Genomic DNA, 111,394 nt, shown 5'->3' on the forward strand with positions numbered 1-111,394 from the left:
AACCCCCCAATACAACTAAAACAACCCATCCTTGTTTTTTTTGGATATTTATACAAAAATGTTCAGACCGCATTAGAATTTTAAGAAATCAACCCCCCCCCCCCCCAAAAGGGGCGTCCGTACGTGTAGCGCTGATCGGGGGGCCCGCGTCAAGTCACGTGGGGGCAAACACACACCCGGGGCCCCCAAAAAAGGCCCCCCCCCGCTTTTTTATTTGCGCGATGACATCAGCCGTGCGTCGTGCCTTTAGGCATCCTTGACGACGCGCACGCCTGCAACGCGACGATCGCCTTGTTTGCCAGCGTGAGCGTTTCCTCGCAGGCGAGGCGGTCGCGAAAGATCGAGCATCCGCCGCCGGCGTTCACTTTCGCCACCGCGTTACGCAGCTTGTCGAGCGCGGATTGCGGCGAGCCGGCGTCGCGAATCATCGATGCGATATCGAACGCGCTGCCGGCGTCGGTTTCGACGTAGCCGGGGCATTGCGTTTGCGCGTGAGCCGCCATGCAAATCATGCCGGCAGCCGCAGCTAGCGAAAGGCGCCGGGCGCGGCGTCGAGAAGGGTAGAGGAGGGCATCCATTGGCGTCACCATCGTCAGATTCGCATTGACAAATCATGCGTTCGGCGAACTCGTGACGGCTGGAACGGACGAATGCTTGTCCACAGAATCGGTGGGCAAGATTGTGGATATCCTGAGCATCGCCGGGCCAACGTGTTGATGCGTAACGCATTTGACCCGGCGTACGAAATTCGCGCGTTGCTTCGTCTCCCATTCTGAACCGGTAAAAAAATTCGCGCCGGCCGCGTCAAAAAAGCCTAAATGCGGAATGCCTGGACGGTTTGCCCGAGTTCGCGCGCCTGCGCGTCGAGCGCGTGCGCGGCCGTCGCCGCTTCGTTCACGAGGGCGGCATTCTTCTGCATCAAACGATCCATCTGCGATACCGCGTCGTTCACTTCGTCGATGCCGCTGCTTTGCTCGCGCGAAGCCGTCGCGATCGCTTCGACGAGCATCGACACGGCGTCGACGGAAGCGAGCAGATCGGCGAGCGTCGTGCCCGCGCGCATGACCGTCGAGCCGCTCGATTCGACGTGCGCGTTCACTTCGCGGGTCAATTGCGAGATTTCCTTCGCCGCGGCCGACGAGCGCCGCGCGAGCGCGCGAACTTCCTCGGCGACGACAGCAAAGCCACGTCCGAGCGACCCGGCTCGCGCCGCTTCGACCGCCGCGTTCAGCGCGAGCAGATTCGTCTGAAACGCGATGGATTCGATCACGCTCGTAATCTGCCGGATCTGCGCCGAACGCGACGACAAATCCATCATGCGCGCGATTGCATCGGCGACGGCGCGTTCGCCATCCTTCGCGCGCTCGGACGCTTCCCTCGCCAACTCGCGCGCGCGATTCGCGTGATCGGCGTTCGCGCGAACGGTGGATGCGATCTGCTCCATGCTCGCCGACGTCTGCTGCAAGCTCGCCGCATGTTCCTCGGTGCGCGCGGACAGCGCGTGGTTGCCCTCGGTGATGTCCGCCGCCGCGACGCCGATGGTCTGCGTCGAGCGCTTGATGTCGCCGACCATCGACGCGAGCTGGCTGCACATCAGGCTCATCGCGTACATCACGCTTTCCGTGTCGCCGCGCGCGACGGGCACATCGGTCAGCAGATCGCCTTGCGAGACGCGCCGCGCCACGCTTGCCGCGAGTTCCGGTTCGCCGCCGAGCTGGCGCATGAGCGAGCGCGCCAACGAAAAGCAGAGCCAGCCGACGAGCGCCACGCCCGCCCCGATGCACGCGCCCACGCTCCATTGCACGATGCGGCTCACGCGTTGCGCGTCGTCGTATTCCTGCTGTGCGGCGGTGAGCTGAAACGCGCGCAGATCGGTGCTTTCCTTCTTGACGCGCTTCGCTTGCGGCTCGATCTGCTGCGTGACGATCCACTGTGCTTCGGCCAAATTGTTGGCGGCGAGCAGATCCGTCGACGGACGAAAGCCTTTGTCGCGCAGTGTCGCCCAGTCGGCGGCGAGGCGCTTTGCGAGCGGCGCTTCGGTCGAACCGAGCGGATAGCGCAGATAGCGGCCGAGCAGGGCATCGATATTTGCGACGCGCTGCTGCGTCGATGCGACCACGGCTTGCGTCTTTTGCGCCGATGGATCGAGCACGGCGTCGCTGATCGCGAACTGGCTTTGCGTGATGAGTTCGTCGATCGTGGAAATGGTCTGCAGCGCTTGCACGCGCCCTTCGAAGACGTGGCGTAGCGCGGCATTGCCTTGCTGGACGCCGAATAATCCGACGCTGCCGACCGCGACGAGCACGGCGGCGACCGCGCCCGTGACGATCGCGAGGCGCGCCTTGACGGTGAACTTTGACATGTTCGGTAGAAGAGAAACGTGCGCGGAGAAGTCCGGAGGCGCGCAGCGGCCAATCATCGGACTTTTGTGGAGAGCGCAATCTACCGATTGTCGACGACGTTTGTGTGACAAGCGCCGCGGTCACGCGCCGCAAACCTTTGCGTGCGCGTTCCCAACGAAAGCGACCGATGCCCCGCAATCAATCGCGCTTCGGAATCTCCAGTCCGCGCTTCACCGCAGGCCGCGCGAGAAACGCGTCGAGCACGCGCTCGACGTTCTTGAACTCGTGAAAATCCACCAGCTCGCGCGCTTCGTAAAAGCCGATCAGATTGCGCACCCACGGAAACGTGGAGATATCCGCGATGCTGTACTCGTCGCCCATGATCCAGTCGCGACCTTCGAGCCGCTTGTCGAGGACACCAAGAAGCCGCTTCGATTCGGCGACGTAGCGCGCACGCGGACGCTTATCCTCGTAATCCTTGCCCGCGAACTTGTGAAAGAAGCCGACCTGCCCGAACATCGGGCCGACGCCGCCCATCTGGAACATCAGCCATTGCAGCGTTTCGTAGCGCTTCGCCACATCGTCGGGCATCAACTGGCCGCTCTTCGCCGCGAGATAGACAAGAATCGCACCGGATTCGAAGAGCGGCATCGGCTCGCCGTTGGGTCCCTCCGGATCGATGATCGCGGGAATCTTGTTGTTCGGATTGAGCGACAGGAACTCGTCCGACATCTGATCGTTCTTGTCGAAGCGCACGAGATGCGGCTCGTAAGGCAGGCCGGTTTCCTCGAGCATGATCGAGACTTTCACGCCATTGGGGGTCGGCAGCGAATAGAGCTGAATGCGCTCGGGATGCTGAGCGGGCCATTTGCGGGTGATGGGGAAATCGGCAAGCGCGGTCATTTAGAGTCCTCGAAGGTCGAAGCGCCGAATATAACGATTTCGCGGCTTTCCTGCGTCGAAGACACCATCGCGCGCGCTGTCATCCGCTCGCCGCATCGACAGGAAAAGATTGAGGGATCTCGTACAGACGACGTATGTCGAAACGCGGAATCTGTTCTTGCCTCGACTACAAAAGCGATTGTAGGAATCGCAGCATCGATACGAGGATTGCGCGCAGCGCGAAGGTCAAGAAGTCAACGAACAACGAAGAAACCAAGCCCTTGCGGGAATGTGCAGCGCGAACGCGACGTGCGGGCCGGTCCACTGGCTCGGTTATTGCATCGGCACGGGTGCCCGGGAATCCGTGCCGGCCTTACGAACCGTTGGTTACGCTGCCATGAAAACCGCTCCTCTCGCAACGCTTACCGCAATCGCTGCCGTGGTCGGGGGACTGCTGCCCAGCCTGTGCACCGCCACGTCTCTCGAAAGCCAGCTCGACTGCAAGTCCAGCGCGCACAACTTCATCGCACCGCTCGTCGCCGATAAATCCATCGACGCGCGCCCCATGCGCGTCGAGGCGAATTCGGTCAACGCGTTCAAGCCGACCCAGGGAAGCGAGCTCACCGCTTACGGCTTTCGCGTGTATGCCGTGCTGGGCTACGAGCACGGCGACGACATGTTCAAGCGCGGCAGCGGCCAGCCGATCAACGATTCCGCGTATGGCGTCGTGGTGCTCGCCGCGTCGGAAACGGTCGAGGCGAAGGTGCGCGAATCGGGCAGCACGGCGGTCGTCAAACAGGTCGTGCCGATGATGATGACGGCCGTCTTCTGCGACGGCAGCGGCGCGAGCAAGACGACGGCCGGCGCCGTTACGACGGAAGCGTCGCGGAATCGCTGAATCATCGTCGATAATGTTCTCCCCAAAGGCGCGCGCAAAGTGTCGCGCGCCCGACAACAGGAGAACGCCGACATGTCTGACGCAGCCAAGCAGTCTCAACGAATCGCCATCGTCACCGGAGCGGGAAGCGGAATCGGCCGTGCGGCGGCGCTGGCCTTGCTCGGCGACGGCTGGTCGGTCGTGCTTGCCGGAAGACGTCCCGCGCCGCTCGACGCGGTGATCGGCGAATCGAATGCAGCGGAGCGCGCGCTCGCCGTGCCGACCGACGTCTCCGATCCGCAATCGGTCGAGAAGCTCTTCAAGGCGGCGGTCGAGCGCTTCGGCCGCGTCGATCTGCTGTTCAACAACGCTGGCGTGACGAATCCGCCGGGACCGTTCGAGGACTGGACGCCCGAGCAATGGAAGAACGTCGTCGATATCAATCTGAACGGCATGTTCTATTGCCTGCAGCAAGCGTTCCGCACGATGAAGGCGCAAACGCCCACGGGCGGCCGCATCATCAATAACGGTTCGATTTCCGCGAGCGCGCCGCGCCCCAATTCGGCGGCCTACACGGCGACGAAGCACGCGGTGCAAGGTCTCACGAAGACCGCATCGCTCGATGGCCGCAAGTACGACATCGCGGTCGGTCAGATCGATGTCGGCAATGCTTTCACCGAGCTATCGGAGCGCATGTCGAAGGGCGTGCCGCAAGCGAACGGCGAGATCGCCATCGAACCGATGATGGACGTGAAGATCGTCGGCCAGTCGGTGCTCTACATGGCGAACCTGCCGCTCGAAGCCAACGTGCTGTTCCACACCGTGATGGCCACCAAGATGCCGTTCGTCGGCCGCGGCTGATTCTTCTTCTACGCGATCCGATACCAGACGCGAATGCCCGAGTACCAATGGCTCACGCTGGTATCGTCGCCGGCGCCGAACGTCGAGAGGCTCTCGACGTTCAGCACGTCGACGTCGTTCTCGGCAATCCACCTGTTCGCGCGCTCGACGAGCGCCGCGCCGTTCTCGTACACGTTGCCCTTGATGAGGTGATGCTGCACGATCTGTCGCTCGAAGTCTTCGTAAGCGATCTTCGCCATCCGCTGTCTCCTGATTTTCGTTCTGATGCGCCGATGTATCAGCGGTCGTATATGTTGCGGCGCAGCGCTATCGCCGCATGACGCGTTCTGCCGATTCGAGCATCATATGGCCTGAGACACGCTCGTGCGAATCGGTGAATTCCGCGTGCGGGCGGCACGAGAACGCCAAGGAGAGCACGATGGACATGCGGCAACGCGAGCACATCGAGGCAGTCGTCGCGGCGACCACGCGGGCGGACGCGCTCGGTACGGCGCGAGCGCACGACGGCATCATTCAGTCTTCATGGCGGCGTTGCGTGCATCAGTACGGACTCGATCCGTCGCGCATGCAGGAAGCGCGCATCCTGCCGCAGACGCGCCTGCGCGAGCATCAGCAGCGCATCGACGACTTCGCGCGCATCGCGCGTCACGGTCTCGAAGCCTTGTACGAGCAGGTCGCGGGCATGGGTTATGTCGTGCTGCTCACCGATGCGCTCGGCGTGACCGTCGATTACATCGGCGATGCGAACACCGATTCCTCGCTGCGCCGCGCGGGTCTCTATCTCGGCGCGGAGTGGAGCGAAGCGGGCGCGGGCACCTGCGCGGTCGGCACCGCGCTCACGACGGGGCAGGCGCTCACCGTCCATCAGATCGATCATTTCGACGCCACGCACATTCCGCTAACGTGCACCGCCGCGCCGCTCTACGATTCGCGCGGCGCGCTTTCCGCGATCCTGGACATTTCCGCGCTCGTGTCGCCGCAAGCGCGCGACAGCCAGAATCTCGCGCTGCAACTCGTGCGGATTTACGCGGGGCACATCGAGAACGCGAATTTTCTGCGCACGCATCGGCAGGACTGGATTCTGAAGCTGAACACCGCGCCGGAATTCGTCGATGTGAACCCCGAATATCTGATCGCGCTCGATGCGAGCGGACGCATCGTCGGACACAATCGCCGCGCGCATACGATGCTCGCCGCCGAAATCGGCCGTCCGGTCGCGCCGGGAGAAAGGGCGACGTCGCTGATCGGCGTGCCGTTCGATACGCTTTTCGACGCGCGCATCGAAGAGCTGGGCCGCTTCGTCTATTCGCGCCCGAGCGAATTGCGCGCGGTGCCGCTCGCAAAATCCGGCGCGCTGCTTTATCTGAGCGTGATGCCGCCCGCGCCGTGCGTCACGCCGTCGACCAACGCGACTGCGGCGCGCAGCGTGGAAGTGCCCGCGCCGCTCGCCGCGCTGTGCGGTGGCGATGCCGCGCTCAGGCGTCAACTGGAACGCGCCGCGAAGCTCGTCGATTCGCCGATCAACCTGCTCGTCAATGGCGAAACCGGCAGCGGCAAGGAGTTTTTCGCGAAGGCGCTGCATCGCGCGAGCGCGCGGCGCGCGGGGCCGTTCGTCGCGGTGAATTGCGCGGCGATTCCGGAGACGCTCATCGAAAGCGAATTGTTCGGGCATCTGCCGAACAGCTTTTCGGGCGCGGGCGCGAAAGGCAAGCGCGGGCTCATTCAGGAAGCGGACGGCGGCACGCTCTTTCTCGATGAAATCGGCGACATGCCGCGCGAGTTGCAATCGCGGCTGCTGCGCGTACTGGCCGAAGGCGAAGTGCTCGCGATCGGCGCGTCGCGGCCCGTATCGGTCGATGTGCGCGTGATTTCCGCCACCCATCATTCGCTCGACGCGCTCATGCACGACGGACGCTTCCGCGAGGATCTCTACTATCGCCTGAACGGCGCGCGCTTCACGCTGCCGCCGCTGCGCGAACGAAGCGATCTCGACTGGCTCGTCGACAAGCTGCTCGAAGGCGCGGTCACGCTGACGCCGGCGGCGCGTGAACGGCTGCATCGGCATGAGTGGCCGGGCAATCTGCGCGAGCTTTGCAACGTGCTGCGCTATGCGCGCGCGGTGTGCGCGAACGGTTCGATCGATGTCGATGATCTGCCGGAAGGATTCGGCGGCGCGCTGACGCCAGTCGAAGCCGAGCCGGCGCGCGCCGTCGTCGAGGATTTCGATCCGCATCGGCTGCCGCCCGAAGGCATGCTGCTGATGCAGTATCTGCGCGCGGCGAGCTGGAATCTGAGCGCGGTCGCGCGGCAGATCGGCGTGAGCCGCATGACGCTTTACCGGCGCATGGCGCGCTACGGCATCAAGTCGCCGAATCAGCGCGACGCGGGTCACTAACGCGCGATACGCCTGTACTCCCGCCGATACACCTGCCGCTGTGACACCTGTCACGGCGGCGCCCCGTACACCCTCCAAAGCGCCCGATTTCCGCGGGTAATCCCTCGCTTTTTCGCGCGCGAAAGCCGTCTTCAGATTGGCATGGCGCTTGCCTTTATCCGCCGCACAAAACACACAACGGAGACACTGGCATGCGTGACAGCGCGGCGCCGCTCGTCGGCATCATCGCCAATCCTGTTTCGGCGCGGGACATCCGGCGCGTCATCGCGAATGCGAACAGCCTGCAGCTCGCGGATCGCGTGAATATCGTGTTGCGGCTGCTGTCGTCGCTCGCGTCGTGCGGCGCTTCGCGCGTGCTGATGATGCCGGACCGCGAAGGTCTCAAGGTCATGCTCCAACGGCATCTTTCGCGCAAGCAAGGTCCGGACGCCGCGCTCGCTCACGTCGAATTCCTCGACATGCCCGTGACCGCGCGCGTCGACGACACGTTTCGCGCCGCGCGCATGATGCACGACGCCGGCGCCGATGCGCTCATCGTGCTCGGCGGCGACGGCACGCATCGCGCGGTCGTGCGCGAGTGCGGCCAGGTGCCGATCGCAGGCTTGTCGACGGGCACGAACAACGCCTATCCGGAAATGCGGGAGCCGACCATCTCCGGACTTGCGACGGGGCTCTACGCAACGGGCCGCGTCCCCGCGCGCCAAGCGCTCGCGTCGAACAAGCTGCTCGACATCGAAATTCGCGATGCGAAAGGCAGCGTGCGCCGCGACATCGCGCTCGTCGATGCCGTGATTTCGCACGAGCATTTCATCGGCGCGCGGGCGCTGTGGAAGATCGACACGCTCGCCGCCGTCTACGTCTCTTACGCCGATCCGCAGGCGATCGGCATGTCGGCGATCGCCGGTCTGCTCGAACCGCTCGGGCGGCACGACAAGGGCGGACTCGCGATCGAGCTCGGCAGACCAGGCGACTGCGAATTCGAACTGCACGCGCCGATCGCGCCCGGCCTCGTCGAACCCGTGCCGATCGCGAACTGGACGCGCCTCGCCGACGGCGTGCCGCATCGCGTGAAGCAGAAGAGCGGCATCGTCGCGCTCGACGGCGAACGCGAGCTCGCCTTCGGACCCGGCGACGAAGTGAGCGTCACGCTCAGGGAAAGCGCTTTTCGCAGCATCGATGTCGCCGCGTGCATGCGTTACGCGGCGGCGTCCGGGCTGATGCGTCAGTCCAGCAGCCACACCCGCTAGGCCAACCCACGGAAGACATCAAAGGAGACAGAGATGACAGCGACGCAACATGCGGGCGGCTTGCCGCTCTCCAAGGACGAACTGCTGAACGCGTATCGCAAGATGCGCACGATCCGCGATTTCGAAGAGCGCCTGCACGTCGATTTCGGACGCGGCGACATTCCCGGTTTCGTGCACCTGTACGCGGGCGAGGAGGCGGCGGGCGTCGGCATCATGACGCATTTGAACGATGGCGACCGCATCGCGAGCACGCATCGTGGACATGGACACTGCATCGCGAAAGGCGTCGATCCGGTCGCGATGATGAAGGAGATCTACGGCAAGAAAGGCGGCTCGTGCAACGGCAAGGGCGGCTCGATGCATATCGCCGATCTGTCGAAAGGGATGATGGGCGCGAACGGCATTCTCGGCGCGGGCGCGCCGCTGATCTGCGGCGCGGCGCTCGCGGCGAAGTTTCGCGGCAAGGGCGAAGTCGGCATCACGTTCGCGGGCGATGGCGCGTCGAACCAGGGCACGTTTCTCGAAAGCCTGAATCTCGCGGCCGTGTGGAACCTGCCGGTGATCTTCGTGATCGAGAACAACGGCTATGCCGAATCGACCGCGCGTGACTACGGCACGGCCGTCGATAGCTACGTCGATCGCGCGGCGGGCTTCGGCATTCCGGGCGTGACCGTCGACGGCACCGATTTCTTCGCGGTGTACGAAGCGGCGGGCGAGGTCATCAAACGCGCGCGCGAAGGCGGCGGGCCGGCGCTGCTCGAATGCAAGATGATCCGCTTCTACGGTCACTTCGAAGGCGACGCGCAGACGTACCGCGCGCCCGGCGAAATCGACGATATCCGCTCGAACAAGGATTGCCTGAAGAAGTTCGCGGCCGCCGTCACGCAAGCCGACGTGATCTCCCCGGGAGAACTCGACGCGATCGACAAGGAGGTCGCCGCGCTGATCGACCGCGCGGTGCAGGAAGCGAAGGACGCCCCTTTGCCCACCGCCGCCGATCTGCTCACCGATGTCTACGTCAAATATTGATTCGAGGAGACAAACACCATGGCCCGCAAACTGAGCATGAAGATGGCGATCAACGAAGCCATCGATCAGGAAATGACGCGCGATCCGAGTGTGATCGTGCTGGGTGAGGACATCGTCGGCGGCGCAGGCGCGGACGGCGAGAAAGACGCGTGGGGCGGCGTGCTCGGCGTCACCAAAGGTCTGTACGCGAAGCACGGCGATCGCCTGCTGGATACGCCGCTCTCGGAATCGGCATACGTGGGCGCGGCGATCGGCGCGGCGGCGTGCGGCATGCGTCCGGTCGCGGAGCTGATGTTCATCGACTTCATGGGCGTGTGTTTCGACCAGATCTTCAATCAGGCGGCGAAGTTCCGCTACATGTTCGGCGGCAAGGCGGAAACGCCCGTCGTGATCCGCGCGATGGTCGGCGCGGGCTTTCGCGCGGCCGCGCAGCATAGCCAGATGCTGACCTCGCTGTTCACGCACATTCCGGGGCTGAAGGTCGTGTGCCCGTCGACGCCCTACGACACAAAGGGATTGCTGATTCAGGCGATCCGCGACAACGATCCGGTCATTTTCTGCGAGCACAAGAATCTCTACGGCTTCGAAGGCGAAGTGCCCGAGAACTCGTATGCGATTCCGTTCGGCGAAGCGAACGTCGTGCGCGACGGCAAGGACGTGTCGATCGTCACGTACGGCTTGATGGTGCATCGCGCGCTGGAGGCCGCCGCGACGCTCGCGAAGGAAGGCATCGAAGCGGAAGTCGTCGATCTGCGCACGCTGTCGCCGCTCGATCTCGATACGGTGCTGGAGACGGTCGAGAACACGGGCAGGCTCGTCGTCGTCGATGAGGCGAACCCACGCTGCAATATCGCCACGGATATTTCCGCGCAGGTCGCGCAGCAGGCGTTCGGCGCGCTGAAAGCGGGCATCCAGATGGTCTGCGCACCGCATACGCCGGTGCCGTTCTCGCCGACGCTCGAAGATCTTTACATACCGAGCGCCGCGCAGATCGCCGACGCCGCACGAAAAACCATGAAGGGAGGAAAGCACTGATGGCCGCAATCACACCGATCGTGATGCCCAAATGGGGCTTGTCGATGAAGGAAGGCACGGTCAACGAATGGCTCGTGGAGGAGGGCACGGAGATTACCGTCGGCATGCCGATCCTCGATGTCGAAACCGACAAGATCGCCAACGCCGTCGAAGCGCCCGACGCGGGTTTGCTGCGTCGGCGGGTCGCGTCGGCGGGCGATACGCTGCCGGTCAAGGCGCTGCTCGGCGTGCTCGCGCCGTCCGACGTGAGCGACGCCGATATCGACGCGTACGTTTCGTCCTACGTCACGCCCGCCGAAGATGAGGAAGCGGGCGAGGAAGCGGCGGCGTATCACTTCGTCGATGTCGATGGCATCCGCGTGCGCTACGCCTCGCGCGGCGGCGACGATGCGAGCCGGCCCGCGGTGTTGTTCATCCACGGCTTCGGCGGCGATCTCGACAACTGGCTGTTCAATCTCGATGCGCTCGCCGAAAGGAACCGCGTATTCGCGCTGGATCTGCCGGGCCACGGACAATCGACGCCTAAAGTGCCTGGAACGTCTCTGGCAGCGCTGGCCGCGTTCGTCGGCAAGTTCATGGACGCCGTGGGTCTGGAAGCGGCGCATCTCGTCGGCCATTCGATGGGCGGCGGCATCGCGGCGCAGATGGCCGTCGATCAGCCGTCGCGCGTGCAGTCCGTGTCGCTCATTTCGCCTGCCGGCTTCGGCGATGAAGTGAACAATGCGTACACCGAAGGCTTCGTCACGGCCGAATCGCGTCGCGAGCTGAAACCGGTGGTCGAACTGCTGTTCGCGAATCCCGAACTCGTCAGCCGCCAGATGCTCGACGATCTCCTGAAGTACAAGCGGCTCGACGGCGTCAGCGACGCGCTGACATCGCTCAACGGCGGCTTGTTCGCGGGCGGAAAGCAGAGCGCGCTGCCGGGCGGCAAGCTGGCTGCGTCGGGCAAGCCGGTGCTCGTGATCTGGGGCGAAAAGGACCAGATCATTCCCGCCGCGCACGCGAAGCATGCACCGGAAGGCGCGACCGTTCGCGTGTTCGACGACGCCGGGCACATGAGTCAGATGGAGAAGGCCAACGAAGTCAACGCGTTGTTGAAGGAGCACGTAGGCAAGGGCGGCTGATCGCCCGGCGCGCGCCGCGGCGGAGCAGGACCCCGTCGCGGCGCGTCCGCGCGTTCTTGACTACCATGTCGGGATCGCGTCTGCGTCGGCGCGTCATTCCTTCGATGCCATGCCCTTCCAACTGATCGATCCCGCCGCGCTTTCCGGCGATCCGCACGATCCGCTGCAAGCCGAAGAAGCGCTCCTCGCGCGCGCGGCCGCGGGCGATGCCGTCGCGCATGTCTGGGACGCGCCTGCATCGCTCGTCGTGCCGCGCAGCTATCAGCGTTACGCGGCGCTCGCCGACGCGCGCGAGGCTTTTGCTGCGCGCGGCTGTCCCGTGTGGCTGCGTCTGTCCGGCGGCGGTCTCGTTCCGCAGGGTCCGGGCGTGCTCAATCTGAGCCTCGCGTATCCGGTGCGCGCGCCGATGGGCGCGCTGTCCGAAACCGTCTACGTGCATCTGTGCCGGATTCTCGCCGATGCCCTCAGCTCGCTCGGCGTGCTGACGCACTGGCAGGCGGTGGAAGGCTCTTTCTGCGACGGCCGCTTCAATCTCGCCTGGGGCCCCGGCGACGACGCCCGCAAGATCGCGGGCACCGCGCAGTACTGGCGGCGCGTGCCGCACGACGACAAGGCCCAGCCGCTCTATGCGGTGCTTGCCCACGCCGTCGTGCTCGTCGATGCCGATCCGATCGAAATCAACGAGCGCGCCAACGCCTTCGAAGCGATGATCGAAAGCGGACGCCGCTACGAAGAACTGCGGATCGTGACCGTTGCGCAGGCGCTCGCCTACGAATGCTTTTCGATGCCCGCCGACCTGCGCGAGCGCGTGCGCGCGACATTGATCGAGCGCGTGAAGGATGCGTCGCCGCCGGAACAATAAAAACGCATCGAGGTGGCCATGCCGCTCAGAAGTGCTTCGAACGGGTTCTTCTTCGCGCTTTGGGTGGCCGTGTGCGCGGCCGCGCCCGAATTTCTGTGGCAAGGGCTGTTTTCGCTCTTCGGCCATTTTTCGCTGACCGATGCCGCCGCCGCGCTCCTGATCGGCGCGATTCTCGCGTTCTTCGTCGAGCCGGTGCTGGAGCGCTTGCGCGGTCTGTCCGACGCGCACGAGCCCGCCGAGAAATCTCCCGCTTTCGCCGCGTGCGAGGCGTTGAGCTTTGCGATCGTCGCCGTCTGCGTGCACGAGGCGATCACCGTGTATGTCGCAGCGAGTCACTCCAACGCGCAGGCAAGCGAGAACCTCGTGAAAGCCGTGGCGCAGGCGCTGCAATGGGCGATCACGCCGTTTTTCATCACGATTGCGTGGATGGCCGCGCGCGCGCCGTCGTGGATCGCGTGGCCGATTGCGGCGCTGTCGATCATCGTCGGTTTGCTGGTCGGCGTGATATTCGGCTGGAGCGCGCATGTGCTCGTGACGAGCGCGATTCCCACGATAGCCGTGCTGATCGCGGGATGTCTCATCGTGCGGGAACAGTGGGATGCGTTCACGTTCAGGCGCTGCGCCCGCGCGACCGGCGTGATCGCGCTCGCCTGGCTCGTGCTGACGGGCGCGCTGCAACTCGCGCTATGGCTCGCGCACGCACAGGCGTTTCGCGTGTATGAGCGATCGGAGTTCTGGAGCGACTTGCGGTTTTATATCGGCTGGGTGACGGGCTTGCTCGTGGCGCCGTCGTTCGTGCCCGATGCGCCGCTCGCCGCCGGCGGCGATGACCGGCGCGTGCGGCATTGACTCAGTCTGTCAGTAAGTTCCGGGCGGCGGCTGCCAGCCCGGCGGCGGCGGAGGCGGCGGAGGCGTGGTGGAATACGCGCCGCCGGACGGCTGAACCATGCGGGTCGAGCCGCGTACCGGCACTTTGTCGCCGGCGGCGTACATGCATTGCAGATACGCGTAGTCGTAGCGCTGCTGCACGTTGTAGCCCGATGCCTGCGATGCCCCGACGCCGAACGCGCTGCCGGTCAGAAGGCCCGCGCCCGCGCCGATGGCCGCTCCCGATCCGCCGCCGAAGGCCGCGCCCGCCGCCGCGCCGAGCGCGGTGCCGACAACCGCGCTGCCGACCGCGCTGTTGGTCGCCGCCTGATTGGCGTCCACGCCGCCGACCTGCTGAAGGGCAAACTGGCGGCAGGAGTTGTCATCGGCGCGGAACTGGTCGAACGTTTTGGTGCTGCCGGGTAGCGCCATCACACTGGGGCCGGTAGGCATCACGGTGCAGGCCGAAAGGCCCGTCACGCCGATTGCCGCCAGTAAAAGGCCAAGCCTCGAGTAGTTCATGGATTCTTGCGAATTCGCTTCGTTATCGGTTTTCAAAGTGCCGAACAGCCTCAGTTCGATGGCGGCGGCGTCGCCGGAACCGGACGCCATGCGTTGGCGCATTGCTTCACGTACGGGTAGTAGGCCTTCGCGGAGTCGCAGTAGTACCACATGCCTGGCTGCTGCGCGGGCGCGCCCGGATCGGCGGCGGGCTGACCCTGCTCGACGTATTGAACCGGCGCGGCAGGCTGAACGACGACGGGCGGCGGCGGATAGTAGTAATACGGCGCCGGCGCGACGGGATACGGGTAATACACGGGTCCGCCGACCCACACGCCGACGCGCGCCCAGGCGTACGCGTTGGCGGTCACGCCCGCGCTCGCGATCAGCGATAGCGCGATAAAAGCCTTCAGGCGATTCACGTCCTTCTCCAGAAAAAATGTTTGCGATGTCGATGGCACTAACGGAAATCCGACCTCCGCAGTTGACCTGACATAGCGCATCCTCGAACGCTATTCCCTTTGCCGGAGAATTTCAATTACGCGGAACGGCGCGTATTTTTCGGCGCGTTACCCGGTAACAAAGTGTCGTGAATTCATGCGCGCAGCACGGTGATTCCGGCGCGTTCGATCGGTTCGACGAGCTTCGCGTCGGCGGTTTCCTCGACGATGACCGTCTGAGCCAGATCGATCCCGCCGATCCTGTAGGCCGACGCCGCGTTGAGCTTCGCCGCCGACGCCAGCACGACGGTTTCCGCCGCGCGCGCCGCGAGCGCGCGCTTGACGTGCGCTTCCTCGAAATCGCCGGTGGTGAGGCCGGCCGTCGGATGTACGCCGGTGACGCCCATGAAATAGAGATCGGCGTGAATGTGCGACATGGCTTCGACGGCAGCGGCCCCGACCGTGACGATCGAATGCTTGTAGAGCTTGCCGCCGATCAGCACGACGTCGACCGAAGCGTGCTCCGCCAGCGCCACGGCGACGCTCGGACTATGCGTGACGATCGTCGCGGACAGATTCGCCGGCAACTGACGCACGAGCAGCGCGGACGTCGTGCCGCCGTCGATGATCGCGATCTGCCCCGGCGCGATCATGTCCGCCGCTTTCTTCGCGATGCGCCGCTTCGCCTCCGATTCCATGTCCTCGCGCCGCGCGAACGGCGCGATCGCGGGCGAAGCAGGCAGCGCGCCGCCGTGCACGCGTTGCAGCAGCCCTTCGGCCGCGAGTTCGCGCAGATCGCGCCGCACCGTGTCCTCGGAAATGCCGAAGCGCGCGCTCAGTTCGGCGGCGAGCACCTGGCCGTCGCGTTTGAGGGCATCGAGAATCGCTTTCTTGCGCTGACTGGTCAACATTGTTTGCACGAAATTTCTTGATATTGCACGAAACTGCACGCTACCATGAGTTCAACAACTTGTCGAACGGGTGAACCGATGGAAACGAGCGAGCGCGTCCGCATCCTCAAAACCGAAGTGCTGTCGGACGACTGGTACGTCCTCAGAAAAGTGACTTTCGATTTTCAGCGCCGCGATGGCGTCTGGCAGCGTCAGAGCCGCGAAACCTACGATCGCGGCAACGGCGCGACGATTCTGCTGCGCGATCGCAAGACCGGCAACGTGCTGCTGACGCGCCAGTTCCGCATGCCCGCGTTCGTCAACGGACACGACGGCATGCTGATCGAGTCGCCCGGCGGCCTGCTCGACGACGCCACGCCCGAAGAGCGCATTCGCGCGGAAGTCGAGGAGGAAACGGGCTATCGCGTGCATCGCGTCGAGAAGATCTTCGAGGCGTTCATGAGCCCGGGATCGGTCACGGAGAAGCTCTATTTCTACGTCGGCGATTACGACAGCTCGATGCGCGTTTCGGACGGCGGCGGCGTAGAAGAAGAGGGCGAGGAAATCGAGACGATCGAAGTCCCGCTGCAAACCGCCATGCAGATGATCGAGCGCGGCGAAATCATGGACGGCAAGACGATCATGCTGCTGCAATACGCCGCGCTCGCGGCGCGTTCAGGCGAGTAGCGACACCGTCTTCACCTGCGCCCACAGGCGCATGCCTTCGACGATGCCTAGCCGGTCCAGCGAATAACGCGTGACGCGCGCGAGCAGCGGCGAGCCGTCGACGTCGAGCCGCACCACGGCTTGCGACGGATGGGCGTCCTTCGCGATGCCGATCACCGTCGCGGGCAGCACGTTCAGCACGCTGCTGCGCTCGTGCTCGTGCGTGCCGGTGACGAGACTCACGTCGCGCGCCTTGATGGCGACGCGCATCGTCTTGCCGCAGGACAAAGGCGTATGCACGACGGCGAGCTTCGCGCGCGAGCCCGGCAGCGCGAGCGTGAGCAGGCCGTACTTGCTGTCGTATCCGTCGACGATTCCCTCGAACACGACCGATGCGTCGTCGGCCATTGCGAGCGGCAGATCGAGCCGCGCGAGCGTATCGGCGATCGGCCCGCTCGCAAGCGCACGGCCGCCTTCGAGCAGCACGAGATGATCTGCGAGGCGCGCGACTTCTTCGGGCGCGTGGCTCACGTAGATCACGGGAATGTCGAGTTCATCGTGCAGGCGTTCGAGATACGGCAGGATTTCCTGCTTGCGTTTTTGATCGAGCGACGCGAGCGGTTCATCGAGCAAAAGCAGACGCGGACTCGTCAAGAGCGCCCGCGCGATGCCCACGCGTTGCCGTTCGCCGCCTGACAATCCGGCCGGCATGCGCTCCAGCAGATGCGCGATGCCGAGCAATTCCGCCGCCTGCGACAGATCCACGCGCCGCTCTGCCGACTTCACGCGCTCCAGGCCGAAGCGCAGATTCTTCTTCACGCTCAAGTGCGGAAAGAGGCTCGCTTCCTGAAAGACGTAGCCGAGCGGGCGCTTGTGCGTCGGCAGAAAAATGCGGCGCTCGGTGTCGAGCCAGACTTCGCCGTTGACGACGAGCCGCCCGGCGCGCGGCCGCGCGAGTCCCGCGAGACAGCGCAGCAGCGTGGTTTTTCCGGAGCCGGAATGGCCGAAGATCGCGGTGACGCCGCGACCGGGCAGCGCGAGATCGATATCGAAGGCGAAACCCTCGTGCTCGACGAGAAAGCGCGCTTCGATGGCTTCGTCGGAACGGGTATGCGCGCGGTCGAGCATCACGCGTTGATAAGTGAGTTCAGACATGAGCCGTGACGGAACGTCGGCCGGAGTAGAGCAGCAGAAGAACGACGAACGAGAATATCACCATGCCGCCCGCGAGCCAGTGCGCCTGCGCGTATTCGAGCGCCTCGACGTGATCGAAGATCTGCACCGACACGACGCGCGTGCGCCCCGGAATATTGCCGCCGATCATCAGCACGACGCCGAATTCGCCGACGGTATGTGCGAAGCCGAGAATCGTCGCCGTGACGATGCCCGGCCGCGCGAGCGGCAGCGCCACCGTGAGAAACGTGTCCCACGGACCGGCGCGCAATGTCGCGGCGGCTTCGAGCGGACGGCGCCCGATCGCTTCGAACGCATTCTGCAGCGGCTGCACGACGAACGGCATCGAATAGATCACCGAGCCGACGACGAGCCCCGTGAACGTGAACGGCAGCAAGCCGATACCGAGCGCCTGCGTGATCTTGCCGACATAACCGTTCGGCCCCATCAGCACGAGCAGATAGAAGCCGATGACCGTCGGCGGCAGCACGAGCGGCAGCGCCACCACCGCGCCGACGACGCCCTTCAGTTTCGAACGCGTATGCGTGAGCCACCACGCGATCGGCGTGCCGACGACGAGCAGGAGCACCGTTGTCAGCGACGCGAGTTCGAGCGTCAGCGTAATAGCCTGGAGATCGGCGCTATCGAGCGGCATCGGCGAAATTAGAGTTGATAACCGTAGGACTTGATGACTTCGGCGGCCTTCGGACCCTTCAGGTACTCGATGAACTGCTTCGCGACCGGATTGTCCTTGCCCTTGTTCAGGATAACCGCGTCCTGTTTGATTGGCTCGTGGAGGTTCGCCGGCACGATCCACGCCGAGCCGCTCGTGACCTTGCCGTTCTTGTAGATCTGCGACAGCGCGACGAAGCCGAGCTCCGCGTTGCCGGTCGCGACGAACTGCTGCGTCTGTGAAATGTTCTGGCCTTCGACGACCTTGGGCTTGATTTCTGCTGCGAGGCCGAGCTTGTCGAGCGTCTGATAGCCGGCGAGACCGTACGGCGCGGCCTTCGGGTTCGCGATCGCGATGTGCTTGAACGCGTTCTTCTTCAGCACGTCGCCTTTATCGTCGACGTAGCCGTCTTTCGCGGACCACAGCGCGAGCGCGCCCGTCGCGTAGGTGAAGCGGCTGCCGGGCACGGTCGCGCCTTCGCTGTCGAGCTTGGCGGGCGTGGCGTCGTCGGCGGCGAGGAACACTTCGAACGGCGCGCCGTTCTTGATCTGCGCGTAGAACTGACCCGTCGCGCCGAACGATGCGACGACCTTGTTGCCGGTGTCTTTCTCGAAGTCGGCGGCGATCGCCTGCACGGGCGCCGTGAAGTTGGCCGCGACCGCGACCTGCACTTCGCCGGCCAGCGCGGATGCCGAAGCAATGCCCGCAGCGAGCGGAACGAACGCGCAAAGCAAAGCGCGCAGAATACGAGTCATCACGTAAAGCTCCTTGAACCGAGTTGAAATTCTGCTTATGGAACGACTTCAGGCGGCGCGTTGGAGGCCGCGAGCGTGTGGCCGCAGGGTCCGGCGAGCACCGTAATATATACGAGTATATTGCGTCGGTGCATGGGTTTCGGCGCGACTCGTCGGATGATTGTTTGATGGACTCATTGTGAGTGACACTCAAATATATGAGTTGACCGTTTTCGCGTTTTTCGATGACACTGATCGCCGAAAGGTAAATTGCCAGCCACGATAAACTGAGCCGCGCTCAATTCGAGCGCGCAGGAGACGAAGCATGACCGACGCAGCGAATCTGCAACGCCTGAAGCTCGGCATCGAAGGCCACGTCGCGCGCGTGACGCTCGATCGCCCCGACGTGCGCAACGCCTTCGACGACGCGACCATCGTCGAGCTGACCGCCGCCTTCCGCGCGCTCGACGACGACGCCAACGTGCGCGTTATCGTGCTTGCCGCGAACGGTCCGGCATTCTGCGCGGGCGCCGATCTCAACTGGATGAAGCGCATGGCGGGCTATTCGGAAGCGGAAAATCGCGCCGATGCGCTCGGTCTCGCCACCATGCTCAACACGATTTACGCTTGCTCGAAGCCGGTCATCGCGCGTGTGCAGGGCGACGCCTACGCGGGCGGCATGGGACTCGTCGCCGTGTGCGATATCGCGGTCGCGGCGGACACGGCGCACTTCTGTCTCTCCGAAGCGAAGCTCGGCCTGGTGCCCGCGACGATCGCGCCGTACGTGATCCGCGCGATGGGCGCGCGCGCGGCGCATCGCTATTTCGTGACGGCCGAGCGCTTCGATGCCGCCGAAGCGCTGCGTCTCGGTTTCGTGCACGAAGCCGTCGCCGCCGATCAGCTCGATGCGCGCGTCGAAGCGATCGCCGCGAGCATCGCCGCGAACAGTCCGAACGCCGTGCGCGAATGCAAGAAGCTCGTCGCGGATTTCGCGGGCAAGGAGATCGACGAATCGTCGATCGGCGAGACGGCGGAGCGCATCGCGCGCATCCGCGCATCGGACGAGGGGCGCGAAGGCGTGCGCAGCTTCCTCGAGAAGCGCAAGCCGTCCTGGCTCGTTTGAAGCACCGGAGGAATCGACGTGATTACGCTGCATCACTGCGTGAGCGCGCGCTCGTTCCGGCCGCTGTGGGCGCTGGAAGAAATCGGCGTGCCGTATGAACTGAAGATGCTGCCGTTTCCGCCGCGCGTGTTCGCGCGCGGTTTCAAGGACGTGAATCCGCTCGGCACGATTCCGGCGCTCACCGACGATGCGGACGACGCGCTTTTCATGACCGAATCGTCGGCGATCTGCCAGTATCTGGCGGCGCGCTATTCGCCGGGCGCGCTCGATGTCGCGCCGCACGAGGCCGATTTCGGCCGTTATCTCAACTTCGTGCATTTCGGCGAAGCGACGCTCACGTTTCCGCAGACGCTCGTGCTTCGCTACGCGCATCTGGAGCCGCCGGAGCGGCTGCAGCCGCAGATCGTCGAGGATTACGCGCGCTGGTTCCACGCGCGTCTGCGCACGCTCGCGCCGCTGCTCGACGCGCAGCCGTATCTGTGCGCGGGGCGTTTCACGGCGGCGGACATTTCCGTCGGCTACGCGCTGATGCTCGCGGAATTGCTGGGGCAGAGCGCGCACTTCGCGCCATCGATCGCGGAATACTGGCGGCGTCTGCGCGAACGCGAAGGCTTCGTCCGCGCGCTCGAGGCGCAGGAAGCCGCGGCGCTCGCGCAAGGCGTATCGACGACGGCGTCGCCACTGCTGCGTCCGTAGTTACCCTCCTTCACGTCCCCCCGTCCGTAGGGCTGTGCGAAGCGCCGCGCAGCCGTACTCTTCACATCACGCGCTGACGTTCACGCGCGCCGATTCAGAGAGTCTTACTTGACGAGGTTGGCGATGATCGTTCTTTCCTGGTTCCTGTCGGTTGTCCTTGCGCTGCTCGCGACGGCCACCATTGCGATGGCGCTGCCGACATCCCCCGCGGACGAACTGAACGCCACCGCGCCGCAATCGATTTTCAGCATCGAGATGAATCGCTTCGACGCGGTGCTCGCGTCGTGCATGCCGAATGCCGACTGAAGACGACGACGACGACGGCGGCGCGCGCGGGGCGCGTCGTTGGGCGGCGGAAGTAAGTGTTGTCGAATCAATGCGTTGCAGCAAAATCTGAAACGATATCCACAGGCTTGTGCCCAGTTTCTGTGGACAACATAAAGCATCGAGGCCGAAGAGCCTGGGAAGATAACCCCAAGCCAGGCGCCACGGGCGCGTCAGGAGACCAACCGACGCAGCAGCAGAATCCGCCGATAATGACGGTTCCACGACAACCGGCGTCGAACCAGGAACCGCATGACCGCCAATCTTCCCAACGTCTGGGACGACGATTACCGGCGCTGGCTCGCCGAACTGAAACTGCGTGTCGAGCGCGCGCGCCAGCGGGCGGCGGCCAGCGCGAACCGGGAGCTCGTCACGCTGTATTGGCAGATCGGCCGCGATATTCTCGATCGTCAGCGGCGACAGGGCTGGGGCGCGGGCGTCATCGATCAGCTCGCGCGCGATCTGAAATCGGCGTTTCCCGACATGCGCGGCTTTTCACCGCGCAATCTGAAATACATGCGCGCGCTCGCGCAGGCGTGGCCGGACGAGGCATTCGTGCAGCAGCCTGCTGCACAATTGCCGTGGTTCCATCTCTGCACGCTGCTCGACAAGCTCAAGAATCAGGACGATCGAAGCTGGTACGCGGCGAAGGCGCTGGAGCACGGCTGGTCGCGCCAGATTCTCGTGATGCAGATCGAAACCGCCGCGCACACGCGCAGCGGCAGCGCGATCACCAATTTCGACGAGCGCCTGCCGCCGCCGCAATCCGATCTGGCGCGCGACGCGCTCAAGGATCCATACATCTTCGATTTCCTCGGCCTCGCCGAAAACGCGCAGGAACGCGATATCGAACAGGCGCTCACGCAGCACATCACGCGCTTTCTGCTGGAGCTGGGCGCAGGCTTCGCGTTCGTCGGACGGCAGTATCGGCTCGATGTGGGCGGCGACGAGTTCTTCATCGATCTGCTGTTCTATCACCTGAAGCTGCGCTGCTACGTGGTGGTCGAACTGAAGACGACGCCGTTCAAGCCCGAATACGCCGGCCAGCTCAATTTCTACCTCTCCGCTGTCGATGCGCAACTGAAGGCGCCCGACGATCAGCCGACGATCGGGCTTTTGCTGTGCAAGGAGAAGAACCGGCTGGTCGCCGAATATGCGCTGCGCGGCGTCGCGAAGCCGATGGGCGTCGCCGAATATCAGTTGCTGCGTGAAGTTCCGGCATCGCTGGAGACGACCCTGCCTTCGATCGACCAGATCGAGGCCGAATTGCGCGGCGACATGCCAGACGAGCGGTGAAGCGGCCAGAAAATTAGGCCAAAAAAAAGCCCGCTTCAGTTGAGCGGGCTTGAATCCACATCGGTTGAGACATGGAGGAGACAGGTGTTAGTATAAACCCTTAAGCCGCGACGTCAACACCTAAAACAAAAAAAATCGCAATCGGTAATCGACCGCAGCAAATTTGCAACACATCGGCGGCGGTCACTGCTTGCCGAGGCTGTGATAGTAGGCGGCCAGATTGGCGACGTCCGCGTCGGACAAGGTTTTCGCCATCATCGACATCATTTCGTTCTTGCGCTCGCCCGTGCGGAAATCGTTGAGCGCCTTCACGAGATATTCTTCCGTCTGCCCGGCGAGATTGGGCGCTTCCGGCAGTTTCGACATTCCGTCGATGCCATGACACGCCGCGCACGCCGTCGCCTTCGCGCGCCCGGCTTTGATGTCGCCGGCGGCGAACGACGCGGAAGCGCCCGCCGCCAGAACGCCCGCGAGCACCGCCGCCGTCAGCGCGACCCTCATTTGGCCCCCGAATACGAAATGCGATAGATCGCGCCCGCGTAGTCATCGGAGACGAGCATCGAGCCGTCTTGCAGCATCTGCACGTCGGCGGGACGGCCCATGTACTCACCGCTGCTCGTCAGCCAGCCTTCCGCGAAGACTTCCGCCTCGCCTGCGGTGCCGTCGTCCTTGATCGGCGTGAACATGATGCGCGCGCCGATCGGCTTCGTGCGGTTCCACGAGCCGTGCTCCGCAACGAAGATGCCGCCCTGATACTTCTGCGGGAACATCTTCCCGTTGTAGAACGACATGCCGAGATCGGCGGCATGCGCGGCGAACTCGACCTGCGGAAACACGAGACCCGCCGGCGGATTCTGGTCCTTGTATTCCACCGTTCGCACCTTGCCGCCGCCGTACCACGGAAAGCCGAAGTTCTCGCCGCCCTTGGTCGCGCGATTCAGCTCGCCCGGCGGGGTGTCGTCGCCCATGCCGTCGACCTGGTTATCGGTGAACCAGAGCGTTTTGTCCTTCGGATTGAAATCGAGACCGACAGAATTGCGCACGCCGTGCGCGTAGACTTCGCGGTTCTTGCCGTTCTGATCCAGACGGATGATGCCCGCGAGCCCATTCCTGTCGAGTTCGGCGAGCTTGTCTTTCGGCGGCACGTTCCACGGCTGGCCGAGCGCGATGTACAGCTTCTTGTCCGGCCCGACGCGGCAGTAGCGCGCGCCGTGATTGAAGCTTTCGAACTGCGTCGGGATCAGCTTGCCCTGCGGGACGACGACCGCCGCGGCGACATCCGGTCCGCCTTCGCCGAAGAACTGCGCCGCCGGGAAGCCGAGCACGCGGTTCTGCTCGACCACGTAGAGCACGCCGTCCGGCGAGAAGCAGACGCCATTGGGCACCTTGAACGTCACCGACGACGCAAACTGCACGACATCGCTCGCTACGCGTTGCTTGGTCCGGTCAGTCACCTGCCACACGCGATTTTTGCGGCTGCCGACGAACACGACGCCCGTCGAAGGCTCGATCGTCATCGCGCGGGCCTCGGGCACGACGGCGTATAGCTCGATTTTGAAGCCGGGCGGCAATTTGATCTGCTCGAGATTCTTGCGCAGCGCATCGGCCGTCTGGCCAGCTTGCGGAATGGTTTCCGGCGGTGCGGCATTGCCCGTCTGCCGGAAATTCGAAAGCGCGTTGATGTTGTCCTGCGCGGCGTTCGCGTGCGGCACGCAGGCGATCATCGCGCCGACGGCCAACGGCAAAAGCTTGAACGTTGCGTTCATCCGGTTTGTCTCCTGTTGTTGTTAATAACCGGAGCGGACGTTTCGGTGGCGCCGTCCGGTTCCATGCAAAGCAAAAGGTGCTCTCGGAATTGCACTGAACAAAACACGGCCACTTCCGCCGACGCGCGCATCGCACGACGCTTCGGCAATGAAAACAATCTTAGGATAGAAATCGCTTAAGTAAGCAGCGGATGACTAAGTTTCGCTGCGGCGCGGGGTTGCATGCGGCATCTATTTCCGGCCGTCGAAGAGAAAGACGTCGGTGCGGTCCGGGCTCGGCAACGCGACGAGTAGACGCGCGCCGTCGAGCACCGCGTGACCGGTCACGGTCGTATCGGGAAGCGGGCAGGGCGCGGGGCCGAAGGTCACGGAGACGTCGTAGGCGTTCGCGCCTTGGCGCGGCGCCGTCGTGCCTTTGAAGATGCAGCCGGATGTCGTCGTGCCGGCGAGATAGCCGTCGCCCGCGACCGTGATGCGCGTCTGCGTCGTTCCGCCGAGCGACATGCCGCGTCCGCTGTACAGGCCGCCCGCGTTGGCGCGGCTCGGCGCGATGTCGAGCATCGGCGCGGCGTTGGCGGAAAACGCGAGCCCCGCGCCGCCGTCCTTGTTCGCGACAGTTCCGTCGACGGCGGGCGCGCGCGCGAAGTTCACGCTGAAAACGGCCGCCGACGCAGGCGCCTTGCCCACGCGATAGTCGAATGCGGCGTCGCTGATGAAGCGGCCATCGCCCGATTGCTTGCCGCTCTTCGCGACCGCGACGCCCGCGAGTCCCGCGCCGCCCGCGCTTGCGTAGAAGAGATAGGCGGTGCCGTCGAAAAGCATGAGAAGCGTGGCTTGCGCCGTGCTGCCCGTGAGCGAGCCTTTGTAGACGCCGCCCGAAGGTAGCGTCGTCGTAACGGCGCCGGGCGGCGGCGCGGAGTTGGAACCGCCGGTGGAACATGCAGCGAGAGCGATGGCGCAAACCACGAAGGGAATTGCGTTTCTTGTCATTCTGCACTCCGGTCGCGAGCGATGAGAGTCCTGTATAAGCGCTTCAATCATGCAGGTCAAGCGCGTCGCGCCGGCTCATTCAGCGCTCATTCGGCCTCTTTACGATGCTTTGCATGGCAACGCGATACGCGAAACGCGAGCCGAAACCAACAAGACATCGTCCGATCTGAGGAGCAAGAACATGAACAAGTCGACTATCGCGGTTTGCGCTTTGGCCGTCGCCTGCACGGTGGGCATGAGCGGTTGCGCATCGATGGGAAGTTCCGCCGACATCTACGACAGCATGCAGACGCAACACGAGGAAACGGTGCGTATGGCGACCGTCGAAAGCGTGCGCGGCGTGACGATCGAGAACAACGACGGCCATCCGGCTCCGTTCGGCGCAATCGGTGGCGGCCTGCTCGGCGCGGTGGCGGGCAGCGCGGTCGGAGAAGGACACGGCTCGCTGCTCGCCGGCGTGATCGGCGGCATTGCGGGCGCGGTCGCGGGCGATCAAATTCAGGATCATCTCGAACGGCAGAAGGGACTCGAAATCACCGTGCGTCTCGACAACGGCGATTTGCGCGCGATCACCCAGGCCGCCGATGGCCAGATGTTCTACGCCGGCCAGCGCGTGCGTTTGCTGTCGAGCGGCGGCATCACGCGCGTGACGGCGTGATCGTGTGAACGAAGTGTGAACGTGCAGAATGAGCGGATCGTGAGGTGCGTTCGGATGGGAAGCAATCGGCGGATCATCGTGTTCGGCGCGTTCGACCGGCATAACTTCGGCGACATGTTGTTCGCGCATGTCGTCGCGGCCTTGCTCGCTGAACGCCGTCCGAACGTCGAACCGATATTCGCCGGATGCGCGCGGCGCGAACTGCGCGCGCACGGCGGCCACGGCGTCGCCGCGCTTTCGCAACTGGCCGCGCGCTGGCGCGACGAGCCCGTCGTGCTGATCCACGCGGGCGGCGAGTTGCTGACGTGCGACGCGTGGGAAGCCGCCGTGATGCTGAAGCATCCCGACGAAGCGCAAGCCTGCATCGCCCGATACGAGTCGCGCGCGGCGGATCGAAACGCGTGGGCGCGCGCCGAACTCGGCATGGACGCGCTCGCGCCGTACGTCATCGGCCGCGAGATGTTTCCGCGAGCGGCGTCGATTTCCTTCGATGCGATCGGCGGCGCGACGCTCGACGCCCGCGATGCCGCGTTTCAGGCGGAAGTGCTGGCCAAGCTCCGTTCAGCCGATGACATCAGCGTCCGAGACACGCACACGCAAGCCTTCCTGAAGCGCGCGGGAATCGACGCGCGCCTCGTCCCCGATCCGGCATCGATGGTCGCCGAGCTTTTCGACGCGCGCATCCGGACGCGCGCCGGCGCATGCCGCGCGTTCCCGCGCGGTTATCTGGCCGTCCAGTTCAGCGCGGATTTCGGCGACGACGCGACGCTCGCGCAAATCGCGCATCAACTGGATCTGATCGGCGCATCGACGGGACTGGGCATCGCGCTGTTTCGCGCGGGCGCGGCGCCGTGGCACGACGACATCGCGGTCTACGAGCGCATGGCGGCGCGTATGCGCCATCCGTCGGTGACGATCTTCGATTCGCTCGACATCTGGGACATCTGCGCGCTGATCGCGAAAAGCGACGGTTACGCGGGCAGCAGCCTGCATGGCCGGATCGTCGCGATGGCGTACGGCTTGCCGCGCGTGAATATCGCGCACACGGACGCGGCCAAGCAGCGCGCGTACGCCTCGACGTGGGAGATCGCGGGCGCGCCGGGTGTGGTGAGCATCGCCGAATTGCACCTCGCCATGCACGAAGCGCGGGCGATGGATCGCGCGGCGCTTCGCGAGACGGCATCGGCGCTCGCGAAGGCGCATCGGGCGGGATTCGAGCGTGTCGCGCGATCGGCGCTCGGGCCATGAAGACGCGAAATCCGGATACGACCTGACGGCCGCCGAAAGCGGCGCGAAGGCTTCCGGAAAGGCGAGATCGGCGCTGGCTGAATAACGCGCCCGGGTGCTTCGGGCCGATGCGGGCGAAGGTAGGATGACGGCTTTCGTTCACGCGCCGCAGGTCCATTCCGAATGAATAGCATCACGAAACTCTTCAAGGTCGAAACGATCAATTCACGCGAGGTGACGGTCGAGTTCATCCGCGCGCTGTGGCATTTGCGCTCGCTGCTCGGCACGCTGCTGATGGCGTTCTTCGCGCTCTGCGCGGCGATGTTCTGGCTCGGCGCGCCCGTCGAAACCGCGACGCACGCGCGCGTTTCGTTCGGCGCAACCGTCTATTACTGCGGCGTGACGGCGCTGACCATCGGATACGGCGATGTCGTCGCGACGACGGGCATCGGGCGAGCCTTGTCGATGTTGCTGGGCTTGTATGGCGTGCTCGTCACCGGCACGACGACGGCGGTGGCCGTGTTCGCGGTCCAGCGCGCGGTGAAACGCGATGCGCGACACGCGCCCTGAAGATCGCCGCGTTCCGTCCTATGCTTCATCAGGCGCCATCGAAGGGAGCGACAACGTCATGAACAGCCTCGAAGGAAAGATCGTCGCCATCACGGGCGGCTTCGGCAGTCTCGGACTCGCGACGGCGCGCGTGCTCGCGCAACGCGGCGCGCGGGTCGCGCTGATCGGCCACGGCGCGGCGTCGGAAGCGTTGCCCGCGCCGCTCGGCGACGCCTGCATCGTGACCGGCATCGATCTGACGGATGCGAAATCGGCGCAACAAGCCATCGATACGGTCGTTCAGCGGACGGGCGGCCTCGATGCGCTCGTGAACGTCGCCGGCGCATTCGCCTGGGAAACGGTCGCGGACGGCAGCGCCGACACCTGGCAAGCGATGTTCGATGTCAACGTGAAGACCGCGCTCAACGCATCGAAGGCCGCGCTCGCGCAACTGGGCGCGAAGGAAGGCGGGCGCATCGTCAATGTGGGCGCGCTCGCGGCGATGAAAGCGGGCATGGGGATGGGCGCTTACGCGGCATCGAAGGCCGCGCTGTTGCGCCTGACCGAAGCGCTCGCCGAAGAGTTGAAGGACACGGGCGTGACGGTGAACGCGGTGTTGCCGTCGATCATCGATACCGCGCCCAATCGCCGCGACATGCCCGACGCCGATTTCTCCCGCTGGGTGCGGCCCGAAGCGCTCGGCGCGGTGATCGCGTTCCTGCTTTCGCCGGATGCGCAATGCATCACGGGCGCGGCGATTCCGGTGACGGGACGCGTCTGACGTTTCAGCGCGATTGCGCCTTGAAGCCTTCGCCCTGCATGCCCGCGCGATCCACCGCCGCAATGCGGTTGCGGCCGTTGTCCTTCGCCTGATACAACTGCGCGTCGGTCAGATTGATGAACGCCGTCACGTCCATGCGCTCGCCCGGAACGACGGTGCCCACGCCGAAGCTCGCCGTCACTCGCTGATCGTGCGGCGAGCGCACGTGCGCAATCGCTTCCTCGGCGATCAGCGCGCGGCAACGCTCCGCGACGCGTATCGCGGATTCGGCGTCGGTATCGGCGAGAATCAGCGCGAATTCCTCGCCGCCGAACCGGCCGAGAAAGTGCTGCGGACCCGCCGCCTCGCCGAGCACGCGCGCAATGCGCTTCAGACACTCGTCGCCCTGAACGTGGCCGTAGTAATCGTTGTACGACTTGAAGAAGTCGATATCGATCATCACGAGCGACAGCGGCTTGCCCGAATCCTTCGCGGCATGCCATTCGCGCGCCATCACGTCGTCGAAGCGGCGGCGGTTGCCGACGCCCGTCAGGCTGTCGCTGAACGACAGGCGTTCCAGTTCGCGCTGCATTTGCGCGAGCTTTTCTTCGGTGCGCTTGCGTTCGCTGATATCGAACATGAAGCCGATCAGCGCCTCGACCTCGCCTTTCTCGTTGCGCTCGACGTGCACGACATCGCGCAGCCACACGTAGCCGCCGTCGCGGGTGAGCGCGCGGTAATCCGCTTCGTGATCCGTGCCCGCCTTCGATTGAGAGACGCAGAAGTTGACGACTGCTTCGCGGTCGTCGGGATGCATGCGCTCGGCCCAGTCGTTGACCGTTTTCCACGACGACGGCGCCCAGCCGAGCAAGGCCTCGATCTGCGGGCCGATGTAGGCGAATTCCATCGTCGCCCAGTCGATCTTCCACGGAATCGCCTTGGTCGATTCGAGCAGCGTGCGATAGACGGCGTGATCGTCCTCGCCGAGCGCGCGCTCGGGCGGCGCGAGTGTGTCTTCGTGCCGCAGGAAAGCGGCCTGGAGCGAACTGTCGGATGGGGCGCGATTCATCGTGTGCGGTGGCGGCGATGCCTGGTGGACGTGTGCGTGTGTTATCGGCAACGTCCGCCGATTCTGAAGTCGCGCGTGAGGTTTCGGACTTTACTGGTGGGAAGTGCGCGCGCAGTCGCCTATGCTCGCCGGGTAGCTGCAACGCTACAAGGTGGTCTCGTACCTTTGCCCCGACAGGGTCGGGGCTTTTTTTTTTCGCCCGATCGACGTCCTCACCCCTCCCCCCACACCACAAAGTGCATGACATCGGTGCGCGCCTCGTCGAAGCCCGCTTCGCAATAAGCCAGATACAGCCGCCACGTCCGCACGAAGGCTTCATCGAATCCTTGCGCGCGGACTGCATCGGCGTGCATCTCGAACGCGTCTCGCCAACACCTCAGCGTCCTTGCGTAATCCGCGCCGAACGAAAGCGTCGCGCGTGCATGGAGTCCCGCGCGCCGCGCCGCGCGTGCGAAGCGCTCCGGGCTCGGCAGCATGCCGCCCGGAAAGATCGTCTCGCGGATGAAGTCGCTCGACGCGCGATACGCGGCAAAGCGCGCATCGTCGATGGTGATCGACTGCACGAGCGCCTTCGCGCCCGGCGCGAGACAGCGGCGCAGCACGCGGAAATACGCCGGCCAGAACCGTTCGCCCACGGCTTCGAACATTTCGATCGACACCACCGCGTCGTACTGTCCATACACATCGCGATAGTCGCGCAGTTCGATATCGACAAGCCCGCTCAAACCTTCGCGTGCCACGCGTTCCACGGCGAACGCATGCTGCGCGGTCGAAACGGTCACGCCGTGCACGCGTATGCCGAGACGCGCCGCGTGCCGCGCGAAGCCGCCCCAGCCGCAGCCGATCTCCAGCACGCGCATCCCCGCCGTGAGTCCGAGCGTATCGACGATGCGCCGATACTTCCGATCCTGCGCCGCTTCGAGCGGAAGACCGGCGTCGCCATCGAACCATGCGCTCGAATACGTCCACGTCGGATCGAGCCAGAGCCCGTAGAACGCGTTGCCGATGTCGTAATGCGCGTGAATGTTGCGGCGGCTCCCCGCGCGCGTGTTCAGGCGCAGACGATGCCGCACGTTGTGCCAGCACCGCGCGACAAAGCCGCCCGCGACCGTGCGCGCGAGCGCCGTCTCGTTGCGGATCGCGAGCCGCAGCAGGGCGCACGGATCGGGCGTATCGAGCCATTTCGCCCGATACGCCCGCGCGAAGCCGATGTCGCCCGCGCGCAGAATCGCCCGGCACGCGCGCCAGTCGCGGATGAAAAGAAGCGCGGCTGGTTGCATCAGCGGATCGCCGAACACAGAGCGCCCGCCATCCGGCATGACGAGCACGAGATGTCCGACGCTGATGCGACGCAGAAGGCCGAGAAAGATCCGCGCGGACATCGGCATCGCCGATGTCGCGGAGAAAGATCGCAGCAGGTTCATGGTCGCGTCTCGTCCCTCGTCGGTGGATGCTTGCCGTAAAAAGGCACGCACTTTATCCACAGCCGCAGCGCCTGCCAGTGAATGCGCGCAATGACGCCCGCGGCGAAGAGCGGCGCGCACAAGAGCGTGCGACACGCGAGCGCGCCGGTGAGCGGCCGCGCGACGAGACCGATCGCGGTGCGCAGCAGCAGCCCGTCGCGGTCGCGATAATCGATCGAGATGCTCAAGCGGTCGCCACGCTGCCGCACGCGAAACGCGTAGTCGCCGGCGACATCGCAAAAGGGCGAAACGTGCAGCGTCTTGCGGCAGACGAGCACGGTGTCTTCGACGATCGGCGCATGATCCTGCGCGCTCAGCAAATAGCCGCGATGCTCGCCGAAGGTGTTGCGCACATCGGCGTAAAGCGCGCGCAACGCGCCTGCGCGGTCATGACAGAACCAGAAGCTCACCGGATTGAACGCGTAGCCGAAGACACGCGGAATCGTCAGAAGATGGATTTCGCCGTCGGCGGGAATGCGCGACTGCGCGAGGCACGCGCGCATCCATAGATCGAGATCGCAGTGTTCGCGCGCGCCGTAATCGCATCGAAACAGCGCGAGCGGCCGAATGCGGTCGATGCCGAACCACGCACAGCGCAACGCGTCGAGACGCGCGACGTCGCAACGCACGTAGCGCACCGGATACTCGAAGCGATGCCGCGCCGGACGCAGCCGCTCGTGCATCACGCGGCCCGTCAGCCATTGCGCCGTCTTCATGGTCGCGCCCATGCCGGCTGGACGCCGAAATCGCGCGCGACGCGCAACGCCGATTTCAGGCCGTCTTCATGAAAGCCGTAGCCGGTCCACGCGCCCGCGTGCCACGTCCGGCGCACGCCCTGAATGCGCGGCAGACGCGCCTGAGCATCGATGGCGGCGAGATCGAAGAGCGGATGTTCGCATTCGTAGCGGCCGAGTTGCGTGCGAGGCGCGGGTTCATCGACGGGATTGAGCGTGACGATGACCGGCGTCCTGTAAGGAAGCGGCTGAAGCTGATTGATCAGATAGCTCACGCAGACGGGCGCGGCCGCGTCGCGCGCAAGCGCCGCACGCGCGCCGATGTAGTTCCAGGCCGACCACACGCGGCGGCGGCGCGGCAAGAGCGCGCAATCCGTATGCAGCACCGCGATGTTGCGCTGATACCGCACGGCGCCGAGCACTGCGCGCTCATCGGCGGATGCGTCGTCGATGAGGCCCAGGCTCGTCGGTGCGTGCGTCGCGAGCACGACGGCATCGAAGCGCTCGGGACCGGCATCGTCGGTCATCACGGTGACGCCGTTGTCGTCGCGGCGCACGCCTCGCACGGGCGCGCGCGTGCGTACGTCGTCGAGCGTGGCCGCGATGCGCCGCACATACTCGCGCGCGCCGCCCGCGACGGTCTTCCACGGCGGCCGGCCGTTCACCTGCAATAGCGCGTGATTGAGACAGAAGCGCAGGAACGTGGCGGCGGGAAAGCGCAGGATGTCGTGCGCGGCGCTCGACCAGATCGCCGCGGCCATCGGCAGAAGATAGTGGCGCTGAAACGGCGCGCCGTATCCGCCCTCGACGAGCAGTTCGCCGACCGAGCAGCGCGTCGCGCTCACGCGTTCGAGTTGCCTATGAGCCGATGCATTGAAGCGCAGAATGTCGCCCAGCATGCCGATGAACGACGGCGAGAAGAGATTGCGCCGCTGCGCGAACACGGTGTTGAGGTTTGTGCCCGCCCATTCGAAGCGTCCGCCGTCGAGCGAAACGGAAAACGTCATGTCGCTGCGATGCGCCGCGACGCCGAGTTCATCGAACAGCGCGATGAGATTGGGATACGTTCGGTCGTTGAACACGAGAAAGCCCGTATCGACGGGATGCTGCACGCCGTCGAGCGCGACATCGACGGTATGCGTATGGCCGCCGAGATAATCGGCGGCTTCGAAAAGCGTCACGCGATGCGCGCGCGAGAGCAGATACGCGCTCGCGAGACCGGCGATCCCCGCGCCGATCACCGCGATGCGCTGCTGTCTTTCTTTTGTCGATGATTCCATGACGGGCGGTCTCCTCGCGCCAAAAGGTCTCCTCGCGCCGCGTGGACGTGGCTGTTCCAGACGAGTGCGAGATCAAATACGAGAAAGACGCGCGCGCGGATGCACGCGCGCCGCGCTGCTTCAGTCGCGCTGACCGGGACTTTGAAATCCCGGCTGACCGATCTGCTCCGGCGATTGCGGCACGCGGCTAAAACGCGCGGTGTCGTAGCCCATCGCGTCGAGGCGCGCGAGCATCGAGCGATAGATGTCGTCGCTCATCGCCGGCTCGCGCGAAAAGATCCAGCCGAGCTTTCTGTTCGGATAGCCGAGGATCGTGTAGCGATAATCCGGATCGACGTAGAGCGTGAGTTGCGTCACGCGTATCGGCCAGAAGAGTTGCACGCTCCATTCGCCGCCGTTGCTGCCGGGCTTCACGGTATCGACGAAACGATGCGTCGTTTCCTCTTGCTCGAAGCCGTTCTTGCGGCCGAAAAAGACGTCGTCGATTTTTCCGTCCGCGCGCAGCGACCATTCGACATGCGTGCCGACGAAATCGCGTTCCGCGAAGTACGGAATATTCGCGATGACATACCAGCGCCCCATGTAGCGCGGCACGTCCACGGCAACGGTTTCGAGCGGTCGGTTCGCTCGCGGATTCGGATTCGGCGGACTCGAACAGCTCGCCACCGCCACGATGACGCCGGCCGCCACCAGCGCCACGACGAGCGCCCGCTTCGTGTTTGTCATGACATCACCTTTATCGGACGCTTCTCGAACAGATAGTGCGCGACGCCCCATTCGCGGCCGCGCGCGTAGCCGAACAACTCGGCCACCGCCATGTAGAACATGCGCCAGCGCTGAAACCAGATGGCGGCCGCATCGCCGTAGACGTCGCGCAACATCGGCATGACGCGATCGCGAGCGGCATCGAGATTCGCGAGCCATTGATTCGCCGTGCGCGCGTAGTGCGTGCCGTTCATCCACCACTGACGCGTGACGCGCAAATCGTCCTGAAAGTGCAGCAGCAAGGACGCGGATGGCATCGTGCCGCCGGTGAAGAAATAGCGCGACATCCAGTCGCCGCCGTCGCGCGATGTGAAGTGATACGCAAGCGTCGCGTGCGCGAAGTGGTGGACAAAAAGTCGTCCATCATCGGCGAGCCAGCGCGCGATCTTCGCGAGCAACAGGCCGTAATGCTTCATGTGCTCGAACATTTCGATCGACAGAATGCGATCGAACGGCGTCTCGTCGTGCGCGAAATCGAAATCGACGACATCGCCCGTCACGACGCGCAAGTTGCGAAGGCCGCGCTGCCGCGCCCGCGCTTCGATGAACGCGCGTTGCCCGCCCGAATTAGACAGCGCGACGATTTGCGCGCGCGGATAACGCTCCGCCATCCACAGCGCGAGCGAGCCCCAGCCGCAGCCGAGATCGAGGATGCGTTGACCATCGGCGAGTTGCGCGCGCTCGGCATAGCGTTCGAGCATCGCGAGTTCGGCTTGCGCGAGCGTTTCGTCGCCGCGCGGGTACAGACCGCACGAGTACTTCAGGCGCGGGCCGAGGTGCGCTTCGAAGAACGCATCGGGCAGCTCGTAATGCTGCGCGTTGGCGGCGTGCGTATCGATCGCGATCGGGCTCGCGCGCAGTTCGTTCAGAAAGCGCTCGAACGCCTGCGTGCGTTGCGCGTTGTCGTTCGCATATTCGTCGATGAGACGCTGACGGATCAGGAGGCGCATGCCGGCGCGCACGAGCGCATCAGGCACGAGGCCGCGCTCGCACGCGCGAATGATGCGGCTTTCGTCGAGCGCGGGCATGTCGGCGGGTGCGGCGGGCGCGGATGAGGTATCGCGGGCGGTGATGTTCATCGGCGTGTCCTTGCTTTGTTCATGCGCGTTTACGCGGCCACGGAATCAGCGCGCTCGTCGTTCGCATGTAGTCGCGATAGCCGTCGCGCGTATCGGCGAGATGCGCTTCGAGAATCGGAATGCCCGATACCTTCAGCAGCAGCCACGCCATCAGCACGGGCGGCGCGAGCGTCGCCCAGCCCCACGGCATGCCGATCGAGAGCACCGCGTACGCGAGCCAATGCACGCATTCGAAGAAGTAATTCGGATGGCGCGAATAGCGCCACCAGCCATCGCGGCACACTTTTCCGCGATGCGCGGGATCGGCGGCGAAGCGCTTGAGTTGACGATCGGCCGCCGCTTCGCCCGCGACCGCGACGATCCACACGGCGGCGAATCCCGCGATGCACAGCGGACTCGCCGCCTCGCGCGCATAGGCGGGCACGAAGAACGCGATGGCAAGCAGCATCGAAATGAACGCCTGCAACTGGAAGAAGCCGAGCATGTTGCGCGCGGCGTGTTCGCCCCAGCGTTCGCGAAACGCGCGATAGCGCGTGTCTTCCGGCTTGCCGCGATTGCGCCGCCACAGATGCCGCGCGAGCCGCGCGCTCCAGAGCCCGCCGCCCGCCGCGACGCATACGCGATTGACCGTCGCGCCTGTCCCGCACGCGGCGATGACGAGCGCGGCCGCGCCGAGCGAAGCGGCCCAGAGCGGATCGACCATGCCCGCGTTTTCCGTGCGCAACTGCCAGAGCCACGCGGCGAAAAAGACCAGCACGAATCCGCTGACGACGACGAGCACGGTGACGATGAAAGGCATGGCGGCTCCGCGAACAGGCGTTCACCGAGTCATACGGATGCCGAGTGCGATTGGATGCAGCGAACGAAAGATGGACGTTCGCTATGCGAGAGTCGCGATGCGATCGATCGTCAGGTCGAACGCATCTGGCCGGTTGCGAGCACGGGTCCGGTCGGGGCGCCCGTCGGCGAGCCGCCGGGGGGTTCGTCGGATACGGCGAGCACGGCCTGCGCGCTGAGTTGCGCGACGATCTCGGGCGGCAGCGTCATCGTCGCGGGACGATCGGGCGGGAAGACGCCGAGGGCAATCGGCTTCGCGTTCGGCGGAATCAGCCACAGTTCCGTCGCGCGATTCGCGGGGATCGTGACGTGCGACGCGGGCACGACGACCATGCGCGCGCGCCGCACATCGACGGTCGCGGTCCAGTGCACGACGCCGTCCTTGCGCGCGATCGACGCGACCATGTACTCGCCGGAGACGGCTGCCGTCGTCGGCGTTTGCGGGGCTTGCCGCAGCAAGGTGAAGGTCACGCCGAGCAGGACGAGCGCGGCGACGCTCGCGCCGATCGTCAGCCAGCGCCACACGTTCAGGCTGTCGCGCCAGCGTTCGCGTTTCGGCTGCGGCGCGATGAATCCCAGATCGCGGCGGATGCGCGTCCACACGCGCGGCGGCGGCGCGATCGCGCGGACATCGTCGGCGAGCGGGGCAAGACGTCGCTGCCAGTCATCGAGCGTGTGCCGCAACGCGGGATCGCGCGACACGTCCGCTTCGAGCGCTGCGCGTTCGTGCGCGTCGAGCACGCCGAGCGCATATTCGGCGCAGCGCAGATCGTCGTCGTCGCGAGCGGGCGTGTTCATTGTTCGAGGCAGGTCTTGAGCTGCATCAGGCTGCGGCGAATCCAGCTTTTCATCGTGCCGAGCGGCACGGCGAGCCTTTGCGCCAGTTCGTTGTACGTCGCGCCGGTGAAGAACGCCTCGCGGATCGCGCTCTTCTGCTGCGGCTCCAGCCGGTCGAGACACGATTCGAGCCGCCGCCGTTCCTCGCTCGATTCCGCCGCGGCCGCGGGCGTGGGCGCTTCGTCGGCGATGTCGGGCGCATCGCCTTCGCCAAGCAGTTCTTCGCGATGCTGACGCATGCGGTCGATCGTGCGATTGCGCCCGAGCGCGACGAGCCATGTCATCGCGCTGCCGCGTGCCGGATCGAAGGTATCCGCGCGACGCCAGGCCGTGGCGAACACTTCCTGCAGCAGGTCTTCGGCTTCGCCGCGATCGCGGATCATGCGCACGATCACGCCGAACACTCGCGCCGATGTCGCGCGATACAACTCGGCGAACGCCTGTTCGTCGCCCTTCGCGACGTTCGTGAGCATCTCGTCGATGCGCTCGCGGGGCAGGCGTTCGATATCGCCGGAGTAGGTGTCCGTCATGTGCAGGTCAGGTGTCTCGCGGTGCAATCCCTACTTGTGCGAAAGCATCGTTCCACGGCAACCCGACGCGAGACACCGGCACGCATAGAGCCGCTTGAGCGCCGCGGTGCGCCGGCCATCGACGGTCAGGCAATAATCGATGAACAACTCCTGGCCTTTGCCGATCGGCCGGATCGCGCGGATGAACACGCGCTCGCCGTCCTGCTCCGCTTCGCAGTTCGGCGCGCAACTATGATTGAGCCAGCGCGCGGAATTGCCGCCGCGCGCGCCGTCGATGACCGTGCCGTCATCGAGACCGAAGAGGAAGGTATGACCCTCTTCCGCGTTCGATTTCGCGTGCATGCGCTGCGCCTCCTTCCACGACAGGCGCAGACCCTTGTATTCGAGCAACAGCGCGCCCGTGGGAAGGTCGGCGAGAGCGAAAACGCCCCGGCCATGAACGGGCGATGTCCGGACAGTGATTCGACGCATGGTGTGGCGGGCCGCAGTGAGGAGGTTGAATATTTGAGTGCAGGCGTGAGCATCGTTATGATGTGGCCGTCATAAATCGTTGTCACGTCCATGCCCGCAGTTTCTCCCCGCAAGAGCAGGAAGCGCAAGCCATTACGCGGCTCGCTTGCGCGATATCGCAACCGGATCGTCGAAGTTCTCGGGGAGGCGCGCGGCCAGCGCGTGATGATACGGTCGATTCATGACGACGGCGTGGAGCGGCGCACCGCCGTGAAATGGATCAACCTGCTCCCGCTCGAAACGGAGTTGTTCTAGCGCTACCGGATGTCGCGCTTCTGAACGATGCGGCTCACCACCACGAGACAAACCGCGAGCAACACGCCGACATAGCCCACGACGGCCAGCCATCCGCCGTGCTGCCAGAAAGATCCGCCAATCGATCCGAGCACGCTCGACCCGACGTAGTAAGCGAGCAGATAGAGCGATGCCGCGTGACCCTTGGCACTGCCGGCGAGTTGCCCGACCCATCCGCTCGCGACCGAATGCGTGACGAAGAAGCCGATCGTCACGAGCACGATGCCGACGATGATCGTCACGAGCGCGCCCGAAAGCGTCAGCGCGAGACCCAGAGCGAACAGCACGACACCGCTGACGAGAACCGGCGCTCGTCCGAACCTGTCGGCAAGCGCGCCCGCCGTCGACGACGACACCATCCCGAACAGATACGCGCCGAAGATCAGCCCGCATGCGGTCGTGCTCAGGTTGAACGGCGGCGCGACAAGACGGAATCCCGCGTAGTTGTACACGGTCACGAACGCGCCCATCGCGAGAAAGCCGATGGCGAACACGAGCGGCAGAAGTCCGTGAAGCAATTGCGCTTTCCACAGCTGAAAATGATGCCGAAGCGTGAGATCGGTGCGTTTGACGAAACGCCGTGACGGCGGCAGCAGCATCACGAATGCGATGGCCGCGATCAGATCGATGACGCTGATCGTCCACATCGCCGTGCGCCACGAGAAATATTCCTCGAGCGCGCTCATGCCGATCCGCCCGATCATGCCGCCGAAAGCCGTGCCGCCGACGTATAGGCCCATCGCGAAGCCGAGCCCTTCGGCTGCGATTTCTTCGGCGAGATACGCCATGGCGACGGCGGGCACGCCGCCAAGCGCGAAGCCTTCGAGCGCGCGCCATACGAGCATCGCGTCCCAGTTCGATGCGCTCGCCGCCAGCAGATTGAACACGGCCGCCGATGTCATCGATGCGAACATCAGCCCGCGCCGCCCGACGCGCTCGGACAACGCGCCCGCGCACAGAATGGACACCGCGAGAAATCCGGTCGAAACCGACAGCGACAGCGAACTCGCCGCCGCGCCGATATGAAACTCGCGCGCGAACGCCGGAAGCAGCGGCTGGACGCAATAGAGCAGCGAAAACGTCGAGAAGCCCGCGAGAAAGAGCGCGAGCGCGATGCGCCGATACGCGGCCGAAGCAGGAGAAATGCCGCTGGGAAGCGGGCGCGTCGCGGCGGTGCGTTCGTGGGTCGCCGACGGTGAAATCGAAGGGGAGGACATGGGCGTCGCCGGTTGAGAAGTAACCGGATTCATTCTTGCCAATGCGCGCTCATATGTCCAATATATGAAAGTATGCCCGACGATATGTTTTAACACTGGCTCGATCGTGTTCATGCAAAAGGAAAAAGAAAATGGAGCTTCGGCATCTGCGTTATTTCCTGGCTGTGGCCGAAACCGCGAATTTCACGAAGGCCGCCGAGATGCTCGGCATCGGCCAGCCGCCTCTTTCCCAGCAAGTGAAAGCGCTGGAGCAGGAACTCGATGTCGTGTTGTTCAAGCGCACCGCGCGCGGCGCGGAACTGACGCTGGCCGGACGCGTGTTCGCCGACGAAGCGCGCCGCGTGCTCGACGACGCGCAACGCGCAGCGCGAGCGGCCCAACGCGCGGCGCGGGGTGAAACCGGACATTTGCGCGTCGGGTTCACGGGCACGGCGGCGTTCAACGAGCGCGTGTCGGCGCTGATCCGCAAATTTCGCGAAGCGTATCCCGATGCGGAACTGACGCTGCACGAAGCCGCTTCCGGCGTGCTGCTGGACGAGATCGAAGCGGGGCAGCTCGATGTCGCCATCGTTCGTCCGGAGCGTCGCGTCGCGGACGTCGTGCAGCAGCATGACTGGGACGACGAGCCGATGTTCGTCGCCTTGCCTGTCGGTCATCGGCTGGCTTCGCGCCGGCGCATCGAGTTGGCGGAACTGATCGACGAACCCTTCGTGCAAGTGCCGCGCGCGGCGGGCGGCACGCTGTTCGACGACATCGTTGCCGCATGCGCCGCGGCGGGTTTCGAGCCGCGTCTCGCGCAACCCGCGCCGCAGATGGCGTCGGCGGTGACGCTCGTGGCGGCGGGGCTCGGCATATCGATCGTGCCGAAGGCGATCACGCAGGTGCGCGTCGCGGGCGTCGTCTACCGTCCGATCGTCGCGCGAGGCTTGCGCGCGCGGCTCGCGCTGGCGTCGCGGCGCGACGATCCATCGGCGGTGGTGCGCAATTTCCTCGCGCTTGCGTAGTTCAGTTCGTCAACAGTCCGCGCGCCTGTTCGAGCAACGCGGCGGCGGCGAGAAATTCCTTGCGGCCCGCCATCGTGAGCGCGGCGATCGCCGTGTCCTTGAAAAGCTCGTCGTTCGACGTGACGAGCGCGCCCGCTTCCCCGATTCGTCCCTGACACAGCCGATAAAACGCCAGCATCTCGAACGCCTGCGCGCGCCGATCTTTATCCGCGCCCGACGCAACCAGTTGCGCCGCGCCGACCAGTTGTGCCAGCGCGCTTTCGTAGTCTGCCCGTTCCATCGTCGCGTTTCTCCCGAATCGTTGCCAATAATTCTCGCGCGTTTTGGTTCAAACTATCGCATCCGATACCGAACCGAAACAACGAAGGAGACGACGCATGGCAGTAAGCGAAGCAGTGATGGCATTGCGTGAAGCGCTCGGCGCACAGGTCGTGGCGCTGCCCGACGAATTCGGCGACCGGCGCGTCGCCGACTGGAGCGGCATGCCCGGCGCGACGCCGCTCGCGATCATCCGTCCGCGCGATACGAATGAAGTCGCGCAGGCGCTCGCCATCTGCTCGGCGCACAAGCAGCCGGTCGTCACGCAAGGCGGATTGACCGGACTCGTCGGCGGCGCGAATCTGCTCGGCGGCGAAGTGAGCCTGAGTCTCGACCGCATGAACCGCATCGTCGAGATCGACGCAATCTCGGGGACGATGACCGTCGAAGCCGGCACGCCGCTGCAAGTCGTGCAGGAAGCGGCGAGCGCGGCGGGCTTCTACTTTCCGCTCGATCTCGGCGCGCGCGGCAGTTGTTCCATCGGCGGCAATCTCGCGACGAACGCGGGCGGCAACCGCGTCATCAAGTACGGGATGATGCGCGATCAGGTGCTCGGCGTCGAAGCGGTGCTCGCGAGCGGCGAGATCGTCGGCGGGCTCAACAAGATGATCAAGAACAACAGCGGTTACGACTTGCGCCATCTTCTGATCGGCAGCGAAGGCACGCTCGCCATCATCACGCGGGTCGTGCTGCGCTTGCGTCCAAAGCCCACGGCGACCGCGACCGCATGGTGCGGCCTGCCCGATTTCGCCGCGGTGACGACGCTGCTCACGCGCGCGCAGGCGAGCCTCGCGCCGGGCGTGTCCGCGTTCGAAGTGATGTGGGCCGGCTATCACGATACGGTCATCGCGAATCTGAAAAACCTGCGCGCGCCGCTCGCCGATGCGCATCCGTTCTACGTGCTGCTGGAAAGCGTCGGCACCGATCCCGCGCGGCACGGCGAAGCGTTCGAGGAATTTCTCGGCGGCATGCTCGAAGCGGGCATCGTGACGGACGCGGCCATTGCATCGAACGAAGCGCACGCGCGCGATTTCTGGGCGATCCGCGATGCGCCCGGCGAATACGATCGCTTCATCCCGAACTACGCGGCGTACGACGTGAGCTTTTCGATCGCGCAAGTCGGCGATGCGGCCGCGCAATGCGAAGCGCGTCTGCGCGCGCGCTGGCCGGGCGCCATCGTGATGACCTACGGCCATCTCGGCGACGGCAACATTCACATCGTCGTGGATATTCCCGGCCGGGGAAAGCAGGATCACGACGATGTCGATGCCGTCATTTACGACGTCACGCGCGAGTTCGAAGGATCGATTTCGGCGGAGCACGGCATCGGCGTGAAGAAGCGCGAATATCTTCATCTCGCGCGCCGCGCAGCCGATATCGCGGCGATGCGCGCGATCAAGGCATCGCTCGATCCGCACGGCCTGCTCAATCCCGGCAAGGTGTTCTAGCCGCGCTTGTGCGAATGCCGGTGGTGAATGTCGGGGAAGTGCGCGTGCGAGTGCGTGATCGGCAGATGCGCGTGCGGATGCGTGTGCGGTTCGTCGCCGGAATACGGAAAGTCGTGCGTATGCCGATGATGCTCGTCATGCACATGCCGATGCGTATGTTCCAGGCGCTCGTGCGTGTGCTCGTGCTCGTGCCGTTCGCGTACGTGCAGCCACACGCCGAGCGTCATCAGCGCGGCGGCGATCCAGAACGGCATGCCCGGCGTTTGCGGCCAGATCGCGAGGGAGAGCGCGACGCCGAACACCGGCGCGACCGAGAAGTACGCGCCGGTGCGCGCCGTTCCGAGATGCCGTAACGCGATCACGAACAGCACGAGGCTCACGCCGTAGCCGCCGAAGCCCGTCGCCATCGCGGCGATGACGATAGGCGGCGCGGGCAAGTGCGCGCCCATCGCGAATGCGATGCCGAGATTCGTCGCGCCCGCGACGAGCCCTTTCGCGCAGGCGATGACCATTGCGTCGGCGGTCGAGATCTTGCGCGTCAGATTGTTGTCGATGGCCCAGCACAGGCACGCCAGGGCGATCAGGATCGCGCCGGTCGTCGCATGGGCGGCGCCCGGTTCCCACGCGAGCACGACGCCGCCCGCGACGATCGCGGCCATGCCGAGAAACACGGATACATCGACGTTTTCCCGAAAGACGATCCACGCGATCGCCGCCGTCAGCACGCCTTCGAGATTGAGCAAGAGCGAGCTCGTCGCGGCGGGCGTGCTGGTCAGGCCGAGCATCAGCAAGGCCGGCCCGGCGACGCCGCCGAACGCGATCGCGCCGCACAGCCATGCGATTTCCCGAGCGCGCATGCCTTCGGTTTTTTCGCGCCAGATTCCGCGCGCGAGCAGAATCGCGCCGAGGCCGACGCCGCTGCCGAGATAGAACAGGCCCGCGACCATGAACGGCGGCATCGGGCCGAGCAGCGCTTTCGCGATGGGCGTGGTCGCGCCGAAGAGCGCGGCCGCGGTGAGGGCGACGAGAATCGCGGTGAATCGGCTTTGCATGAAGGGACCGTGGAACGCATCGTGACGTCTCGAAAGTGTAGTTCACATGGTCTGACGCCCGCCGCGCTCTCATTCTTTGCTCATTTTCGCCGCGCAGAATGCCTCCATCGACGAACAACGCAGCGCGGGAGACGAGAAATGAAGACGATCCGACATGTGATGGTGGGCGTGAAACTCCTTGGCCTCGTGACGGTGGCGCAGGCGCATCCGTTCATCGGCGTGGGCATTGTGGGCGGGCCGCTGTTCCCGGTCGCATCGAGCGCGCAGAGTGCGCCGCCGCTGCCGGTCTATGCGCACGCGACGGATTCCGGCCCCGCGCCGCTGCCGCCCGATGCGCCGCCGGTGCGGTACGCGCAACCGGCCATCGGCAATATCTCGGCGATCATGGGGCACGCGAACGCGGCAGGCGTGTGAATCGCGCTCACATGAAAGTCAAAACGATTCGTTTGTGCCGATTCGCGCGCGGCGTTAGCCTGAAACGATGAACAGCACAATCGACTACGCAGCCATCGCCGATGCCGCGCGCGATGGCTACATGAATCGCGTCATCGCGAACGTCAACGATCACGACGTCCATATCAGCGTGATGGACGCGCCGTATCGATGGCACTTTCATCCGAACTCCGACGAGACTTTCGTGGCGGTCGAAGGCACGCTCGTCATCGAGTTCGAGGAAGGCGCCGTCGAATTGCGCGCCGGGCAATTGCTGACCGTGCCCGCGGGCAAGCCGCATTGCACGCGCCCGGGCGGCGCGCGTTCGGTGAATCTGACGATCGAGAAAAAGGACACGCAAACCGTGTTCTGCGACGCGCCCGCCTAACGCGCCGCACGCGTTTCGAGATGCTCGACGAGCCGCCGCGCGGCCGGCTGCAACGCCTCGAAGTCGCGAAAACATACGACGAAGCGGCGCTTCGCGAACGCATCGGAGAGCGGCACGGCTTCGATGCCGAGCGCCTGCCGATACGTTCCGGCGACTTCCATCGGCACGACGCTGATGCCGAGCCCCGCCGCGACGACGCGAAACGCCGCATCGAAACTCGACACGATCACGCGATACGACATCGACTTGCCCGCTTGCGCCGCCGCGCGCTGGAGCATCGTATGCACGGCGGTCGCGGGCGGCAGACCGACGTGCTCGAATTCCAGCGATTCCTCGAAGCTCACCGAACGCCGCTTCGCGAACGGATGATCCGCCGGCACCGCGAGCGCGAGCCGGTCGTGCCGATAAGCGCGATGTTGCAGCCCGTGCAGATCGACGCTGTCCCAGCACACGCCCACCGACGCCACGCCTTCGCGCAACTGCCGCACGAGATCGTTCGATAGCCGTTCTTCGACATCGACCTTGATGTTCTTGTTGGACGGCTCGCGCATGAACGACGCGATATCGTCGAGCAACGCTTCCGCAATCGCCGATGCCGACGCGCAAATGCTCACGCGCCCCATGAGACCGCCGCCGAACGCGGCGACGTCGTTGGCGATGCGTTCCATCGTGAACAGCACGCTGCGCGCGTGTTCGAGCAGCGCGATGCCCGCGGGCGTCGGTTCGACGCCGCGCCGCGAGCGCGACAACAACGGCACGCCGAGCGATGTTTCCAGTTGCGCGATGCGCTTGCTGATCGCGGATGGTTCGATATGCGCCTCGTGCGCCGCGCGCGCGATGTTCTGGTGCTCGCAGACCGTCACGAAGAGACGCAGCGTTTTCAGATCGATATCGCGCATGTGACTGGATTCCTCTGACGTTCCGAACGGGAAGCACGAGCCTTCCAAATTACCGCTTTTAGGCCATTTGCGGAATCTCTAAAGTCGAGACCATACACATAAGACCGGAGACAAAGCCATGCCCGCGTTCCCGCAGAACGCCGTAATCCGCGAAGTCGGCCTGCGCGACGGCCTGCAGAGCATTCGCACGATCGTGCCGACCGAACGCAAGATCGAATGGATCGGCGATGCCTACGCCGCCGGTCAGCGCGAAATCGAAGTCGGTTCGTTCGTGCCCGCGCGCCTTCTGCCGCAACTCGCCGATACCGCCGAACTCGTCGCCTACGCAACGACGCTGCCGGGCCTGCTGGTTTCGGTGCTCGTCCCGAATCTGAAAGGCGCGGAGCGCGCCATCGAAGCGCACGCCGATCTGATGCTCGTGCCGCTTTCCGCGAGCCGCGCGCACAGTCTCGCCAATCTGCGCAAGACGCCCGAGGAAGTCGTCGATGAAGTCGCGCGCATGCGTGCGGCGCGCGATGCGTCGGGCGCGAAGACGCTGATCGAGGGCGGCATCGGCACGGCGTTCGGCTGCACGATTCAGGGCCGCGTCGATCACGCCGATGTGCTGCGCTACATGCAGGCGCTGCTCGATGCGGGCGCGGACCGCGTGAGCATCGCCGATACGGTTGGATACGCCGGTCCGCGTGCGGTGCGCGAGCTCTTCGAGAAGGCGCGCGACATCGCCGGCGAGCGCTTCTGGTGCGGCCACTTTCACGACACGCGCGGCCTCGCGCTCGCCAATGTCTACGCCGCGCTCGAAACCGGCGTCGCGCGTTTCGATGCGACGCTCGCGGGCATTGGCGGCTGTCCGCATGCGCCGGGCGCGAGCGGCAACGCGTCGAGCGAAGACCTAGCGTTCATGCTCGCCGATATGGGCATCGAGACCGGCATCGATATTTCAGCGTTGCTGGACTTGCGCGCGAAACTCGCGCGCTGGCTCGACGGCGAAACGCTGCACGGCGCGCTCGCGCTCGCGGGCTTGCCGGTCAATCACGAATCGAAAACTGCAATCGAAGCCTGAGGACGTCATGAGTCATTCAACCCTGCCGCTCGAAGGCGTGCGCGTGATCGAGTTCACGCATATGGTGATGGGCCCGACCTGCGGCATGATCCTCGCGGATCTCGGCGCGGAAGTCATCAAGATCGAGCCGCCCGGCGGCGACAAGACGCGCAATCTGCCGGGTCTCGGCATCGGCTTCTTTCGCTCGTTCAATCGGAACAAGAAGAGCGTCGTCATCGACATCAACACGGAAGAAGGGCGTGACAGCGCGCTCGAACTGATCGGCGCATGCGATGTGCTGCTCGAAAATTTCCGCCCCGGCCTCATGACGAAGCTCGGTCTCGACTACGAAACCTTGTCGAAGGCGCATCCGAAACTGATCTACGTGTCGCACAAGGGCTTTTTGCCGGGGCCGTACGAAAAGCGTCTCGCGCTCGATGAAGTCGTGCAGATGATGGGCGGCCTCGCCTACATGACCGGTCCGGCGGGCAGGCCGCTGCGCGCGGGAACGTCGGTGAACGACATCATGGGCGGCATGTTCGGCGCGATCGGCGTGCTCGCCGCGCTGCGCGAACGCGATCTCACCGGACGCGGCCAGGAAGTGCAGAGCGCGCTCTTCGAGAACTGCGTGTTTCTCTCCGCGCAACACATGCAGCAATACGCGATGACGCGCGAAGCGCCGCCGCCGATGCCGTCGCGCGTATCGGCATGGAGCGTGTACGACGTATTCACGCTGGCCGAAGGCGAGCAGTTGTTCATCGGCGCGGTGAGCGACAAGCAATTCGTTACGCTTTGCGATGTGCTCGAACGTCCCGATCTCGCGCAGGCGCCCGAGTTCGCGACCAATGCGATGCGCGTCGCGGTGCGGCCGCAATTGCTCGCGCGGCTCGGCGAGATTCTCGCGGATCACCGCGCCCACGAGCTCGCGCCGAAGCTCGAAGCGGCCGGCATTCCCTACGCGCCGATCATGCGCCCCGAACAGTTGCTCGACGATCCGCATCTGAAAGCGAGCGGCGGACTCGTGCCGATGCAGACCGACGACGGCGGCACGACCGACGTGGTTTTGCTCCCGCTCACGATGGGCGGACGCCGCCCCGGCGTGCGGCAGCCGCTCGCGCGCGTCGGCGAGCACACGGACGAAGTGCTCGGGCAACTGACGAAACGCGTCACGGCATGAGGCATTGCGACAGGCGCATATAAAAACACGCGCCGTCGCCAACACAGGAGACAGGACAATGCAGCCCACTTTCAGCGCGGTCGCCGAGCCGCTCGCAACGCCCGACGTTCGCGTCGCCACGACGCCCGGCGCGCAAATCTCCGCGCGCATGGATCGACTGCCGATCACGCGGCATCTCTGGATGCTCGTGTTGCTCATCTCGCTCGGCGGCTTTTTCGAAATCTACGATCTGATCTTCACCGGCTATATCGCGCCGGGCATGGCGAAGAGCGGACTTTTGCAGACGACGACGCATGCGTTCTTCGGCTTCACCGGCATTGCGGGATTCATCGCGGCGACGTTCGCGGGCTTGTTCATCGGCACGTTCTTCTTCGGCTGGCTGCCGGACCGCTACGGGCGGCGCAGCGTGTTCACGTTCTCGCTGCTGTGGTACTCGATCGGCTCCGCGATCATGGCGTTCCAGACGAGCCCCGAAAGCGTGATCTTCTGGCGCTTCGTGACGGGCATCGGGGTGGGCATCGAAATCATTACGATCGACAGTTACGTGACGGAACTCGTGCCGCAGCACATGCGCGGCCGCGCGATGGCCTTCAATCAGATGGTGATGTTCGCGGCGGCGCCCGTCGCCGCGCTGCTTTCATACTGGCTCGTGCCGGAAACCGTGTTCGGTCTCGATGGATGGCGCGTCGTCGTGCTCGCCGGTTCGGTCGGCGCGGTGATCGTGTGGTTCATCCGGCGCGCGGTGCCGGAAAGCCCGCGCTGGCTCGCGATGCATGGCCGGCTCGAGGAGAGCGAACGCGTCGTCGGCGACATCGAGCGCGTGGTCGAGCGCGAATCGGGCGCCGCATTGCCGCCGCCCGCGCCTGTCGTCGAGCAGCCGGCGCATCGGCGGGCGTCGCTCGGCGAGCTGTTCGTCGCGCCGTATCGCTCGCGTCTCGTGATGCTCATCGTCTTCAACTTCTGTCAGGCGATCGGGTATTACGGCTTCGCGAACTGGGTGCCGACGCTCTTGATCGGGCAGGGCATCACCGTGACGAAGAGCCTGCTGTATTCGTTCATCATCGCGTTCGCGCTGCCGCTCGGACCGCTCTTCGCGATGTTCTACGCCGACCGCGTGCAGCGGAAGTATCTGATCGTCGGCGGTGCGCTCGTCGTGATCGCGAGCGGTCTCGCGTTCGGGCAGATGAAATCGCCCGTTGCGCTCATCGCGCTCGGCGTGCTGATCTCGCTCGCCGGCCAGACGATCTCGGTCTGCTATCACGCGTATCAGACCGAGCTTTTTCCCACGGCCGTGCGCTGCCGGGCGAGCGGAATCGTCTACTCGGCGAGCCGCGCGGGCGCGATGATGTCGGGCTTCATCATCGCGTCGCTGCTGAAGGATTTCGGCGTGCCGGGCGTGTTCATCGGCATTACGGTCTGCATGCTGCTCGTGGCGCTGGCAATCGGCCTGTTCGGTCCGAAGACCAACGGGCTGCGGCTCGAGGAGCTGAACCGGTGAATCAGGTGACGCGCGCGCGTGCGTTCGAAACGCAGTGCAATCGGACATACGTTCGGGCTCGCGGCATCCTATGCTGAAGCGGGATCAACTCCTGCTGCGCGTCGCTCCAGGCGAGCGACGCGGGCTTGAGTCAAATGAACACGCAACTCAGTGAACAATGCAGGGCGCGGCTGTATCGGCTGAAGTTCGAGACGCCTCTGGAAAGCGTCGCTTTCGTGCTCGCCGATAGCCGCGAGGCCGCTTGGCGCATCGGCAAGACGGTGATGGCGGTGGTGCACGGCGTCGGCATACAGAACGTCTCGCTGCACGATATTCGATCGTTTCGCGAACTCGTGAGCGCTGGCGTCAGCGATGACCAGGACATGCGCATCTTCGAGTTGGCCGTCGCGGGCGGAAAGGTCGCCCATTGGACGCACGCGCCTTACTTCTTCACCGACGACGCCACGCTGCTCGGCAAATGGGCCGAACTGCGCGCCGATCTCGCCGCTGACATCGCGCGCACGGCGCTTCGACGCGCGAAGTAGCAGCGCTTCGAACGGGTATATCTCATGCTGGAAGCACGCCATATCCACGGCGCGTACGGGGTGTCCGGATGATACGGTCGTACAACCACAAGGGCTTCGTGCTCGAAGTCGCGATCGAAACGAGCAGCCGGCTCGTGCCGCCGCCGGGCGAATTGCGCTATCTGGCGATCGTGACGATCAGCCGTTCGGGAAGGCCGGTCACTGCGTTCTCGCCACTCCTGATCGAGAACACACGCTATTCGAATTTCGCATCCGCCGAGGACGCGCTGATGAGCGCGCACACGCAGGCGCGCACGCTGGTCGACGAATGGGTGCGGGCGGCACTATAAATTAGCGCCGCGCGACGAACCCGGATCAGGCAGCGACGCGCCGGTTCTGTTGCCCTTCCTGCGCGTCGGCAGCGGTGGCGAGCGCGTTGTCGAGTAACGCGAGTTTGCGTTGAAGCGATGCTACACGCTGACTTTGCGACGGGACGAGGTCGTACTCCGCGTCCAGTTGCGAAATCCGCATATCCCAATAGCTGGCGGGAAGGCGATCGGATGCCGAGTTCCCTTCGACGACACTCGAGAGAATCATTTCCAGATGCAGAAGCTCGCGTTCAGCGAGCTGAGCGGGCCGCCGCTGTCGAAATGCTGGGACGGTCGTGGCATTGGCGCTTCTTTTCATGTGGCTATATCCGGCTAGATTTTACAGAGGCCTCTATTAAAGCAAGCAGCGTTCCGCAGAGGCGATTCAAGCTCCTTCAGATTGTTTCGAAATGAAACGAGCAGAACGCCCGGTCCCGTTCTGTGCGGTAGCAAACGTTTGCGCGACGGTTACATTTAGTGAAGAACTTGTTCGCGAATTTCCGAAATTTGCCGTCACAGGACGTAATTTCGTCGCCTGATTTGCCCGTCTATCTCGCGCAAAATTTTCAAAACGTCGAGATATTTAGAGAAACATATCGCGTTACTCGTTGATTCGATTCATCTAAATGCGATTCGTTCCGTTCGCGGTGGGCGCGTAACCTTTACGGTCGGCATCAAGAATCGGGAAAATCGTTCGGGTACTTCGGGTAACTGAGTGATTTCGACGGCCGCTGTTCTGAGACCGTCTAAAGCGCTCGGATTAATCGCCGCGTCGGGAATAAAAACGGAGCGGCTCCCTCTCGCGAAACCGCTCCGTGTCCTCGAGATATCTGCGTGGAGATCTTCAGACCCGGGAAGCTTAGCAAAACGCCTCGGCCGCTATAAACCGCATGCGACGCAATGGACTTCTCCAGAATGCGCAGTAATAACGTCGTCGATGTGCAACAGCCATTTGGATTATCTGAGCTCCGAATCGCCGCTAAGCACTTGACCTTAAAAGATTATGAAGGGATCTGCACGCCGGTTCGCAGAATCAGCAAATGATTATTGCGCCGGATACGCGGTCACATTCAAGCGCCCGTCGCATACAGTGTGTCCCAGTTTCCCGGGCTCTTTCAGTCCCTGGAAGCTTTCGCATTAAACAGGACACAGAGAACCATGAAAAAAACCCTTCTCATCGCGGGCATTCTCGGCAGCTTCGCAGCAGCAGCCCACGCTCAGAGCAGCGTCACGTTGTACGGCACGCTGGATGCCGGTCTCGTCTATACGAACAACGCCGGTGGCCATAACAATTGGCAGCAAGGCAGCGGCGCGGTTTCGGATACTTACTTCGGCCTGAAAGGCAGTGAAGATCTCGGCGGCGGGTTGCACGCGCTCTTCAAGCTGGAGAGCGGCTTCAACCTCAATAACGGCCGCTATACCGAAAACAGCACGATGTTCAACCGTCAGGCATATGTCGGCCTTCAGCACGATCAATTCGGTACGATCACGCTCGGCCGTCAATATGATTCGATGGTCGATTATCTGTCGCCGCTCGCCGAAGCAGGCGCGGGCTATGGCAATAACCTGACGGCGCATCCGTTCGACAACGACAATCTCGATCACTCGTTCTCGATCCGCAATTCGGTGAAGTATCAGAGCGCGAATTACGCGGGCTTCAAGTTCGGCGGCCTGTATGGCTTCTCGAACGACGCAGGCCAGTTCGCGAACAACCGCGCATGGAGCGCCGGCGCGTCGTACGGCAACGGCCCGCTGAACTTCGCCGCGGCCTACTTGCAGACGAACAACTCGCGCAACAACGCGAACACGGGCGGCGCGGTGTCGGCGGGTCAGGGCAACAACGCGAATCTGACGGCTGAACTGCAGCGCACGTTCGGCGCGGGCGTGAACTACACGTACGGCCCGGCGACGGTCGGCTTCGTGTGGACCAACACGCACTACGACAACCTGCTCGCCGCATCGCAAGGCGGCACGACGTTCGCGCTGCCGGGCAACTCGAACCTGCACATGAACAACTTCGAGCTGAACGGCCGCTATCTCGTGACGCCGGCATTGAGCCTCGACGCCGCGTATACGTACACGGACGGCAAGGTGACGGGCGCGAACGGCTCGGGCGATCCGAAGTGGCACACCGTTTCGCTGCAGGCTGACTACTCGCTCTCGAAGCGCACCGATGTGTACGTCGAAGGCGTGTACCAGCATGCGTCGGGCGAGCTGGGCAATGCGGGCGCCAACGTCGCGATGATCAACACGCTGTCGCCGTCGTCGACGCAGAATCAGGTCGCGGCGACCGTGGGCCTGCGTCACCGCTTCTAAGCGCAGCGTCGTAGGAAAAAGAACGGCCGCGATCCACAAGATCGCGGCCGTTTTGCATTGCGCGTTACTTCTTGTCCTGCTCCGAACGTTTGATGAGCTGGCCGATGTCGTGCCCCGCGCCGCCCGTGCCCGCGGCGAGCCGCGCCAGCGCGGTCGCGGCCGTATCGCGCCGCACGCCGCTTTCGGGGCGGAACTGCTTCGGCAGCGCCATATAGAAGGTCGCCCCGCCATCGGGCGCGCCTTCCGCCCATGCCTTGCCGCCATGCCGCTCGATGATGCGCCGCACGTTCGCGAGCCCGATGCCGGTGCCGTCGAACTTCTCGTTGACGTGCAGACGCTGGAACACGCCGAAGAGCTTGTCGACATAACGCATATCGAAACCGATGCCATTGTCGCGCACGAAATAGACGACATGCCCGATCAGCTCGCCCACGCCATCGTGCGCGCCGACCTCGATCGTCGGCTCTTCGCGTTGCGCGCTGAACTTCACCGCGTTCGACATCACGTTCGCGAACGCGACATGCAGAAACACGTGATCCGCTTCGACGCGCGGCAACGCGTCCACCTTCCAATGCACGCGTGCGGACGATTGTTCGTCGATATCGTTCTGAATCACCGTATGCACCAGCGCGTGGACGTCGACCGTGTGCGGACGCAGCGCCGCGCGGCCGAGTTGCGCGAACGACAGCAGATCGTCGACGAGACGCCCGCCGAAACGCGCCGACGTCACGATGCGCTCCAGATAGCCGCGCCCGCGCTCCGACAGCTTTTCGCCGTCCATCTGCTTTAGCAGGTCCGCGAAACTCACGATATGCCGCAGCGGCGCGCGCAGATCGTGCGACACCGTGTATGAAAATCCTTCGAGTTCGTGATTCGCGCGCCCGAGTTCCGTCGCGAGCTGCGCAATTTCCTCCGCGCGCCGCAACACGATGCCGAGCACGGCGGCGCGAAATTCCAGCGCGATCTCGCGCTCGGCGGGTCGCCACGGCAGCGAGCGGCCGCGCACGACATCGGTCCAGGTATCGAAGCTCACGCGCGGCGAAAGCGACGCGGCGAGGCCCGTCAGCTTCGCGCGCGGATCGCCCGCCCATTCGATCGTCTGCACGACTTCGCGGCGAAACCAGATCACGTAATTGCGGTAGATCTTCGAGATCGACACCGCGAGAAAGCCCGCGACTTCGGGCGAATCCGCGAGCGCGGGGCAATCCTGCGAAGCGCGGTCGGACATCACGACGTCCTCGCTCTGATTGTCGAGCCAGTCGACGAGCGCCGTGACGCTGTGCGCGCTCGGCGTCACGCCGATGAGCGACGTGCGTCCTTCGAAAATCACCGCCGCGCCCGACGAGCGCGTGAAGCCGAGCAGATCGGAGGCGTCGCTGACGAGCGCTTCGACGAAGCTGTCTGTGTTCGCCATCGACGACAGCAGCTTCGAAAGCATGCGGCGCAGTTCGAGCCGGTAATGCGCTTCGGCCTGCGTCTCCCGCGCTTCGATCTGCAGCGAGACGATCTGCGCGACGTGCTCGCACGCGGTGCGGACTTCGAACGGCGGCAGACGCGGCGTCGCGTGATGACAGGAAATGAGGCCCCAGAGCTTGTCGTCGACGAGAATCGACATGGACATCGACGCGAGCGTGCCCATGTTGCGCATGTATTGCAGATGCACGGGCGACACGCTGCGCAAGGACGCGTACGTGAGGTCGGTCGGGCGGCCCGTCGCCGGATGCAGCGCGGGCACGAGCGGCGCGGCTTCGTAGTTCGCGTTCGATATGAGCCGAATGCGATTCTTGCGATACAGCTCGCGCGCCTGCGCGGGAATGTCCGATGCCGGAAAGTGCTGCTTCAGATACGACGGATAGCCCGGCTCGACGCTTTCCGCGAGCACGTTGCCGTTGCCTTCCTCGTCGAACTGATAGACGAGCGTGCGGCCGAAACCCGTGATGCGCGCGATCTCGTTCGCGGCGAACTGGCAAATCTGCTCGACGGTGTGCATCGATTGGACATCGCTCACGAAGGAGCGCACGAGCGGATACATCGTCGAGAAGACGTCGGCGGTGTCGCGCGCCGGCTCCACTTCGACGAACAACAGCCCGTCATGCCGATGCACGACGATCGCGACGGGACCGTCCGGCGTCCATCCGTCGAGCACGACGTTGCCGACGTGGATCGCCGCGCCGTCGCGCGTGAGTTGCTTCAGTCCCGCGCTCGCACGTTCGGCCGCGTGCTGGCCGAGCACCGTCGAGAGCGCGCGGCCGAGACACGCTTCGGGCGCGATGTGCGCGAGCTGCGCGACGTTGGCGCTCGCCTGCAGGATGTGGCAATGCGCGTCGACGCTGAAGAGCACGCCGTGAGGCTGAATGCCGCCGGGAATGTGGATCGGCTCGCGCGCGCATTGCGCGTAGACCGATGCATCGAGCGAAGCGGAATCGGTGATTTCTGCGTTGGAGGTTTTGTCCATCCTCGTCCTGACAATGCGGTTCGGCTGCTCATCGCGCCGATCATCTCCGAATCATAGATGCGTTGCGCGGTCGGAAGAAAGGCCAATGTCGCTGCGGTGTTTTCTACTGGCTCGGCCGTTCACGTCGAGTCATTTCTACGCGCGTTCGCGACGCTAACAGGTACGGTGTGAGCATCTTTCTCTCGCGACCGGTCATGCGCGCCCGACGCATGAAACGTTCCGCTCCGTGCGCTGATAACATGCGGGGCCAACCTACGCGGCCGGCGCCGAGGAGACATGATTTGAACCGCACACGCGTCGCCGCGACGGTGCTATCGACCGCGATCGCCTGCATCGTTGCCGAACGCGACGCCGCCGCGCAGTCGTATCGCGATGTCGCGCCGATTGCGCCGCCCGCCGAGCAGCGTCCGCGCGCGTCGCCGTCGCCGCCCGAGCCGAGCGACGACTCGCACAGAATCGCGCTTCAGGATCTGCGCGGCATCGCGTTCGTGCGTGCGGATGCTACATCAGATGCGACGCAATCGGGCGCGAACGGCGCGATCACGTCGACGGGCGCGCCTTTTCTCACGCCCGATTTTCTCGACAGCTTCTCCGCCGATCTCCACAAGCCGCTGACCTTCGCGCGTCTCGCGGAAATCCGGCGCGCCGTCGTGCAACGTTATCGCGCGGCGGGCCAGCCGCTCGTCGATGTGTACGTGCCCGAGCAGGACGTGAGCAATGGCGTCGTGAAGATCGCCATCGCGGAGTTTCGCGCGGGGCGCGTGATGCCGAAGGGCAACCGCCATTTCTCCGATGCGCTGCTCGCCCGCGAGATGCCGCTCGCGCGCGGCGAGCCGATCCGCGAAGCCGATGTCGCCGCGGGACTCGCGTTGCTCAACGCGAATCCGTATCGGCGCGTGGACGTGATTTATGCGCCCGGCACCGCGCCCGATACGACCGACGTCGTGCTGCAAACCGAAGACCGCTTTCCGTTCCGCATTTACGGCGGCTATAACAACGACGGCGTGCGCGACCTCGGCCGCGATCGCATTCTCGCGGGATTCGATTACGGCAATCTGTTCGGCATCGATGCGCGCATCGGCTATCAGATGACCGCGAGTAACGATCTGTTGAGCGGCAATCCGGATATCGAAGGGCGGCCCGATCGTCCGCGCTACATCGCGCACGCGTTCAATGCCGTTGCGCCGTTGCCGTGGCTCGATCGCATCGAGTTGTTCGGCGTGTTCGCGCAGAGCACGCCGCGTTTGCCCGACAGTTACGGACAAACGGGTCTCAGCGCGCAGCTCAGTTTTCGTTATGACTGGCGTCTGCCGCCGCTCGACAACGCGGGCGCGTGGCAACAGCAAGTGCAACTCGGCTACGACTTCAAGCGCTCGAACAACGATCTCGAGTTCGGCGGCTTTCAGGTGTTCAATGCGAACACGCATATCCATCAGTTCGTGATCGCCTACGATCTTTCGAATAGCGATGCATCGGGCGATACGCATCTGAACGCAGCGCTCTTCGCGAGTCCCGGTTACTTCGACAGCAACAGCAACGACGAAGCCTACGATGCCGCTCGTCTCGGCGCGAAGCCGCGCTATCAGTACATGCAGTTGTCGGCGCAGCGTGACATGCCGCTCGGCAAGTCGGGATTCTCGATATCGGCGCGCGGATTGTTGCAGTGGACGGGCAGCACGCTATTGCCGAGCGAGGAACTCGGACTCGGCGGCGATGCCACCGTGCGCGGCTACCAGCCGTATTCCGCGCAGGGCGATCGCGGATGGAACCTGCAAACCGAATTGCGTGCGCCGGCGATATCGGCGGGAAGCGCGGGACTCGCGGGACTCGCGGGATTGGCGGCGATGCAGCCGTTCGTGTTCTTCGATGCGGGTCACGTGTGGAATCGCATCGCGGAATTCGGCGAAGTGAACAATGCTTCGCTGGCGAGCGTCGGTGTGGGCGTGCGTGTGCAGGTCGGAAGGTTCGTCAGCTTTCGCGGAACGTATGGGTTTCCGTTGAAGGCGGTCGTGCCGAACGGATCGAAGGCGCCGGTGGGGGAGATATTCCTCGTGATCGGAAGCTGACGATCCGCACGGCACGCCCCTCAAGGCTGCGCCTGCTGCCACTGCAAAACGGGATGCGTCGCGCCGGTAGGCATCGCCCAGACGCCGCCCGACGGAATGCCCCAATCGAGGAAATTCGACGCATTGCTCATCTGCGCGGTCGTGAGCCCGTTCGAGTCCGGCGGGGTCGTGCCCGAGTTCGAACCGGCCGCGCTCGTGCGGATCGTCGTCTCCTTGTTCCAGTAGACGTTGTTGTGAATCGCGCCCTCGTTGTACGCCGCGATACCGCCGTATGCGTCGCCCGGAGGCCCGCCGCCGCCGACTTGCCCCACGGCGAAGGACTCGTTGATGACACCCGTCGCGCCGTTGTCGAACACGAGCCCGCCGCCGCCGAAGCCGCCCACGCCGCCCGTCGCATACGACTGCGTGATCAGTCCGTTGTTGTACGCGACGAGCCCGGCGGTCTGGCCGTGATTTCCGGCGTACGTCGTGCCGGTCGCATACGACTGCACGATGGTGCCGTTATTCACGCCGACGAGCCCGCCCGCAGGAATCTGATAGCCGACATCCGCCGTGCTCGACGAGCGCTCGATGATCCCGTTGTTCACGCCGACGAGCCCGCCCGCGCCCGCGCCGCCGAAGCCGTTCTGTCCGACGCCGCCCGTCGTGTTGACGTACGTGACGAGGCCGTCGTTCTGGCCCGCGAGCAAACCGTACGCGCCCGACGCGTAGCCGCCCGTGCTCGAGTTCGTGAGATTCAGATCGCGCACGACGCCGTTCGCGCCGATCACGCCGAACAGGCCCTGACGGTCGTCGTTGAGATTGGGCGTCGACGCGAGCCTGTCGATCGTGTGGCCGAAGCCGTCGAACTGTCCGGTGAACGGCGTCGTCTTCGAGCCGATCGCCGTGAAGTAGTTCGGATACGACGTCGCGCTCGCGTCGATATCCTTGCCGAGCGCGTAGTTGCCCGCGAGATCCTGCGTCACGTTCGAGAGATCCGCGAGATTGTTCACGAGCCGGTACGCGGTCGCCTGCGTGCGCACGCCGCTGTACGGCGCGGCGGTCCATCCGCTGTTCGTGAGCAGCGTGCCCGGCGCATAGCTGCCGTTCATGTCGTAAAGCGCGCTGACGATGCCGCCGCTCTTCGACCAGTCGATCGTGCCGCTGTTCGCCACGCCGCCGCCGTTGTCGATGCCGCCCGAATCCGCGCGCAGCGTGAGATTGCCGTTGCCCGTGTTGCCGATGGTCGCGCCCGCGCCGATGGCCACGCTGTGCGCCGCGCCGAGCGTCAGCGACGCGTTGCCGTTCCACTGGACGTTGCCGCCGACGTTCAGATCGCCGGTGCTCGCTTCGACATCCACCGATGTGCCGTTGGCAAGGCCGCGCGCGAGGGAATCCGCGTTCGCCTGATCGACGGTGAACGACGGCGCGCCGAGTTTCCATGTACGCGCCGTCACGTTCGCGCCCGCGACATCGAGCGTATTCGCGCGCGTTTCGACCGTGCCGCCGCTGCCGTCTGCGTTCGTCGCGGCGAGCGTGCCGTTCGCGTGGACCGCGCCCTGATCGGCGACGAGCCAGACGTGGCCATCGCGCGTCGCGGTGCCGGTCGCGCGGATCGCGCTGCTGTTGCCGGCGAGCGCGTACACGTTGCCATCGGCGGCTTGGAGGCTCGCCTGCGCCGCCCGAATCACGCCGCCGTTCATCGCCGTGCCGCCGCTGCCCGCCTGCACGAAAACCTGCTGTCCACCGGATGAATCCTGCAGAAGCACCTGATTGCCGCTCGCGATTTCGACCGTGCCCTGCGGCGCGTTGATGCTGCCGCCATTCACCGCCGCCGTGCGCGACACGAGGAACACGTCGCCGCCGCTCGATCCGATCGTGCCCAGATTGATGACCATGCCGTTGCCGCCGCCCGAAAGCGTGAGCGGGCCGCCCTGCATGAACGCATCGTTGCCGATGTCGAGCGCCGACGCAACGAAGCGCCCGCCCGTCGCGACGACGCCGCCCGGCCCGACCAGCACGCCCTGCGGATTGACGAGATACACGCTGCCCGTCGCGTTGAGCTGGCCGAGAATGACCGAAGCATTGCCGCCGGTCACGCGATTGAGCGTCGCGCCGCTGCCGTTGTTGAACGTGACCTGCCTTCCGCTGCCGATGGAAAAGCTGTTCCAGTCGATGACACCGCGCGTCGTCGTCTGATTGATGGTGAGCGTCGAACCGGTGCCGCCGCCGCTGATCGCGCCGCTGCCCGCGACGAACTGGCCGCCGGCGGGCAGCGGCGGCGCGGCATCGGCGATGCTCGCGCAAGTCAGGCCCGCGACGATCGGCACGAGGATCGCGAGCGGGCGCAGGCGCGCACGACGAATCGCGGTTTGAGAAACAAGCGGACGAATGCTGCGCTGCATGGCGACCTCCAGTCGGTGTCGATTGTTGTCATCGTTTTTGGCCGCTGACGGTGTAGCCGCTTTTCAGCCCGGCGATTGGGGACATCGGCGGGAGGCGCGAACATCGACGTGCGAGCAGGCGCGCCGATGGTATCGCCGCGCCCTGAGCGCCAATGTGGGGTTCCGCACATTCCGCCAGCGCAAAAAAATGTCCGTGCCCGCGCGCGAGACGCGCCAAGGCCCGCGCGCGGCGCGGCACGGAAATTGATCGGAGGAACGCGTTAGTGCGACGGCTTTCGTCCGCTCGACAACTCGATCCAGCACTCGTGATAGATGCGCTGCACGAGCACGCTTTCGTAGTCGAGATCCTCGCCTTCGAGAATGCGTTCGATGTCGCTGCGCGAGGCGTCGGCGTCAAGCATCGTCGAGAAGCGCGCGGCGAGCGCGTGCGCCGCCACCGAAAGCCGCGCGGTCTCGATCCAGTCGGCCGCGCGATGATGCCGGTCGAGCCAGCGATGCGCGGCGCGCACCTGAAACGACGTATCGGGCCATTCGCCTTCGATGTAGTACGCGCCGAGCAATCCGCACGTGAGCCAGCAGAGCAGATGCACGCGGTCATCGGGGCCGAGGGGATAGCGCACTTGACTCATGATGGCGGCATCGGAATGCCACGTCGGAATGACGCATCGACGATAGCACGCCGCGCGTGCGCCGGACACGCGCGGGCGCGTATGGTCCGGCGCGTCGTGCATGTCGCTTCAGGCAGCCGACGCCTTCAGATCGTGACGGTCACGACGAGCCCGCGCGGCGCGGCATCCGCGAGTTCGATCGTCGCGCCGATGCGCGCCGCGATCGTGCCGACGATCGAGAGCCCGAGGCCCGAGCCGTCCGCGTCGCCGCCGAGCACGCGATAGAACGGATCGAAGACGCGCGCGCGTTCCTCGGGCGCGATGCCCGGCCCGCTGTCCGCCACGCGAATCCACGGCCGCGCATTCGAAACGCCCGCCGCGAGATCGACGCGGCCGGCCGCCGGCGTATAGCGAATCGCGTTGTCGACGAGATTTTTCACCATGATGGTGAGATCGGCTTGCGGCGCGTGGATGAACACGTCGTCGCTCGTCGATACGCCGATGTCGATGTCCTTCGTCTCCGCGAGCGGCATCAGATCTTCGAGAACATTGCGGAAGACGTCCTGCACGCGCAAACGCGCGGTATCGGCGTCGGTGCGTTGCTGCAGGCGCGCGAGCGTCAACAGTTGATGCAGCAGCGAGCGCGTGCGCGCAAGGCCGCGCCGCAGCGCGTCGAGCCGTTCGCGCGCGCTGTCGGGCAACTCGGCGGCGTCGAGGCGCTCGGCCTGCAGCGACAGCGCGGTCAGCGGCGAGCGCAGTTCATGCGCGGCATCGGCGACGAAGCGGCGCTGCAGCGCCACCGACGCCTCCACGCGCGCGAGCAGCCGGTTGATCGCGACGACGAAGGGCGCGATCTCGCTCGGCAGCGCGTCGCGGGAAAGCGCGGAGAGATCGTGTTCGGGCCGTGTGTCGAGGCTCGCCGACAGCGCGCTCAGCGGCCGGAACATGCGGCGCACGATCAGATGCAGCGCCGCGAGCAGCACGAGCGCGAGCGCGGCGAAGGGCATCACGGTGGCGAGCGCGCCGTTGCGGGCGATCTCGTCGCGGCCCGCCGTCTGCTGGCCGATCACGACGCGCGTGCCGTCATCGAGCGTCTTCACGACGAGACGCCAGCGCGTGCCTTTGACGATCGCGTTCTGCAGGCCGTCGCGCAGACCGGACGCGACCGGCAGCGGCGCTCGCTCGCCGATCGTCTGGATGACGAGCTTCGACTCAGGATCCGCGCCGTCGACGCGGCCGAGCGCTTCACGCTGCATCGTCGCGAGCGTGCGCGGCGTGACGAGCGCGGCGACCTGCTTCAACTGGCCGTCCTGCAATTCGTTGGCCTCGTGGAAAGCCGTCTGGAACGCGATGACGCCGCCCGCCGCCGCGATCGCGACGATCAGTGCCGACAGCCAGGCCGACAGCCTGAACTGAAGCGAACGCGTCATGGCTGCTTCGAGACCATCCAGCCGACGCCGCGCACGTTCTTGATGGCCGTCGCGCCGAGCTTCTTGCGCAGCGAATGGATCAGGAATTCGACGGCGTTGCTTTCCACTTCCTCGTTCCAGCCGTAGATGCGGTCTTCGATTTCCGCGCGCGAGAGAATCGCGCCGGGGCGGATCATCAGCGCTTGCAGCAGCGCGAATTCGCGGCTGGAAAGTCGGATCGCGATGTCGCCGGAGGTGGCTTCGCGCGTGGCCGGATCGAGCGTGAGCACGCCGTTCGACATGATCGGCGCGGCCTGCCCGCCGCGGCGGCGGATCACCGCGCGCATGCGCGCTTTGAGCTCGGAGATGTCGAAGGGCTTGATGAGGTAATCGTCGGCGCCTTCGTCGAGTCCGCGAATGCGTTCATCGACGGAATCGCGCGCGGTGACGATGATGAGCGGCACGTGATTCGCCCCGCTGCGCACGGCGCGCAGCACCGCGAAGCCATCGGCGCCGGGCAAGCCGAGATCGAGCAGGATCGCGTCGTAGACGTGCGTGTTGAGCGTCGTGAGCGCGAGCTTGCCGTCGCGCACCCAGTCGACCGCGTAGCCGCCGTCGCGCAGTTCGTTCTGAACCGATTCGCCGATCATGCGATCGTCTTCGACGAGCAATACCCTCATGGCGTGTCTCCGGGCAGTCATGGGGTCCGACGGCGGCGCGCGGGGGCTGGGGCGAGCGTGTGATTCATCTTGCGGCGTCTTGGCGTTCGGGAAAGCCGCAAGATTAGAAGACGAAAGCTTAGGAAATGCTTAGGAATCTTCTGTCCGCGTTTAATACGCGGACAGCGATTTCATCGATTCGACCGTCAGAACGCGTGCCGCAACGCGACGCGCGCGACGAACTGCTCCGAATTCGACGACACACCCTGCGTGCCGGGAATGAACGCCTGATCCATCACCGAACCGGTCGAACTGCCCGCGATCTTCTGATAGACGCCCTGCACGTACACATCGGTGCGCTTGGAGAGGAAGTAATCCGCCATCAGACCGGCCGAATGGATGTGCGGCTTCACGGTGCCGGCGGTCGAGTCGTACGTTTCCATCGAATAGACGTACTGACCGCCGACGAAGAACGCCGGCGTGAACTGATACTTCCCGTTCACTTCGAAGTTCTGATAGCGCAGGTTGTTGAGCGTGTTGCCCGCCGATGCCAGCGACCCGCCGATATAGCCGTTCGTCACCGGATCGCGATAGCTGGAGTTCGTGTACGCGAAGCCCGCCGTCGCCTTGCCGAACGTGTAGTTCACGCCCGCGCCGAAAATCTGCATGCGCTGCGCGATGAAGCTCGCGTCGTTCGTGGCGATTGCGCCGTTCGCGTTCATGCCGACGCCATCCGCGCGCAAGTAAGCCGCGCCGATCAGAAGGCCGCTGTTCGCATACGACGCGCCGATGCTGTACTGCCGGTTGTTCGCGAAGTTCGTGTCGTTGCTGAAGCTGTACGTGCCGCCGAACCTGAAGCCGCCGAACGACGGGCTCGCGTACTTGACCGTGTTGTTCACGCGGAACGAGTTGTCGGTGTTGTCGTTGTCGAACGGATGCGCGAAGAGATAGCCGGCGAAGTTGCCGTTGGCCGTCGTCGGCGCGAGATAGTCGACCACCGAATCGTACTGACGGCCGAGCGTGACGGAGCCGAGACGGTTATCGGTGACGCCGACGTAGGCCTGCCGCCCGAACATGCGTCCGCCCTGGCCCGCCGCGCCGTTGCTCAAATTGATGCCGCTTTCGAGCTGGAACACGGCCTTCGTGCCGCCGCCGAGATCTTCGACGCCGCGCAGGCCCCAGCGGCTTCCCGACGCATAGCCGCTCGTCAGCTCATAGACACGATTCCCGCCGACATTGCTCGTGTAGTCGAAGCCTTCATCGAGGACGCCAAACAGCGTGACACTGCTTTGAGCATGAGCTGAAGTCACGATACAGGCGAGCGAAGCGAGGGCGATTACTTTGATTCTCATGAAAGTCTCAAGTCTTTTACTTATTCGTCAAGAAGTCCTAGCCATGAGGCTCGGCGAGGACGGCGAGCGACGGATTGTGCGCGATTAAAGGGACGCCGCAAAAGGATTTAGTCGAACAGCGAGCGCGAGTTTTTTGAATGTTTTTCCAGCGAATTCTTCGCTTGTCGTTGCAGCGCGAGGCACGAAAGAATGGCCCGCAAATGCGTTGCCTTGTCGCAGCGGTCGTCCGATTTCCCGGCGGCCGGGCGTCGTGGCGCGCAGCGATCAAGGAAACCGCCACATGAAGCCAGAACGCAATTTTGTGAACGGACGTTTCGTCGAGCCCGTGAGCGATGACGTCACCGCCGTCCTGAATCCCGCGACCGAAGAGGTGCTGGGCCACGTTCACAATGCGTCGCGCGAGCAGGCGCTGCTCGCCGTCGATCAGGCCGCCGACGCGCAACGTCTGTGGCGCGCGATGCCTGCCGCGGAGCGCGGCGCGCATATGCAGCGCCTCGCGGATGCCATCGTCGAAGCCTCCGCCGATATCGGCGCGGCGCTCGCGGCCGAGTCCGGCAAGAGCCTACTCGACGCGACCAACGAAGCCGTCTACGCCGCGCAGATCACGCGCTATCACGCGGAATGGGCGCGCCGCATCGAAGGCGAAGTCATTCCGAGCGATACGCCGAACGAAAATCTCGTGCTGCATCGCGAGCCGATCGGCGTTGTCGCGTGCCTGATTCCGTTCAACTTCCCCATCTACACGCTGATGCGCAAGGTCGCGCCGGCGCTGATCGCGGGCAACACGGTCGTCGTGCGTCCGAGCAACAACACGCCGCTGTCGGCGTTCGAACTGGCGCGCGCCGTCGAGCGTGCGGCCTTGCCCGCCGGCGTCATCAATGTGCTCGCGATGGATCACGCGACCGCCGGGGTCGTCTGCACGCATCCGAAGGTCGGCATGATTACCTTGACGGGCAGCGTCAACGCGGGCCGCAAGGTGCTCGAATACTGCAAGGCGAACATCGCTAAACCTTCGCTGGAACTGGGCGGCAAGACGCCCGCGATCGTCGAGCCGGACGCCGATCTGCAGAAGGCCGCGCGCGAACTCGTCGCATCGAAGCTCACGCACAGCGGTCAGCTTTGCACGGCGATCGAACGCGTCTATGTGCACGAGCGCATCCACGACGAATTCGTCGGCCTGCTGCGCGAGCAGATGAAGGCGAAGGCGATCGGCGATCGCTACGAGGACGCGAGCCACATGGGTCCGCTCGTGAACAAGGCATCGCGCGACGGCATTCACGCGATGGTCCGCCGCGCGATCGAAGCGGGCGCCACGCTGGAAACCGGCGGCGAAGTGCCGGATCGCAAGGGCTTTTTCTATCCGCCGACGCTGCTGTCGAACTGCCGTCAGGACATGGAAATCGTGCAGGAAGAGACGTTCGGCCCGGTGCTCGCGGTGCTGAAGTACGCGACGATCGAGGAAGCGATCGCGATGGCGAACGATCATCAGTTCGGCCTTTCGTCGGTGCTCTACACCGAGAACTACCGCACGGCGATGAAGGTCGCGAATTCGATCGAAGCGGGCGAGTTGTACATCAACCGCACGCCCGCCGATCCGTATCAAGGTTTTCACGCCGGCTGGAAGCGCTCCGGCATCGGCGGCGACGACGGCAAGCACGGCATGCTCGAGTTCACGCAGACGCGTCTCGTCGTCATGAAGTACTGATTCTCGCGGCCGTTTCCGGCCGCATTCCTTTTCTCACCCTCTACAAAAACATAGTGAAGGCCCAGCCGCGCGGCGTCCGCACGCCGCGCGCCGCTGCCCTTCGAGGAGCACGCCTGTGTCATCGAATCCCGCTCAATCCGGCCAAAGCGTGGCGACGCCGCGCGAAGGCACGCGCGCCGACCGCTATATCCAGCTCGCGCTGCTCGTCATCGCCGCCGGCGCCATCTATCCGATTCTGTATCTGCGGCAGGTGTATCAGCCGACGATGCTCGAAGTCTTCCATATCACCGAAGCGCAACTCGGCTATCTCTACTCCGCGCTCGGCACGATCTTCCTCGTGTGCTATTTGCCGAGCGGCTGGCTCGCGGATCGCGTCGCGCCGCGCCTGCTCATCAGCTTCTCGCTGATCGCGACGGGCGCGCTCGGGCTGTGGTATTCCACCGCGCCGTCGTTCGCCTCGCTGATCGTGATCTTCGGCGGATGGGGCCTGACGACCGGCCTCACGTTCTGGGCCGCGATCATCAAGCGCGTGCAGACGATCGCCGCCGCCGACGAGCAAGGCCGCTTCTTCGGCTTTCTCGACGGCGGGCGCGGCCTGATCGAAGCGCTGCTCGCGACCATCGCGATCGGGCTGTTCGCCTGGGTCACGCAGACGCGCGGCGATTCGACGGTCGCGGGCTTCCGGCTCGTCGTCTACATGTACGCGTTCCTGTGCATCGGGCTCGGCGTCGTGCTCGGCCTCGTGCGCGATCCGCAAGGCGCGCAGGCGGCGGCTGCGGCGAAGCGCGAAAAGCGCAATGTGCTGCGCGATCTCATATCGCTGATGAAGAATCCGCAACTCGCGCTGCTTTCCGCGATCGTCTTCTGCGGCTATCAGGTCTTCTGGTCGACTTACAGTTTCTCCGCTTATCTGCATGAGAAGGAGATCGGGCTGTCGGTGGTTCTGGCCGGCTTCATCACGACGCTGAAACTCTGGATGCGCCCGATCGGCGGCATCGGCGGCGGCTTTCTCGGCGATCGCTTCTCGAAGACGACCGTGCTCATCGTCGCGCTCTTCTCCGCATCCGCCGCGCTCATCGTGCTGATGGCCGCGCCCGGCATTTCGAGCCATGTGCTCGTCGCGGTGCTCGTGCTGTTCATCGGCGTGATGACGTACGCGATTCGCGGGCTTTACTGGTCGCTGCTCGATCAATGCAAGGTGCCCGCCGAAACGATGGGCCTCGCGATCGGCCTCGTGTCCGTCGTCGGCTATTCGCCCGATGCGGTGCTGCCGCTCATCAACGGCTATCTGACGCAGAACTATCCGGGCGTGTACGGATATCAGCTGTACTTCGGTTATATCGCCTTCATGTCCGCGCTCGGCGGCGTGGCGGCCATCATGTTCAAACTTCGACTCAGGAAGCTGGGAGCGCAACAGTGAAGATCGCCGCACTGGAAACACATATCGTCGCCGTGCCGCCGCCGCATATCGGCGGCATGTACTGGATTTTCGTGAAGCTGCGCACGGACTGCGGCATCGAGGGCGTCGGCGAGATTTATTCGGCGACGTTCCATCCGAAAGCGATGGCGCCGATCATCGAAGACGTGTTCGAGCGCTATCTGCTCGGTCACGATCCGCATCATGTCGAGCGATTCTATCGCGAGGCGTATTCGAGCGGCTTCACGCAGCGCCCCGATCTCACGATGATGGGCGTCGTCAGCGGCCTCGAAATGGCGTGCTGGGACATCATCGGCAAGGCGGCGGGCAAGCCCGTCTACGAACTGCTCGGCGGACGCGTGCATGAACGTCTGCGTTCGTACACGTATCTCTATCCGAAGAACGCGCGCGGCGAATACGACTACGACGATCCCGATCTCGCCGCCGAATGCGCCGCGCACAACGTCGCGCTCGGCTTCACGGCCGTCAAGTTCGATCCGGCCGGCCCGTACACCGCGTATTCGGGGCATCAGATTTCGCTCGAAGTGATGGACCGCTGCGAGACGTTCTGCCGCAAGGTGCGCGAGGCGGTCGGCAGCAAGGCCGATCTGCTGTTCGGCACGCATGGTCAGATGGTGCCGTCGTCGGCGATCCGTCTTGCGCAGCGCCTCGAGAAGTTCGATCCGCTGTGGTTCGAGGAACCGGTGCCGCCGGGACAGGAAGACGCGATGGCGCAAGTCGCCGCGAAAACCAGCATTCCGATCGCGGCCGGCGAGCGCCTCACGACGAAGTACGAGTTCTTCAAGCTGCTCGAAGCGAAAGCCGCGTCGATCCTGCAATTCAACGTGGGACGCGTCGGCGGTCTGCTCGAAGCGAAGAAGATCGCGAGTCTCGCCGAGGTGTACTACGCGCAGATCGCGCCGCATCTTTACAACGGTCCGGTCGGCGCGGCGGCGAGCATTCAGATCGCCGCGTGCTCGCCGAATTTCCTGATTCAGGAAAGCATCGAGACGTGGGGCGGATTCCACGCGGAAGTGCTCAAGACGAAGATTCGCTGGGAAGACGGCTACATCATTCCGTCGACTGAGCCGGGCCTGGGCGTCGAACTGAACATGGACGTCGTGCGCGCGCATACGCCGTACACGGGCGAGCGTCTGCATCTGCAGATGGCCGCGAAGCCCGCCGACGTGAAAGATCTCGCGCCCGCCAAGGGCTGAACGGAAAAGCAGAAAACATGGAATTCGATTACATCATCGTGGGTGCGGGATCGGCGGGCTGCGTGCTCGCCAATCGTCTCACCGAGTCCGGCGAGCATTCGGTGCTGCTGCTCGAAGCGGGCGGCAAGGACGATTCGTTCTGGTTCAAGGTGCCGGTCGGCTTCACGAAGACCTACTACAACCCGCAATACAACTGGATGTACTACAGCGAGCCGGAAGCGCAACTGAAGGACCGCTCGCTGTATTGCCCGCGCGGCAAGGTGCAGGGCGGCTCCGGCTCGATCAACGCGATGATCTACGTGCGCGGCCAGCCGCACGATTTCGACGACTGGGCGCGCGCCGGCAACGCGGGCTGGGGCTATCGGGACGTGCTGCCGTATTTCCGCCGCCTCGAATCGCACTGGGCCGGCGACACGCCGTATCACGGCGCGAACGGCAAGATCAGCATTTCGTCGATGAAAGAGGGCGCGCACGCGATCTGCGGCACGTTCCTCGAAGGCGCGCGGCAAGCGGGCTTTCCCGTGACCGGCGACATCAACGGCCCCGATTACGAAGGCGCGACCGTGTATGACATCAACGCGCGCAATGGCGAGCGTTCGTCGAGCAGCTTCGAGTATCTGCATCCGGTGCTCGGGCGCAAGAATCTGCGCGTGGAGCGCAATGTCAGCGTGAGCCGCGTGACGTTCGACGGCAAGCGCGCGACCGGCGTCATCGCCACGCGCAACGGCGAATCGCTGCAGTTCCGTGCGAAGCGCGAGGTGATTCTGTCGGCGGGCGCGGTCGATACGCCGAAGCTCATGCAGCTTTCCGGTCTCGGCGACGCGGCGCTGCTCGCGAAGCACGGCATTCCGGTCGTGCACGAGTTGCCGGCGGTCGGCAAGAATCTGCAGGATCACTTGTGCGTGAGCTTCTACTATCGCGCGACGGTGCCGACGCTGAACGACGAACTCTCCTCGCTCTTCGGCAAGGTCAAGGCGGCGATGCGGTATCTGACATCGCGCAAGGGCCCGCTCTCGATGAGCGTGAACCAGTCGGGCGGCTTCTTCAAAGGCGATGACGACGAGAAAGAGCCGAACCTGCAGCTCTATTTCAATCCGCTTTCCTATCGGATTCCGAAGAGCAGCAAGGCGCAGCTCGAACCCGAGCCGTATTCGGGCTTCCTGCTGTGCTTCAATCCGTGCCGTCCGACGAGCCGCGGATCGATCGAAATCGCGTCGAACCGCGTGGAAGATGCCGCGAAGATCAGCATCAACGCGCTGACGACGCCGAAGGACATCCGCGAAGCGGTGCAGGGCAGCAAGCTCGTGCGCAAGATCATGAGTTCGGCCGCGCTGCAGGCGATTACGGCAGAAGAGATTTCGCCGGGACCGCAAGTCGAAAGCGATGCCGACATGCTCGAGTATTTCCGCGAGCAGTCGGGCTCGATCTATCACCTGTGCGGTTCCTGCGCGATGGGACCGGACGCGCGCACCGCGGTCGTCGACGAGCGCCTGCGCGTGCATGGCATGCAAGGCTTGCGCATCGTCGATGCGTCGATCTTTCCGAACATCACGTCGGGCAATCTCAACGCGCCGGTGATGATGGTCGCGGAGAAAGGCGCGGACATGATTCTCGACGATGCCCGCACGGTCATCGAACAGGTGTCGGCGCCTGCGGAGCCTGCCGCGATCGCGTGATGCACGCGGGCGCGAGACATGAAACGTCTTCGCGCCCCGAAGCGGCATAATTTGCCTCGATTCGTAAAATGTCGCCCAAGAGCGATACGTTCCGGCGCGGATACGTGTTCAATGCGCCCGTCGAACGCCAGGAAGAGGAGACGGAATTGAAGCGAAAAATGCCTGCCCTGAATGCGCTCAGGGCTTTCGAAGTCGCCGGGCACACCGGCAGCTTCACGCGCGCGGCGGAAATGCTGCATGTGACGCAAAGCGCGGTGAGCCGGCAGGTGCGTCAGCTCGAAACGCAGCTCGGCGAACCGCTGCTGTTGCGCCGCCATCATTATCTGGAGTTGTCGGCGACGGGGCGGCTCTTGCTGCAGGCGCTCAGAATGTCGTTCGATCGCATCGAACTCACGGTGCGCAGCATTCAGGAAAAGACTCATCTGACGCGCTTGCGCGTCAATGCGCCGCCTACCTTCGCGCGCCGCTGGCTGATGCCGCGGCTGCAATCGCTGCGCGCCGCCGCGCCGGAACTTGAAATCACGCTGACTACGCGCCTGAAGGACGATCTCGTCGAATCGGGCGCACTCGACTGCGCCATCCGCTTCGGCAATGGCGAATGGGACGGCCTCGACAATGAGTTGCTGATGAACGAGCGGCATATCGCCGTGTGCTCGCCCGCGCTGCTCGCCGAGTGCGATACGACCGGCATCGATCTGAACGCGTTCACGCTGCTGCATGTGCTCGCGGCGAGCGATCAGCGCTATCTGACGTGGCAGCACTGGCTCAAGGCGGCGAACATCGACAATGTCGATACGCGCGGCGGCTACGAGTTCGATCTGCTCGACAACGCGATTCGTGCGGCCACCGACGGCCTCGGCGTCACCATCGCCGATCGCCACATGATCGGGCACGAGTTGCGGCAGGGGACGCTCGTGCCGATCGTCGATGTCGAAGTGGACGGGCATCAGTCTTACTGGCTTGTGACGCGCACCGGCCAGGACGACGCGCCGCAAGTCGCGCTGTTTCGTGAATGGCTGCGCGGCGAGATCGGGAAACAGACGCAGGCGCTCGGCGGCAAGCGTAGCGCGTTCGTCTGAAGGAGCCGACCGTGCGGCGCTTGCCATCTCTGACCGCGTTGCGCTTTTTCGAGGAAAGCGCGCGCCATATGAGCTTCAACAAGTCGGCGGCGGCGTTGTGCGTGACGCCGGGCGCGGTCAGCCGTCAAATTCGCCTGCTCGAAGATGCGCTCGGCACGAAGCTTTTCGATCGCGATCACAAGGGCATCCGGCTTACGAAACAGGGCGCGGAATTGCTTGCTTGCCTGTCGGAGGCGTTCGATTCGATCGAGCGCGTCACGCGTTCGCTTTCCAACGTGCAACGCAGCGAGCGCAAGCGTCTGACCGTGATCGCGCCGCCGACTTTCGCGACGCGCTGGCTCTCGCCGCGACTGGGTTCGCTAATGGACGCCGTGCCCGACATCGATCTCTCGGTTCGCACCGATGCCGTCGAAGACCGTCAGTGCAGCATTCGCTTCGGATACGAGGCGCGGGCGGATCATCGGTCGGAGCTGCTGTTCATCGAGCGGCATGTGCTCGTCGGCGCGATGAAGTTGGCGGGGCAGCCGGTCGAAGCGCTGCTGAAGCGGCTGCCCGCGCTGCATGTGCTGCACAACGATGCGCGGCTCACGCTCTGGCCCAACTGGCTCGATGCCGCCGGTTTGCCGCGCGCGTTCGGCGAGAACGGCATCGAGTTCTCGACACTCGATCAGGCGATTCACGCGGCGCGCGCGGGATCGGGGCTGGCGGTCGTCGATCGCAACATGATCGCGGATGAACTGCATGACGGGTCGCTCGTTCTGCTGTCGCCGGTGGAGTCGACAGGGCCTTACGGATATTGGCTGGATATCGCGCCTTCGTTCGCCGGGGCGGATTCCGTGCAGGCGTTCGCGGAATGGCTGCGCGGGGAGGGAGCGAAGGCGGCGCGGGATTGAGTGCGCGGCCTTCGCCTTTGCGTTACGTGCAATCGAGTTCGGCGGATCCTGGCTCGTCGATCCGATATCGGCACTCATCGACTCGCTTCTCAAGGGTGAAGTCCCGCGTTTCCTTGTTGGCGTAGACGCACTGAACGGTCACTGAGCGGCCGTGATCGTAGACGTAGCCGAGTTTCCAATAGCCCCGCTTGGCATCGCCATGATCCGCAATGAGCCGGACGTGTTCTTCCGGCTTTCCGTCGAAGGCCGCGACGTATTGGAGATGCGTGCCCGGCAACGCAGGACACGCGATCGCTTCCGCCTTCGCGAGTCCGCTGACGCTTGCGGCGAGGAGCAATGTCGTCAGACAGGCGAGCGTCTTACTCGACGACATAGAATTTGTCTCCGTTGTTGACGTCGGAGCCTTGGCCCCAGCGCAAGATGCGCGGTCCAATGGGCTTGGGCGGATGCGCGTATTGGTCATATACCGTTACGCCGAAGGGACTCTGACTGACATAGATTGCAGCGTGCCCGTGGAAGTGTCGGTGATTGTCGAATGTGGCGATGACGGTCCCCTCAACGATGTGCGGGTTGTTTTTAACAGCAGCTCCTTTTTTCCATGCAATCGTGGCCGGCAGCGACGGACATACTTGCTTGACATAGGAGACGCATCCGCCGCAATAGTCCGGGTGGCCAGTGCGACCATCGGGTGGCGCATCGTCGTAAGGACCGTGTGCGGATCCTGGGGCGCATACCCAAGTGTTCAGCCGCGCCGAGGGTGAGTTCTTGTAGTTTGAACTGATATAGCTCATGGCGAAAACGATCGAGATGTTCAGAATGACGAGACTGTCAAATGACAGGAAAATCTCTGTCGGCAATGACGCGAGTCAACGTCCCGCTTCGCGCCTTGTCCTCTCGGCGCTCACCTCAAAGGTAACAACTATGTCGGACGGCCTCGACGCGTTTATTCCGAATCTGCCATGAAACGCGGCAACGTTTCCGTTGCCGCGCGTTACTGCACTTGGTCTCACCCCCCACTCGCCTCACTCAACGTCAGATGCTTCGTCTCCGGCGCCCACGCGATCGACACGATCATCCCGACGAGCAACACCGCCGCAAGCGCGAGCATCGTCATCTGCACGCCGGCCTGCGCGATCCCGATAGGCAAAAGAAACGTCCCCACCGCCGATCCCAACCTGCTGCACGCGATCGACAGTCCCACACCGCACGCCCGCGCCTCGGTCGGAAAGCACTCCGGCGGAAACACGCCGACGAGATTCGAGAATGCCGACATCGTCAGCGTGAAGACGCCGAACGCAACGATCATCCCCACATTCGCCGACGACGGCAGCACGCTCAACGCAAACAGCGACAGGCAGCACACCGCGAACGACCCGATCAGGAACGAGCGCCGCGACAGCTTGATGGTCAGCCAGATGCCGATCAGCGCGCCGAGCACGAGAAAGCCATTGAGCAGCAGATCGGCGCCCGATCCTTCGGGCAGACGGATCGCCGTGAGAATGCTCGGCAGGAACGTGTAGATCGCAAAGTACGGAATCACGAGGCACACGAAAAACGCGCAATTGAAGATCGTGCGGCGAATCAGATCCGGCTTGAAGAGCCGCGCGAAGCCGCCCTTGCCCGCGAAATGCTCGCCCGTATCGGCTTCGAGCGTGACGTTCGGGCCGAAGTGCTTGCGCACGATCCGCATCGCTTCATCGACGCGGCCTTTGCCGAGCAGCCAGCGCGGCGATTCCGGCGTGCCCACGCGCATGATGAGCACCAGAAACGCCGGCACGCCGGCGGAGGCCAGCAGCCAGCGCCACGCATCGGGCGTCGCGTCGGCGTAATGCATGCCGAGCACGTTCGCGATCACATAGCCGATCGTCCAGATCACGCTGAACGAGCCGAGCAGCACGCCGCGATGCTTGCGCGGCGAGAACTCCGCGAGAATCGCATGACCGACCGCGAAATCGCCGCCCATGCCGAAGCCGATCAGCACGCGCAAGCCGACGAGCATCGCGGGCGTCGTCGCATAGAACTGCGCGAACGCGGCCGCCGTGATGATGATGAAGCTCAACAGGAAAATCTTCTGACGTCCGAGCTTGTCCGAAAGCCAGCCGAACACGAGACTGCCGAGAAAAATGCCGATCAGCGCGGATGAACCGAGCAGGCCCATCCAGAACGCATCGAGCGGAATCTGTTTGTTGAGCGACGACAGCGCATAACCGATCGTGCCGAGCGCATAACCTTCGGTGAAGTGCGCGCCGAACGTGAGGCCCGCGATCTTGATGTGGAAACGGTTCAGCGGCACATCGTCGAGCGCGACGCGATTGCGCGTCGTATCGAAGGGCGCGGCGGCGCCCGGGGCGAGCGGCTGCGCGCTCAGGCTTTGCATGTCCAAGAGTATCTCCTCCACCTCGAGTGGAGCGGCGCATCGACGCCGCAAGAAAACCGCGCACGCGATAGCGTTATGTTTCGTGCATGCGCGGTATGGCGATGATTCAGCGGCCGAGTCCGGCCATCATCATGTACTTGAGTTCCGTGTATTCATCGAGTCCGTACTTGGAACCTTCGCGGCCCAGTCCCGACTGCTTCACGCCGCCGAACGGCGCGACTTCCGTCGAGATGATGCCTTCGTTGATGCCGACCATGCCGCTCTCCAGCGCCTCCGCGACACGCCACGCGCGGCCCAGATCGCGCGTGTAGAAGTACGCGGAAAGGCCGTACGGCGTGTCGTTCGCGGCGGCGATGACGTCTTCTTCCGTCGCGAAGCGGAAGCACGCGGCGACCGGACCGAAGGTTTCCTCATCGGCGATGAGCATCGAAGGCGTGGCGTCCGCGAGCACCGTCGGCTCGTAGAACGTGCCGCCGAGCGCGTGCGGCTTGCCACCCGTCAGCACCTTCGCGCCTTTGCTCACGGCATCGGCGACATGGGCTTGCACCTTCGTCAGCGCGGCTTCGTTGATGAGCGGCCCCTGATCGAACTCGCCTTCGAGCCCGTTGCCGACGCGCAGCTTGTGCACCGCGCGCGTCAGCGTTTGCGTGAAGGCATCGTAGACGCCGTCCTGCACGTAGAAGCGGTTCACGCACACGCACGTCTGCCCGGTATTGCGGAACTTCGACGCGATCGCGCCTTGCACGGCGGCGTCGATATCGGCGTCGTCGAACACGATGAAGGGCGCGTTGCCGCCGAGTTCCAGCGACAGCTTCTTCAAGGTATCCGCCGATTGCTTCGCGAGCAGCTTGCCGACGCGCGTCGAGCCGGTGAACGAGAGCTTGCGCACATCGGGCGATGCGGTCAGCGTCTCGCCGATGGCGACCGCATCGCCCGACACGACGTTGAACACGCCTGCCGGAATGCCTGCTTGCTCCGCGAGCACCGCCAGCGCGAGCGCGGACAGCGGCGTTTCCTCGGACGGCTTCAGCACCATCGTGCAGCCCGCGGCCAGCGCGGGACCGGCTTTGCGCGTGATCATCGCGAGCGGGAAATTCCACGGCGTGATGGCGGCGACGACGCCGACCGGCTCGCGCGTCACGACGATCTTCGCGTTCGGCTTCGGACTCGGGATGATGTCGCCGTAGCTGCGCTTCGCTTCTTCCGCGAACCATTCGAAGAAACTCGCCGCGTACGCGACTTCACCGAGCGCTTCGGCAAGCGGCTTGCCTTGTTCGCGAGTCAGCAGTTCGGCGAGGGTGTTGCGATTGGCGAGCATCAGTTCGCCCCAACGCTTCACGCGCGCGCTGCGTTCCTTCGCGGTCAGCGCGCGCCATGCGGGGAAGGCGCGCTTCGCGGCATCGATCGCCTGCTGCGCTTCGGCACGACCGCCGCGCGCGACGTTCGCGATGGACTCGCCCGTCGCCGGATTGCGCACGGGATACGTGCTCGCGCTTTCGCGCCATGTGCCGTCGATGTAGTGATTCGTCCGCATCAGATCGATCATGCCGCGCGCTCCATCGCTTGTTCGAACACGCCTTGCGCCGCACGCGCCTCGCGCGCGATGCGCCGCCCCGCCGTGTAGTCGTTGATGAGATCGCACGGCGTGTAGTTGCGCTCCAGCTCGTGCAGTTCGTCGTCGTCGAGCTTCGTGTCCAGCGCGGCGAGGGCGCTGTCGAATTGCGCCGGCGAATCCGCGCCGACGAGCATCGACGCAATCCCGGGACGGCTCAACACCCACGCCTGCGCGATCTGCGCGGCCGGCACGCCGCGCCGCGCCGCGACGCGCGCAACCGATGCCGCGATGTCCTGCGACGCGCGATCGCCATACATTTGCGCGGTGAAGAAATCGGTCTGGTTGCGCGTGGATTTCGCGTCGGATGTGAGCAGGCCGCGCGCGAGCGGACTGAACACGGACACGCCGACGCCCTGATCGATGCAGTACGGAATCATCTCGCGCTCTTCCTCGCGATACGCGACGTTCAACTGCAACTGCATGTTGATCGGCTTGTGCCAGCCGTGGCGCTCGCACGCCTGCATGATCTTGGCGAACTGCCACGTATACATCGTCGATACGCCGATGTAACGCGCCTTGCCCGCGCGCACGATGTCGTCGAGCGCGTGCATCGTTTCTTCGACGGGCGTGTTCACGTCGAAGTAATGCAGCATGTAGATATCGACGTAGTCCATGCCGAGACGCTTCAGGGAGCCGTCGATGCCGTCCATGATGTGCTTGCGCGAGTGGCCGCCCGCGTTCGGATGGCTCGCCATGTCGTAGCCGACCTTCGTCGTCACGACGACTTCCTCGCGCGCAACGAGCCGCTTCAGAACGCGGCCGACGACTTCCTCGCCGACGCCCGTCGAATAGAAATCCGCCAGGTCGATGAAGTTCACGCCGTGGTCGAGCGCGTGCTTCACGATCGGCTCGCTTTGCGCTTCATCGAAAATCCACGGCTTCCATTGCGGCGTGCCCATGTTCATCGTGCCGAGGCACAGGCGCGAAACCTTCAGGCCGGACTGGCCGAGACGCACATATTCCATTGTCGAAAACTCCTTACTTCTTCGGCGTGTAGAACGGATTCGACACATCGCGCGCGGCCTTGAACACGGCTTCCTTGCGCGGCAGGCCTTCCATCGCGGCGATGATCGCGTTACGGCACGCGCGATAGTTGTTCTCGAATACGGCGTCGAGATCGTCGGTTTTCGGATTGACCCAGTTCGCCGACACGACGACCCAGTCGTTCTCCGCTTCCGGCGGCAGCGTGCCGTTTTCGAGCGATTCGGCGACCGCCTTCGCGATGCCCGCCTGCGATGCGCCCCACGTCGCGTTGCCGTGGAAATCGCCGTCGATCTGCGCCTTGTTGACATAGAGCGTGAGCGGCTTGGTCGGCACGCCCGGCTGCGCGATCACGACGAACGGCGCGTGCCCGGCGGACGGCGTCGCGAGCGCGGTCGCGAAAGCCTGACCGGCCGGGCCGTTGCGCGGGCCGACCAGCACGTTGATGTGCGCGAGATTGACGCCCGGCCCTTCGAAGCCTTCGCCGATGAACAGATTCTTTTCCATTGACTCCTTCCTTGTGTCCGCGTGATGTGTGCAGTTCAACCACCGTTGCGGTGGATGTGAGGCATTCTGCGGCGGGCGTCGCGCGGGGAGGAATCGACGATTTTTGAGGACCGGATTGATGAAAGCTCAACTCGGGAATCACCCGTAGGCGGGATAAGCGTCCCATAAGCTTCCAGCGCCCAAAATGTGAGTTTGTTCTGAATGCGGATTATTCCGGCGTGAGCGCGCCGCCGGGTCCGCTGACGCACATGTCTTCCATCGATCGCATCTCCCCGCTTCCCGTCACCGATGTCGCGTGGCGCTACTACGATCTCGCCAAATCGCGCGTGCAGATCCACGAACCGCCCGCGCCCGGCGAAGTCTTTCTGTGGCTGGTGCCGAGCGAATTCCGCTTCGCATCGGCATCGAATATCGGGAACTGGCTCAGTCCCGCCGAACGAAAACGCACGCGGCTGCATCCGAATTCCGCGCTCGGGCGGCGCTTTTCCGTCGCGCGCGCGACGCTGCGGCTCGTGCTTTCGCACATGTTCCATTGCGAGCCACACGAAGTGGGCGTCGAGGACGAACCGGACGATCGCATCGTCGTGACGCATCCGCATGACGACGGCCCGGTTCACGTCGATGTCGCGTATTCGGGCATCTGGATCGTGGTCGCGGTGGCATCGGCGAGAATAGGGCTTGGCTTGACGGTCGAATCGACGGGCGCGCATGACGCTGCCGCCAGACAATCGATGTGGGACGAAGCGGCGCGCATCGGCAAGTCGCGTGCGCAGCGCGGCGACACAGACGCCGACTGGCACGGACTCACCTTGCCGATGCCCGGCGGCATCTGCGGCGTGCTCGTCCTGGACAAGCCCGTCGCGCGCGTGCAGGCGTTCGGCTGGGAACGGCCGCTCGAAGCGGAGGGCAACGCAGCCGCGTCCTGAGCCCGCGAGCGCCGTGTAATCACGGATCGGGATCGGGAGAAAACAGGACATCATGGAATACACGGCGCTCGCACAACGCCACGCGGCCGCGATCATCGCGATCGCGCTCTTCGCCGGCCCGGCGCTCGCAGCGGTCGCGTGGGCCTTCGCCGCGCGCGGACGGCGCGCTTCCGGCGCGGCCGTCGCGGTTACGGCGGGCATCGTCAGCGCGACGGGCGCGGCGGTGTTCATCGCCATCGCGACGCGCATCGCGCATGGCACGGCGTTTTCATCGGCGGATCAGCGCATGGTCGACGCTCTGCGCGACGGCACGCCCGCATTCGCCGCGCGAGGATTCGCCGCGCTCACGCATCTCGGCGATCCCTGGTTCCTCACGCTGCTGTCGGCGCTCATGTGCGCGTGGCTGCTGCTGACGCGGCGCTTCGGTCTCGCCGTCTATTTCGCCGCGGTCACGAGCGCGGGCGGCCTGCTCAATCAGGCGCTCAAGTCGATGATGCGCCGCGACCGTCCCACCGGCGCGACCGTGCCGTTGCCCGAAAGCTTCGCGTTCCCGAGCGGACATACGTTCGGCTCGATCGTCTGCTACGGCATGTGCGCCTATGTGCTGCTGCGCCTCGCGCCGACGCGCCGCGATCCGCTCATCGTCGCGCTCGCGTGCTTCATCGTGCTGACGATCGGCGTGAGCCGCGTGGTGATGGGCGTGCATTTTCCCGGCGATGTGGTCGGCGGTTTCGCGTCGGGCGGCGCGTGGCTCGCGGCGTGCATCGGCGCGGCGGAATTCGTGCGGCGACGTAGCCGGACGCTTTAGGATTAGTTCGATTGTTCCGCGCATCCGTAGACGTTAGTTTCAGACCTTTTGCGAGGCTGAAACGATGCTCGAATCGAAAGCGTATGGCGCGGTGGCCATGGCCCTGGTGCTGATCGGTCTGAACGGATGTTCGGCCTTCGTCAAGGATCCCGATCCGCAGGAATACATGAGCCGCGTGAAGGTCGGCATGACGCGCGCGGAAGTCGAGGACAGCCTCGGCCCGCCTGACGGAAACTGGGGACCGTGGCATTCGCTGTGCACCGAATACGCGTTCAAGAAGCACGGCACCGACCGCTGGTCCGTGTATTACAACAATCAGAATCGCGTGGTCTATACGGAGCACGCGGGCTGCAACGTCAAGCGGGCGAAGGAAGTCGGCCTGCGCTGAACGCCAGAAAAGACAAACCCCACGCGCCGTGGGGTTTGTCGTTTTATGAGCCTGAAATTCGACGCGTCAGTTCGCCGTCGGCCGCCACTTCAACAGACGCTGCTCGACCGCCGTCAGCAGATAATCCGCCGCGAGCGCGACGACCGCGAGCACGATCATCGCCGCGAACACGCCGCTCGCGTTGAACGCGCCCTGCGCGGTCGAGATCAGCAAGCCGATGCCCTGCTTCGATCCGAGAAACTCGCCGACGACCGCGCCGACCAGCGCGAAGCCGAAGCTGACGTGCAGGCTCGCGAGAATCCACGAAAGCGCCGACGGAATCACGACCGAGGTCGTCACCTGGCGTCGCGATGCGCCGAGAATCTGCGCGTTCGCGATCATGTAACGGTCGGCTTCGCGCACGCCCTGGAACGCGTTCGCGAACACGACGAAAAACACCATCACGACGGCGAGCGCGACCTTCGACGCCATGCCGAGACCCAGCGCGATTACGAACACCGAGCCGAGCACGACGCGCGGAATCGAATTGGCGATCTTGATGTAGATGCTGAACACATCCGACAGCAGCTTGTTGCGGCCCAACACGATGCCGCAGAAAATGCCGCCGGCCGAACCGATCAGAAAGCCGAGAATCGTCTCTTCGAGCGTCACCCAGACTTGCGTGAGCAGCGGTCCTTGCGACGTGCCGTCGACGAACCATTCGACGATCTGATCGAAGATCGCGGACGGCATCGAGAAGAAGAACGGATCGATCCAGTGCAGGCGCGCCGAGAGTTCCCAGCCGCCGAGCACGAACACGAGCACCGCGATACGCAGCCCGATGACGAGCGCATTGCGCTGCCTGATGCGCTTTTGCGCTTCGCGTTCGACTTGCGCGAGCGTGCCGGGATCGATGCCCGAGGGCATCGTTTGTTGAGGCGTGGACATAGTGATGTTCCTTTGAGGCGGGTTCAACCGATCTGCACTTCTTCGCGCAGGTCGTGCCAGATATCGCGCGAAATTTCGATGAAGCGCGGGTGATAGCGAATCTCCGACGTGATGCGCGGACGCGGCAGGTCGATCTCGTAGACCTTCTTGAGCGTCGCGGGGCGCGCGGTCAGCACGAACACGCGATCCGCGAGCGCGATCGCTTCTTCGAGATCGTGCGTGACGAACACGACCGAGCCCGCATTCGCCGACCAGAGCTGCAGCAATTCGTCCTGCATCAGCGTGCGCGTCTGCATGTCGAGCGCGGAGAACGGTTCGTCCATCAACAGGATTTCGGGCTTGTTGATGAACGTCTGCGCGAGCGCGACGCGCTTTCGCATGCCGCCCGACAACTGATGCGGATAGTGCTTGCCGAACTTGTCGAGACCGACGCGGCGCAGCCACGACTGCGCTTCGTCGTAAGCGGCGGACTTCGAGCGGCCGCGATACAGCGGGCCGGCTGCGACGTTGTCGAGCACCGAGCGCCACGGAAACACGGCATCCGCCTGAAAGACGAAGCCGATGCGGGGATCGATGCCATCGACCGGCTGGCCCATCACGCGCACTTCGCCCGTCGTCGGCTTGAGCAGACCGGTAATCATGCTGAGCGTCGTGGATTTGCCGCAGCCGGTCGGCCCGACGATCGCGACGAATTCGCCCTTCGCGACCGACATGCTGAAATCGCGCAGCGCGACCGTCGCCTTGCCGTCCGGCGAGATGAAGCGGCACGATACGTGGCGCAGTTCGATCGCGGGTTGATTCGATTGATTCATCGTGAAAGCCTCACTTCGACGCGGTCGCCGTGCCCGACACGTACTCGTTCGAATACGTGCGCGCGAGATCGATATGCTTGCCCTTCACCGACGGATTGAACGCGGCGAGCACCTTCAGAACGGTTTCGGGACCGTCGGCGGGCATCTTGCCGTCCTTCGTGAACATCGGCAGCGAGGCTTTCAGCGCGCCCACGTACAGGTCCTTGTTCTTCGCGTAATAGTCCTTCGGCATCTTCTCGGTGATTTCTTCGGCGCTATGCGTCGCGATGAAATTCAGCGTCTTCGCAAACGCGCGCGCGAGCTTCGCGGCTTCGGGCTTGTGCGCCTCGGCCCACGCGCGCTGCACGTAGAAGCTCGACGCCGGATACGTGCCGCCGAGCGCGGCGCGCGTGCCTTCGAGCGTGCGCATGTCGACGAGCACCTTCGCCTCGCCGGTCTTGAGCAACTGCGAGACGGTCGGCTCGGTCGTCATGCCCGCATCGATGCGCTCCTGCTTGATCGCTGCGATGAAGCTCGCGTCCGCGCCCACCGGCAGCAGCGTGTATTCCTTCGACGTGACGCCCGCGCGCTGCGCGAGATATTGCGTCAGAAAGCTCGTCGACGAGCCGAGGCCGGTCACGCCGAGCGTCTTGCCTTTCACGTCGGCCATGCTCTTGATCTTGTCGGCCTGCTTCGTCGAGACCAATTCGACTTCGCCCGGCACCTGACCGAAGATCACGAGCGCCTGGACTTCCTTGCCCTTGCTTTGCAGATCGATGGTGTGATCGTAGAAGCCGACGACGCCTTGCACCGCGCCGGCCAGCAATTCGTTCTCGGCATCGACGCCCGCGGGTTGCGACAGGATCTCGACGTCGAGCCCTTCGTCCTTGAAATAGCCGAGTTGCTCGGTGAGCTTCGCGGGCAGATAGATGATCTTGGTTGCGCCGCCGACCATGATCGAAATCTTTTCGGCGTGAGCGGATACGGAAGCGGCGGCGAGGGCGAAAGCGATACCGGACACAGCAGCGATCTGGCGCAGAGTACGCATCAGGAGTCTCCTTAATGTGGGCCGTGAAGTTGGGAATGGCCCGCTTTTTCAGTTGTGCGGCGATTATAGGAACGCGAAACCTTCTGCCAGCTTTCTGCGCCGATGCGAAATGATGGGTGTTAACCCGATGCTTCATCGTTCGTCGAAGCCAATACAATCGCGCCACCATGAAACTGCTGTTGATCGAAGACAATCCGACGCTTTCGCTCTGGCTCGCGAAGATGCTGGAACAGGAGTCGTTCACGCTCGAAACCGTGCAGGATGGCGAATCCGCCGATCAGCTCCTGCGCGCAAATCTGTACGACGTCGTGCTGCTCGACCTGAACCTTCCGCGTCTTTCCGGCAAGAACGTGCTGCGCCGCATGCGTCAGCGCGGCGACGCAACGCCGGTGATGATCCTCACGGCGAGCGGTTCCATCGACGAGAAGGTGGAGTTGCTCGGCGCGGGCGCGGACGATTACCTGGTGAAGCCTTTCGAAGTGCGAGAGCTCGTCGCGCGCGTGAAGGTGATGATCCGGCGGCGCAGTTCATCGACGGCGAACGAGGTGTCGTGCGGCGATCTCGTGTTCGATATCGACACGCGCCAGTTCACGCTCAAAGGCGCGCCGCTCAACGTGACGCCGCGCGAACGCAGCGTGCTCGAAGCGCTGATCCTGCGTCTCGGCAAGACGGTGTCGAAGGCGTCGCTGCTCGATACGATCTTCACGCACGAAGACAGCCCGAGCGAAGACGCGCTCGAAATCTACGTGTCGCGGCTGCGCAAGAAGCTCGATGGCAGTTCGGCGGCGATCGTCACGCTGCGTGGTCTCGGCTATCTGCTGCGCAAAAAGGACGATGACCAATAGCCTGCGCGTCCGTCTTCTATGGTGGCTGCTCGTGCCGCTCGCGATCTACGTGTTCGTGACAGGCAAAGCCGCCTACGACAACGCGCGCCACACCGCCGATCTCGTGCAGGAGAACACGCTGCTTGCATCGGCGCGGATGATCGCGGGCGAGGTCGAATGGTCGGACGGACGCTTGCTCGTCGATATTCCGCCGGCCGCGCTCGAAGTGTTCGCGTCGCCGCAGGGCGATCAGGTGTTCTACAACGTGAGCGTCGACGATGGCCGTCTGCTCGCCGGCGTGCCCGATTTCCCGACGCGCGACGCCGCCGGCCACGACGCGCCCGATTACTACGACGCCGATCTCCACGGCAAGCCGATACGCGCCGTCGGCTTCGTGCGCCAGATGTACGACAACGGCGCGATTCGCCGCGTGCTGGTGTCGGTCGGCAAGACGCAGGCTTCGCGCGATGCGATGGTGCGCGAGCTATGGCGTCCGCAGCTCGTGCGGCAGATCGAGATGGTGTTGCTGGCCGTGGCGCTCGCCTGCATCGGACTGACGTTCGAGCTGCGGCCGCTTCTGAAGGTGAAGAAAGAAGTGATGGACCGCGATCCGATGCAGCTCGAGCCGCTGCGCGTGGAGCGCTTGCATACGGAGTTGCGGCCGATCGTCGATGCGATCAATCAGTGCATCGCGCGGCTCGGGCTTCAGGTCGCGGCGCAGCGGCGTTTCATCGCGGATGCGGCGCATCAGTTGCGCACGCCGCTCACGCTGCTGGAGACGCAATTGCAGTTCGCGCGGCAGCATCGCGCGATGGAGCCGTCGCTGAATGAAACGCTCGCGGCGATGCAGCGAAGCAATCGTTCGATGGTCGGTCTCACCAACAAGCTGTTGCTGCTCGCGCAGGCCGAAGCCGCGGACTACGCGCAACTCGCGCGGCAGAAGGTGGATCTTGCCGCCATCGCGCAGGACGTGATCGAGGATCTGGCGATGTTCGCGCAGAAGCGCGAGATCGATCTCGGCGCGGAGCTGGTTGAATCGGCGTGGATCATCGGCCATGAAGGGTTGTTGTCGGCGCTCGTGTACAACGTCGTCGAGAATGCGATTCGCTATACGCAGCCGGGCGGGCACGTGACCGTTGCCGTCATGCGCGATGCGCAACGCGTGACGCTCACCGTCATCGACGATGGCCCCGGTATTCCCGCCGAAGCGCGCAGTCGCGTGTTCGAGCCGTTTTATCGCGCATCGGCGGATACGGAAGGAACCGGCCTCGGACTCGCGATTGCGAAGGAGATCGTGCAGGCGCATCGCGGGCAGATCGTGCTGGCGCAGCGCGAGCATCCGGATCGTGGGGTGGTCGTGACGGTGCGCTTCACGCATCTTTCGTAAATGCTATGGAATGACCAAACGAATTTCACCGCTGCTTTGAAAATATACTTCTCGTTTGCAGCGAAACTATCGCAGCGGAGAAGAACATGAGACGGATCGGCGCGTGCCTATTCGCATTATTGTTAGCAATGCTGCTTGGCGCATGCGGCGGAGGCGACGGCGCATCCGATGCCGTGAATTCATCCGCGAAAGATGCCCAGATGAATGGGACGAACAAGGGTTTCGCATTATCGACGGTCATCTGGAAGCAGTTTCCGATCAACGTGTGCTGGGATCTGAGCAACGCCGATTTCGCCATGTACGCCAATCAACGCAGTTGGAGTCAGCTCGCGGTTCAGCAAAGCTGGGAGGCGCATTCGGGCGTCGTATTCGCGGGATGGCAGCAATGCACCAACGCGCCGAACTATTACGGCATTCGGATATCGGTCGAGGATAGCGCCAAGGCGGGACCGCATACGCAAGGTCTCGGGACGCAGATCAACAATGTCGCCGGCGGCATGGTCTTCAACTTCACGTTCAGAAACTGGAGTACGAGTTGCATCGGACGCGAGGAGTATTGTGTTCGCGCCATCGCCGCGCACGAGTTCGGTCATGCGCTGGGATTCGCGCATGAGCAGAATCGGCCGGACACGCCATCGACGACATGCAAGGAGCCCGCGCAAGGCACTTACGGCGACACGATGATCGGCGCGTGGGATCTGGCGTCGATCATGAATTACTGCAATCCGCAATGGAACGGTAACGGACAGTTGAGCGCGACGGATATCGCGATGGCGCAGATGTTTTATGGGGCGCCGGCCGTCACGCAGACCGTCGCGGCGCAGACGGCGCGCTGAAAGCCGACGGGTCGCCAGAAAATCCGGCGGTTTGCGGGCTTCAATTTTGGATCCAAAATCCTTGATTCAATTTTGACATGGGCGCACAATCACCCCCACGCCGCACCCAACGCTGCCGACGGAGCCCCCATGACCGACCGAGCCAATGCCGTTGCGAACCCCTATGCCGCGAGCGACAGCCCGCGGGTCTCATCGAAAACCAGCCGTGCAGTCACCGCCGCCGTCGTCGGCAATATCCTCGAATGGTTCGATTTCGGCACGTACGCGTTCCTCGCGACCGTCATCGCCAAAGTGATGTTCCCCACCGGCGACGACTTCGCCGCCATGCTCGGCACATTCGGCGCATTCGGCCTGGGCTTCGCGGCGCGTCCGCTCGGCGCGATCATCTTCGGCTGGCTCGGCGACAAGAAAGGCCGCAAGTGGACGCTCACCTTCGTCATGCCGCTCATGGCCGCCGCGACGCTCTTCATGGCGCTGCTGCCGTCGTATGCGGCCATCGGCATATGGGCGCCGATCCTGCTCGTCGCGGCGCGCATGCTGCAAGGCATTTCCGTCGGCGGCGAGCTGGGCAACGCGGTCGCGTTTCTCGTCGAATGGGCGCCGCCGAACAAGCGCGGCTTCTACGGCAGCTTCCAGCAATGCAGCACCCTCGGCGGCATGCTGCTCGGCTCGGGCGCGGCCGCGCTCATGACGACGCTGCTCTCGCCTCAAGCGATGCTCGATTGGGGCTGGCGCGTGCCGTTCATCATCGGTGCGATCGTGATCGGGCCGATCGGCTGGATCATCAGAAAGCGCAGCGAGGAGACGCCCGCCTACCAAAGCGCAAGCGACGAAGCGCCGAAGACTAAAGGCCGCGCGCCCGCGCTGCTCGGTCTGCAGGCGTGCGGGCTCGTGATCGTGTGGACGGTCTCGCTCTACGTGCTGCTCAACTATCTGCCGTCGTTCACGACGAAATACGTCGGCATGCATCCGTCGACGGCGCTGTGGCTCAACACGGCGGGCCTCATCGCGATGACCGCGTCGATTCCGTTCTGGGGCGCGGCGTCGGATCGCTTCGGCCGCAAGCCGATCTATGCGATCGGCTGCATCGCGTTTCTCGTGCTGCCGTATCCGATCTTTCACTTGATGCTCACGTACAAGTCGGCGGCGATCGTCGGCGCGGTGCAGGTGCTGGGCGGCGTCGTCATCGGCATATTTTCGGGTGTGGGGCCGGCCGTGCTCTCCGAACTTTTCCCGACGAAAATCCGCACGACGTGGATGTCGATCGGCTACGGCATCGCCAACGCGGTGTTCGGCGGTTTCGCGCCGATGATCTCCATCGCGCTCATCAAGGCAACCGGCTCGCCGCTTTCGCCCGCGTATTTCGTGATGCTCGCGGCGTTGCTTTCGACGATCACGGTCGCCACCATCAAGGAGACGGCGCACGCGCCGCTGCAATAAACATGCGCTGGAATCGCACGCTTACCGTAGTGAACTGCCACGCCGAAGGTGAAGTCGGCAATGTCGTGACCGGCGGCGTCTTCGACGTGCCCGGCGCCACGATGTTCGACAAGATGATGCACCTCGAAGAAGTGCGCGACGACTTGCGGCGCATCTGCATCTTCGAGCCGCGCGGCTCGGCGAATCAGACCGTCAACTTCATCTTGCCCGCGACCGATCCGCGCGCGCAGATGGGCTACGTGATCGCGGAATCGACCGAATATCCGGCGATGTCCGGCTCGAACACGATGTGCGTCGCGACCGTGCTGCTCGAAACCGGCATCTTGCCGATGACCGAGCCCGTCACCGAACTCGTGCTCGAAGCGCCCGCGGGCCTCATCCATCTGCGCTGCTCGTGCGCGAACGGCAAGGTCACGAAGGTCGAGTTCACGAACCAGCCCGCGTTCGCGAATCATCTCGACAAGACGATCGAGGTCGAAGGCATCGGCAGTTTGACCGTCGATGTCGGCTATGGCGGCATGACGTATGTGATCGTCGATGCGGAGAAACTCGGCTTTCGCATCACGCCCGATGAAGCGCGCGAACTGTGCGAGCTGGGGCAAGTCATCAAGGCCGCGGCGGCGGCGCAGTTGCCTTCGCCGCATCCGCTCAATCCGCTCATCAAGGGCATCACGATGACCGAGTTCGTCGGCCCGATTTCGCGCGAGAACGGCGTGCTGAAATCGCGCAACACGGTGATCGTGTCGCCGGGACGCTGCGATCGTTCGCCGTGCGGCACGGGCACGTCCGCGCGGCTCGCGGTCATGCACGCGAAAGGGCTGATCGATGTCGGCGAGACGTTTCTGCACGAGTCGATCATCGGATCGGTGTTCGAAAGCCGCATCGAGTCCACGACGCGTCTGGGCGATGTTCCCGCCGTCGTGCCCGTCGTCGCGGGACAGGCGTGGATCACGGCGATCTCGCAGGTCGGCGTCGATCCGACCGATCGCTTCCAGACCGGCTTCACGCTCGCCGACACATGGTGCGAAGCCGTCGACGACAAGCTCATCAAATCGCGCGTGAGTTCGCAACGTGGCGAGTGAGGACATGACGGACGTCATCGTGATCGGCGCGGGCATCGTAGGACTCGCGTGCGCGTGGGCCGCGTTGCGCGAGGGCGCGCGCGTGACGCTCGTCGATCGCGATTTCGAAGGCGATCGCGCATCGCACGGCAATGCGGGCGGCATCGCGGTGACGGAGAGCACGCCGATCGCCGTGCACGGCATGTTCACGAAGGCCGCGAAATGGCTGATGGACCCGCTCGGGCCGCTCGCGCTCGACTGGAAGCATGTGCCGAAGGCGCTGCCGTGGTTCATGGCGTTTCGCCGCGCGAGCGAGCCGGCGCGCTTTCGGGCGATCTCGCATGCGCTTTCGCTGCTCAACAACCGCGTCTACGACGACATCCTGCCGATGTTCGACGATATCGGCGCAAGCGCGATGCTGTATCGGCGGGGCGCGCTCACGGTCTATGAAACCGATGCAGCCTTCGCCGCCGATCAGCCCGAATGGTCCTTCAAGCGCGAACTCGGCGCGCGCTGGCACGCGTTGAGCGCGCAGCAAGTGCGCGAATGCGAGCCGTCGCTCGCGCCGGTCTTCAGGCATGGCGTGTTCCTCGACGACTGGTCGCATATCGGCGATCCGCGCCGCATCGTCACGCTATTGCGCGAGCGCGTGCGCGCGCTCGGCGCGCGCTTCGTGACGGGCATCGCGCGCGCCATCGACGCGCCGGAATCCGTCGTGCTCGACGACGGCACGCGCGTCAACGGACGACGCATCGTGATCGCGGCGGGCGCATGGTCGGCGGCGCTCGCGAGGTCGATCGGCGATAGTGTGTTGCTCGAAAGCGAACGCGGCTACAACGCGACGCTGCCAAAGCACGGCGTCGCACTGACGCGCGAAGTGATCTTCGCGGAGCGCAAGTTCGTTGCGACGCCGCTCGATATTGGCTTGCGCATCGGCGGCGCGGCGGAGTTCGCGGGCATCGACGCGCCGCCGAACTATCGTCGCAGCGACGCGTTGCTCGAACTGGGCAAGCGCTTCATCGAAGGCATCGACGATACGGACGCCGTGAAATGGATGGGCCATCGCCCCGCGACGCCCGACTCGCTGCCGGTGATCGGCGCATCGCCGCGCATGCCATCGGTCGTCCATGCATTCGGGCACGGTCATCTCGGCCTCACGCAATCGGCGACGACCGCCGCGCTCGTCGCCGATGTACTCGCGGGACGCACGCCGCGCGTGCCGCTCACGCCTTACTCGATCGCACGTTTCTAAATTGGAGGAGCAAACATGCAAGTGAACTGGAAAGGCGTATTCCCCGCCGTGACGACGAAGCTCAAGCAGGACGGCTCGCTCGATCGTGACGCTATCGTGAACGGCCTGAACCGTCTGATCGACAACGGCGTCGGCGGCGTCGTGATGATGGGCATGGTGGGCGAGAACGCGCAGCTCACGCCCGAGGAAAAGCGCACGGTGCTGAAGATCGCGGTCGAAACCGTGAACGGGCGCGTGCCTGTGATCTCGGGACTGGCGGAACTGAACACGGCCAACGCGATGCAGTTCGCGAAAGACGCGGAAGCCATCGGCGTGCAAGGGCTGATGGTGTTTCCGGGCCTCACGTATCGATCGGACGATCGCGAGACCGTCGAATACTATCGGTCGATTGCGCGCTCGACGAAGCTCGGGCTCATGATCTACAACAATCCGCGCGGCTATGGCGTCGACATGCGGCCGGACTTGCTCGCGCAACTCGCGGATGAACCCAACGTCGTCGCGATCAAGGAAGAGACCTACGACACGACGCGCGTCACCGATCTCTACGCGCGCTTCGGCGACCGCTTCGTCGTGTTCTGCGGCGTCGACGATCTGATCGTGGAATCCGTCGCGCTCGGCGTGAAGGGCTGGGTTTCCGGCATGGCCAACGCGATGCCGAAGGAATCCGTCGATCTGCTGAATTACGCGGTCAACGGCGAATACGACAAGGCGCGCGCGCTCTATCGCGCGTTGATCGACTTGTTCCATCTCGACACGCACGTCAAGCTCGTGCAGTACATCAAGCTCGCGGAGAACATCACGGCGGGTTATCCGGAGTACGTGAAAGCGCCGCGCCTCTTGCTCGAAGGCGCGGAACGGCAACGGACCATCGAGATCGTCGAGAAGGCGATCGCCAACGTGCGGGCGCTCGCGCAATGAAATCGACGTTCTTCTGCATCGACGGACACACATGCGGCAATCCGGTGCGCGTCGTCGCGGGCGGCGCGCCGCCGCTCGAAGGCGCGAACATGATCGAACGGCGCGCGCACTTCCTGCGCGAGTTCGACTGGATACGCACCGCGCTCATGTTCGAGCCGCGCGGCCACGAAGTGATGTCCGGCAGCATTCTCTATCCGCCGACGCGCGCCGACTGCGATCTCGCGATTCTCTTCATCGAAGTGAGCGGATGCCTGCCGATGTGCGGGCACGGCACCATCGGCACGGTGACGACGGCCATCGAAAACGGACTCGTGCGGCCGCGCGAGCCGGGCGTGCTGCGGCTCGACACGCCCGCCGGTCTCGTGATCGCGCGTTACAGGATGAACGGCGAGCATGTCGATTCGGTGCAGCTCGTCAGCGTGCCTTCGTTTCTGCATTCGCAAGACTTGTCCGTCGACGTCGAGGGCCTGGGCGAGATTCGTTTCGATGTCGCGTATGGCGGCAACTTCTACGCGATCGTCGAGCCGCAGCGCGACTACGAAGGGCTGCACGCGCTGAAGCCATCGGACATTCAGCGTCTGAGTCCGATCCTGCGTCAGAAGGCGAACGAAAAGTACGCGTTCGTGCATCCGGAAAACGATGCGATACGCGGCCTCAGTCACGTCATGTGGACGGGCGAGCCGACGGTGGAAGGCGCGAGCGCGCGCAACGCGGTGTTCTACGGCGACAAAGCCATCGACCGCTCGCCGTGCGGCACGGGCACGTCGGCGCGCATGGCGCAGCGTGTCGCGAAAGGGCAGTTGAAGATCGGCGAGCGCTTCGTGCATGAAAGCATCATCGGCACCTTGTTCGAAGGCGTGCCGGTGGAAGCGGCGCGCGTCGGCGAATACGATGCGATCGTGCCGGCCATCGAAGGATGGGCGCGCGTGACGGGCCACAACACGATTTTCGTCGATGACCGCGATCCGCTCGCGCACGGATTCCTGCTTAAATAACGGAGAAAACGCATGCTGATTCTGAAGAACGCCCGCGTGCTCGACGCCGACCACGAACGCGACGACGGCCGCTATTCCATCGTCATCGACGGCGATACGATCCGCGAAGTCACGCGCGAACCGGTCGAGGCGAGCGGCGCGCAAGTGATCGATGTCGGCGGCAAGACGGTGATGCCCGGCATGATCGATTGCCATGTGCATGTCATTGCATCGGTCGCGCATCTCGGCAACAACAGCCGTCTGCCGAACACGTTCGCCGTGCTGCGCGCCGTGCCGATCCTCGCGGGCATGCTCGATCGCGGCTTCACGACCGTGCGCGATGCGGGCGGCGCGGACTATGCGCTGTCGCGCGCGATCGAAGACGGCGTGATCGCGGGGCCGCGCTTGTTCGTCGCGGGCAAGGCGCTTTCGCAGACGGGCGGCCACGGCGATTTTCGCGAGCGCTTCGACAACGCCGATCCGGACCCGTGCGGCTGCAATCGCAACATGGGCGCGATCGGGCGCGTGGTCGACGGCGTCGACGAAATGCGCAAGGCCGTGCGCGAGGAGATGCGCGCGGGTGCGAATCACATCAAGATCATGGCGTCGGGCGGCGTGGCTTCGCCGACCGATCCCATCGGCAATCTGCAATTCTCCGTCGACGAAGTGAAGGCCGCCGTCGAAGAAGCGGAATCGCATCAGACGTATGTGATGGCGCATGCGTACACCGCGAAGGCGATTGCGCGTGTCGTGAAGCTCGGCGTGCGCACGATCGAGCACGGCAATCTGATCGATGAAGATGCCGCGCGCGTGATGGCCGAACACGGCGCCTACGCGGTGCCGACGCTCGTCACCTATGACGCGATGTCAAAGGTCGGCGCGCAAATGGGCCTCGCGCAAGACACGCTCGACAAGAATGAATCGGTGCGCAAGCGCGGTCTCGAAGCGCTCGCGATGCTGCACGAACGCGGCGTGAAGATCGGCCTCGGGAGCGATCTGCTCGGCGACATGCATCAGTATCAAAGCGATGAGTTGTCGATACGCGCGAATATCGTCGGCGCGTTCGAGGCGATTCGTCAGGCGACGGCCATCGGCGCGGAGATCGTCAACATGAAGGGCAAGCTCGGCGTCGTCGCGGCGGGCGCGTACGCGGATTTGCTCGTCGTCGATGGCGATCCGCTGAAGGATATTCGCGTGCTGACAGGGCAGGGCGAGCGCATCGCGGGCGTGATGAAAAACGGTGCGTGGGTACGCGAGAAGTTGCTGTGAACACGCGTGTTACGATGCCGCACCTTCACGCCTAAGCCGATAAAACATGTCTCCGGTCGCCGCCAAATCCCTTCGAAAAGAGAGCGACTCCACGCACAGGATCGTGCGCACGACGACGGTCGAACTCGTCACGACCGCGATCCGGCAACGCATTCTGTCGGGCGATCTCGCGCCGGGCGAAGTGCTGCGCCAGGAAGCGCTCGCCGATGAACTCGGCGTGAGCCGCGTGCCGATCCGCGAAGCGATCACGCGGCTTACCGGAGAAGGGTTGCTGACGAAGGTGCCGCACAAGGGCGCGTATGTCGCGGAGCTGTCGATCGAAGAAGTGCAGGAGACGTTCGAAATCCGCATTCGGCTGGAGCCGTGGCTCTTTTCGCAGGCGATCCCGCATATCACCGATGCCGAGATCGCGAAAGCCGAGAAGCTCGTCGCCGAAATGGATACCGCCGACTCGGGCGTCTGGGGCCAGTTGAACTGGCGTCTGCACGAGACGCTTTATCTGCCGGCGCGGCGCGACATCACATTGCAGATGCTGCGCGTGCTGCACGATCGCAGCGACCGCTATTTCCGCTTTCAGGTGGTGCAGGTGCCGATCCGCGAGCAGTCGCACGAAGAGCACATGAACCTGATAGACGCATGCAAGAAGCGCGATGCGAAGCTCGGCGCGAAGCTGCTGGAACAGCACGTCAAGACGGCGGCGCAGCAGATCATCTCGGTCGTGGAGACGATCATGTCGCGTCAGGGTTGAGGACGAGCCGCACGCTCGCCGCATCGCGCGCATCGATTTCGATGTGAGCATCGCCGGCGGCGGCGATGTGCGCGAACGCGGTTTCATCGACCATCACGACGGGCACGTTCGACGCATAGAGTTCGTTCGCGACGATCGCGCCGATCGACAGAATCAGATCGCGCTCCGCGAGCACGATGCCCGCGGGCCCGGTGCCGTTGCGCAACGCTTCGGCGAGCACGCTGCTGCTCGAACTCGATCCGCGCGCACGCGGCATCACGAGAATGCGCGACGCGAGACTTTGGCCGTGACCGGGATGCGTCGCATCGACGATCAGGCCGCGCTCAGCGTCGTAACCGCCCCAGAAGCTGAGCGGCGGCAACGCGATTCCCGGCGCGCGCGCGTGGCCCGGAACGAGCGTGACGGCCTCAAACGTGTTCATCGATGCACACCTTTCCTTCGAACGCCGACCGCACGCATTCGCTCATGCTGCCGAACGCGACCGTCACGCCGATATTCGCCGGCGCGTAATGCGCCCATTTGCCCGAGTTGGTCATCACGAGGCCGCTCACCTGCTTCATCACCGGCGTGATGTACGTGCAGGTATCGACGACGATCTGCACGCCGCGTGCCGCGAGCTTCTGCGCAATGCCTTCTTCCTCGAGTTGCCACAGCACGAAGCGGCTCGTGTTCACGTAGATATCGCAGCGCGGCGCGCCGTCGTGACGCCCCATGAGCGCGGCAAGCGTGCGAAATTCATCGACGGAAAAGTGCGGCGTGCCGAGGCTCACCGCGGCGAGCGCATCGCCGGGTTTCGCGTGCGACCAACGCGCGCGCACGTCGTGAAGATCGGCTGCGCTGACGGCAATCGTGCGTTCGGGCGCGCGGCCCTGAAGCGCGGCATCGAGCGTGGCGGCTTCCGGCGTGATGCCGACCGCATGGAACAGCGCCACCGATCCGCTCGATGCCGCCGCCGCGCCTAGCGCTTTGAGTTCGTCTTCGGTGGTGTCGCCGGGCAGGCCGGTGATCGCGGCGACCGTCGCGCCGGCAATGCCGCCGAGCAGAAAGCCGAGCGCGGCGAAATCGGCATCGCGATGCGGCGACGCGCGCAGATCGGGCGCGGCGATCACGATGCGCGCCGCGCGATTCGCCGTCACATGCAGGCCCGCGTCCGGCACGCGCGCGGTGATGGCGGCGGCGAGATCGAGGAAATCGCCGTAACGGCTCGTGCGCGCGCCGAGCACGGAGTTCGCGAAAACGATCGCATTCGATTCGGCCCACGCGATCTGATCGCCCAGCTTCGGACGATGCTTCAATTGATACGGCGCGCAGGTGAAGCTGGCTTCGCATCCGAGTTCGAGATGCGCCTGCATGAGCCGCTTGCCCGCGCTTGCGATACCGGCGTCGCCGCGAAAGAGTTCCGGGTGAATGAGATCGAGCGAGCCGACATTGAGCGTGGTCGGCACGGCGACCTTCGCGCCGCTCGCGACGAAGCGCTCGACGAAATCGAGACTCGCCGCGCCGTGATACAGACAGCCGTCGATATGCGCGCCCGAGATATCGATGAGCGCATCGGCATCCATGACGCGCGCCGTCGCCGCGACGATACGCATCGCGAGCGCGAGGCCATCGCCGAAATCGCCGTTGAGCATGGCGGTGTCGCGTGGGGAAAGTGTGAGCATCGGATTCGCTGACGCAGCGCGGAGGGATGTCAGCGCAGTCTACCCGAAGCGGGTGGCGCGGCGCGTTCGCGCGTCTGGCCTACTGGCAAGATTGCAAAACTTCTAAATGCGGAGGCGGGCAGTCATGGGCGTATTGAGCGGGATAAAGGTTCTGGAATTCGAGGCGATCGGTCCTGCGCCGTTCGGCTGCATGTTGCTCGCCGATATGGGCGCGGACGTGCTGCGTATCGATCGGGCCGTCGCGCCCGGCGATCTCGGTCCGAAGGTCAGCGGCAAGCACAAGAATCTGACAGGGCGCGGCCGGCGCTCGGTCACGCTCGATCTGAAAAAGCGCGAATCGGCCGATGCCGCGCTCGAACTGATGTCGAAGGCGGATGTCGTCATCGAAGGATTCCGTCCGGGCACGATGGAGCGTCTCGGCCTCGGCCCGGACGCCGCGCTCGCGCGCAATTCGAAGCTCGTCTACGGACGCATGACCGGTTGGGGACAGACGGGGCCGCTCGCGCAAAGCGCCGGGCACGATCTGAACTACGTCGCGTTGTCGGGCGTGTTGTCGGGAATCGGCCGCGCGGGCGAAGCGCCGGTGCCGCCGCTCAACCTCGTCGGCGATTATGGCGGCGGCGGCATGCTGCTCGCGCTCGGCGTCGTGGCGGCGCTTCTCAACGTGCAGCGCGGCGGCGCGGGTCAGGTCGTCGATGCCGCGATGATCGAAGGCGCCGCGCAACTCGGCACGACCGTCTGGGGCTTGATCGCATCGGGCAACTGGCGCGAGACGCGCGAAAGCAATCTGCTCGATGGCGGCACGCCGTGGTACGACAGCTATCGCACCCGCGACGGGCATTACATGTCGGTCGGTGCAGTGGAGGCGCGCTTCTATGCGGAACTGCTGCAGAAGCTCGGGCTCGCCGATGCGGGTTTGCCAGCGCAGCACGATCGCGCCGGATGGCCCGTGCTGAAGGCGCGGTTCACGGCGGCATTTGCCGAGCGCACGCGCGACGAATGGTGCCGCGTGTTCGATGGCAGCGATGCGTGCGTCGCGCCCGTGCTCGGCTTCTCGGAAGCGCCGGCGCACGCGCATCATCGGGCGCGCGGAAGCTTCGTCGAGTTCGATGGCGTCGTACAGCCCGCGCCCGCGCCGCGCTTTTCCGCGACGCCATCCGCGATCTCGCGCCCCGCGCCGCAACGCGGCGAAGGCGGGCGCGATGCACTTCGGGATTGGGGGTTGAACGACGCGGAACTGACGCGTTTGCGCGCGAGCGGATTGGGATTCAACGCGGAAGATTGATCGGCGGGACGAGCGGCCGCGTGGAGCGCGGCCGCTGTGGCAGGATTACCTTTGTCCGAATCGCCGGACGAAGCAATAGAAAATCCACGGATGAATCTTCAGCATCGCCATGACGATCGACAGTTTCGGCCGACTGTCCGAATACATGCCGAGCAAATGCGCCATGCGCAACTTTTCCGACACGCTGCGTAGAATCGGCTTCGCCGAACCGTAAGTCGGCGCCTTCATCGCCGCCTGAAACGCAATTGTGCGATACGCATAGATGTACTTCAACCGGAACAGCAGACGCCGGTAATTCGGTATAGGCATCGACGCCGTTAGTCTCTCCACGCGATCGACAATCGCAAAGAGATCCACCATCTTCGGATTGAAGCGCGTCGAAATTCCCGCTTCCCGATACATATACGCGTACAAGGTATCGGGCATCAGCCGCACGATTTTCGACTTCCCGAGCGTCTGGACCGAGACGACGATATCCTCGTAAATCAGTCCGGTCGGATGTTCCACGGCGAGAAAAATCGAACGGCGCACGAGTTTGTTGCAGCAATACGCCTGCAAGGACAAATCGAGGATTTTCTCGACCGCCTGCATGCCGCTGATAACGGCGTCGCCCGTCTCGATGCGGTAATTGACCTTGCCATCCGGCGTCAGATTCTCGGCGGCGAAGACCACGACGTCCGCATTGTGCTTGTCGGCTTCCTGGATGACACGGCGAATGGTGTCGTGATGAATGTGATCGTCACTGTCGACGCACAAAACGTATTCGCCACGCGCCGCCATTGCGGCGATTTTGCGGGTTTCGGCCAGTCCTTTGTTCTTGAGATTCTTGATGAGTTTCCACGATATTCTGTTTTGCTTTTCCAGAATGCGTGAAGTCATTTCGCCGGATCGATCAGGACTGCTGTCGTCGACGGCAATAATCTCAAAGTCGGTGGAGGTTTGTGACAATAGCGAGTCGAGGCATTCTTCAATGTACGGCTCGACTTTGTACACGGGCAGCAGGACACTGATTTTTGGCGGTGCTTGCATGTATTGTCAGTCCCAGCTTCGAGACCTTTTTCAGTAGAACGGCTTAGGGATTCTACTTGGTGCATCGCATGCACGCATCAGGGTCATTGACTATTGCCAAACCGGTGCATGGTGCAATTCAGCAGATTTTCCCTGTTATATCTTGTTTCAACAGGAACTTAATACTTCAGTTCTCCTGCTATTTACGAATTAATGACCGGGCTGACGCGAAGGCGGTCAATTATGGACTTCGAAAACTTATCGCGTTCCCATGGCGATAAAAAGCAAAAAGGCACGTTCGGCTCTATCCGAACGTGCCAAAGAGAAGCAGCCACTCCAAGGAAAATCGATCGCTCTACTGCAAGTTGCCCGCAACCGCCACCGTCTGGCCGGTAATGTAATTCGACTCGGGCGAGCAGAACAGATAAACGCCGCCCGCGGCTTCTTCCGGCGTGCCGCCACGACCGAGCGGATTGCGCTGTGCGTGCGTCTTCAGCATGTCGGCGTTGAGGCCGACACGGATGTCGCGCCCGTCGATCTTCACGGTCTGCGCCTGCTCCGTGCTCACGGTCATGCGCGTATGGATGAGCCCGAAAGCCACGGCGTTGACGTTCACGTTGAAGCGGCCCCATTCGCGCGCCAGCGCGCGCGTCATCCCGATCACGCCCGCTTTCGCCGACGAGTAGTTCATCTGACCGGCGTTACCGTTCAGCGCGGACGTCGACGAAATGTTCACGATCTTGCGGTAATTGTCGCGTCCGGCTTCCTTGTCGGCGGCGTGCAGCGCCTTGATGTGCGGATACGCGGCGCGCAGGATGCGAAACGGCGCGGTCAGATGGCAATCGAGCACCGCGTACCATTGCTCGTCGGTCATCTTCTGCACGACGTCGTCCCAGGTGAAACCAGCGTTATTCACGATGATGTCGATGCCCTTGAACGAATTCATCGCCGTGCCGATGAACCGGTCCGCAAAATCCGGCGCGGATACGTTACCGACACACGCCACCGCTTCCGTGCCTTGCTTGCGCAGCAGTTCCACGGTTTCCTGCGCGGGTTCGGCATCGAGATCGTTGATGACGAGGCGCGCGCCTTCGCTCGCGAGCTTCATCGCGATCGCCTGACCGATGCCGCGTCCCGAGCCGGTTACCAATGCCACTTTGCCTTCGAGCTTTCCCATGATGTCTTCCTGATGATTGAAGTCAGAGCGCGATCACCGCGTCGCCGAGCACGCGCGGTTCGCCATATTGATTGACGGTCTGGATCTCGAGCCGCACGCGGCGTTCGCCGTCGGCTTCGAATTTTTCGGTGACCTTGCCCGTGCACGTCACGACATGCCCGAGCTGCGTGATGCCGACAAAGCGCACGCCGAACGCACGAAGCTGCCGTTGCTCCACCCACGACGTCAACAGCCGGCCGAGCCAGGCCATCGACAACATGCCGTGCGCGAACACGTCCGGCACGCGGGCGCGCCGCGCATAGTCGGTGTCGATGTGAATGGCGTTGTGATCGCCCGATGCGCCCGCGAACAGCGCGAGCATCGTGCGGTCGACGGGCGGAAGGGTGAGCGGCGGCAAGCTGTCGCCGATCTGGATCGAATCGAAATTGATGGTGCTCATTCGCATTTCCCCGCTTATCGCTGAACGACGACGCTGCGCAGATCGGCAACGTGCTCGCCGCGCTGGTTCGTGACACGCGTCTCGCGCACGATGAACCACAGCGCGCCGTTCTTCTTGTCGTAGATATCGGCGATGCGGCTCTCGAAGCGCAGCACGTCGCCCGCATACGCCATGCGGTGATACGTGAACGACTGCTCGCCGTGGAGAATGCGCGACGAGACGATGCCGATCGCCTCGCGCCACGCCGTCGACGGCTGCTCGAATTCGAGCGAGAACAGGAACGTCGGCGGCAGCGGCAGCGCCGGATAACCGGCGTCGTGAGCGGCGGCTTCGTCGAAGTAGACCGGATTGGTTTCGCCGATCGCCTTCGCGAAGAAGCGCAGACGCCACGCGTCCGCCGTCGCGGAATAGACCGGCAACTTCATGCCGATGTGTTGTTTGTCGATCGCCATTACGCAGTCTTCTTGTAGATGGTGACGACGCCCGCGCCGCCCAGCCCGAGGTTGTGCTGCAATGCGATCTTCGCGTCCTTGACCTGACGGTCGCCGGCCGTGCCGCGCAACTGATGCGTCAGCTCGTAGCATTGCGCGAGACCCGTCGCGCCGAGCGGATGCCCCTTGGAAAGCAGGCCGCCCGACGGATTCGTCACCCATTTGCCGCCGTAGGTGTTGTCGCCATCCATGACGAGGCGCTCGCCTTCGCCTTCCTTGCACAGGCCGAGTCCTTCGTAGGTCAGCAGTTCGTTCTGCGCGAAGCAGTCGTGCAGTTCGATCACGTCGATGTCTTCGGGACCGACGCCCGCCTGCTCGTATGCCTGCTGCGCCGCGTTGCGCGTGATGTCGAAGCCGACGACGCGGATCATGTCGCGCGCTTCGTACGTGCTCGGCAGATCGGTGGCGAGCGACTGGCCGGCGATCAGCACGTCGGTGCGCAGGCCGTGCTTGCGCGCGAAGGCCTCGGACACGACGATCGCCGCCGCGCCGCCGCATGTCGGCGGGCAGGCCATCAGGCGCGTGAGCACGCCTTCCCAGAGCATCGGCGCGTTCATCACGTCTTCGGTCGTCACGACGTTGCGGAACACCGCGAGCGGATTGCGTGCCGCGTGCTCGCTCGCCTTCGCGCGAATGCGGGCGAACGTTTCGAGCTTCGTGCCGTACTTGCGCATGTGCGCCTGGCCCGCGCCCGCGAACTGGCGAATCGCCGTGGGCACTTCCGTGTTGTCGACGAGTTCGTTCGTCAGGCTGATCGCACGCTCGAGCGCCGCCGCGCGATCCGGCCATTTCGGCAGCAGCGGTCCCGGCTGCATGAATTCGAAGCCGAAGGCGAGCGCGCAATCGACCGCGCCGCTTTCCACGGCCTGGCGCGCAAGCCAGAGCGCCGACGAACCCGTCGCGCAGTTGTTGTTGACGTTGATGACCGGAATGCCCGTCATGCCGACGCGATAAAGCGCTTTCTGGCCGCACGTCGAATCGCCGTACACATAACCCGCGTAAGCCTGCTGGATGGCCTTGAAGTCGAGGCCGGCGTCGGCGAGCGCATCGCGGATCGCGATTTCGCCCATCACGTCGTACGTCTCGCTTGCACCCGGCTTCTTGAACGGAATCATTCCCACGCCCGCGACATACACCTTGCGACTCATGTGCTTCTCCTTCAGTGATTGAGGATTCGATGGATTCAGAGCTTGCGCGAGATGAGGTCTCGCATGACTTCACTGGTGCCGCCGAAAATGCGCGAGACACGGGCGTCGACGAATGCGCGCGCCACCGGATACTCCAGCATGTAGCCGTAGCCGCCGTGCAGTTGCACCATCTCGTCGAGCGCCTTGCCGAGCGCTTCGGTCGAATAGAGCTTGGCGATCGCGGATTCCTCGAGCGTCAGCCGGCGGCGCGTGTGCTCGCCGATGTAGTGATCGATCATCAGACGCACCGCGATCGCCTGCGCCTTGATGTCCGCGAGCTTGAACTTGGTGTTCTGAAAGTCCCACACGGTCTGTCCGAACGCGCGACGGTCCTTCACGTAATCGATCGTGTGCTGCAGGCAGGTTTCGAGACGCGCCGCCGCGCTCACCGCGATCGAGAGCCGTTCCTGCGGCAATTCCGCCATCAGATAGGCGAAGCCCTTGCCTTCGTCGCCGAGCCGGTTCGCGACGGGCACGCGCACGTCGTCGAAGAAGAGTTCGGCGGTGTCCTGCGCGTGCAATCCGACCTTGTCGAGCTTGCGGCCGCGGCGAAAGCCTTCGCGCGTCGCTTCGACGACGATCAGGCTCACGCCCTTCGCGCCCGCAGCCGGATCGGTCGTGCAGACGACCACGATCAGATCGCAGTTCAGACCGTTCGTGATGAAGGTCTTGCTGCCGTTGATGACGTACTCGTTGCCTTCGCGCCGCGCGGTGGTTCGCACGGCTTTGAGATCGCTGCCGACGCCGGGCTCGGTCATCGCGATCGCGAGAATCTGCTCGCCCGCGCAAATCGCGGGAAGCCATTTCTGCTTCTGCTCTTCATTGCCGATGCGCGCGATATACGGTGCGACGATGTCCGAGTGCACGCCAAAGCCCGGTCCGCTCACGCCCGTGTGCGCCATCTCTTCGACGAGCACGGCGACGTGCCCGAAGTCGCCGCCGCCGCCGCCGTACTCCGACGGAATCGACGTGCACAGCAGCCCTTGCTTGCCGGCCTTGAGCCATGTTTCACGATCCACGCAACCGGCCTTGTCCCATTGCGCCTGGCGCGGAACGCATTCGCGCTCGAAGAATCTGCGCGCAGTAGTCCGAAGCATTTCGTGATCGTCTCTGAAGACGGTTCGATTGATGTGCATTGCAAGCTCCTCTTGTTTTGTTATCGGCGCGCGCGGACGATGTGCTGGCCCGGTTCGGTCCCGTACAGCTCGTCGATCAGATGCGCCCGGCGCGCGCGCGTGGTCGCCTGATTGACGTATCCTTTGTCGGCGATTTCGTTGGCATCGAGCGATGGCGGTTCGGCCATCAGCATGAGCCGTTCGATGACGAGCGTCGCGCCGGCGGGCTTTTGCCGCACGAGCCGTTCGCGCAAAGCTTCGATGACGAGCGGATGCGCGATGAGCGACTTCGCATCCAGCGACGCGAGCTCGGGCGCGAGGCGCTGGCATGCCGCGACGTTCGGCCAGGCGAGCGCCGCGAGATAGTCGCGGTCGTGACCGCAGATCACGGCGTCGGAAACGAGCGGCGCGCAGCAGTCGACGAGCGCGAGCCGCAACGCGCCGACGCGCACCCAACTGCCGTTCGCGAGCTTGAAGTCTTCGACGGTGCGGCCCGCGAACTCCATGCCCCTCGCCGGATCGGCGGGATCGGCGAGGCGCACGGCATCGCCGAAACGGAAGAAGCCTTCTTCGTCGAAAGCGGCGGCGGTCAAATCCGGCTGGCCGATGTAGCCGCCGAACACGTTCGGGCCGCGCATGCGGATTTCATAGCGTCCGTCGCCGCCCGGAAGCGGCAGCAGCTTGACTTCGGTGCCGAGCGACGGCGTGCCGATATTGCCCGGTGTGTCGGTCGCCCAGCCGCAGTACGTGCCCATTCCCGACGTTTCCGTGGCCGCGAGCCCCGAGCAGAACGTCATGCGCTCGCCGATGGTCTTCTCCGCTACGGCCTGAATGCGGTTCCACACTTCGACCGGCATGCTCGCGCCGCCATATCCGAAGAAGCTGGCTTTGCCGAAGAGATTCTGTGCGAGCAGCGGATCGCGTTCGAGTTCGTTCGACAGCGCGGCCCAGGCGGACGGCACGCTCGTATAGATGGTCGGCGCGACGTCGCGAAGATTGCGCAGCGTGCGCTCGATCATGCCGGGAAGCGGCCGGCCATCGTCGATGTAATGCGTCGCGCCGAACTGGATCGCGCGCCCGAGATGAAGCACGCCGCCCAGGCCGTGATGCCACGGCAGCCAGTCGAGGAACACGGGCTGCGATTCGCGCAGCCACGCGAGATTGTCCGAATAGTAGGCCGCCACCGCGCCGAGATTGCGGTACGTGAGGCGCACGCCCTTCGGTGCGCCGGTCGAGCCGGAGGTGAAGAGCACGCGCGCGGTGTCGTCGTTTTGGATGGCCGCATGCGCTTGCTCGACCGTTTGCAGCCGCGCGTCCGATAGCGGAAGAGCGGTCAACGCGTCCCATGCGATGTGTCCTGCCAGCGCCTGTTTCACTGCGATGACAGGCGCGCCGTTCAGCGGCAGCGCCGCGAGCGCCCGCGCGAACGGACCGGTTTCCTGCACGAACACCGCGCCGGGCGGCACGCGTTCGCAAATCGCCTTGAGTCGCGCGAAGTCCTTGCTGAGCAGCGCATAAGTGGGCGAAATGGGCGCGCTCGGAATGCCCGCGTATTCGGCGGCGAGCAGCACGACAGCCTGTTCGATCGAGTTGCCGGACAGCAGCATCAGCGGACGTTCCGCGCCGAGGCCCATTTCGAGCAGCGCGGCGCCGACCGTGCGGACTTGCCGCCACAGTTCGCTCCAGCTCAACGCGCGCCACGCGCCGTCTTCGCCGCGCTCGCAGAAGGCGGGCGTGTCGCCGCGTTCGGCGGCCCAGAGCGGAATGAAATCGGCGAAGGAACGCTGCGCGATGTCCGGCAACGGACGGTCGCAGCGAAGAATCAGCGTGCCGTCGGCGCGGCGCTCCACGAGCGTGCGGCGTTGCGGAAACCGCACGGGACGATATCGCGGCTTCGTCGCGTCGCTTGCTTCTAACGTACTCATTACGCCTGTCTCCTGAGCATGTTTGGCTTCTTTCCGATCGGGCTTGGGTGCCTGATGCGAGCGCTCTGCACTTTTCAGAAGCATACGGCTTGCGCGCAAGGCGGCGACCACCCGAGGTGGGTGGCGGCTCCTGTGGCGCCGCAGCGTATCTTCATTCCACGATGCGGCACAACGCGAAGTCGCTGAAAACGCGCATCGGTGAAGCCATCGAATCAAAGGGAGACGTCATGGATCTGGGTATCGCCGGGAAGGTCGCGCTCGTCACGGGCAGCGGACGCGGCATTGGAGCGGAGGTCGCGCGCATGCTGGCGGCGGAAGGCGCGCGCATCGTCGTGTCCGATATCGACGCCGCCGCCGCAGACGAAGTCGCAAGCGGCCTGCAAAAGAGCGGCGCGCAGGCGATCGCGGTGCGCTGCGACGTATGCAGCGAGGACGAAGTGCGGCACGTCGCGAACGCGGCGGACGAAGCCTTCGGCGGCGTCGACATCCTCGTGAACAACGCGGGCTTCAACAAGGACCGCTATCTGACGAAGATGACCGAGCCCGAATGGGACTCCGTCGTCGACGTGATCCTGAAAGGCGCGTTTCACAGCAGCCGCGCGGTGTTGCCCGGCATGATGGCGCGCAAGTGGGGGCGCATCGTGAACATCTCTTCGCGCTCCGTGTTCGGCAATCCGGGGCAAACCAACTACAGCGCCGCCAAACTTGGCCTGATCGGTTTCACGCGCGCGCTCGCGCTCGAACAGGCGAAGTTCGGCATCACCGTGAACGCGGTCGCGCCGGGCTTCGTCGAGACCGAACTGATGCGCGCCAATCCCACGTACGAAACGCTGCGCGACTCGGCGATCGCGAAAACGCCGGTCGGCTTTCTCGGCATGCCCGGCGACATCGCGTCGGCGGTTGCGTTCATCGCGTCGGAGCGCGCGCGCTACATCTCCGGCGTCACGCTGTACGTCACGGGCGGGCGCTTCTCGTCCTGAACGCGCATTCATTTACCCATCATTCGAAGACGCAGGTGGCACATGGATTTTGATTTCGACGCGGATCAGGTCGCGCTGCGCGACAGCATCCGCCGTTATATGCGCAATGAAGTCGTGGCGCGCATCGACGAATGCGAGAAGGCGCGGCGCATTCCGCTCGACCTGCTCGCGGGCGTGAGCCAGTTCGGCTATATCGGCGGCCTGCTGCCGGAAGAAGACGGCGGCATGGGCCTCGATTTCGTCACCTGGGCGATGATGCTCGAGGAATGCGGTTATTTCTGGGGCTCCCTGCGCACCATTGTCAATATCACGAACGTGTTCTGCCGCCTCGTTTCGCATCAGGGCAACGACGAGCAGAAGGCGCGTTTTCTCGCGCCCGTGCTCGCGTCGCAAAAGGGCGCGTGCGTCGCGTTCAGCGAGCCGAATCACGGCTCGAATCCGGCGGGCATCGAAACGCGCGCCGAAGATCGCGGCGATCACTACGTGCTCAACGGCACGAAGCTGTGGATCACGAACGGCGTCGCGGCCGATTACGTCATCGTGCTCGCGCGCACGCACAGCAAGACGTGCGACGGCGGCCACTCGCTCTTTCTGGTCGACAAGTCGCAGACGCCCGTCGAGGCGCGGCTCGTCGACAAGATGGTGCTGAAGGCGTCGGGCACGTCCGAGCTGTTTCTCAACGATCTGCGCATTCCGAAGGAAAACCTGCTCGGCGCGGAAGGCGGCGCCCTCAAGGTGATGGCGATCGGACTGAACTACGGCCGCATGAATATTGCGATGGGCGCGGTCGGCGCGGCGCAGGCGGCGCTCGATCTGTCCGTCGAATACGCGAAGACGCGCAAGCAGTTCGGCAAGCCGATCGGCCAGTTCCAGCTCGTGCAGAAGCATATCGTCGACATGATGGTGCGCACCGAAGCTGCGCGCGCGCTCGGCTACAAGGCGGCCGTCGCGTTGCAGAAGGGTTTGCCCGCGCGCATCGAATGCTCGATCGCGAAGCTCTATGCCGCCGAAGCGGCGCATGAAGTGGCGAAGATCGCGATCGGCGTGCACGGCGGCATCGGCTATTCGACGGAGTATCCGCTGGAGCGCATATTCCGCGACACGAGCGGCGGCACCATTCCCGAAGGCACCGCCGAAGTGCAGACGCTGATCGTCGGGCGCGAAGTGCTCGGCATGTCGGCCATCGTGTGAGGCGCGCATGAACCAGGAAAACATGCTCGCGCCGCGCGACCTCCACACCGCGCGCTACTACTGGGAAGACCTGGAGCCGGGCTTCTCGTTCGAAACGGCGAGCCGCACCGTGACCGAAGCGGACGTCGTGAGCTTCGCCGCGCTTTCCGCCGATTACAACCGCGTGCACGTCGATGCCGAGTACGCCGCGAGCACGCCGTGGGGCGCGCGCATCGCGCACGGCATGCTCGTCGCGTCGATCGTGTCGGGACTGAACACGCGCACGGTGGTCAATCAACTGCTCGAGCCGTCGCTGATCGGCATGCTGGAGACGCGCATCCGCTTTCCGAAGCCGACGCTCATCGGCGACACGATCAAGGCGCGTATCGAAATCAGCGACAGGCGCGAGACGTCGAACCCGGCGCGCGGCATCGTCGATTTCAGGCGTGTGGCGGTCAATCAGCGCGGCGAGACCGTCTGCGAATGCGACGTACGCATGATGGTCCTGCGCCGCGCGCAGAACGATTCATAAGGAGACAGCATGGTCAGCACCGAAATCGGCTACACGACGATCGACAGGATCACCGTGCGCGGCAAGGATCTGTCGAAGGACATTCTGGGCAAACTCGACTTCGTCGAAACGATGATGTTGACGATCCTGAACCGCGTGCCCGACGAGCCCGAAAAGCGCATGGTCAATCTCATTCTCGTGACGGCGTGCGATCACGGCCTGACGCCTTCCGCGATGAGCGCGCGTCTCACGTATCTCGGCGCGCCCGAGGCGATGCAGGCGGCGGTCGCGGCTGGGCTCCTCGGCGCGGGCAGCGTCTTTCTCGGCACGACGCAGAACGCGGCGGAGATGCTTATCAAGGCCGGTCGCGAATTGCGCGACGACGCGAGCGAGGACGACATCACCGCGTGCGCGCGCGAGACCGTGCGGCGCGCGAAGGAAGCGAAGCAGCCGATCTACGGCGTCGGGCATCCGATCCACATCCACGGCGATCCGCGCGTCGCGACGCTCGCGCAGGCATCGCGCGACAACGGCTATTTCGGCAAGCACTGGCGGCTCGTGTTCGCGATCGAGCGCGTGCTGCGCGACGAGCACGGCAAGAACCTGCCGCTCAACGCCGTGGGCGCGATCGGTGCGATCGTCGCGGACATGTCGCTCGATCCGCTGCTCGCGCGCGGCTTCATGCTCGTCGGGCGCGCGGCGGGGCTCATCGCGCATCTGTACGAGGAGCGTCAGAACCCGGTCGCGCAGCAAATCTGGGATCTTGTGTTGACGCAGGACGAGCGCAACGAAATTCCGGCGCGCTCACGCACGCGCTGAGCCGCCAGCCGACGCTAACTCAGGCGCTCCGCGAAGGGGCGCCTCCAGAAGGAAGTGCCATGAACCTCAGCTATTCAAGCGCGGATCTCGCGTTCCGCGACCAGGTACGCCGCTTTCTCGCAGAGAACCTGCCCGTGGATCTGCGAGAGAAAGTGCTCAATCATCGTCACCTCGATGCCGACGACTTCGTGCGCTGGCAGCGCATTCTGTATCAGCATGGCTGGGGCGCGCCCGGCTGGCCGGCCGAGTTCGGCGGCACGGGCTGGAGTGCGTTGCAGCGGCTGCTGTTCGATATCGAATGCGGCATCGCGGGTGCGCCGCGTCAGCTTCCATTCGGCCTCAACATGATCGGCCCGGTGCTGATGAAGTTCGCGGGCAAGGCGCAGCAGGCGCGCTTCCTGCCGCGCATTCCGACCGCCGAGGACTGGTGGTGTCAAGGCTATTCCGAACCGGGCGCGGGTTCGGATCTCGCCTCGCTGAAAACACGGGCGGTGCGCGACGGAGACCATTACATCGTCAACGGGCAAAAGACCTGGACGACCTACGCGCAGCACGCCGACTGGATGTTCTGTCTCGTGCGGACCGATCCCGAAGCGAAGCCGCAAAGCGGCATCTCGCTGCTGCTGATCGACATGAAAAGCCCCGGCATCACCGTGCGTCCGATCCGCACGCTCGAAGGCCTCACCGATGTCAACGAAGTCTTCATCGACGAAGTAAAGGTGCCCGTCGAAAACCTCGTCGGCGAGGAGAACTGCGGCTGGACCTACGCGAAATACCTGCTCGGCCACGAGCGCACGGGTATCGCGGGCATCGGCAATTGCAGACGCGAGCTGAATTACGTGAAGGCGCTGGCGCAGCGCGAGCGCCGCCACGGCAAGCCGCTCGCGGACGACTTGCGCGTGCGCGAGAAGATCGCGTGCATCGAGGCCGAAGTGCTGGCGCTCGAAATGCTGCTGATGCGCGTCGCGTCGCAGGCGAGTCAGCGCGGCGCGGGCGTGGAATCGTCGATCCTCAAGATTCGCGGGTCCGAACTGCAGCAGTCGTTGTCGGCGCTGCAACTCGATATCGCCGGGCCGAATGCGGTGCCGTTCTCGCCCGACTGGCTCGCCGACGGCTTCGACGGATGGACGCCCGATCCCGGTCATGGCGCGAGCATCGGCAGCTTCTATCTGGAGATGCGCAAGCCGACCATCTACGGCGGCACGAACGAGGTGCAGAAGGAAATCATTGCGAAAGCGGTCATCGAGGGATGAGATCGGACATGGACTTTTCATACAGCGAAGAACAGCGCCAACTCGCGGACAGCCTGAGGCGCTTCACGGAAGAGCGCTATCCGCTGGAGGCGCGCCGCAAGGCGAACGGTTTCAGCCGCGACGCGTGGCGAACCTACGCGGAATTCGGCGTGCTGGGGCTCGTGATCGGCTCCGAGCACGGCGGTTTCGATGGCCAAGCCACGGACACATTCGCCATTCAGTTCGAAGCGGGCCGCGCGTGCTTGCCAGAGCCGCTCATTCCGTGCGCGGTCATGGCGGCCGGGCTGATTCAGCGATACGCCACCGAAGCGCAACGCGAAGCGTGGCTGCCGCCGATCGCCGAAGGCCGCGAGATCGTGACGCTCGCGTATCAGGAGCCGTGTGCCCGCTACGACTTCGCGCGTCCGTCGACGGTAGCCGAAGCGCGTGACGACGGCTTCCTGCTCGACGGCGAGAAAGTTCACGTATGGCATGGCGCCGTCGCGCAATCGCTGATCGTATCGGCGTGGAACGCGTCGGCGCAGGCGATGTCGCTGTTCGTCGTGCCGTCGTCGGCTGCCGGCGTGACGATTCGCGCCTATCCGACGCTCGACGGCACGCACGATGCGCAAGTCACGCTGAAGGCGGTGCGCGTGCCGAAAAGCGCGCTCATCGGCGATGCCGCGCGCGGCGAAGCGATGCTCGAAAGCGCACTCGAACTCGGCATCGCGGCGCAGTGCGCGGCGAGCGCGGGCGCGCTGGAACGCCTCGTCGAGATGACGGCCGAATATCTGAGCACGCGCAAGCAGTTCGGCCAGCCGCTCGCGCGCTTTCAGGCGTTGCGCCATCGCGTCGCGGACATGGCCGTGCAAAAGGAACTGGCGTTGTCGATGGCGCATCTGGCGGCATCGGCCATCGATCATCCGAGCGTCATCGAGCGGCGTCGCATGATTTCGTCGGCGAAGCTGATCGTGAGCCGCGCGGCGCGTTTCGTCGGCGAGCAGGCCGTGCAGTTGCACGGCGGCATGGGCGTTACGGCGGAACTGGCTGTCGGCGATTACTTCAAGTCGCTGATGGTGGCGTCGCTACGTCTGGGCGATGCCGAATTTCACGCCGACGTGCTGGCGAATCTGCCGATCGAGCCGGAGGCACGCGCGCGCGCCGCGTGAGACGCGCGCGTCCGGGATCACGCGCCGTCGTTCAGCGCGAGGTCCCGCGAGCGCGCGACGGCTTCGTCGCGGCTCGACACGCCGAGCTTGCTGTAGATGTTCTTCAGATGCCATTTGACCGTCTCGGGCGATATGCCCATCGTCCGGGCGATCTTCTTGTTCGGCAACGCCTGCGCGAGCAGGCTCAACACCTTCGTTTCCCGCACGCTCAGGATTTCCGGCGCCTTCGCCTCGCCGGCGCGCACGCCTGATCCTGGCGCGCCCGGCCGCTTCGCCGTCGCGCGCGCTTGCGCGCTGCGCAGACGATCGGCGTAGAACTGCAACACCGCGCCCTGCGGTTCGGTTCGGACGGCGGCGCCGATCAGATCCAGCGCGGCGGGATGCGCATCGAGCAGCGTGCGCACGAGGCCCAGGCGATGTCCGTGGCGCACGGCGTCCAGCATGACCTGGCGCGCCGAATCCGCGTCGCCGCGAACGTGCGCCGTGACAGCCCTGCGCACTTCCAGAGACACGGTGCGTCGCTGCCAGCCGCGCGCCCGGCACAGTTCGATGAGCGGCGCGAGCGCATGCGCCGCCGCGTCGTGATCCTCGTGCGCCATGCGCCAGTCGATGTGCGCCTGCTGCGCGACGAAGCGGAAATCGGCCGCGTGCGCGAGCGAGCCGGCGCGCGCGGTCAGTTCGTCGAGCCGCGCGAGGCCCGCGTGCGCGGCGTCGAACTGGCCGCCCTGCAAGTCGCGCCGGACGCGCTGCGCGACGCAATGCGCGAGCGCGCGCCGCAGATCGTGCTTCGCGGCGTAATCCTCGAGCCGATCGAGACACGCGATCGCATCGAGCCGATGACCCGCGAGCCAGCGCGATGACGACAGCACCGTGAGCACGCTCGTCACCGCATCCGGAAACGACACGCGCTCGATGACGTCGAGACGTTCTTCGAGCAGCTTGCACGCCTGATCGGCATCGCCGGATTCGTAGAGCACTTCGCCGAGCAGCGCGGCGGCGAGCGCGGACGCCTCCGCCGCGGCGCTGCCCCGCGGTTCGGCCTCGTGGAGCACGTCGCGGCACACGCGCTCGGTGCGCAGCAGATCGCCTTCCAGCAGATGACCGAAACCCACGAGCGCGCGCCCGCTCAGCACGCCCGCCGACGTGCTCATGAGCGGCGTGCCGTCCGCGAGCACGGGCGCGCGGTCGGTCTGCGCGCGGCGCGCTTCGTCGAATTCGCCGCGCAGCGTATGCGCCCAGGTCAGCAGATTGTTGTGCGCGCCGATGGTGATGCCTTGCGCGTCGTCCGGCAGCGTGCGCAGCTGCGGCAGCAGTGTGCAGGCGGCGTCGAGATCGTCGCGCTGGACCGCGAGCGCGGCTTCCAGCAGCGTTACGCGATAGCGCGAGTGCGTGTCGTCGTGCGCGAGATCGGCGCGCAGCCGTTCGATCTCGCTCGCGCAAGCGTCGAACTCGCGATTGTAGAGATGCAGATGGATCATCCAGAGCCGCAGCCCGACGCGCGCCTGAATCTCGGCTTGCGGCAAGAGACGCATCAGCGCGACGATCCGGCGCAGTTCGCCGCGCGGCTGCAGGGCGCGCGCGATCTGCGCGACGAGATCGGCGGCGGCGGCGGGTTCGCCGGCGAGCACGGCGTGACGCACGGCTTCATCGGCGTAATCGTGCTCGCGGAACCACTGCCATGCCGTGTGATGCACTTGCCGCTGCTGCGCCTCGCTGCGTGCGCGAAAGCGCTCCAGCAAGGTCTCGCGAAAGAGCGGATTCAGGCGATACCACACATTGCGTGCATCCTGACCGGCGGGCGCGAGAAAGAGATTGTCGCTTTCCAGACGGGCGAGCAGCTTGAGCACGCTGTCGGGATGATCCGCGCGGCCGATCAGCGCGACGCACAAGGGCGCGCAGAGCCGCTCGCACACGGCCATCCGCATGAGCAGCTCGCATTCGCTCGCGGCGAGCCGCGACAGCACTTCGCGTCCGAAATACTCCGCGAACGTGTGGATGTCGAGCAGCGGAGCGTCCGCGAACGCTTCATCGAGCGCGAGCTGCTTCGGCGCGACGTTCCCGCGCTTCGCGCCGACCACCATCAGCTGCAGCCCGGCGATCCAGCCATCGGTCATTTCGTGCATGCGGCGCGCGTCGCGCGGGGCGATGTCGCGAAGCTGCGATTTGAGAAACGCGAACGATTCCGCCATCGAAAAGCGCAGATCGCGCATGTCGAGTTCGAGCAGCAGACCTTCGTCGCGAATGCGGCCGACGGACAGCGGAATCGCGCCGCGCGACGCGATCGCGACATGCAGATTCGGCGGCGCGTAATCGAGCAGCCATTGCAGCGATTGATGACAGCGCCGATCCGTCAGCCGATGCAGATCGTCGAGCACGAGCACGAGATCGCCCTGACGGCCCGCGATGCCGCGCACCAGCGCGATGATCGTGCGTTCGACCGCTTCGTCGTCGAGGCCGCGGCCGCCGAGCAGGGCGGCGTCGCCGGCGATCGACGGATCGACTTGCGCGAGGCTCGCGGCCAGTGCGTCGAGGAACCGGGCGAGGTCGTCGGTTTCATCGGACAGCGTGAGCCACGCGACCTGAAACGCGAGCGGATAAAGCGCCTCGCGCCACGCGATGAGCGCGGTCGTCTTGCCGTAGCCCGCCGGGCCTTGCATCACGATGCAGCGCTTGCGCCGGGCTTCGACGAGCTGCGCGACGAGCCGCTCGCGGCCCACGATGCGCGTCGATATGCGCGGCGATGCGCAGGCCGGATCGGACGCGGATGCCCGCGCGGTGTCGTCATCGGAATGATTCGGATAGCGAAGGAGGATCGTTTCAGTCATCAAGCACCTGCGTCTTTCAAGGTGGGACAAAACTCCGATGCCGGCGATTCTAGCGTTCACGACGCGCCGTGCCCGCTAGGGAACACGCGTAGTCCGGCGCGGGAACTATCCGAGTACGGCAATGGTTCGCTCGACGAACGAACTGGGGTATTCCCGCGCCTACTCGATTCGGGTAGTGGTGACGGGAAGACGCCCTGCAACACTGAATCGGACGGGATCGGAGGGGCGTCGGCGTGCGTCGCGTGCATCGGACAAAGGCGCCGGGGAGACCAAAAACCCATAACGAGGAGACAGCTATGTGTATCGTCAGGAAGAGCGTTGCCGGTGCGGCCCTTGCGGTCGTGGCAAGCGGCGCGGCGGCCCAGTCCAGCGTCACGCTTTACGGCGTCGCGGACGCATTCTTTCAGTGGTACGACAACGGCGGCCAGCATTCCTGGTCGATGCGAAGCGGCGGCAACAGCGGTTCGATGGTCGGCCTGAAGGGCAGCGAAGATCTCGGCAGCGGCCTGAAGGCCGTGTTCACGCTGGAGAGCGGCTTCAACATCAACAACGGCACCGCTTTCGCCGATTCCTCGGTGATGTTCTATCGTCAGGCGTGGGTCGGCCTGTCGCACGAAAAGTACGGCTCGCTGACGTTCGGCCGGCAGTATCAGCCGACGTTCTGGTCGCTCTATCCGACCGATCCGTTTCGCGCGAACGAAGTGCTCTCGCCGCTCGCGGCATCGGCGAATTCCATCGACCGAAACACGATCGCCACGCAGACGGGCGGCGGCCGTTCGAGCAATGCGATCGTCTACAAGTCGCCGAATCTCAGCGGATTCCAGCTTTGGGGCATGTATGCGCTCGCGGCGTCCGTGACGCAGCCGTATCCGCAGAGCACGGGCAACATGCTCGATGTGGCCGCCACGTACTCCGGTTACGGGCTGTACGCAGGCGTGTCGTATCAGTTCCAGCATCCCGGATCGAAGACCTTGCCGGGATTGCCGGCTGCGGTGAACACGGTGTCCGTCGAGCATTACACGGCGGCGCTCGCGTATCGCATCGGCATCGTGAATCTGCAGGCCAACTACACGTATCACAAGCCGGAGAATCCGGCCGCGGGTTCCGTCGCGGCGCGGCTGAACGCGGCGCATCCGTTCAGCGTCGCGGAAATCGGCGCGACGATTCAGGCGACGCCCGCCGACGCCATCGAAATCGCCGGCTTTCAGCGCCTCGCGCGCGGCGTGCATGACAACACCTGGGGCGTGCAGGTCGGCGCGGATCATAGCCTCTCGAAGCGCACGACCCTTTATGCGCGCGCGGGCTTCATGAAGAACAACGGCCTCGCGACGACCGCCTGGCCCGGCTACACGACGACCG

The 111,394-nt window shown here is 64.5% G+C and carries 109 protein-coding genes (1 of these 109 cut by a window edge); 56 read left to right on the forward strand and 53 right to left on the reverse strand.

What is annotated here, in order from left to right:
* Window positions 1–227: 227 nt before the first annotated feature.
* The 3 genes from NCR93_RS23670 to NCR93_RS23680 form a co-directional block, all read right to left on the reverse strand.
* Window positions 228–503: a hypothetical protein gene (locus NCR93_RS23670; RefSeq protein ID WP_008347139.1), complete on the reverse strand. Its 276-nt coding sequence runs from the start codon at window positions 501–503 to the stop codon at window positions 228–230.
* A 311-nt stretch (window positions 504–814) separates the two neighbouring features.
* Entirely contained in the window at window positions 815–2,362 is a 1,548-nt protein-coding gene (locus NCR93_RS23675) for a methyl-accepting chemotaxis protein (protein WP_175982089.1), read from the reverse strand.
* A gap of 178 nt (window positions 2,363–2,540) precedes the next feature.
* Window positions 2,541–3,245 (reverse strand): glutathione S-transferase N-terminal domain-containing protein, encoded by a 705-nt coding sequence (locus NCR93_RS23680; RefSeq protein WP_175982088.1) that lies wholly within the window; start codon window positions 3,243–3,245, stop codon window positions 2,541–2,543.
* A gap of 376 nt (window positions 3,246–3,621) precedes the next feature.
* On the opposite strand from NCR93_RS23680, the gene NCR93_RS23685 reads away from it, so the two are divergent.
* Window positions 3,622–4,122, forward strand: coding sequence for a hypothetical protein (locus NCR93_RS23685; protein ID WP_008347146.1), 501 nt, complete (start codon window positions 3,622–3,624; stop codon window positions 4,120–4,122).
* 72 nt (window positions 4,123–4,194) lie between these two features.
* Complete coding sequence (locus NCR93_RS23690; RefSeq protein WP_008347148.1) at window positions 4,195–4,962, forward strand: SDR family oxidoreductase; 768 nt, start codon at window positions 4,195–4,197, stop codon at window positions 4,960–4,962.
* A gap of 8 nt (window positions 4,963–4,970) precedes the next feature.
* Here the strand turns inward: NCR93_RS23690 and NCR93_RS23695 are convergent, their stop codons facing one another.
* Window positions 4,971–5,201 (reverse strand): hypothetical protein, encoded by a 231-nt coding sequence (locus NCR93_RS23695; protein WP_008347150.1) that lies wholly within the window; start codon window positions 5,199–5,201, stop codon window positions 4,971–4,973.
* Window positions 5,202–5,380: 179 nt separating this feature from the next.
* On the opposite strand from NCR93_RS23695, the gene NCR93_RS23700 reads away from it, so the two are divergent.
* The 7 genes from NCR93_RS23700 to NCR93_RS23730 all read left to right on the forward strand — a co-directional run bounded on the left by NCR93_RS23700 (window position 5,381) and on the right by NCR93_RS23730 (window position 13,503).
* Window positions 5,381–7,357, forward strand: coding sequence for a sigma-54-dependent Fis family transcriptional regulator (locus tag NCR93_RS23700; protein WP_175982087.1), 1,977 nt, complete (start codon window positions 5,381–5,383; stop codon window positions 7,355–7,357).
* A 191-nt stretch (window positions 7,358–7,548) separates the two neighbouring features.
* Window positions 7,549–8,604, forward strand: coding sequence for an ATP-NAD kinase family protein (locus NCR93_RS23705; protein WP_008347154.1), 1,056 nt, complete (start codon window positions 7,549–7,551; stop codon window positions 8,602–8,604).
* A 33-nt stretch (window positions 8,605–8,637) separates the two neighbouring features.
* A complete protein-coding gene (locus tag NCR93_RS23710) occupies window positions 8,638–9,633 on the forward strand; it encodes a thiamine pyrophosphate-dependent dehydrogenase E1 component subunit alpha (RefSeq protein ID WP_175982086.1) in 996 nt (331 codons plus the stop codon).
* Between the two features lie 18 nt (window positions 9,634–9,651).
* Window positions 9,652–10,668 carry an alpha-ketoacid dehydrogenase subunit beta gene (locus tag NCR93_RS23715; RefSeq protein ID WP_008347157.1) on the forward strand — a complete coding sequence of 339 codons (1,017 nt, stop codon included), beginning with the start codon at window positions 9,652–9,654 and terminating at the stop codon, window positions 10,666–10,668.
* Entirely contained in the window at window positions 10,668–11,792 is a 1,125-nt protein-coding gene (locus tag NCR93_RS23720; RefSeq protein ID WP_008347159.1) for an acetoin dehydrogenase dihydrolipoyllysine-residue acetyltransferase subunit, read from the forward strand. Before NCR93_RS23715 ends, NCR93_RS23720 begins: the two co-directional genes overlap by 1 nt.
* A 109-nt stretch (window positions 11,793–11,901) precedes the next feature.
* Complete coding sequence (locus NCR93_RS23725) at window positions 11,902–12,654, forward strand: lipoyl protein ligase domain-containing protein (protein ID WP_175982085.1); 753 nt, start codon at window positions 11,902–11,904, stop codon at window positions 12,652–12,654.
* A gap of 18 nt (window positions 12,655–12,672) precedes the next feature.
* Window positions 12,673–13,503 (forward strand): hypothetical protein, encoded by an 831-nt coding sequence (locus NCR93_RS23730; RefSeq protein WP_175982084.1) that lies wholly within the window; start codon window positions 12,673–12,675, stop codon window positions 13,501–13,503.
* Window positions 13,504–13,512: 9 nt separating this feature from the next.
* On the opposite strand, the gene NCR93_RS23735 is transcribed toward NCR93_RS23730, so the two are convergent.
* From NCR93_RS23735 to NCR93_RS23745, 3 genes are all read right to left on the reverse strand, one after another.
* Window positions 13,513–14,043 (reverse strand): YMGG-like glycine zipper-containing protein, encoded by a 531-nt coding sequence (locus NCR93_RS23735; protein WP_033535907.1) that lies wholly within the window; start codon window positions 14,041–14,043, stop codon window positions 13,513–13,515.
* Between the two features lie 50 nt (window positions 14,044–14,093).
* Entirely contained in the window at window positions 14,094–14,444 is a 351-nt protein-coding gene (locus tag NCR93_RS23740) for a hypothetical protein (RefSeq protein ID WP_033535906.1), read from the reverse strand.
* 173 nt (window positions 14,445–14,617) lie between these two features.
* Window positions 14,618–15,373 carry a DeoR/GlpR family DNA-binding transcription regulator gene (locus NCR93_RS23745; protein ID WP_008347169.1) on the reverse strand — a complete coding sequence of 252 codons (756 nt, stop codon included), beginning with the start codon at window positions 15,371–15,373 and terminating at the stop codon, window positions 14,618–14,620.
* A gap of 78 nt (window positions 15,374–15,451) precedes the next feature.
* Between NCR93_RS23745 and NCR93_RS23750 the strand changes: the two genes are divergently transcribed.
* Window positions 15,452–16,039: an NUDIX domain-containing protein gene (locus NCR93_RS23750; protein WP_175982083.1), complete on the forward strand. Its 588-nt coding sequence runs from the start codon at window positions 15,452–15,454 to the stop codon at window positions 16,037–16,039.
* On the opposite strand, the gene modC is transcribed toward NCR93_RS23750, so the two are convergent.
* The 3 genes from modC to modA are packed head-to-tail and all read right to left on the reverse strand — an operon-like array spanning window position 16,028 to window position 18,619.
* Complete coding sequence (gene modC / locus NCR93_RS23755; RefSeq protein WP_235366168.1) at window positions 16,028–17,146, reverse strand: molybdenum ABC transporter ATP-binding protein; 1,119 nt, start codon at window positions 17,144–17,146, stop codon at window positions 16,028–16,030. The two genes, NCR93_RS23750 and modC, sit on opposite strands and share 12 nt — an antisense overlap.
* Window positions 17,147–17,165: 19 nt before the next feature.
* Entirely contained in the window at window positions 17,166–17,846 is a 681-nt protein-coding gene (modB, locus tag NCR93_RS23760) for a molybdate ABC transporter permease subunit (RefSeq protein WP_175982081.1), read from the reverse strand.
* An 8-nt stretch (window positions 17,847–17,854) separates the two neighbouring features.
* Window positions 17,855–18,619 carry a molybdate ABC transporter substrate-binding protein gene (gene modA / locus NCR93_RS23765; RefSeq protein WP_008347177.1) on the reverse strand — a complete coding sequence of 255 codons (765 nt, stop codon included), beginning with the start codon at window positions 18,617–18,619 and terminating at the stop codon, window positions 17,855–17,857.
* A 304-nt stretch (window positions 18,620–18,923) separates the two neighbouring features.
* On the opposite strand from modA, the gene NCR93_RS23770 reads away from it, so the two are divergent.
* The 4 genes from NCR93_RS23770 (at window position 18,924) to NCR93_RS23785 (ending at window position 22,037) form a co-directional block, all read left to right on the forward strand.
* Complete coding sequence (locus NCR93_RS23770) at window positions 18,924–19,721, forward strand: enoyl-CoA hydratase/isomerase family protein (RefSeq protein WP_175982080.1); 798 nt, start codon at window positions 18,924–18,926, stop codon at window positions 19,719–19,721.
* A gap of 18 nt (window positions 19,722–19,739) precedes the next feature.
* Window positions 19,740–20,417, forward strand: a complete 678-nt coding sequence (locus NCR93_RS23775; RefSeq protein WP_008347180.1) for a glutathione S-transferase family protein — start codon at window positions 19,740–19,742, stop codon at window positions 20,415–20,417.
* A gap of 123 nt (window positions 20,418–20,540) precedes the next feature.
* Window positions 20,541–20,723, forward strand: coding sequence for a hypothetical protein (locus NCR93_RS23780; protein ID WP_175982079.1), 183 nt, complete (start codon window positions 20,541–20,543; stop codon window positions 20,721–20,723).
* 270 nt (window positions 20,724–20,993) lie between these two features.
* Window positions 20,994–22,037, forward strand: coding sequence for a PDDEXK nuclease domain-containing protein (locus tag NCR93_RS23785; RefSeq protein ID WP_008347183.1), 1,044 nt, complete (start codon window positions 20,994–20,996; stop codon window positions 22,035–22,037).
* Between the two features lie 183 nt (window positions 22,038–22,220).
* Here the strand turns inward: NCR93_RS23785 and NCR93_RS23790 are convergent, their stop codons facing one another.
* The 3 genes from NCR93_RS23790 to NCR93_RS23800 form a co-directional block, all read right to left on the reverse strand.
* Window positions 22,221–22,538, reverse strand: coding sequence for a c-type cytochrome (locus NCR93_RS23790; protein WP_008347185.1), 318 nt, complete (start codon window positions 22,536–22,538; stop codon window positions 22,221–22,223).
* Window positions 22,535–23,803, reverse strand: a complete 1,269-nt coding sequence (locus NCR93_RS23795) for a PQQ-dependent sugar dehydrogenase (RefSeq protein WP_175982078.1) — start codon at window positions 23,801–23,803, stop codon at window positions 22,535–22,537. Before NCR93_RS23795 ends, NCR93_RS23790 begins: the two co-directional genes overlap by 4 nt.
* A 231-nt stretch (window positions 23,804–24,034) precedes the next feature.
* Window positions 24,035–24,793 carry a hypothetical protein gene (locus tag NCR93_RS23800; RefSeq protein WP_175982077.1) on the reverse strand — a complete coding sequence of 253 codons (759 nt, stop codon included), beginning with the start codon at window positions 24,791–24,793 and terminating at the stop codon, window positions 24,035–24,037.
* 181 nt (window positions 24,794–24,974) lie between these two features.
* Between NCR93_RS23800 and NCR93_RS23805 the strand changes: the two genes are divergently transcribed.
* The 4 genes from NCR93_RS23805 (at window position 24,975) to NCR93_RS23820 (ending at window position 28,008) form a co-directional block, all read left to right on the forward strand.
* Window positions 24,975–25,451, forward strand: coding sequence for an outer membrane lipoprotein (locus NCR93_RS23805; RefSeq protein ID WP_175982076.1), 477 nt, complete (start codon window positions 24,975–24,977; stop codon window positions 25,449–25,451).
* A gap of 54 nt (window positions 25,452–25,505) precedes the next feature.
* Window positions 25,506–26,699: a polysaccharide pyruvyl transferase family protein gene (locus NCR93_RS23810; RefSeq protein WP_175982075.1), complete on the forward strand. Its 1,194-nt coding sequence runs from the start codon at window positions 25,506–25,508 to the stop codon at window positions 26,697–26,699.
* Between the two features lie 162 nt (window positions 26,700–26,861).
* A complete protein-coding gene (locus NCR93_RS23815) occupies window positions 26,862–27,248 on the forward strand; it encodes a potassium channel family protein (RefSeq protein ID WP_175982074.1) in 387 nt (128 codons plus the stop codon).
* A 58-nt stretch (window positions 27,249–27,306) separates the two neighbouring features.
* Window positions 27,307–28,008 carry an SDR family NAD(P)-dependent oxidoreductase gene (locus NCR93_RS23820; RefSeq protein ID WP_008347197.1) on the forward strand — a complete coding sequence of 234 codons (702 nt, stop codon included), beginning with the start codon at window positions 27,307–27,309 and terminating at the stop codon, window positions 28,006–28,008.
* A gap of 4 nt (window positions 28,009–28,012) precedes the next feature.
* Here the strand turns inward: NCR93_RS23820 and NCR93_RS23825 are convergent, their stop codons facing one another.
* The 11 genes from NCR93_RS23825 to NCR93_RS23875 form a co-directional block, all read right to left on the reverse strand.
* A complete protein-coding gene (locus NCR93_RS23825; protein ID WP_008347198.1) occupies window positions 28,013–29,056 on the reverse strand; it encodes a sensor domain-containing diguanylate cyclase in 1,044 nt (347 codons plus the stop codon).
* A 212-nt stretch (window positions 29,057–29,268) separates the two neighbouring features.
* Window positions 29,269–30,480: an SAM-dependent methyltransferase gene (locus NCR93_RS23830; RefSeq protein ID WP_175982073.1), complete on the reverse strand. Its 1,212-nt coding sequence runs from the start codon at window positions 30,478–30,480 to the stop codon at window positions 29,269–29,271.
* Window positions 30,477–31,247, reverse strand: a complete 771-nt coding sequence (locus NCR93_RS23835) for a DUF1365 domain-containing protein (RefSeq protein ID WP_175982072.1) — start codon at window positions 31,245–31,247, stop codon at window positions 30,477–30,479. The genes NCR93_RS23830 and NCR93_RS23835 overlap by 4 nt, the downstream gene beginning before the upstream one ends.
* The gene (locus NCR93_RS23840; RefSeq protein ID WP_175982071.1) at window positions 31,232–32,533 is read right to left on the reverse strand and encodes an NAD(P)/FAD-dependent oxidoreductase; all 1,302 of its coding nucleotides are present in this window, start codon (window positions 32,531–32,533) and stop codon (window positions 31,232–31,234) included. The genes NCR93_RS23835 and NCR93_RS23840 overlap by 16 nt, the downstream gene beginning before the upstream one ends.
* Window positions 32,534–32,653: 120 nt before the next feature.
* Entirely contained in the window at window positions 32,654–33,259 is a 606-nt protein-coding gene (locus NCR93_RS23845) for a lipocalin family protein (protein ID WP_175982070.1), read from the reverse strand.
* Entirely contained in the window at window positions 33,256–34,377 is a 1,122-nt protein-coding gene (locus tag NCR93_RS23850; protein ID WP_175982069.1) for an SAM-dependent methyltransferase, read from the reverse strand. The genes NCR93_RS23845 and NCR93_RS23850 overlap by 4 nt, the downstream gene beginning before the upstream one ends.
* A gap of 19 nt (window positions 34,378–34,396) precedes the next feature.
* A complete protein-coding gene (locus NCR93_RS23855) occupies window positions 34,397–35,176 on the reverse strand; it encodes a DUF1295 domain-containing protein (protein WP_034472218.1) in 780 nt (259 codons plus the stop codon).
* A 110-nt stretch (window positions 35,177–35,286) separates the two neighbouring features.
* The gene (locus tag NCR93_RS23860; RefSeq protein WP_008347214.1) at window positions 35,287–36,012 is read right to left on the reverse strand and encodes an anti-sigma factor; all 726 of its coding nucleotides are present in this window, start codon (window positions 36,010–36,012) and stop codon (window positions 35,287–35,289) included.
* Complete coding sequence (locus NCR93_RS23865) at window positions 36,009–36,581, reverse strand: sigma-70 family RNA polymerase sigma factor (RefSeq protein ID WP_008347216.1); 573 nt, start codon at window positions 36,579–36,581, stop codon at window positions 36,009–36,011. Before NCR93_RS23865 ends, NCR93_RS23860 begins: the two co-directional genes overlap by 4 nt.
* Window positions 36,582–36,611: 30 nt before the next feature.
* Window positions 36,612–37,052: an SET domain-containing protein gene (locus NCR93_RS23870; protein ID WP_008347218.1), complete on the reverse strand. Its 441-nt coding sequence runs from the start codon at window positions 37,050–37,052 to the stop codon at window positions 36,612–36,614.
* Between the two features lie 296 nt (window positions 37,053–37,348).
* Entirely contained in the window at window positions 37,349–38,602 is a 1,254-nt protein-coding gene (locus NCR93_RS23875) for an MFS transporter (RefSeq protein WP_175982068.1), read from the reverse strand.
* 131 nt (window positions 38,603–38,733) lie between these two features.
* Here NCR93_RS23875 and NCR93_RS23880 point away from each other — a divergent pair, with 131 nt between their 5' ends.
* Window positions 38,734–39,606, forward strand: a complete 873-nt coding sequence (locus tag NCR93_RS23880; RefSeq protein WP_008347225.1) for a LysR family transcriptional regulator — start codon at window positions 38,734–38,736, stop codon at window positions 39,604–39,606.
* Window position 39,607: 1 nt separating this feature from the next.
* On the opposite strand, the gene NCR93_RS23885 is transcribed toward NCR93_RS23880, so the two are convergent.
* Window positions 39,608–39,886: a hypothetical protein gene (locus NCR93_RS23885; RefSeq protein WP_175982067.1), complete on the reverse strand. Its 279-nt coding sequence runs from the start codon at window positions 39,884–39,886 to the stop codon at window positions 39,608–39,610.
* Window positions 39,887–39,983: 97 nt separating this feature from the next.
* On the opposite strand from NCR93_RS23885, the gene NCR93_RS23890 reads away from it, so the two are divergent.
* Window positions 39,984–41,372: an FAD-binding oxidoreductase gene (locus tag NCR93_RS23890; protein WP_008347229.1), complete on the forward strand. Its 1,389-nt coding sequence runs from the start codon at window positions 39,984–39,986 to the stop codon at window positions 41,370–41,372.
* Here the strand turns inward: NCR93_RS23890 and NCR93_RS23895 are convergent.
* The gene (locus NCR93_RS23895) at window positions 41,369–42,424 is read right to left on the reverse strand and encodes a DMT family transporter (protein WP_175982066.1); all 1,056 of its coding nucleotides are present in this window, start codon (window positions 42,422–42,424) and stop codon (window positions 41,369–41,371) included. The two genes, NCR93_RS23890 and NCR93_RS23895, sit on opposite strands and share 4 nt — an antisense overlap.
* A gap of 138 nt (window positions 42,425–42,562) precedes the next feature.
* Here NCR93_RS23895 and NCR93_RS23900 point away from each other — a divergent pair, with 138 nt between their 5' ends.
* Complete coding sequence (locus NCR93_RS23900) at window positions 42,563–42,838, forward strand: hypothetical protein (protein WP_008347233.1); 276 nt, start codon at window positions 42,563–42,565, stop codon at window positions 42,836–42,838.
* Window positions 42,839–42,905: 67 nt separating this feature from the next.
* On the forward strand, window positions 42,906–43,244 hold the full coding sequence (locus tag NCR93_RS23905; RefSeq protein ID WP_008347234.1) for a cupin domain-containing protein: 339 nt from the start codon (window positions 42,906–42,908) through the stop codon (window positions 43,242–43,244).
* On the opposite strand, the gene NCR93_RS23910 is transcribed toward NCR93_RS23905, so the two are convergent.
* Complete coding sequence (locus tag NCR93_RS23910; RefSeq protein WP_175982065.1) at window positions 43,241–44,143, reverse strand: LysR family transcriptional regulator; 903 nt, start codon at window positions 44,141–44,143, stop codon at window positions 43,241–43,243. The genes NCR93_RS23905 and NCR93_RS23910 overlap by 4 nt on opposite strands.
* Window positions 44,144–44,261: 118 nt before the next feature.
* On the opposite strand from NCR93_RS23910, the gene NCR93_RS23915 reads away from it, so the two are divergent.
* From NCR93_RS23915 to NCR93_RS23935, 5 genes are all read left to right on the forward strand, one after another.
* On the forward strand, window positions 44,262–45,203 hold the full coding sequence (locus tag NCR93_RS23915; RefSeq protein WP_175982064.1) for a hydroxymethylglutaryl-CoA lyase: 942 nt from the start codon (window positions 44,262–44,264) through the stop codon (window positions 45,201–45,203).
* Window positions 45,204–45,210: 7 nt separating this feature from the next.
* A complete protein-coding gene (locus NCR93_RS23920; RefSeq protein ID WP_008347241.1) occupies window positions 45,211–46,359 on the forward strand; it encodes a CaiB/BaiF CoA transferase family protein in 1,149 nt (382 codons plus the stop codon).
* A 58-nt stretch (window positions 46,360–46,417) separates the two neighbouring features.
* Window positions 46,418–47,857 carry an MFS transporter gene (locus NCR93_RS23925; RefSeq protein WP_175982063.1) on the forward strand — a complete coding sequence of 480 codons (1,440 nt, stop codon included), beginning with the start codon at window positions 46,418–46,420 and terminating at the stop codon, window positions 47,855–47,857.
* 134 nt (window positions 47,858–47,991) lie between these two features.
* Window positions 47,992–48,381, forward strand: a complete 390-nt coding sequence (locus NCR93_RS23930; RefSeq protein ID WP_008347245.1) for a hypothetical protein — start codon at window positions 47,992–47,994, stop codon at window positions 48,379–48,381.
* A 68-nt stretch (window positions 48,382–48,449) separates the two neighbouring features.
* Window positions 48,450–48,710 carry a hypothetical protein gene (locus NCR93_RS23935; RefSeq protein ID WP_008347246.1) on the forward strand — a complete coding sequence of 87 codons (261 nt, stop codon included), beginning with the start codon at window positions 48,450–48,452 and terminating at the stop codon, window positions 48,708–48,710.
* Between the two features lie 25 nt (window positions 48,711–48,735).
* Here NCR93_RS23935 and NCR93_RS23940 read toward each other — a convergent pair whose 3' ends face one another.
* On the reverse strand, window positions 48,736–49,047 hold the full coding sequence (locus tag NCR93_RS23940) for a hypothetical protein (protein WP_075583514.1): 312 nt from the start codon (window positions 49,045–49,047) through the stop codon (window positions 48,736–48,738).
* An 839-nt stretch (window positions 49,048–49,886) separates the two neighbouring features.
* Between NCR93_RS23940 and NCR93_RS23945 the strand changes: the two genes are divergently transcribed.
* Window positions 49,887–51,044 (forward strand): porin, encoded by a 1,158-nt coding sequence (locus NCR93_RS23945; protein ID WP_175982062.1) that lies wholly within the window; start codon window positions 49,887–49,889, stop codon window positions 51,042–51,044.
* 64 nt (window positions 51,045–51,108) lie between these two features.
* On the opposite strand, the gene NCR93_RS23950 is transcribed toward NCR93_RS23945, so the two are convergent.
* Window positions 51,109–53,499 carry an ATP-binding protein gene (locus NCR93_RS23950; protein ID WP_008347252.1) on the reverse strand — a complete coding sequence of 797 codons (2,391 nt, stop codon included), beginning with the start codon at window positions 53,497–53,499 and terminating at the stop codon, window positions 51,109–51,111.
* Window positions 53,500–53,780: 281 nt separating this feature from the next.
* Between NCR93_RS23950 and NCR93_RS23955 the strand changes: the two genes are divergently transcribed.
* Window positions 53,781–55,565: a ShlB/FhaC/HecB family hemolysin secretion/activation protein gene (locus NCR93_RS23955; protein ID WP_175982061.1), complete on the forward strand. Its 1,785-nt coding sequence runs from the start codon at window positions 53,781–53,783 to the stop codon at window positions 55,563–55,565.
* A gap of 20 nt (window positions 55,566–55,585) precedes the next feature.
* Here the strand turns inward: NCR93_RS23955 and NCR93_RS23960 are convergent, their stop codons facing one another.
* The 5 genes from NCR93_RS23960 to NCR93_RS23980 form a co-directional block, all read right to left on the reverse strand.
* Window positions 55,586–57,949, reverse strand: a complete 2,364-nt coding sequence (locus NCR93_RS23960; protein WP_175982060.1) for a beta strand repeat-containing protein — start codon at window positions 57,947–57,949, stop codon at window positions 55,586–55,588.
* Between the two features lie 260 nt (window positions 57,950–58,209).
* Window positions 58,210–58,578 carry a hypothetical protein gene (locus NCR93_RS23965; protein ID WP_033535897.1) on the reverse strand — a complete coding sequence of 123 codons (369 nt, stop codon included), beginning with the start codon at window positions 58,576–58,578 and terminating at the stop codon, window positions 58,210–58,212.
* Between the two features lie 125 nt (window positions 58,579–58,703).
* Entirely contained in the window at window positions 58,704–59,987 is a 1,284-nt protein-coding gene (locus tag NCR93_RS23970) for an ATP-binding protein (protein ID WP_175982059.1), read from the reverse strand.
* Entirely contained in the window at window positions 59,984–60,646 is a 663-nt protein-coding gene (locus NCR93_RS23975) for a response regulator transcription factor (protein WP_008347261.1), read from the reverse strand. Before NCR93_RS23975 ends, NCR93_RS23970 begins: the two co-directional genes overlap by 4 nt.
* 185 nt (window positions 60,647–60,831) lie before the next feature.
* Entirely contained in the window at window positions 60,832–61,977 is a 1,146-nt protein-coding gene (locus NCR93_RS23980) for a porin (protein WP_175982058.1), read from the reverse strand.
* A gap of 280 nt (window positions 61,978–62,257) precedes the next feature.
* Here NCR93_RS23980 and aldA point away from each other — a divergent pair, with 280 nt between their 5' ends.
* From aldA to NCR93_RS24010, 6 genes are all read left to right on the forward strand, one after another.
* A complete protein-coding gene (gene aldA, locus NCR93_RS23985) occupies window positions 62,258–63,682 on the forward strand; it encodes an aldehyde dehydrogenase (RefSeq protein ID WP_175982057.1) in 1,425 nt (474 codons plus the stop codon).
* A gap of 115 nt (window positions 63,683–63,797) precedes the next feature.
* Window positions 63,798–65,102, forward strand: coding sequence for an MFS transporter (locus NCR93_RS23990; RefSeq protein ID WP_008347266.1), 1,305 nt, complete (start codon window positions 63,798–63,800; stop codon window positions 65,100–65,102).
* Window positions 65,099–66,316, forward strand: coding sequence for a mandelate racemase/muconate lactonizing enzyme family protein (locus NCR93_RS23995; protein ID WP_008347267.1), 1,218 nt, complete (start codon window positions 65,099–65,101; stop codon window positions 66,314–66,316). The genes NCR93_RS23990 and NCR93_RS23995 overlap by 4 nt, the downstream gene beginning before the upstream one ends.
* Window positions 66,317–66,333: 17 nt before the next feature.
* Window positions 66,334–67,992: a GMC family oxidoreductase gene (locus tag NCR93_RS24000; protein WP_175982056.1), complete on the forward strand. Its 1,659-nt coding sequence runs from the start codon at window positions 66,334–66,336 to the stop codon at window positions 67,990–67,992.
* Between the two features lie 158 nt (window positions 67,993–68,150).
* A complete protein-coding gene (locus NCR93_RS24005) occupies window positions 68,151–69,071 on the forward strand; it encodes a LysR substrate-binding domain-containing protein (RefSeq protein WP_033535896.1) in 921 nt (306 codons plus the stop codon).
* Window positions 69,072–69,082: 11 nt separating this feature from the next.
* Window positions 69,083–69,964 (forward strand): LysR substrate-binding domain-containing protein, encoded by an 882-nt coding sequence (locus tag NCR93_RS24010; protein ID WP_175982054.1) that lies wholly within the window; start codon window positions 69,083–69,085, stop codon window positions 69,962–69,964.
* Window positions 69,965–69,986: 22 nt separating this feature from the next.
* On the opposite strand, the gene NCR93_RS24015 is transcribed toward NCR93_RS24010, so the two are convergent.
* The 6 genes from NCR93_RS24015 to fae form a co-directional block, all read right to left on the reverse strand.
* A complete protein-coding gene (locus tag NCR93_RS24015) occupies window positions 69,987–70,337 on the reverse strand; it encodes an STY0301 family protein (RefSeq protein WP_008347274.1) in 351 nt (116 codons plus the stop codon).
* Window positions 70,324–70,755, reverse strand: coding sequence for a BPSL0067 family protein (locus NCR93_RS24020; RefSeq protein WP_175982052.1), 432 nt, complete (start codon window positions 70,753–70,755; stop codon window positions 70,324–70,326). Before NCR93_RS24020 ends, NCR93_RS24015 begins: the two co-directional genes overlap by 14 nt.
* 215 nt (window positions 70,756–70,970) lie before the next feature.
* A complete protein-coding gene (locus NCR93_RS24025) occupies window positions 70,971–72,341 on the reverse strand; it encodes an MFS transporter (RefSeq protein WP_008347276.1) in 1,371 nt (456 codons plus the stop codon).
* Window positions 72,342–72,447: 106 nt separating this feature from the next.
* Window positions 72,448–73,887: an NAD-dependent succinate-semialdehyde dehydrogenase gene (locus NCR93_RS24030; RefSeq protein ID WP_008347278.1), complete on the reverse strand. Its 1,440-nt coding sequence runs from the start codon at window positions 73,885–73,887 to the stop codon at window positions 72,448–72,450.
* Complete coding sequence (locus NCR93_RS24035) at window positions 73,884–74,921, reverse strand: aldo/keto reductase (RefSeq protein ID WP_175982050.1); 1,038 nt, start codon at window positions 74,919–74,921, stop codon at window positions 73,884–73,886. Before NCR93_RS24035 ends, NCR93_RS24030 begins: the two co-directional genes overlap by 4 nt.
* Window positions 74,922–74,934: 13 nt before the next feature.
* Entirely contained in the window at window positions 74,935–75,444 is a 510-nt protein-coding gene (gene fae / locus NCR93_RS24040) for a formaldehyde-activating enzyme (RefSeq protein ID WP_008347281.1), read from the reverse strand.
* A gap of 248 nt (window positions 75,445–75,692) precedes the next feature.
* On the opposite strand from fae, the gene NCR93_RS24045 reads away from it, so the two are divergent.
* From NCR93_RS24045 to NCR93_RS24055, 3 genes are all read left to right on the forward strand, one after another.
* On the forward strand, window positions 75,693–76,370 hold the full coding sequence (locus tag NCR93_RS24045; RefSeq protein WP_239294990.1) for a 4'-phosphopantetheinyl transferase family protein: 678 nt from the start codon (window positions 75,693–75,695) through the stop codon (window positions 76,368–76,370).
* 52 nt (window positions 76,371–76,422) lie between these two features.
* Window positions 76,423–77,178, forward strand: coding sequence for a phosphatase PAP2 family protein (locus tag NCR93_RS24050; protein WP_008347285.1), 756 nt, complete (start codon window positions 76,423–76,425; stop codon window positions 77,176–77,178).
* Window positions 77,179–77,242: 64 nt separating this feature from the next.
* A complete protein-coding gene (locus tag NCR93_RS24055) occupies window positions 77,243–77,566 on the forward strand; it encodes an outer membrane protein assembly factor BamE (protein WP_008347287.1) in 324 nt (107 codons plus the stop codon).
* A 66-nt stretch (window positions 77,567–77,632) separates the two neighbouring features.
* Here NCR93_RS24055 and NCR93_RS24060 read toward each other — a convergent pair whose 3' ends face one another.
* From NCR93_RS24060 to NCR93_RS24070, 3 genes are read right to left on the reverse strand one after another with little or no spacing between them, the layout of a single operon-like run.
* On the reverse strand, window positions 77,633–78,493 hold the full coding sequence (locus NCR93_RS24060; protein ID WP_008347288.1) for an ABC transporter permease: 861 nt from the start codon (window positions 78,491–78,493) through the stop codon (window positions 77,633–77,635).
* A gap of 23 nt (window positions 78,494–78,516) precedes the next feature.
* Window positions 78,517–79,305 carry an ABC transporter ATP-binding protein gene (locus NCR93_RS24065; protein ID WP_008347290.1) on the reverse strand — a complete coding sequence of 263 codons (789 nt, stop codon included), beginning with the start codon at window positions 79,303–79,305 and terminating at the stop codon, window positions 78,517–78,519.
* A 10-nt stretch (window positions 79,306–79,315) separates the two neighbouring features.
* Window positions 79,316–80,332, reverse strand: coding sequence for an ABC transporter substrate-binding protein (locus NCR93_RS24070; RefSeq protein WP_008347292.1), 1,017 nt, complete (start codon window positions 80,330–80,332; stop codon window positions 79,316–79,318).
* A gap of 167 nt (window positions 80,333–80,499) precedes the next feature.
* Between NCR93_RS24070 and NCR93_RS24075 the strand changes: the two genes are divergently transcribed.
* From NCR93_RS24075 to NCR93_RS24120, 10 genes are all read left to right on the forward strand, one after another.
* Window positions 80,500–81,177, forward strand: a complete 678-nt coding sequence (locus NCR93_RS24075; RefSeq protein WP_008347294.1) for a response regulator transcription factor — start codon at window positions 80,500–80,502, stop codon at window positions 81,175–81,177.
* Window positions 81,167–82,543 (forward strand): sensor histidine kinase, encoded by a 1,377-nt coding sequence (locus NCR93_RS24080; protein ID WP_008347296.1) that lies wholly within the window; start codon window positions 81,167–81,169, stop codon window positions 82,541–82,543. Before NCR93_RS24075 ends, NCR93_RS24080 begins: the two co-directional genes overlap by 11 nt.
* 200 nt (window positions 82,544–82,743) lie before the next feature.
* Window positions 82,744–83,379, forward strand: coding sequence for a M12 family metallopeptidase (locus NCR93_RS24085; RefSeq protein ID WP_239294988.1), 636 nt, complete (start codon window positions 82,744–82,746; stop codon window positions 83,377–83,379).
* A gap of 129 nt (window positions 83,380–83,508) precedes the next feature.
* Complete coding sequence (locus tag NCR93_RS24090) at window positions 83,509–84,819, forward strand: MFS transporter (RefSeq protein WP_008347300.1); 1,311 nt, start codon at window positions 83,509–83,511, stop codon at window positions 84,817–84,819.
* A gap of 2 nt (window positions 84,820–84,821) precedes the next feature.
* Complete coding sequence (locus tag NCR93_RS24095; RefSeq protein ID WP_175982046.1) at window positions 84,822–85,901, forward strand: proline racemase family protein; 1,080 nt, start codon at window positions 84,822–84,824, stop codon at window positions 85,899–85,901.
* A gap of 4 nt (window positions 85,902–85,905) precedes the next feature.
* Window positions 85,906–87,132 carry an NAD(P)/FAD-dependent oxidoreductase gene (locus NCR93_RS24100; protein ID WP_175982044.1) on the forward strand — a complete coding sequence of 409 codons (1,227 nt, stop codon included), beginning with the start codon at window positions 85,906–85,908 and terminating at the stop codon, window positions 87,130–87,132.
* A 15-nt stretch (window positions 87,133–87,147) separates the two neighbouring features.
* Complete coding sequence (locus NCR93_RS24105; RefSeq protein WP_008347307.1) at window positions 87,148–88,050, forward strand: dihydrodipicolinate synthase family protein; 903 nt, start codon at window positions 87,148–87,150, stop codon at window positions 88,048–88,050.
* Window positions 88,047–89,045, forward strand: a complete 999-nt coding sequence (locus NCR93_RS24110; protein WP_250532292.1) for a 4-hydroxyproline epimerase — start codon at window positions 88,047–88,049, stop codon at window positions 89,043–89,045. Before NCR93_RS24105 ends, NCR93_RS24110 begins: the two co-directional genes overlap by 4 nt.
* A 12-nt stretch (window positions 89,046–89,057) precedes the next feature.
* Entirely contained in the window at window positions 89,058–90,293 is a 1,236-nt protein-coding gene (locus tag NCR93_RS24115; protein WP_008347310.1) for a metal-dependent hydrolase family protein, read from the forward strand.
* Between the two features lie 46 nt (window positions 90,294–90,339).
* Window positions 90,340–91,041: a GntR family transcriptional regulator gene (locus NCR93_RS24120; RefSeq protein WP_175982040.1), complete on the forward strand. Its 702-nt coding sequence runs from the start codon at window positions 90,340–90,342 to the stop codon at window positions 91,039–91,041.
* Here NCR93_RS24120 and NCR93_RS24125 read toward each other — a convergent pair.
* Together NCR93_RS24125 and NCR93_RS24130 are read right to left on the reverse strand one after the other, a co-directional pair.
* Complete coding sequence (locus tag NCR93_RS24125; protein ID WP_008347312.1) at window positions 91,022–91,462, reverse strand: aconitase X swivel domain-containing protein; 441 nt, start codon at window positions 91,460–91,462, stop codon at window positions 91,022–91,024. The two genes, NCR93_RS24120 and NCR93_RS24125, sit on opposite strands and share 20 nt — an antisense overlap.
* Complete coding sequence (locus NCR93_RS24130) at window positions 91,449–92,702, reverse strand: aconitase X (protein ID WP_008347313.1); 1,254 nt, start codon at window positions 92,700–92,702, stop codon at window positions 91,449–91,451. Before NCR93_RS24130 ends, NCR93_RS24125 begins: the two co-directional genes overlap by 14 nt.
* A gap of 124 nt (window positions 92,703–92,826) precedes the next feature.
* On the opposite strand from NCR93_RS24130, the gene NCR93_RS24135 reads away from it, so the two are divergent.
* Window positions 92,827–93,987, forward strand: a complete 1,161-nt coding sequence (locus tag NCR93_RS24135) for a CaiB/BaiF CoA transferase family protein (protein ID WP_175982038.1) — start codon at window positions 92,827–92,829, stop codon at window positions 93,985–93,987.
* 45 nt (window positions 93,988–94,032) lie between these two features.
* Here NCR93_RS24135 and NCR93_RS24140 read toward each other — a convergent pair whose 3' ends face one another.
* The 7 genes from NCR93_RS24140 to NCR93_RS24170 form a co-directional block, all read right to left on the reverse strand.
* On the reverse strand, window positions 94,033–95,016 hold the full coding sequence (locus tag NCR93_RS24140; RefSeq protein ID WP_250532293.1) for a glycosyltransferase family 2 protein: 984 nt from the start codon (window positions 95,014–95,016) through the stop codon (window positions 94,033–94,035).
* A gap of 334 nt (window positions 95,017–95,350) precedes the next feature.
* Entirely contained in the window at window positions 95,351–96,172 is an 822-nt protein-coding gene (locus tag NCR93_RS24145) for an SDR family NAD(P)-dependent oxidoreductase (protein WP_008347316.1), read from the reverse strand.
* A 22-nt stretch (window positions 96,173–96,194) separates the two neighbouring features.
* Window positions 96,195–96,611, reverse strand: coding sequence for a MaoC family dehydratase (locus NCR93_RS24150; RefSeq protein ID WP_008347317.1), 417 nt, complete (start codon window positions 96,609–96,611; stop codon window positions 96,195–96,197).
* A gap of 14 nt (window positions 96,612–96,625) precedes the next feature.
* Complete coding sequence (locus NCR93_RS24155) at window positions 96,626–97,063, reverse strand: MaoC family dehydratase N-terminal domain-containing protein (protein WP_008347319.1); 438 nt, start codon at window positions 97,061–97,063, stop codon at window positions 96,626–96,628.
* Entirely contained in the window at window positions 97,063–98,250 is a 1,188-nt protein-coding gene (locus NCR93_RS24160; protein WP_008347320.1) for a lipid-transfer protein, read from the reverse strand. Before NCR93_RS24160 ends, NCR93_RS24155 begins: the two co-directional genes overlap by 1 nt.
* Before the next feature lie 35 nt (window positions 98,251–98,285).
* Window positions 98,286–99,425 (reverse strand): acyl-CoA dehydrogenase family protein, encoded by a 1,140-nt coding sequence (locus NCR93_RS24165; RefSeq protein ID WP_175982035.1) that lies wholly within the window; start codon window positions 99,423–99,425, stop codon window positions 98,286–98,288.
* Between the two features lie 20 nt (window positions 99,426–99,445).
* On the reverse strand, window positions 99,446–101,329 hold the full coding sequence (locus NCR93_RS24170; protein ID WP_175982033.1) for a feruloyl-CoA synthase: 1,884 nt from the start codon (window positions 101,327–101,329) through the stop codon (window positions 99,446–99,448).
* Between the two features lie 227 nt (window positions 101,330–101,556).
* Here NCR93_RS24170 and NCR93_RS24175 point away from each other — a divergent pair, with 227 nt between their 5' ends.
* Genes NCR93_RS24175 through NCR93_RS24200 form a run of 6 tightly spaced genes read left to right on the forward strand, consistent with a single transcriptional unit; the run spans window position 101,557 to window position 107,210 of the window.
* Window positions 101,557–102,309 (forward strand): SDR family NAD(P)-dependent oxidoreductase, encoded by a 753-nt coding sequence (locus NCR93_RS24175; RefSeq protein WP_033535894.1) that lies wholly within the window; start codon window positions 101,557–101,559, stop codon window positions 102,307–102,309.
* Window positions 102,310–102,351: 42 nt separating this feature from the next.
* The gene (locus tag NCR93_RS24180; protein WP_008347329.1) at window positions 102,352–103,500 is read left to right on the forward strand and encodes an acyl-CoA dehydrogenase family protein; all 1,149 of its coding nucleotides are present in this window, start codon (window positions 102,352–102,354) and stop codon (window positions 103,498–103,500) included.
* A 7-nt stretch (window positions 103,501–103,507) separates the two neighbouring features.
* On the forward strand, window positions 103,508–104,011 hold the full coding sequence (locus NCR93_RS24185; protein ID WP_008347330.1) for a MaoC family dehydratase: 504 nt from the start codon (window positions 103,508–103,510) through the stop codon (window positions 104,009–104,011).
* A 9-nt stretch (window positions 104,012–104,020) separates the two neighbouring features.
* Window positions 104,021–104,809 carry a citryl-CoA lyase gene (locus NCR93_RS24190; protein WP_175982031.1) on the forward strand — a complete coding sequence of 263 codons (789 nt, stop codon included), beginning with the start codon at window positions 104,021–104,023 and terminating at the stop codon, window positions 104,807–104,809.
* A gap of 59 nt (window positions 104,810–104,868) precedes the next feature.
* Window positions 104,869–106,062, forward strand: coding sequence for an acyl-CoA dehydrogenase family protein (locus NCR93_RS24195; protein WP_175982029.1), 1,194 nt, complete (start codon window positions 104,869–104,871; stop codon window positions 106,060–106,062).
* Window positions 106,063–106,070: 8 nt separating this feature from the next.
* Window positions 106,071–107,210: an acyl-CoA dehydrogenase family protein gene (locus NCR93_RS24200; protein ID WP_008347336.1), complete on the forward strand. Its 1,140-nt coding sequence runs from the start codon at window positions 106,071–106,073 to the stop codon at window positions 107,208–107,210.
* A gap of 17 nt (window positions 107,211–107,227) precedes the next feature.
* Here the strand turns inward: NCR93_RS24200 and NCR93_RS24205 are convergent, their stop codons facing one another.
* Complete coding sequence (locus NCR93_RS24205; RefSeq protein ID WP_175982027.1) at window positions 107,228–110,035, reverse strand: winged helix-turn-helix domain-containing protein; 2,808 nt, start codon at window positions 110,033–110,035, stop codon at window positions 107,228–107,230.
* Window positions 110,036–110,331: 296 nt separating this feature from the next.
* On the opposite strand from NCR93_RS24205, the gene NCR93_RS24210 reads away from it, so the two are divergent.
* On the forward strand, window positions 110,332–111,394 hold the 5' portion of the coding sequence (locus NCR93_RS24210; protein ID WP_175982025.1) for a porin. Its footprint extends 50 nt past the window's final position; the window shows 1,063 of its 1,113 coding nt (coding positions 1–1,063); its start codon is at window positions 110,332–110,334; its stop codon lies off the right edge, out of view.

The sequence above is a fragment of the Caballeronia sp. ATUFL_F1_KS39 genome, from assembly GCF_023630985.1.
In the GTDB taxonomy this organism is placed as follows: domain Bacteria; phylum Pseudomonadota; class Gammaproteobacteria; order Burkholderiales; family Burkholderiaceae; genus Caballeronia; species Caballeronia zhejiangensis.

What these genes read in the sequence shown, in the direction of transcription:
- NCR93_RS23670 (WP_008347139.1), bottom strand. Translation starts at nt 503, where the DNA reads ATGGCGGCTCACGCGCAAACGCAATGCCCCGGCTACGTCGAAACCGAC.
- NCR93_RS23675 (WP_175982089.1), bottom strand. Translation starts at nt 2,362, where the DNA reads ATGTCAAAGTTCACCGTCAAGGCGCGCCTCGCGATCGTCACGGGCGCG.
- NCR93_RS23680 (WP_175982088.1), bottom strand. Translation starts at nt 3,245, where the DNA reads ATGACCGCGCTTGCCGATTTCCCCATCACCCGCAAATGGCCCGCTCAG.
- NCR93_RS23685 (WP_008347146.1), top strand. Translation starts at nt 3,622, where the DNA reads ATGAAAACCGCTCCTCTCGCAACGCTTACCGCAATCGCTGCCGTGGTC.
- NCR93_RS23690 (WP_008347148.1), top strand. Translation starts at nt 4,195, where the DNA reads ATGTCTGACGCAGCCAAGCAGTCTCAACGAATCGCCATCGTCACCGGA.
- NCR93_RS23695 (WP_008347150.1), bottom strand. Translation starts at nt 5,201, where the DNA reads ATGGCGAAGATCGCTTACGAAGACTTCGAGCGACAGATCGTGCAGCAT.
- NCR93_RS23700 (WP_175982087.1), top strand. Translation starts at nt 5,381, where the DNA reads ATGGACATGCGGCAACGCGAGCACATCGAGGCAGTCGTCGCGGCGACC.
- NCR93_RS23705 (WP_008347154.1), top strand. Translation starts at nt 7,549, where the DNA reads ATGCGTGACAGCGCGGCGCCGCTCGTCGGCATCATCGCCAATCCTGTT.
- NCR93_RS23710 (WP_175982086.1), top strand. Translation starts at nt 8,638, where the DNA reads ATGACAGCGACGCAACATGCGGGCGGCTTGCCGCTCTCCAAGGACGAA.
- NCR93_RS23715 (WP_008347157.1), top strand. Translation starts at nt 9,652, where the DNA reads ATGGCCCGCAAACTGAGCATGAAGATGGCGATCAACGAAGCCATCGAT.
- NCR93_RS23720 (WP_008347159.1), top strand. Translation starts at nt 10,668, where the DNA reads ATGGCCGCAATCACACCGATCGTGATGCCCAAATGGGGCTTGTCGATG.
- NCR93_RS23725 (WP_175982085.1), top strand. Translation starts at nt 11,902, where the DNA reads ATGCCCTTCCAACTGATCGATCCCGCCGCGCTTTCCGGCGATCCGCAC.
- NCR93_RS23730 (WP_175982084.1), top strand. Translation starts at nt 12,673, where the DNA reads ATGCCGCTCAGAAGTGCTTCGAACGGGTTCTTCTTCGCGCTTTGGGTG.
- NCR93_RS23735 (WP_033535907.1), bottom strand. Translation starts at nt 14,043, where the DNA reads ATGAACTACTCGAGGCTTGGCCTTTTACTGGCGGCAATCGGCGTGACG.
- NCR93_RS23745 (WP_008347169.1), bottom strand. Translation starts at nt 15,373, where the DNA reads ATGTTGACCAGTCAGCGCAAGAAAGCGATTCTCGATGCCCTCAAACGC.
- NCR93_RS23750 (WP_175982083.1), top strand. Translation starts at nt 15,452, where the DNA reads ATGGAAACGAGCGAGCGCGTCCGCATCCTCAAAACCGAAGTGCTGTCG.
- modC (WP_235366168.1), bottom strand. Translation starts at nt 17,146, where the DNA reads ATGCTCGACCGCGCGCATACCCGTTCCGACGAAGCCATCGAAGCGCGC.
- modB (WP_175982081.1), bottom strand. Translation starts at nt 17,846, where the DNA reads ATGCCGCTCGATAGCGCCGATCTCCAGGCTATTACGCTGACGCTCGAA.
- modA (WP_008347177.1), bottom strand. Translation starts at nt 18,619, where the DNA reads ATGACTCGTATTCTGCGCGCTTTGCTTTGCGCGTTCGTTCCGCTCGCT.
- NCR93_RS23770 (WP_175982080.1), top strand. Translation starts at nt 18,924, where the DNA reads ATGACCGACGCAGCGAATCTGCAACGCCTGAAGCTCGGCATCGAAGGC.
- NCR93_RS23780 (WP_175982079.1), top strand. Translation starts at nt 20,541, where the DNA reads ATGATCGTTCTTTCCTGGTTCCTGTCGGTTGTCCTTGCGCTGCTCGCG.
- NCR93_RS23785 (WP_008347183.1), top strand. Translation starts at nt 20,994, where the DNA reads ATGACCGCCAATCTTCCCAACGTCTGGGACGACGATTACCGGCGCTGG.
- NCR93_RS23790 (WP_008347185.1), bottom strand. Translation starts at nt 22,538, where the DNA reads ATGAGGGTCGCGCTGACGGCGGCGGTGCTCGCGGGCGTTCTGGCGGCG.
- NCR93_RS23795 (WP_175982078.1), bottom strand. Translation starts at nt 23,803, where the DNA reads ATGAACGCAACGTTCAAGCTTTTGCCGTTGGCCGTCGGCGCGATGATC.
- NCR93_RS23800 (WP_175982077.1), bottom strand. Translation starts at nt 24,793, where the DNA reads ATGACAAGAAACGCAATTCCCTTCGTGGTTTGCGCCATCGCTCTCGCT.
- NCR93_RS23805 (WP_175982076.1), top strand. Translation starts at nt 24,975, where the DNA reads ATGAACAAGTCGACTATCGCGGTTTGCGCTTTGGCCGTCGCCTGCACG.
- NCR93_RS23810 (WP_175982075.1), top strand. Translation starts at nt 25,506, where the DNA reads ATGGGAAGCAATCGGCGGATCATCGTGTTCGGCGCGTTCGACCGGCAT.
- NCR93_RS23815 (WP_175982074.1), top strand. Translation starts at nt 26,862, where the DNA reads ATGAATAGCATCACGAAACTCTTCAAGGTCGAAACGATCAATTCACGC.
- NCR93_RS23820 (WP_008347197.1), top strand. Translation starts at nt 27,307, where the DNA reads ATGAACAGCCTCGAAGGAAAGATCGTCGCCATCACGGGCGGCTTCGGC.
- NCR93_RS23825 (WP_008347198.1), bottom strand. Translation starts at nt 29,056, where the DNA reads ATGAATCGCGCCCCATCCGACAGTTCGCTCCAGGCCGCTTTCCTGCGG.
- NCR93_RS23830 (WP_175982073.1), bottom strand. Translation starts at nt 30,480, where the DNA reads ATGAACCTGCTGCGATCTTTCTCCGCGACATCGGCGATGCCGATGTCC.
- NCR93_RS23835 (WP_175982072.1), bottom strand. Translation starts at nt 31,247, where the DNA reads ATGGGCGCGACCATGAAGACGGCGCAATGGCTGACGGGCCGCGTGATG.
- NCR93_RS23840 (WP_175982071.1), bottom strand. Translation starts at nt 32,533, where the DNA reads ATGGAATCATCGACAAAAGAAAGACAGCAGCGCATCGCGGTGATCGGC.
- NCR93_RS23845 (WP_175982070.1), bottom strand. Translation starts at nt 33,259, where the DNA reads ATGACAAACACGAAGCGGGCGCTCGTCGTGGCGCTGGTGGCGGCCGGC.
- NCR93_RS23850 (WP_175982069.1), bottom strand. Translation starts at nt 34,377, where the DNA reads ATGAACATCACCGCCCGCGATACCTCATCCGCGCCCGCCGCACCCGCC.
- NCR93_RS23855 (WP_034472218.1), bottom strand. Translation starts at nt 35,176, where the DNA reads ATGCCTTTCATCGTCACCGTGCTCGTCGTCGTCAGCGGATTCGTGCTG.
- NCR93_RS23860 (WP_008347214.1), bottom strand. Translation starts at nt 36,012, where the DNA reads ATGAACACGCCCGCTCGCGACGACGACGATCTGCGCTGCGCCGAATAT.
- NCR93_RS23865 (WP_008347216.1), bottom strand. Translation starts at nt 36,581, where the DNA reads ATGACGGACACCTACTCCGGCGATATCGAACGCCTGCCCCGCGAGCGC.
- NCR93_RS23870 (WP_008347218.1), bottom strand. Translation starts at nt 37,052, where the DNA reads ATGCGTCGAATCACTGTCCGGACATCGCCCGTTCATGGCCGGGGCGTT.
- NCR93_RS23875 (WP_175982068.1), bottom strand. Translation starts at nt 38,602, where the DNA reads ATGTCCTCCCCTTCGATTTCACCGTCGGCGACCCACGAACGCACCGCC.
- NCR93_RS23880 (WP_008347225.1), top strand. Translation starts at nt 38,734, where the DNA reads ATGGAGCTTCGGCATCTGCGTTATTTCCTGGCTGTGGCCGAAACCGCG.
- NCR93_RS23885 (WP_175982067.1), bottom strand. Translation starts at nt 39,886, where the DNA reads ATGGAACGGGCAGACTACGAAAGCGCGCTGGCACAACTGGTCGGCGCG.
- NCR93_RS23890 (WP_008347229.1), top strand. Translation starts at nt 39,984, where the DNA reads ATGGCAGTAAGCGAAGCAGTGATGGCATTGCGTGAAGCGCTCGGCGCA.
- NCR93_RS23895 (WP_175982066.1), bottom strand. Translation starts at nt 42,424, where the DNA reads ATGCAAAGCCGATTCACCGCGATTCTCGTCGCCCTCACCGCGGCCGCG.
- NCR93_RS23900 (WP_008347233.1), top strand. Translation starts at nt 42,563, where the DNA reads ATGAAGACGATCCGACATGTGATGGTGGGCGTGAAACTCCTTGGCCTC.
- NCR93_RS23905 (WP_008347234.1), top strand. Translation starts at nt 42,906, where the DNA reads ATGAACAGCACAATCGACTACGCAGCCATCGCCGATGCCGCGCGCGAT.
- NCR93_RS23910 (WP_175982065.1), bottom strand. Translation starts at nt 44,143, where the DNA reads ATGCGCGATATCGATCTGAAAACGCTGCGTCTCTTCGTGACGGTCTGC.
- NCR93_RS23915 (WP_175982064.1), top strand. Translation starts at nt 44,262, where the DNA reads ATGCCCGCGTTCCCGCAGAACGCCGTAATCCGCGAAGTCGGCCTGCGC.
- NCR93_RS23920 (WP_008347241.1), top strand. Translation starts at nt 45,211, where the DNA reads ATGAGTCATTCAACCCTGCCGCTCGAAGGCGTGCGCGTGATCGAGTTC.
- NCR93_RS23925 (WP_175982063.1), top strand. Translation starts at nt 46,418, where the DNA reads ATGCAGCCCACTTTCAGCGCGGTCGCCGAGCCGCTCGCAACGCCCGAC.
- NCR93_RS23930 (WP_008347245.1), top strand. Translation starts at nt 47,992, where the DNA reads ATGAACACGCAACTCAGTGAACAATGCAGGGCGCGGCTGTATCGGCTG.
- NCR93_RS23935 (WP_008347246.1), top strand. Translation starts at nt 48,450, where the DNA reads ATGATACGGTCGTACAACCACAAGGGCTTCGTGCTCGAAGTCGCGATC.
- NCR93_RS23940 (WP_075583514.1), bottom strand. Translation starts at nt 49,047, where the DNA reads ATGAAAAGAAGCGCCAATGCCACGACCGTCCCAGCATTTCGACAGCGG.
- NCR93_RS23945 (WP_175982062.1), top strand. Translation starts at nt 49,887, where the DNA reads ATGAAAAAAACCCTTCTCATCGCGGGCATTCTCGGCAGCTTCGCAGCA.
- NCR93_RS23950 (WP_008347252.1), bottom strand. Translation starts at nt 53,499, where the DNA reads ATGGACAAAACCTCCAACGCAGAAATCACCGATTCCGCTTCGCTCGAT.
- NCR93_RS23960 (WP_175982060.1), bottom strand. Translation starts at nt 57,949, where the DNA reads ATGCAGCGCAGCATTCGTCCGCTTGTTTCTCAAACCGCGATTCGTCGT.
- NCR93_RS23965 (WP_033535897.1), bottom strand. Translation starts at nt 58,578, where the DNA reads ATGAGTCAAGTGCGCTATCCCCTCGGCCCCGATGACCGCGTGCATCTG.
- NCR93_RS23970 (WP_175982059.1), bottom strand. Translation starts at nt 59,987, where the DNA reads ATGACGCGTTCGCTTCAGTTCAGGCTGTCGGCCTGGCTGTCGGCACTG.
- NCR93_RS23975 (WP_008347261.1), bottom strand. Translation starts at nt 60,646, where the DNA reads ATGAGGGTATTGCTCGTCGAAGACGATCGCATGATCGGCGAATCGGTT.
- NCR93_RS23980 (WP_175982058.1), bottom strand. Translation starts at nt 61,977, where the DNA reads ATGAGAATCAAAGTAATCGCCCTCGCTTCGCTCGCCTGTATCGTGACT.
- aldA (WP_175982057.1), top strand. Translation starts at nt 62,258, where the DNA reads ATGAAGCCAGAACGCAATTTTGTGAACGGACGTTTCGTCGAGCCCGTG.
- NCR93_RS24000 (WP_175982056.1), top strand. Translation starts at nt 66,334, where the DNA reads ATGGAATTCGATTACATCATCGTGGGTGCGGGATCGGCGGGCTGCGTG.
- NCR93_RS24005 (WP_033535896.1), top strand. Translation starts at nt 68,151, where the DNA reads ATGCCTGCCCTGAATGCGCTCAGGGCTTTCGAAGTCGCCGGGCACACC.
- NCR93_RS24015 (WP_008347274.1), bottom strand. Translation starts at nt 70,337, where the DNA reads ATGTCGTCGAGTAAGACGCTCGCCTGTCTGACGACATTGCTCCTCGCC.
- NCR93_RS24020 (WP_175982052.1), bottom strand. Translation starts at nt 70,755, where the DNA reads ATGAGCTATATCAGTTCAAACTACAAGAACTCACCCTCGGCGCGGCTG.
- NCR93_RS24025 (WP_008347276.1), bottom strand. Translation starts at nt 72,341, where the DNA reads ATGCAAAGCCTGAGCGCGCAGCCGCTCGCCCCGGGCGCCGCCGCGCCC.
- NCR93_RS24030 (WP_008347278.1), bottom strand. Translation starts at nt 73,887, where the DNA reads ATGATCGATCTGATGCGGACGAATCACTACATCGACGGCACATGGCGC.
- NCR93_RS24035 (WP_175982050.1), bottom strand. Translation starts at nt 74,921, where the DNA reads ATGGAATATGTGCGTCTCGGCCAGTCCGGCCTGAAGGTTTCGCGCCTG.
- fae (WP_008347281.1), bottom strand. Translation starts at nt 75,444, where the DNA reads ATGGAAAAGAATCTGTTCATCGGCGAAGGCTTCGAAGGGCCGGGCGTC.
- NCR93_RS24045 (WP_239294990.1), top strand. Translation starts at nt 75,693, where the DNA reads ATGTCTTCCATCGATCGCATCTCCCCGCTTCCCGTCACCGATGTCGCG.
- NCR93_RS24050 (WP_008347285.1), top strand. Translation starts at nt 76,423, where the DNA reads ATGGAATACACGGCGCTCGCACAACGCCACGCGGCCGCGATCATCGCG.
- NCR93_RS24055 (WP_008347287.1), top strand. Translation starts at nt 77,243, where the DNA reads ATGCTCGAATCGAAAGCGTATGGCGCGGTGGCCATGGCCCTGGTGCTG.
- NCR93_RS24060 (WP_008347288.1), bottom strand. Translation starts at nt 78,493, where the DNA reads ATGTCCACGCCTCAACAAACGATGCCCTCGGGCATCGATCCCGGCACG.
- NCR93_RS24065 (WP_008347290.1), bottom strand. Translation starts at nt 79,305, where the DNA reads ATGAATCAATCGAATCAACCCGCGATCGAACTGCGCCACGTATCGTGC.
- NCR93_RS24070 (WP_008347292.1), bottom strand. Translation starts at nt 80,332, where the DNA reads ATGCGTACTCTGCGCCAGATCGCTGCTGTGTCCGGTATCGCTTTCGCC.
- NCR93_RS24075 (WP_008347294.1), top strand. Translation starts at nt 80,500, where the DNA reads ATGAAACTGCTGTTGATCGAAGACAATCCGACGCTTTCGCTCTGGCTC.
- NCR93_RS24080 (WP_008347296.1), top strand. Translation starts at nt 81,167, where the DNA reads ATGACCAATAGCCTGCGCGTCCGTCTTCTATGGTGGCTGCTCGTGCCG.
- NCR93_RS24085 (WP_239294988.1), top strand. Translation starts at nt 82,744, where the DNA reads ATGAATGGGACGAACAAGGGTTTCGCATTATCGACGGTCATCTGGAAG.
- NCR93_RS24090 (WP_008347300.1), top strand. Translation starts at nt 83,509, where the DNA reads ATGACCGACCGAGCCAATGCCGTTGCGAACCCCTATGCCGCGAGCGAC.
- NCR93_RS24095 (WP_175982046.1), top strand. Translation starts at nt 84,822, where the DNA reads ATGCGCTGGAATCGCACGCTTACCGTAGTGAACTGCCACGCCGAAGGT.
- NCR93_RS24100 (WP_175982044.1), top strand. Translation starts at nt 85,906, where the DNA reads ATGACGGACGTCATCGTGATCGGCGCGGGCATCGTAGGACTCGCGTGC.
- NCR93_RS24105 (WP_008347307.1), top strand. Translation starts at nt 87,148, where the DNA reads ATGCAAGTGAACTGGAAAGGCGTATTCCCCGCCGTGACGACGAAGCTC.
- NCR93_RS24110 (WP_250532292.1), top strand. Translation starts at nt 88,047, where the DNA reads ATGAAATCGACGTTCTTCTGCATCGACGGACACACATGCGGCAATCCG.
- NCR93_RS24115 (WP_008347310.1), top strand. Translation starts at nt 89,058, where the DNA reads ATGCTGATTCTGAAGAACGCCCGCGTGCTCGACGCCGACCACGAACGC.
- NCR93_RS24120 (WP_175982040.1), top strand. Translation starts at nt 90,340, where the DNA reads ATGTCTCCGGTCGCCGCCAAATCCCTTCGAAAAGAGAGCGACTCCACG.
- NCR93_RS24125 (WP_008347312.1), bottom strand. Translation starts at nt 91,462, where the DNA reads ATGAACACGTTTGAGGCCGTCACGCTCGTTCCGGGCCACGCGCGCGCG.
- NCR93_RS24130 (WP_008347313.1), bottom strand. Translation starts at nt 92,702, where the DNA reads ATGCTCACACTTTCCCCACGCGACACCGCCATGCTCAACGGCGATTTC.
- NCR93_RS24135 (WP_175982038.1), top strand. Translation starts at nt 92,827, where the DNA reads ATGGGCGTATTGAGCGGGATAAAGGTTCTGGAATTCGAGGCGATCGGT.
- NCR93_RS24140 (WP_250532293.1), bottom strand. Translation starts at nt 95,016, where the DNA reads ATGCAAGCACCGCCAAAAATCAGTGTCCTGCTGCCCGTGTACAAAGTC.
- NCR93_RS24145 (WP_008347316.1), bottom strand. Translation starts at nt 96,172, where the DNA reads ATGGGAAAGCTCGAAGGCAAAGTGGCATTGGTAACCGGCTCGGGACGC.
- NCR93_RS24150 (WP_008347317.1), bottom strand. Translation starts at nt 96,611, where the DNA reads ATGAGCACCATCAATTTCGATTCGATCCAGATCGGCGACAGCTTGCCG.
- NCR93_RS24155 (WP_008347319.1), bottom strand. Translation starts at nt 97,063, where the DNA reads ATGGCGATCGACAAACAACACATCGGCATGAAGTTGCCGGTCTATTCC.
- NCR93_RS24160 (WP_008347320.1), bottom strand. Translation starts at nt 98,250, where the DNA reads ATGAGTCGCAAGGTGTATGTCGCGGGCGTGGGAATGATTCCGTTCAAG.
- NCR93_RS24165 (WP_175982035.1), bottom strand. Translation starts at nt 99,425, where the DNA reads ATGCACATCAATCGAACCGTCTTCAGAGACGATCACGAAATGCTTCGG.
- NCR93_RS24170 (WP_175982033.1), bottom strand. Translation starts at nt 101,329, where the DNA reads ATGAGTACGTTAGAAGCAAGCGACGCGACGAAGCCGCGATATCGTCCC.
- NCR93_RS24175 (WP_033535894.1), top strand. Translation starts at nt 101,557, where the DNA reads ATGGATCTGGGTATCGCCGGGAAGGTCGCGCTCGTCACGGGCAGCGGA.
- NCR93_RS24180 (WP_008347329.1), top strand. Translation starts at nt 102,352, where the DNA reads ATGGATTTTGATTTCGACGCGGATCAGGTCGCGCTGCGCGACAGCATC.
- NCR93_RS24185 (WP_008347330.1), top strand. Translation starts at nt 103,508, where the DNA reads ATGAACCAGGAAAACATGCTCGCGCCGCGCGACCTCCACACCGCGCGC.
- NCR93_RS24190 (WP_175982031.1), top strand. Translation starts at nt 104,021, where the DNA reads ATGGTCAGCACCGAAATCGGCTACACGACGATCGACAGGATCACCGTG.
- NCR93_RS24195 (WP_175982029.1), top strand. Translation starts at nt 104,869, where the DNA reads ATGAACCTCAGCTATTCAAGCGCGGATCTCGCGTTCCGCGACCAGGTA.
- NCR93_RS24200 (WP_008347336.1), top strand. Translation starts at nt 106,071, where the DNA reads ATGGACTTTTCATACAGCGAAGAACAGCGCCAACTCGCGGACAGCCTG.
- NCR93_RS24205 (WP_175982027.1), bottom strand. Translation starts at nt 110,035, where the DNA reads ATGACTGAAACGATCCTCCTTCGCTATCCGAATCATTCCGATGACGAC.